A 112,762-nucleotide genomic window follows, 5' to 3' on the forward strand; every position below is an offset into this window, starting at 1 on the left:
GAATCGACGCGGAGCGTCGGTGACCGACGACAACGCGGCGAGCGTGCGTGCCAGGCCCCGCCGGCCAGACGGGACTTTGACGACACGACCTAGGGGCGGCGGGAGGACAGGACGCAGAACTCGTTGTCCTCGGGGTCGAACAGGACGATCCAGGTGACGTCCTCTCCTTGGCCGATGTCGGCGGGGCGGGCGCCGTGGGCGAGGAGGCGGGCGACCTCCGCCGACTGGTCGTCCGGGCGGAAGTCCAGGTGCAGGGGGCTCTTCGACCGCTTCGGCTCCGCCGCCCGTACGAAGAGCAGCCCGGGCATCCGGTCCGGTTCGGGGCGGATCTCGTACTCGTCCGGTGAGTCGTCGACGACCACCCACCCGAGCGCCTGCGCCCACCAACGGCCCAGCGCGGCAGGGTCCCTGGCCTCGACGATCGTCTGTTCCCACTCAAGCGGCATACGGGGATGCTACGGTCTGCGCGGCCGGATGCGGGCGGCGAGTACGGCGACGTCGTCCTCCGCGTGCCGGGCGTCCAAGGCCACCACCACCGCGTCCACCATCTCCTCGACCGTCTCCCCCGCCGGCAGCCGCAGCCCGGCCAGCCGGGCCAGCGAGACGTCGATGTCCTCGCCGCGCCGCTCCACCAGCCCGTCGGTGAACATCACCAGGGTCTCCTCGTCGGTGATCCGCCGGGTCACGCCCTCGTAGCCGCCCACCCCGGTGCCCAGCGGCGGACCCACCGGGACGTCGACCAGGATCGCCGTGCTGTCCGCCCCGAAGACCGCCGGCGGCAGGTGCCCGGCGCTGGCGAAGTCCGCGACCCCGCGCGTCGGGTCGACCCGTACGAGCAGGCAGGTGGCGGGCCGCCGGGCCGGGTCCTCGGCCACGAGCGCGTCCAGCTGACGCAGCACGCGGTGCGGGGCCAGATCCGTCGACGCCACGTCACGCAGCGTGGAACGGTAGGCGTTCATGTCGACGGCGGCGTCGAGCCCGTGGCCCATCACGTCCCCGACCACCAGCAGCGTGCGGCCGAAGTGCAGCCGGACCGTCTCGAACCAGTCCCCGCCCACCAGGGCCCGGGAGCCGACGGGCAGGTAGCGGCTCGCCATCTGCAGATTGGGGTGCGGCCTGCCCGGCTCCGACACCAGTGCCCGCTGCAGGTGCAGCGCCGTGTCCTCGGTGGCGGCCAGCTCCCGGGCGTGGCCCAGGTGTACCGCGGCCAGCCTGGCCGTGAAGTGGACCGTCGCCGCCTCGTGGTCGCTGAAGCCGCCGCCGGCCCGAACGGCCAGCACCGCGCCGTGGACCCGGTTCCGGGCCAGCAGCGGAACCGACACGAGGTGCACCCGGGTGCCACCGGAGACCACCACCCACTCGGACAGGGGGTGCCCGCCGTCGATGGCGCGTACGGACGGCGACTCGCCGGTCTGCGCGGTCAGCAGCCCGACGGCCCCGGCCACCGCGACCCGGCGCAGTCCGCCGTCCTCGGCCCGCAGGTCCACCGCGACGGCGTCGCACAGGTTGCGGAACAGGAATCCGGCCAGCTCCTGACAGGTGGCGTTCTCGTCGAGCCTCGTCCCGATCTGCTCGGCCGCGGCCTCCATCGCACGCAGCCGCGCGCGCAGCGCCTCGTACTCCCCCGGCGGCCCGGCGGGCCTCCCGTCATGCTCCGACAAGACACCTCCCCGGCCCCTGACAGCCGAAGAGGCCATTCCACCAGCACCACCCGCCGCCCGCACGCGCGCCGCGCGACCGCCTGACGGGCGACCTCCTGACGCGTGGCGCCCAGCGGGTTCAGCAGGCGGCCAACAGCGCCTCCAGAGCCCGGGCGGCGTCCGGGTGGCGCGCGACCAGGGCCGCGCCCGACGGGGCGGCCGGAGCCTGCCCGCTCCACGCGCCGTCGCAGCCCAGCAGGGCGGAGACGGCGTCACAGGTCCCGGGGTGGGCCGTGAGCAGCGCGGCGGCTCTGCCGCGACGCGACGGCAAGGCCGCCACCGGCGGCTGCTCCAGCCACGGCGGCACCCACGTGTCCAGCGCCGCCAGCCGGCCGGGGAAGATCCTCCCGGCCTCGCGGATCAGCAGCGGGACCGACTCGGCTCCGCCGGACCGCAGCGTCGTGATCAGGGCCGGCAGCCACGGCAGCAGCACCGGATCCGGCAGCCGCGCGAACGCGTTCGACACCGCCTCCACGACGAAGTCGGCCAGCTGCGGCACCGGCTCCAGCGCGTGCAGGAATCCGCTGAGGTAGCGCGGATAGGCGGGTACGACGAGGGGGTTGCCCAGCAGTTCGTCGCACCGTGCCCGCAGCTCCGTACGGGAGAGCCGCCCTAGGTGCACCTCGGCCGCCCACAGCAGCGCCACCTTCGCCGGCTCCTGCGGATGCGATTGCGCGAAGGCCAGCTCCAGCTGGGTCCGGTCGCATCCGAGCGACAGGGCCAGGCTCTCCATGCTGAACAGGAAGCCCAGCATCGCGCCGACCTGGCGGACGGTCGCGTCCTCGTCGGTGAACGCCGTCGGCAGCAGGGTGCAGTAGTGCGCGTAGCCGGTCTTGACGAACGACTCGATCCACGCGGGCAGCGCCGGTTCGCTCGTCCGGTAGTGGCCCAGCAGCCTCCGCACCCGCCGCAGCACCTCCGGCGCTCCGTCGACGCTGCGCTCGGTCGCCAGGACCTCCAGGGCCCGCGTGCCCAGTTCGTCGGCGAGGCGGCGGCTGCGCAGGTACAGCGTCGCGTCCTCCACGGCCTGGAGGACCGTCGCCGTCGTCGCCTGCGGTCCGTACGCGGTGCGCCGCAGGCGCTGCTCCAGGACCTGTTCGATGCTGACGCCCTCGTAACCGAGCTCGATCAGCGCCCTCTGCTGCGTGCCCAGCGCGAGGTCCCACGACTCCTGGATCGGCCGCTCACCGAGCCGCCGCTCGCCCATGATCGGCCGCGCCGTGCCCGGCGGCATCAGGTGGCGCAGCATCCACAGGACGTCGGAACACTTCTCCAGTTCGGGGCGCGATGCCATGTCCAGCAAGGCCCGCTGCACGCCGCGCTGCTGGAGTTTGAGACCGATCGGTGCGAGCCGGTCGTGTACGTCGCGGGCCAGCGGCGGCAGCGCGTCGTAGCCGACCTGGCCGATCCGGTCGCCGCCCATCATGATCTCGACGAGGCGGCGCACGTCGCGCCGGCCCGGCACCGAGTCCTTCTCGATGCAGGTGATCGCCGCGTCCTGGAAGTCGTACGGTGTGGGCTTGGCACGATCGCGCATGCCGGCCAGCAGGATCGACGTCTCGAAGACGGCGATGGCGTCGGCGGTGGAGGCGAGGTAGCCGCTCCGGCGCGCGGCGCGCACGATCTCCACGGACCAGCCGAGCAGTTCGGCCTCGTCGAGGCGGTCGAGTACGGGCGGACGCCGGAGGAACCCGGAGAGCATGTCGGCGGCAGGGTCGGAGGGTGAGTCCGGCGCAGCGGCAGCCGCCACTGCCTTCCGAGGCTTGGCCGTCTTCTTCGTGCCCGCCTGCCCCTCCAGCCGGAACGGCTGGATCCGCGTCCGCTTGAGGTTCTTCGCCCACTGCGTGGCCGCGATCGACACGGAACCGGCGGCCAGGCCGAACTGCGCCTCGATCGCCGCATGGCTGGACGGAATGAGCCCGTACTGCCAGGTACTCGCACTGGGCGGGCTGATCTCGAAGGTGTCGGCGCCGTGGACGCCGAACTCGGCGACACGGCTGGCCGCGTGGAACGCTCCGCAGACGTACAGGCACTCGGCGGGATCGGTGCCGGACGCGGCGAGGTGTTCACGCATCCTCGTCCACATGTGGCGCTCACGGTCCTCGTCCACGCGCACCCGCGCCGGGTCCCCGGGCGCCAGCCGCCGGAACAGGCTGCCGATCAGCAGCATGACCTGGCGGTACGTGTCGTGGTCGCTGTCGCCGAGGGGCAGTTCGACGTACTGGTGCCACCACTCCGACCAGTGGCGCACCCGGCCGTGGTGGAGCAGGTGCTCCTCCAGCTCGGCGAAGCGCGGGCGCAGGTCGCCGATCTCCACTCCGACCGCGTCACCGTGCAGCGCGGCTTCCTCCTCGGCCGGCGGCGCGTCCGGGTCGCCCGGCTCCCCGGGCGACTGCGCCCCGTCGTCCGCCTGCCACTGGAACACGTGGTCCGAGGAGCGGTCGACGAGGACCAGTTCGACGCCCGGCGTGTCCAGCGCGTACGCGATGGCCTGGTACTCGGCCGAGGCCTCCGTGATCGGTGCGACGACCGACAGCGGCGCCCATTCGGCCGGGAAGCCGTCGACCTCGCTCGCGAACGCCTGCACCGCCACCGGGAGCCGGCAGTTGCGCAGCTCGGTCAGGAGCGGAGCCATGTCCTCGCAGAGCTCCAGGTAGACCACCTTCGGCTGCTTCTCCCGCAGGCGCCGGGCCATCGCGACGGCCGAGGCCGGCGAGTGGTGGCAGACGGGGAAGACCTCCAGCGGTTCGCGTACGGCGCGGTCGACGTCGTCGACGATGCCGAGGAGGATCCCCTCCAGCGCGTCGGGTCCGTCGGCGAAGGCCGTGGCGGCTTCCTGGAGCTGTGTGCGCAGCGCGTCGAAGGTGGCGCCGTCCTGTGCGGGGCTCCCGTGTACGGGGCTCTCCTGTCCCGTGCTCATGACAGGGTGGCGATCGCGTCGCGGCCGCCCTCCAGGAACTCCGGCCAGGAGCCGCCCTCTTCCTTGCTGCGCGGCTCGACGACCCCGTGCAGGTACTTGTTCAGGATGGCCAGGTCCTCCGGCTCGCGCCGCGCCAGCGATCCGACCAGCGAGGAGGCCAGCGTGTGGGCGGTCAGGGTCCGCTCGCCGAAGAAATTGCTGTGCAGGATCGCGTCCTCGAGCACGCCGATCTGCTCGGCGGTCGACAGCGCCGATTCCAGCTTCTCGTCGTCGCTGCCGGCCGCGGCCGCCGAGGCCCGCAGATCGGTGAAGCTCTGGAGCAGTACGTCGAGCAGGGTCGGCGGCACGTCCAGCTCGATTCGGTGCCGGCGCAGCAGCTCCTCGGTGCGGAAGCGGACGATCTCCTCCTCGCTCTTCTTGTTCGTCACCACGGGGATGCGGACGAAGTTGAAGCGGCGCTTGAGTGCGGAGGACAGGTCGTTGACTCCGCGGTCGCGGCTGTTGGCCGTGGCGATGACGGAGAAGCCGGGCTTGGCGAAGACGATGTTCTCGCTGTCCAGCTCGGGGACGGAGATGTACTTCTCCGACAGGATCGAGATCAGCGCGTCCTGGACGTCGCTGGTGGAGCGGGTGAGCTCCTCGAAGCGGCCGATCGCGCCGGTCTCCATCGCGTTCATGATCGGCGAGGGGATCATCGACTCCCGCGACTGGCCCTTGGCGATCACCATGGACACGTTCCAGGAGTACTTGATGTGGTCCTCGGTGGTGCCGGCCGTGCCCTGCACCACCAGTGTGGAATTGCGGCAGATCGCGGCGGAGAGCAGCTCGGCCAGCCAGCTCTTGCCGGTGCCGGGGTCGCCGATCAGCAGGAGGCCGCGGTCGGAGGCAAGGGTGACGATGGAACGCTCGACGAAGCTGCGGTCGCCGTACCACTTCTGGGAGATCTCCCGGTCGAGGCCGTCGGAGCGCTCGGAGCCGAGGATGAACAGGCGGACCATCTTCGGGGAGAGGCGCCAGGAGAAGGGCTTGGGGCCGTCGTCGACGGACTCCAGCCAGGCCAGTTCCTCGGCGTACTTGATCTCGGCGGGGGCGCGCAACAGGTCGGACATGGCAGGGCCTTTCTCGGGATGTCGAAGGTCTTGGGGCTTTGTGAGGTCTTGAGGCCTCGAGGTCCTGGACGTCTAGGTGAGGAACGTCTTGAGTTCGTGCACGAGCTTGCGGATGTGGCCGGAGAGCACCGGCGTGCCGAGGTCCTTGAAGCGCTCCCGGAACCACGGATTGACGCTTCCGCGGCCGGAGCTGGTGACCGAACCCACCGGGATGAACTTGGCGCCCGAGCGGTGGATGGCGGCCATGCTCTCGAAGAGCGGCTCGGTCTGCCATTCGTAGAAGTCCGAGATCCACACCACGACGGTGTTGCGCGGCTCGGCGATCTTCGGCTGGGCCAGGGCCATCGCGACGGTGCCGTCGGTGCCGCCCCCGAGGTTGGTGCGCAGGAGGGTCTCGAACGGGTCGTGCACCCACGGGGTGAGGTCGAGCGCCTGGGTGTCGTACGCGATGAGGTGGACGTCCACCTTCGGCAGTCCGGCGAAGATCGACGCCAGGATGGTGCAGTTGACCATCGAGTCGACCATCGAACCCGACTGGTCGACGACCACGATCAGCCGCTGGGGGGTCGTCCTGCGCGCGGTGTGCCGGTAGTAGAGGCGGTCCACGTACAGCCGCTCCTCCTCCGGGCTCCAGTTGGTGAGGTTCTTCCAGATCGTCCGGTCGAGATCGAGGTTGCGGAACACCCGCTTGGGCGGGATCGAGCGGTCCAGGGCGCCGACCGTGGCCTTCTCCACCTGGGTGCGCAGCACCTCGGCGACCTCGTCGACGAAGCGGCGGATCAGTGCCTTGGCGTTGGCCAGGGCCACTCCGGACAGGTTGTCCTTGTCGCGCAGCAGCTGCTCGATCAGCGACATGCTCGGGGTCAGCCGAGCGGCGAGCCGGGGGTCGGCGAGCACCTCGCGCAGGCGCATCCGCTTGACCAGGTCGGCCTCGATGGCGCCGAGTTCCGGTCCGATTCCCCCGGCCCGGGCGCCGCGCAGCCCGCCGGGCTTGGAGCCGAGCGAGCGCTCCAGCCAGCCCGCGTCGGACTGCCAGCGCGACAGCTGCCCGGCGGTGACCGTGCCGGAGCCGGTGGAGAAGACATTGAGCAGCACCTTCGAGACGAGGGCGGCGCGCCGCACCTCGGCGGCCCGGTCGCGTCCGCCGTCACCGGTGCCCGCCGAAGCGGAGTCCGCGCCGGACTCGGGGTCAGGCTCGGGCTCGGGCTCGGGCTCGGGCTCGGGCGGCGCCATCAGGCCGTCGAACTCGGCGGCCAGCTCCGGGTGGCGCTGCACGATCGAGTCGACGGACGCCTGCGGGTCCAGCAGGGCGGCCGGCAGGCCGATGTCCTCGACCACGGCCAGGCTCGCCGACTCCAGGGTCGCCTGCTCCTCCGGGTCGAAGAGGCGGGAGAGGAGCCGCCAGTACAGGACCTGCCTGCGGTTGTCCTCGAGGGCGGGGAGCGCCTCGGCTCCCTGTTCGTGTCCGGTCATTTCCGCAGCAGCCTTCCGGCTCGTTCGCGCAGCACCGCCGCGGCGTCGGTGGCGGCCTTCTCGGCCTTCGCCCCGGCCTTGTCCGCCGTGCCGCCGGCCCATGCACCGGCGTGTACCGCGACCGCCTTCCTCCGTACGGTGGTCTCGACGGCGAGCGGCTGGACGGTGAAGGTCCCGGCGTCCCAGCGGAGCAGCCCGATGCACGCACTCGACGCGGCGACGGCTTCCGGGGTGAGCGGTCCGGCGGTGGGGATCCGGTCCGCGTCGACGGCGAAGTCGGCGCCCGCGACGGTCAATATCAGCGCGCCCCCGTCATCCGTACGGGTGGCATAGCCCTCCAGGAAGACGGGTGCGGCGATCCTCGCCGGGTGCCGGTCCAGCGGCGCGGTCGCCGAAGTACCCGCGGCGGGCAGTGCCACCCGCGCGGCGGCGAAGGCGTCGACCGCCTCGCCCGGGCGGGCGTGCGCGTCGCTCCAGATCAGGTCGCCCTCGGCCGTGACCGGCATGTCGGCAAGGTCCATCGAGCGGCCTTCGCCGACCGCCGCCAGGAGCGACATGTGCGGGCGGAGCAGCTGCCACAGGCCGGCCCCGACGACCGTGTCGGGCTTCGGTGCCGAGACGCCGGCCCGCACCAGCCGGGTCGCGGACCCGTCCGCGGGCTCGAACACCGCGTGGACCTGGGCCTGTACGGCGGTCGCGTGCTCGTGCAGGTCGACGCCGAGCGGCAGGAGGCGGCCGGTGGCCGTCCCGGTCGCGGCCGCGTCGGCGGCGCCGGGCAGCGTCAGCAGCAGCGCACGCGACCAGAGGTCGGCCCAGCGGCGTACGGGGATACGGTCCAGGGTGGCCCCCGGGCAGGAGGCGGCCAGTTCGGCCGCGAACCCGTCGAGGAGCGTCGCCAGGCGGCGCAACGCCGGGTCGGGAAGCATCGCGGAGACGACCGGCGCCGACGCGGAGACCAGGTCGTGGTCGATGCCCTGCCAGCCGGAGCGGGCGAGGTCGCAGAGCCAGGAACGCGCGGCGAGGAGCAGGTTGGGCGCCTGCGCCCCGCCGGAGGGCTGGACGCCGTCCGCCGCACTGCGGGGTCGGCCGGTCACCTCCTCGATGCGGGTCGTCAGCGCGTCGTGGACGGAACCGAGCAGGGCGGTACGGGCGGCGGCGAGGGCCACGAAGTGGTCCTCGCCCGCGGCTCCGGCCGCCGCCTTCCCTGTGGCTTCGGCGACCCTGGCGGCCAGCGGGCTCCCCGCGACGGCGTCGGCGAAGGCGGTCAGAGCGGCGGCCCGGTCGGACCGCGGCCGGAGCAGGCCGCAGACGAGGGCCTCGTCGAAGGCGTCGACGGCGGCCAGGGCTTCGTCGAGCCCTGCGACGGCTTCGGCGGGCGCTTCGGCGGGCGCCTCGGCGCGCTCCCCCGCGCTCGTCGCCTCCGCCCTGGTCGGCGGGAACCACTGCATCTCGGGCAACGGGGCGGTGGTCGGCGCGAGTTCCAGGTAGGCCAGATGGCGCAGGAACCGGCTGAACACGGGCGCGGCGGCCTTGGTGTCCCCCTGCGGAGGTCGGGCGGCGACCATGTCGGCGGCGATGCCGGGCGCGGTCGGCTCACCGTCGGCGGCCTCGACCCGCAGGTAGCGGGCGACGCGCGGGGCGCCGTACTGGAGCACCGCCTCGTTGATCAGGGCCCGGATGTGGTTGCAGAACGAGCCCCGCGCGCCGCCGCAGGGCCGGTTGTTGTTGGTGCTGCAGGCGAAGGCGTAGGTGCCGGCCGCGACCGACGAGACGTAGACCCGCTCTATGTCGGAGCCGCTGGACACCACGCCCTGCAGGCGCCCGTCGGCGAGCTCGACGAAGGGAACCTTGGCGAGTTTGCGCGGCCGTGCGGGTGGTACCACCCGGGCCGTGCTCGACCTCTCCCAATCTGACAACGCACCCATCTCCCATGCAGCAAGGCGAGTTCCGCGCCGTTCGGCGGGACACTGCTGAACATAGGTGCGAGCACTGACAACGCCCTGGTCGCGGGCTGCTTGGGCCGCTCCGGCCGCGGGCCGCCCTATCCGTCGGCGAGCTGTGCCACCCAGCCGTACGGAAGCTCCGCGCCGTCGAGCGTCACCGCCTCGACGGTGCGCGTCCGGGGGTCGATGTCGGCCTGTACTCCCTCGCCCGCGTACCGCGGATAGCCGGAGGCCCCGAATTCACCGGTGGCCTCGACCAGGGCGGTGCGCAGCACCCCCCGCCGGGCGGAATCACCGGGCTCGGCGAGCGCCGGACGCAGGACGACGGTGTAGCTGGCGGGGTGGGACGCGGGGGAGGATTCCATGCGCCCCAGGCTAGCCACCGACCGGCCGCCGGGCCGGTATCCCGACCTCGTGGCCCGTCCGCGTCCCGCGGCCCCGCCCCCGCCGCCGGACCACGACCCGGAAAACATCCCCCTAGCGCCGGGGGTCCACCTGGCGCAGTTCGGCCAGGAGTTCGCTCTGACCCGCCAGGAGTTCGGTCAGGATGCGACGGGCCGCGCGCAGGAGCTCGGCCACGTCGCCCCCGGCGAGGGCGTAGGTGACGGTCCCGCCGTCGCGCGTGGATACGACGATGCCGGAGCGACGCAGGACCGCCAGTTGCTGGGACAGGTTGGACGGCTCGACGTCGATCTCGGCGAGCAGCTCGCGTACGGGTCTCGGACCGTTCTGCAGGAGCTCCAGGACACGGATCCTGACGGGGTGTCCGAGCATGCGGAAGAACTCGGCTTTCGCCTGGTACAGGGGTACCTGCATGCCCACGCACGCTCCCGCCTTCAGTTGGACCTTGCTTGCGGCTCCATCATTCCGCCCGATGGGCCCACGCATGCCCCTGGTTGACCAATTTCGGATGTGCCGGATTGAAGACTTCTTCAATTCATGGGCATGCGTGGGCCCGAGGGAGCGGACACTCCCTAGACCTCTAGTGCGGATTCGATGCGCTTCAGCTGGTGCCGGGCCATCGCCAGATTCGAATTCGCCTTGTTCAGTACGACGTACAGGAACAGTCCGTCGTTCCCGCGCCCCCTGAGCAGCCGGATCAGGTGGTATTGACTCCCCAGGGTGATCAGCAGGTCCTCGATCTCGTCTTTCAGGCCCAGCATTTCCATGGTGCGCACCTTGGACCGGATCACGTCCGTGTTTCCCGCCGCGGCGACCGCCAGGTCGAGATCCTTGCCGCCGCCGAGGGCGCCCAGCGCCATTCCACTGGTGTAGTCGACGAGCGCGACTCCCAGGGTGCCCTCGATCGAGGTCATGGTCTCCTTCAACGAGACTTCCACATTTGCCATTGGCGTCCGCTCCTCATCGCTCCGTTCGCGGCCGGCGCCCGCTTGCTTCCGCGGTACGCCTGACCTCTCGTGAGACCGACGCTACTGAGCGTGCGTGAGGACGGGAGGAGAATGGGAGATTTGACGGAAAACCTCCCATCCCTCGTCTAAGATCCGCCCGGCACGCGCGTGATCGCGCCGACGGGGGCTACCGCCTGCGGTCCACCACCACCAGCAGCTTCCCGCTGGTCGCCGTACGGGACAGATCGGCTCCGTCCACCACCTCGACCGCGAAGTCCAGCAGCTTTTCCGCCACCGCCGACCGCACCTCCGGGTACGCGGCCAGGAAGGCCTCCCGGGCCCGGTCCGGGTCCGGGGCGTGGGCGCTCTCCAGCCGTACGGTGAGGCCCTCTCGGGCCGCCCCGGCGGTCAGGACGGCCTGGAGCTCGCCGCCGTACCCCAGCCGCTCCCCCGCGATGGCCACGAAGCGGCGGTAGTTGAGGAAGTACGTCGCCACCCTCATCACCTCGCCCAGCCGGCCCAGCAGTTCGAAGCGCGGGGCGTGGCTGCCGCAGGGGCAGCGGCCGGGCAGCGCGCGCCCGAGGTCGCCGATCACGTACCGGTCGAGGTGCTGTCCGCGCCGGGCACGGGTGGTGAAGACGAGCCGGCCGGTCTCCCCCGGTGCCACGGGCCGGTCCTCGTCGACGTCGACGATCTCCAGCGTGTGCAGGTCGGCGTGGAGGTGGTGGACGCTGCCGCCGCTGTGCGTGCACTGGTAGCCGAGCGGGCCGAGGTCCGTGCTGCCGTAGGTGATGGAGTGGACGACCTCGATGCCGAACGTCTCGGTGAGCGTCCTGCGCTGCTCCTCGGTGAAGTGCTCGCCGCCGTAGTAGATCTTGCGCAGACCCCCGTACGAGCGCAGCAGGTCGGCTTCCTCGTGCAGGAGCTGCCAGAGGTACGAGGGCATGCCGAAGAGCGTGTCCACCTCGTACGCGGCGATCATCTCCGCGGTGGCCCGGTGGTCGGCGCCGGCCGCCATCGGCATCTGGACGCCGCCGAGCCGCTCCAGGATGGAGAAGAAGCTGATGAACCCGCCGTACATGCCGCCGCAGTAGAAGAGGTTGGCCGTACGGTCGCGGGCCGGGTCGTACCCGGCGGCGAGCAGGCCGCGGGCGGCGGCGTGCATCTGCGTGTCGTAGTCCTCGTACGTGAACAGCGACAGGGCGGGCGTACCGGTGCTTCCGCCGCTGCGGAAGTACAGCTCGGCGTCGCTCCGCTCGACCCCTCGGTTGAGGTCCTGTACGGCGGCCTTGTCCAGCAGCGGCCCCCTCGGCTGCGGGAAGGCCGCCGGGCGGGCGAGGTCGTCGAGGCAGGCGGTGGCGGCGAAGCGCGCGTCGGCCTGGACCGCGACGCGGCGGCTGTAGCGCTGGAGGGCGTAGACCCCGTCGTGCGGTTCGCCGGCGTAGCCCGCGGTCATGGCCCCGACGGGGGTGACACGGGTGGCGCCGGCGGCCAGCACCAGCGCGGAGAGCTCGGCGATGTCGGTGCGGCTGCCCGCGATGGCGGCCGTCTGGAGGTAGCGGCGCATGGGGCGCAGCGTGGCGATGAGGTCCTTGCGGGGCAGCGGCTTGACCCAGACGCTGCGGTGCAGCGGCGAGGCCGTGAGCGCCGGGCGGGTGTCGGCCATGACACGCCAGGTGCCGTCGGGGGCGGCCAGGACGCGGGTGAGGCCGAGGTGCTCCTCCAGACGGGCGAGGTGCTCGGTGGTGGTCAGTTCGGCGTACTCGGCCGGGTCGAGCTCGCGGTCCGCCGCGGCGGGCCCCGGCTGCGCGGCCAGGGCCGCGGCGAGGCGCTCGGCGAACGCGTGCAGGACCTCGGTGTTCCCGGCGTCGGTGTCGAGGTAGACGACCTGGGGGCTGGAACAGGCCTGCTGCTCGAAGAGGCAGACGTCCCCGGCCAGGGCGGTCGCCGTCGCCTCGTCCACCCAGGCGTCCTCGGTGACGTACGCGAAGGAGATCTTGTGTCCCCACTCCACCAGGCGGCAGCCGGCCGGGACATGGGCGGCGACACCCTCGACGGCGCTCTCGCCGCCCCATACCGCGACCGCGTCGGCGGGTGCGCACATCAGGCGCAGCCACTCCTGGCGGGAGGAGGGGAAGCGGAGCACGATGATTCGCTCGGCGAGGGCGCCGGTCGGGTCCTGCGCGGCGAGTTCGGCGAGGAGGTGCTGGGCGAGGAAGGTGTCGGCGCTGCTGGTCTTGAGGACGTTGACGTTCCCTGCGAGGAGTCCCTCGATGAGGCTGAGCGGGGCGACGGTGGCGGCGTTGCCGGGGGCTATGTGGGCGACCAGTCCGACGGGCGCCCAGGCCTCGTAGACCGTCTCCTTGGCGTCGGGGCGGTTCAGCCGCTGCGGGGCGGTGCCGCCCAGCTCGCGGCGGAGCTTGCGGGTGAGGGAAGCGCGGCCGAGGAACTCGGCCAGTTCGGCCAGGAGTTCCTCCTGCTCCGCGTCGCCGCCCTCGGGCAGGTGCGGGGCCAGCCGCTCACGCAGACGGTGGCCGGGGGTGCGCAGGGCGCGCGACAGCGCGTCGGCGGCGGCCAGGACCGTCTCGGTGTCCAGCGGTGCGGCGAGCGCGGACTCGACGGCCGCGGGCAGGCTGGCCAGCCGGCGGGCGGCCTCCTCGTCCCCGATGAAGGTGCCCTGCCAGTAGTGGTGGTTGAGGTTGATGGTGTCGGTCACGACATTCCCTTCATCAGTTCGGCGGCGGCCACGGCACAGCTGCGGTTGCGGCTGACCCCGGCGCGGCCGTGGATCGTGAACCACGGGGTGGTCAGCTCGCAGCCGCACTCCTCGCCCGGGTGGAGCGAGGCGAGGTCGCCCATGACGACGCTCTGCGCCGGTACGGAGGTGATGTACGGGGACACCAGGTGCAGGTAGCCGCGCTCGCCGTACGGCAGCGGTTCGAGGGTGCGGGTCGAGCGGATGAAGACGCGGGACCAGACGGGTGCGTGGAGGTTGTGGTGCGCGCACTCGATGTACGGGATGCAGTGCTCGACCGAGCCGAAGGTGTCCCGGATCCGCTCCGAGGGGACGCCCAGCTGCTCGGTGACGCGGGCGTACAGCTCGTGCTTGCCGATCTGCCGGTCGGTGTGGCCCTTCCAGCCGCCGCCGAGGATGATCAGCGAGCCTTCGGGCAGCTCCAGCGGCGGGAGGCCCATGGCCCGCATCCGCTCCAGCGTGAACCAGAGGAAGGCCGGGAAGCCGAGGATGCGGACCGGTACGTCTTCCCCGGCGAAGCGGCGCAGCGCGGCGACGCAGCCGAAGGGGTCGAACTCGTGCCCGTTGCCGGTGTTGCGCAGGGCGTACTCGACCTGGCGGGCCGGAGCGAAGTCGCACAGGTAGTTGTCGGTGAACGAGGTGCCCAGGTTGAGGTCGCGGGCGGGCTCGTAGCTGTAGAGCAGGTAGTTGACCGGTTGGTCGGGGGTGATCCAGCCGTTGTGGTCGAAGATGCGGGCGACCATGCGCTGGGCGGAGCGGATGGTCCACTCGTCGAAGAACATCTGCGACTTCTGTCCGGTGGTGCCGGAAGAGGTCAGGTGGAGGTGGACCTGGTCCTCGGGTACGGACAGGACCTCGTGGCGCTTGAAGAAGTTCGCGTGCACCAGGGGCGCCCGGTACGGGGTGTCCGGCCGCGCGCCGTCTTCGTAGAGGCTGCGGAAGAACGGGGAGCGGTCGCGGTGCCAGGCGTTGATCTCCGCCATGGCGGCGGTGAACAGCTCTTCCTCGGCGGGGCCGGACGTGTAGGGCCCGGTCAGGTCGCAGAGCTGCTGCACCCGTGCGAGGGCCGCGGCGTCGGGGACGTCGACGGGGGCGAGATGCGGTTTCGAGGGGGTCGTGGACGGGGTCACGGAAGGGGCCGTGGAAGGGGTCATGAAGCAACCTCACGTACGGGCAGATGTGTCGACGTCCAGGCCGACACATAGGAATCGAGGAAGGGCCGCAGAGGCGGGTCGACGACCAGCCCGCGGAAATCGATGTGCTCGGCGGTCCGGGACATCACCACGTAGTCGTGGAAGCCGTCCCCGTCCCGGCGCATGGCCGGATACAGGGCGCCGGCGATGAAGCCCTGGGCGGCGAAGGCGGAGAGCGCGGCGTGGTGTTCCAGCGGTACGAGCGCCTCCACGTAGCCCGCTCCGGCGCGGGTCAGGGTCCGGGTGACCGGCTCCAGCCAGCCGGCGGCGGCCGCCGGGTCGGGGTGGGCCGTGACCAGGGCGCAGTAGCCGCCGGTGCGGTTGAGGTAGGCGTACACCTCGAACCCGCCGTCGTCGGGGGTGAGCAGGATGTTGGGGGTGTGCAGCGGGTAGAACCAGCGGCCGGTGTCGGGGAAGTGCTCCTGGAAGCGGCGGCGGACGAAGGCCGGCGCCTCGATCATCTCCAGCCGGCGGGGGGCGGGCCCTGCGGGCACCGGCAGCGGCGGGGTCGGCCGGGCGTCCGCGTAGCTGATGCCGAGGCTTGCCTCGGCGGTGCGCAGCAGCGGCAGCAGGGAGGCGGGGACCTCGGTGACGGGGACCCGGCGGTCCAGCACCCCGGGCGAGTGACGCGCGTAGAGTGCGAGGCTCTCGCGGCTGCTGAGATCCACGGCGTTGGGCAGGATGCCGAGCGGGCGGAAGCCGTTGCGGGCCACGACGCGCTGAGGTCCGGCGCTGACCGTACGGACGGTGGCGTACACCGAGTCGAGCTTCCCGGCGTCAAGGGTGCCTGCGCACACGGCCTCGGTCAGCTGCCCGGCGAGCCCTGATCCGCGCTGGTCCGGGTGGACGGCGAGCCCTTCGAGGCGGCCGATCCGGCTGCCGGGTTCGCCGTGGACCGCGGCCGATCCGGCGAGGGCGCCGGTACGGGGGCAGCGCGCGACGAGCCAGAGCGTGTGCGGGTCCTGGATCAGCCGGGACATCTCGGCGGGGTCGGTGCCGAGGGCGGTCGGGTAGTGCGGGCCGTAGACGGCGTAGTAGAGCTGGCGGAGATCGGCGATGTCGGCCGGGGTGGCCTGCTCGATCGCGGCGGTCATCGCACGCCTCCTGCGGGGGTGGGCTCCGGGGCGGGAGCCGCGTCGGGTGCGCCCGCCGGACGGGCGTGGCCGGGCAGCAGGGCCAGGGCGAGGGCGGCGGGGACGAGCCCGGCGGCCTGGATCAGGCACAGCGTCCGGGCGGAGAGGTGGTCGCCGAGGAAGCCGAAGAGCAGCGAGGCGACCGGGAAGGTCGCGCCGAGGACGGCCTGCATGACGGCGAAGAACGCGGGCTTGTCGGCCGCCGGGACCAGCCGCTGGAACAGGGCCACGAAGCGGACCCCGATCACCCCGACGCACCAGCCGGTCAGCAGCAGTGACCCGGCGATGACCGGCCGCGCGGCGATGAGGCCGGGGACGGCGAGGGCGGCGGCCATCGCGCCGAGGCAGGCGGTGCCGACCACGGCGGGCCGGCCGGGCATCCGGGCTCCGGTGAAGGAGCCGATGAGCGTGCCCACGCCGAGCGAGGCCTCCAGGAGGGCCACGGTGCCGCCGCCGCCGTGCAGCACGGAGGCGGTGTACAGCGGCATGACGACGAAGACGGCCGTGGTGAAGAGGTTGGCCGCGGTGAAGCAGAGCAGGATGCCGCGGACGTACGGCATGGAGCCCAGCAGCCGGCGCAGGGTCCGGCGCGGCGCGCCCTGCTCACTGGCGGCTCCGGCCGCGCCGGAAGGGGCATCGCCGTCGGGCGGTGCGGTGGTGCGGAACCGTACGGTCGCGATGAGCAGGGCGGCCGTGGCGTAGGCGGCGGCGCAGCCCGTGGCGAGACCGGCCACCCCGGCGGCGTCCACGACGACGGCGCCGAGCAGGGCTCCGCCGAGGCTCGCCAGCGACTGGGTGGACAGTTCGAAGCCCGTCGCGGCCTCGATGTCCGCGTCGTCGACGAGCTCGGGCACGGAGGTGGTCAGGCAGGGGTCGAAGAAGGCCTGGCAGGTCGCCAGGGCGAGGGCGGCGCCGTAGGCCGCGGCGACGGGGAGGTCGCTCGCGCCGGCCCAGACGGCCAGCGCCGCGGCGGCCGCTCCCGCTCCCGCGGCGGCGGTGCGCAGCAGCGAGCGGTGGGCGAAGCGTGCGATGGCACGGGCGACGAGCGGGGCCAGGACGACGGCGGGCAGCGTGCTGACGGCCATGAACAGTCCGGCCGCGAAACCGCCGTCGCCGGACACGGCTTCGCTGATGAGCCACCAGGAGATGCCCACCTGGAACATCCGCACACCGGCCTGGGTGAGGACTTGGCCGAGCCATACGGTGCCGAAGGCGCGGTTGCGCAGGACGAGGGGCAGCCGGCGGGCGGGCACGGTCGGGGTCGTCATGCCGTCGGCCTCTCGTCGAGGACGCGGATGAGCTTGCCGGTGCGGGAGTTGACCACCAGGTCGCGGTGGCGGGCCCACTCGACGCGGAGCGGGTGCACGAATCCGGCGGCGACGCTGTCGGGGTAGAGCGGCCGGGCGGCGTTCAGCCCGGTGACGACCTCCTCGGCGAGGACCTCCAGGCCGGCCGGGTCCTGGCCGGGGGCGGTGGCCAGGCGCAGTACGAGACCGTCGCGGCCCTCTCCGCGGCGTACGACGAGCTGCGTGCCGATGACACGGCAGGCGGTGTCGGCCTCGGCGACGGCGTTCGTGACGTCCTGCCAGTACAGCGATACGGGGCCGACGCGTACGCCTTCCTCGGCGCGGCCGAGGATGCGGAAGGCTCCGCCTTCGGTGTCGGTCCACTCCGCGCGGTCGCCGGCGGGGTAGCGGATGACGGGCATGAGGCGGCGGTAGAGCTGCGTGACGACGACCCGTCCGGGGCGGCCCGGCTCGCGGACCGGTTCTCCGGTCGTCTCGTCGAGGATCTCGACGAGGGTGTGCGGGGCGAACGGGCGGTGCGTGCGGGTGTCTTCGCCCGCTCCGGCCACCGGCCTCCCGAGGAGACCGCCGTCGACGCTGGCATAGCCGAGCGAGCGGGGCGTGGCCCGGGGGAAGGCGGCCGCGAGGAGGCGGCGCTGGTCCTCGAAGAGGGCTTCGCCGCCGAAGAACAGGAACTCCACGCCGTCCAGTCGGCGGCCGGCGGAGATCAGGTGATCGGCGAGGCGGCACAGCGTGGTCGGCGTGCCGGCGAGGACGTCTGCGGCGAAGTCCTCGATCGTGGCGAGCGTCGAGTCGAGCGGCGCGCCGCCGCCTATGGGCAGGCGGACGTTGGCGACGGGGGCGTGAGCGAGCGAGTCCAGGATGAAGAGGAAGCTGGCGTAGAGCTCACCGGCGTAGAAGAGGTCGGCGACGCGGTGCCCGGGCCGCAGGCCCGCGTCGACCATGCCGGAACCGAAGGTGGTGACGAACTCCCGCCATTCCTCACGGGTGTAGCAGGAGAACCGCGGCGTGCCCGTGGTGCCGCCCGTCTTGAACACGACCGCTTCCCCGAGGGGGGCGGTCAGGACGCGGTTGTCGTTCAGGGTGTTGGCGGCCCAGAACGCGTCCTGGTCCACGACGGGCACGTCCGTGACCCGGCTCACGTGGGGTGGCAGGTCCGCGTAGAGCTCGGCATAGAAAGGGGAACGGTCGCGGGCGAAACGCACGAGGTCTGAAAACTGCTGGACGGGCATGCTGCCTTTACCTCGAAAGATGAAAGATGAAAGTTGGAATAGGCGGAAGACAGGCGGCGCGCGCGTCGGGGAGTGGTGGAACTCACACCACTCTCATCCGTTGATCAGTCAACAATGCGTACGTTGCGCACAGTTGACGAGCGTCGCGTCAACCTGATGTCTGTTCACATGATGAGACAAGAGGAACGCACCGCCAAATCGATCGATGGCGGAACCATGGACTTCCGGCCCCGGGGGCCGAAACCGCACAGCCGCCGCCCCGGGTCTCCATTCGCGGGGATTCGGCGCCATTGCGAAAGAGCCGATTCCGTGGAGAACCGACGGCCGCCCGCGCCGTTCCGGGCCGGGCCGCCGAACCGGAAACGGTGGCGGGGCTGGCAGGATTCTCCCGTGGGCGGTGTCCTTGCCGCCGTGACCTTTCCGCCGGCTACCGAACAGGACGACGACCTCGTGGGAACCCCACCCCTGCCTCCGGGCCAGCGCCTCGCCAAGGGCTGGCCCGTCTCCCACTACGGCCCGGTCCCGAAGTTCCGTCCCGAGCGGTGGTCCCTCCAGGTCTTCGGCGCCACCGCCACGGGCGACAAGTACGCCTGGTCGTTCGACGAGTTCTCGGCGCTGCCCTGCACCACCATCGAGACCGACCTGCACTGCGCCTCGGGTACGACCTCCACGGACCACGAGTTCTTCGGAGTCGCCGCCCGGACCATTCTGGAGCTCGCTCCCCCGGACCCGCAGGTCACGCACGTCATGGCCTGGGCGGAGTACGGGTACAGCGCCAACCTGCGCCTTGGCGACTTCGCCTCCGGGCGGACCGTTCTGGCCACCCACCACGACGGCGAGCCCCTCACCGTCGAGCACGGCTTCCCGCTGCGCCTGGTCGTGCCGCACCTCTACGGCTACAAGGGGCCGAAGTGGCTGCGCGCGATCGAGTACATGACGGCCGACCGGCGCGGCTTCTGGGAGGAGCGCGGGTACCACAACATCGCCGACCCCTGGACGGAGCAGCGCCACTCCTACCAGGAGGAGTAGGCGGCCCGGTCAGGCATTCCGCCCCGGCGCAGGGCCATGCGTGTCCCCGCCGCCCAGCGAATCGTTTGCCTGGGCATGACGACGACGCGCTCCACGCTCACCACCACGGCGCGACACCGGGCGGCCGCGGATGACGGCGGCCGCACCCTGTACGTCCCCACCCCACGGCAGCCGGCCCACGCGGCCGCGTCCGCCCCGCTGTTCGAGCAGCTCGCCCGGGAGTGGGCGGCGCGGGGGGCCACCGTGCCGGGGCGGCCGGATCCGGCCTGGCGGCGGCTGATCTCCTGGGAGCACTTCGAACGGGAGACCGCGGCCACCGTCCGCGACCTGCACCTGCGCGGCCCGGAGCCCGTGCCGGTCCCCGCCTCCCCGGCGAACCCGCCCCGGTGGCAGCGGGTTTGAGCCCCGAGCGGCGGGCGGGCGCTCACCGACCGGCGCGGATCCGCCCCGCGACCAGGCGGATGGCGCCGATCGTCAGGTCCGGGTCGTGCACCTGCACGTAGTGGTCGCTTCCGGTGGCCAGCAGGTGCGGGGTCTGCTCCCCCAGCTCCACCAGGGCCTGCTGGACCGCGGGCCAGGCGCGCTCCAGCGGTGCGAGGAGGTCCCTCGGGCTCCCGGCCGGCGCCGCGAAGGGCTCCGTCTTGCTGAGTACGGCCATCGGTACCCTCGGCAGCGGTCCGGCCGCCCGCACCGCGCCGACCGCGCCGTCGATGTCGGCCTTCTCGAATCCCGGGTCGGCGTCGAAGGGCGTACCGGGATCGTTGAGCAGTTTCACGTACGCGGGCCAGGCGGGCGCCGAAGTACGGCTGCATGTCCGTCCCGAACGCGTCGACGAAGACGAGGCCGGCCGTCTTCTGCGGATGCCGCTGGGCGTACAGCCGGGTGATCATCCCGCCGAAGGAGTGGCCGACGAGCAGGTACGGACCGGGCACCCGCCCCGCCGTCAGCACCCGGTCGAGGTCGGCGGCCATGGCGGCGAGGGAGCGCGTGCCGGTCTGCGGCGTACTGCGGGTGGTGAGCGCCGGCGGGTTCGCGTAGCGGACGGTCCCGGGCCGGTCGTACGTGCACACCCGGGCGAAGGCCGCGACGCCCGGGAACACCGCAGGCGATGGGGGGACGGGCGGGCGGGTGTCGGTGAGGTTCCAGGTGTCGGAGGAATCGTGCAGCCCCGACTCCAGGACGACCGTGGGGCTCCCGCTCCCCCTGCAGCTCAGCCAGAGCCTGCGGCCACCGCCCACGTCGACCTGGCGGGAGAAGTCCTGCGGGGCCCGGCTCTGCCCGGGGGCGGACGCCGCCGGGGCGCCGCGCGGGGACGAGGGGCCGCTGCACCCGGGCAGCGCGGCCAGTGCCGTCGCGACCAGGGCGGCGCCCAGGAGCGGAACCCTCTGTCGCATCGGCACTCTCCGCTCCCTTGCATTGCGTGTGCTCCGTGATCATCCGGTACGAGCGGCCCGGGCCGCGGGATCGCCGCACGGACCGGTCCCGGTCAGGCCTTCCTCGTACGGCCGGCGCCGAGTCCGGCGCCGAGGCCGACGCCCACCAGGACCGCCGCCGCGACCACGAGCGCCGCGTCGGCCAGCAGGACCGTGCGGACCCCGCCGAACAACGAGGTCTGCGTGGTGGCGAGGACGCCGAGCAGCGGGATCCCGATCGTCAGGCCGACCTGCTGCGTCGTGGTGACCAGGCCGGTCGCCAGCCCCTGCTCCGCGTCGAGTACGCCGCTCGTCACGGTCAGCCCGTACGAGATGATCGCGCCGAGGTGGAACATGCTGGCCACCGACACGGCGACGGTCGCCACCAGCGCGCCCGAGTCGGCGCCCACGGCGAGCAGCGCCGCGGTGAACAGCCCCTGGCCGAGCAGCGAGCCGGTCAGGGTGCGGCGGGCGCCGAACCGGCCGATGACCTTCGGTGCGAACGAGCCGGCGAAGGCGGAGGCGATGCCCTGGACTCCGAAGACCAGACCGGTCCGGAACGAGGACAGCCCCAGCGCCTCCTGCAGGTACAGGGTCAGGACGAAGACGACCGTCGACATCATCGAGAAGGTCACGAGGCCGGCGAAGTTGCCCCAGGCGATCGTGCGCCGCTTCAGCATCGGCAGCGAGACCAGCGGGGCCGGGGCCTTCGACTCCACCACGGCGAAGGCGACGAGCAGCGCCAGGCCGGCGAGCAGTGTGCCCCACACGTCCACGCCCCCGAAACCGCGCTGGGCCGCCGAGGAGAGGGAGTAGATCAGTGCGAGCAGACCGCCGGTCACGGTGACGGCACCGGGTACGTCCAGACGCGGCCGGTCGGGAGTGCGCGACTCCGGCAGCAGGCCGGGGGCGAGGGCGAGGGCGAGCACGATCACGGCGGTGACGGAGAGCAGCCCCATCGTGGAGCGCCAGCCGAGGGTGTCGGTCATGACGCCGCCCAGCACCATGCCGATGGTGAAGCCGAGGGAGAGCAGGGTGCCGGAGATGCCGACGGCCTTATCGCGCAGCGGGCCCTCGGGGAACGTCGTGGTCAGCAGGGACATGCCGGTCGGCACGATGACGGCCGCCCCGAGGCCCTGCAGGGCGCGTCCGGCCAGGAAGGACGCCGGGTTCCAGGCCAGGGTGGCCAGCAGAGAGGCGGCGCCGAAGAGGGCGAGGCCGAGCAGGAACAGCTTCTTCCTCCCGTACAGATCGGCGATCCGGCCGAAGAGGAGGAGGAAGCCGCCGGAGGGGAGCGCGAAGGCGGTGACCGCCCACTGGAGGGCCGACCGGCTCAGGCCCAGGTCCTTGCCGAGCACCGGCAGGGCCACGTTCAGTACGGAGAAGTCGAGCGCCACCATGAACTGGGCGGCGCAGAGCACGAAGAGGACCAGCTTGGCCCGGCCGGTGAGCCGCTCGCTCCCGGCGGCCCCGGCCCGGAGGCCGGTGGTGGGGTCGGTCGTTGTGGGTGTCGGTGTCGTCGCTGTCTGAGAATCGATCGCCATGGACACACCATCGCGGCCCGGGAATGCCCGTGGAGAGTGGGAACTTATCCTGTTGGTGGCACCACCAGGCAGCCGACAGGGGGAGTGAGTGGCTACACCGATCGACAAGCACCGCCGTTCCGAGCTGCGCGAGTTCCTGATGAGCAGACGGGCGCGGGTCACCCCCGTCGAGGCGGGCCTGCCCGACGGCGGGGCCCGCCGCCGCACCCCGGGGCTGCGCCGGGAGGAGGTCGCCGTGCTCGCGGGGGTCGGGGTGTCCTGGTACCAGTGGCTGGAACAGGGCCGCGACATCACGGTGTCCCCTCAGGTCCTCGACTCGGTGGGGCGGGTCCTCAAGATGTCCAGCGCCGAGCGCCGGCACCTGTACGTACTGGCGGGGCTCAACCCGCCCGCGCTCGAAGTCGCCCCTGCCGACCGGGACATGTGCCAGGGGCTGAAGCGGCTGATCGACGCATGGATGCCGTTCCCCGCGCACATCATGGACGTGTACTGGAACACCGTGCTCTACAACGACGCGGCCGCACTCGTGCTCGGCATGCGACCGGAGATCGTGCAGAACTGTCTCATCGCGTTCTTCACCGACCCGATCTACAAGGCCCGTTCGCCGCACTGGGCGGACATCGCCTGCAACGTGGTCGCCCAGTACCGGGCCGCGAGCTCGGAATGGCCCGAGGACGAGGGGTTCCGCGCGGTCATCGAGGAGGCCCGGGAGCTCAGCCCCGAGTTCGCCGCGCTGTGGGACCAGCGGGACGTCCAGCCCGGCGGCCAGCTCCGGAAGGAGATCGAGCACCCGGTCGTGGGGACGCTGTTCGTCGAGTCGACGCAGCTGCGCGTACCGGCCCGCCCCGACCTCTCGATCGTGCTGCACACCCCGCTGCCGGCCACCGACACGGCGGAGAAGCTGGAGTGGCTGACCTCGGCGGAGGGGCGCCGGGGAAGCATGTACCCGATCGCCGGCTGACGCCGTACGGTCCCGGCCGGGCGGCGCCAGCGTACGCGCGTGCCCGGCCGGACGGGCGGCCGGCCGGCCGGCCGGCCGGGCACCGCAGCGGCCGGCTACCGCTCGCCGGACGCCACGCGCACGAGCTCTTCCTCCACCGCGCGCAGCTCTTCCCTCCGGTCCATGAGGATCAACAGCTCCCGGTGGTTGGTCAGTGCGGTGACGAGGAGATCGCTCCAGCCGGGTTCCAGCGTGCACATGCGCCGCGCGGCGGCGACGGACTCGGCGCGCAGGGCCAGCGCGATCTCCGGCTGGTGGGCGAACTCGTAACGGCTGTACTTCCACAGTGCGGCGGACAGCAGGGGCAGGTAGGCCAGGGGGCTGACCTGGACCAGGACGCGGTAGGCCGCGACCCGCTCGCGGACGGACGGCTTCCCCGATCCGAGGAGGGCGACCCGGGCTCGGAGGACTGAGTCGTGATTGATGTTCGCCGAGTGATTCATGACGCTGATTCTCAAAGCCGCACAGGGGCCCGAACAAGGGCAATCGGCTGTGCCCTCGGTCCTACGAAAACGGCCTCTGACCTGTCATGATTGGTACGTCTTCACCCCTGCGCCCCCCGGACGGCCCGTCGGCCTCCGCGACGGGATGCCGCCCTCTCGCTCCTCCCCCGCCCTCCCCTTCCGCCCTCTTTCGCGAGCGCGCGGGGCACTCGGAGGATCACCCAAGCGCAAATCCGACAGATAGCCACAAAAGGATGCTCCGACGGTACCCCTTGAGTGTCCAAAGTGGCGTGGGGTTAGCATGTGAGCGCCGCCTAGCTCGAAAGATAAACCTGTGACTGTCAATGACGACTCGTTCACCAACTGGAAAAACCGCGAGGAGATCGCGGAGTCGATGATCCCGATCATCGGGAAGCTGCACCGCGAGCAGGACGTGACGATCCTGCTGCACAGCCGCTCCTTGGTGAACAAGTCGGTGGTCAGCATCCTGAAGACCCACCGATTCGCCCGTCAGATAGCCGGCGAGGAGCTCTCCGTCACGGAGACCCTGCCGTTCCTGCAGGCGCTCACCACGCTGGACCTGGGCCCCTCCCAGATCGACATCGGCATGCTCGCCGCCACCTACAAGGCCGACGACCGCGGCCTGTCCGTGGAGCGCTTCACCGCCGAGGCCGTCGCCGGGGCCACCGGCGCCAACAAGATCGAGCGCGGCGAGGGCCGCGACGTCGTCCTGTACGGCTTCGGCCGCATCGGCCGCCTCGTCGCCCGCCTGCTGATCGAGAAGGCCGGCTCCGGCAACGGGCTGCGCCTGCGCGCCGTCGTCGTCCGCGGGGGCGGCGAGGCCGACCTGGTCAAGCGCGCCTCGCTGCTGCGCCGGGACTCCATCCACGGCCAGTTCCAGGGCACGATCACGGTCGACGAGGCGAGCAGCACGATCATCGCCAACGGCAACGCGATCAAGGTGATCTACGCCAACGACCCGAGCGAGGTCGACTACACGGCGTACGGCATCAAGGACGCCATCCTCATCGACAACACCGGCAAGTGGCGCGACCGCGAGGGCCTCTCCAACCACCTGCGCCCCGGTATCGACAAGGTCGTCCTGACCGCTCCGGGCAAGGGCGACGTCCCGAACATCGTCCACGGCGTCAACCACGACACGATCAAGCCGGACGAGCAGATCCTGTCCTGCGCCTCCTGCACCACCAACGCGATCGTCCCGCCGCTGAAGGCCATGGACGACGAGTACGGCGTGCTGCGCGGCCACGTGGAGACCGTCCACTCGTTCACCAACGACCAGAACCTTCTGGACAACTACCACAAGGCCGACCGCCGCGGCCGCTCCGCGCCGCTGAACATGGTCATCACCGAGACCGGTGCCGCCTCGGCCGTCGCCAAGGCGCTGCCGGACCTCAAGGCTCCGATCACCGGCAGCTCGATCCGCGTCCCCGTCCCGGACGTCTCGATCGCGATCCTGAGCCTGCGCCTCGGCCGTGAGACGACCCGCGAGGAAGTCCTCGACTACCTCCGCGACGTCTCGCTGAACTCCCCGCTGAAGCGCCAGATCGACTTCACCACCGCGCCCGACGCCGTGTCGATGGACTTCGTGGGCTCGCGCCACTCCTCGATCGTCGACGCCGGCGCCACCAAGGTCGACGGCGACAACGCGATCCTCTACCTCTGGTACGACAACGAGTTCGGCTACTCGTGCCAGGTCATCCGGGTCGTCCAGCACGTCTCCGGCGTCGAGTACCCGACGTACCCGTCCCCGGCGGTCTGATCTCGTCGCACCCCGGTTCCGCTCACGGCCCGTTCCACCGCCCACTCCGGCGGCGGGGCGGGCCGTGCGCGTGCGCGTGGGCGGGGCGGGCGCGGGGCGAGCGCGCGGCGCCGAAACCCAGGTGTGCGGTGGACTGTTGTGCTGTTACGTTCCTCGTGTGCCGAAGCTGAATCAGATCATCGCAGTGGAGAAGGGCGTCAAGTCCAAGTCTCTCCAGGAACTCACCCAAGCCCATCAGGACGTCCAGAAGCCCGCGTTGCTCGCCGGCATCTCCCGGACGTACCAGCCCAAGGACGAGGAGGGCGAGCAGCTGCCGCCCGAGTCCACGCGGGTGCAGATCAAGGCGGAGGACGTACTGCGCGCGATGGCGGGGACGCTGACGCGGCTGTTCGACGTGACGGCGACGAAGGACTGGGCGAACCGCACGGCGGCCGCGGACGTCGTCGTCGACGGAACGGTCCTGCTGCCCCAAGTGCCGGTCCCGTACCTGCTGTTCCTTGAGAAGCAGCTCACCGACCTGCACACGTTCGTACGCAAGCTGCCGGTGCTGGACGCGTCGGAGGCCTGGAACCTCGCCCCGTCCACGGACTCGTGGAAGACCGACCCGGTCCGCACGATCCGCACGATCCGCACCAAGAAGGTGCCCCGCAACCACGTGAAGGCCGAGGCCACGGAGAAGCACCCGGCCCAGGTCGAGGTGTACTACGAGGACGTCCCGGTCGGCTACTGGACGACGGTGAAGTTCTCCGGCGCACTGCCGGCCCGCCGGGTCAACGAGCTCCTCGACCGGGTCGAAAGGCTCCAGCAGGCGGTCAAGTTCGCCCGCGAGGAGGCCAACGGCACCGAGGTCACCGACCAGCGGGTCGGGGACGCGGTGTTCGGCTACCTGTTCCGGTAGCCTCAAGATCGCCCCTTGTGCGAGCGAGGGGGTGCGCGCGAAGCGCAAAGCTGAAACTGATGTTGAAGCTGACCAAGGGGTGTCAGTTGGGGGTTCGAATCCCTCCCCCGGCACACGTGCCGGGGTGGCCCAATCCGGAAGAGGCGGCCCCGTGAAACTCAGATTCTCGCTCCAGTCTCAGCATTCGCCGCCGAACACCGGATCGACCGAGCGCGGACGATCATCGACGGATGGGGGTTCAAGTCCCCTCTGCGCCTCTCTCGTGGCGCGGTAGTTCAAAGGCAGAACACGTCGATCTCAGAATGATCCGCGACTCTTAAACGCCGCCGGTGTGCGCAATTGGGTGGCAAGCTGGAGCCCGGGAGCTGGATATGCTCCCGGGCTCCGTCACGTTCCGTCACGCGTAGGGGTTGAAGGGGATCGGGGGCTTCGAGGCGTTCAGGGCGTCGTTGAAGCGGCTGTCGGAGATCTTGATCGTGGCCGAGCCGAAGTCGGCGTTCATGAGCTTGTCGCGCAGGCCCGCCGGGTAGCCGTTCCAGCCGACGAGGCGCGGGTGGAACCAGTTGCCGGTGTGGTTCTCGGCGGGCTCGTCGTTGCCGTTGGCCAGGCGGTAGAAGTGCGTCGAGACGCCGTCCTTGTGGTAGACGACCTTGGCGTGGGTCCCGTCGAACCGGACCTGCGAGCGCGGGTACCACTTCCACCCGCTGTGCTGCGAAGTCGACACGTACTGGACCTCGTTGTCCTTGATCCAGACCACCACGTGCTCGAAGTCGTGCCGGTGCCCGATGGCCGCGGGGCCGAGCGTGGCCTGGTCCTTCTCGAAGTAGCCCGCGTACATGACGGCGCACCAGCCGTTGTTGCACTTCGCGCGGGAGTACGTGTTGGAGTTCTGCAGCTGAACGAGGTCCCGGCAGTGGCCGTTCACCGCTCCGCCCGGCTTGAGACCGGGGTTGAGCACCCCGCCGGCGCTGATCGCGGCGGTGGCGTAGCAGCCGTCCCCGTCGTAGTCGAAGGCGGGCGAGAAGGTCTGTTCGAGGCCGTCCGCGTTCTGCGGCAGGGCCGGTATCACGTCCGCGACGGCGACGGCGGGAAGGGCCATCACGATTGCCGCGGCCCCGAGTCCCGCGGTCGTCGCGGCCCGGCGGAGTCCGGCCCGTCGCCGCCGGGGGCGGGAGCCCCGGGCAGCGGCCGCTTCGTTCATCGTCCTCGTCGGTGACAGCAGGCTGCGCACATCATCTCCTGACCTGTACATGTGGATCCGGGCACCGGGGCGAACGCTAGCCGGGCAGCGTTCGAGTCCGGGTCGAGTCAGGCGAATTCCAGATGTACGGCCATCCCGCTCAGCCGCCGATACGGTCCAGCATCGCGCGGCGCCAGCGCTCCGTCTCGGCGATCTGGTTGAACGTGAACAGGTGCAGGCCGGCCACCGCGGACCCGGGCGCACCGAACGCGGGGGCGCTGCGCCGCAGCAGCCGCTCCGGCGAGTAGCCGCCGGGCGCCGCGAAGCGCAGGAACCACGAGGGGTGCCGGGTCAGGAACTTGGCCGACTCCCCCACGCCGATCTTCGTCGCCATCGACAGCAGCTTCGCCCGCTCGACGGGACCGGCGACACCGACGTGCACGGGCAGCACGATCTGCCGGCTCCGTACCCGTACGAGCCACTGCCGCAGGGTCGCCGGGTCGAAGCACAGGTTGCTGACGATGTACGTCGCGTGCGGCTGTTTGTCGGCCATCGCCCGCACGGTGACCTCGTCGGAGATGAGGGGATGGCTCTCCGGGTACCCGGTGATGCCGACGTGTGCGAACGGGCTGCCCAGCTCGCCGAGCCGGCGCAGTACGGGCAGGGCCGCGTCGTACTCCCCGGCCGGCGGGTCGGCGTCGCCCGCCGGTACGAAGACGTCCTCGATGCCGGCGGCGACCAGCCGTTCCACCACGTCCGCGAGGTGGCCGGCGTCGGTGATCTGCCGGGCCGGGAGGTGCGGGACGACCCGGTAGCCGTGCCCGGCCAGGCGGGTGGCGAGGTCCAGGGTCGGGCCGATGCCCTTGGCCGGGGAGGCGGTGACGGTGACCGGCACGTCGGCCGGGACGTGCGCCAGGACCTTGTCCTCGGTGGCCTTCGCCGGCAGGACCTCGTAGCGGACCCTGCGCAGGAGCTCCGCGAGGCCGCCCCCGATGACCGGGGCCTGCGCGGGGCGTTCGGGATACGGCGTGGGCCGGGCGGACATGCCGCTCCTCCTGGGGTGGCGGGTGGCGCCGCATCGGCGGCTTCTCGGCCACCATCATGCCGGGTGCGCAGACGCCACCGTCCGCCGCGTCCGGAAAGGCCGCAGGCTTGGACCATGGAACACGTCACCGCACTGACCGCGGAGCTCCTCGAGACGGATCGTACGGCGGGGGCCCGCCGGGCCGCACCGGCGGCCCTGCGAGCCGTCGCATCCGTCGCATCCGTCGAAGCCCGCGCGGTCGTCGGGCACGGCGCAGCCGGGCGGTCCGCGCTGATGGAGCTCTTACAGGTCGCCGCCTGGATCCTCTTCGACGCCGAGCGGCACGGGATCTCACGGCGGCTCAGCCTCCGCGCACTGGCCCTGGCCCCCGCCCTCCCCGAGGGGGCCGCCTCCGTCGAGCTGCTCGTCCTGTCCGTGCTGTGCCTGCAGGAGGAGCACCTCGGGCGCCCCGCCGAGTCGCTGCGCATCTCGTCGTCCGTGCTGGCCGGCCGGGACCTCCCGGCGAGGGTGGCCGCCGTCTTCCACGTACGGGAGGCACGCGCCCGCGCCCGGCTCCGGCAGGGCCGGCGGGCGCTGCGCTCCCTCGCCGCGGCCCGGGACCTCCTCGCGGACGGGCCCGGCGAGCGCGATCCGTCCTGGACCTGGTGGTTCGACCGGTCGGAACTCGACGGCCACCACGGGCTCGTCCTCGCCGACCTGGGGGACGCGGACGGGGCCGCGGAGCTGCTCCACGAGGCGACGGCGGCGGGCGACGCACCCGCCTACCGGTCGCTGTTCTCCACCGAGCTGGCCTCCGTGCTCGCCCGGGCCGGCGCCTGGCGCGAGACGGAGGCCCGGCTGTCCGGCCTGGCCGACTCCGTCCCGGACATCGGCTCCGTCCGCGCCCTGAACGCCCTGGCGCGCACCACCCGCACCATCGGGCACGGCCCCCGCGTACCCCGCGCGCTGCGCGACACGAGCGGGCACCTCGCGGCGGCCCTCCGGAAGGAGACCGGCCGGACCCGTCCCCCGCACCCCGCCTTCCGGGCGGTCCGGCGGCCGTGAGATGGTCGCCCCGGCCTCCGTGACGGGGCCGTGCGCGAGGAGGGCATTGTGACCGGCATCGGCAGTGCGTCCGGCAGTACGTCAGGCGGTACACCCACCGGACGGGTACTGGTGGCGGACGACGATGCCGCCATCCGCCGCTCCCTGGAACGCGGGCTGCGGCTCAGCGGCTTCACCGTACTGCTCGCCGAGGACGGGCCCGCCGCACTCGCGCTGGTCGCCGACCGGACCCCGGACGTCCTCGTACTGGACGTCTCGATGCCCGGCCTGACCGGCACCGAGGTCTGCCGCGGCCTGCGCGCCCGCGGCGACGAGACTCCCGTCCTGATGCTGTCGGCCCTGGACGAGGTCGCGGACCGGATCGCCGGGCTGCAGGTCGGCGCCGACGACTACCTGGTCAAGCCCTTCGCCCTGGAGGAGCTGGTCCTGCGCCTGCACGCCCTCCTGCGGCGCCGCCCGGCCCCCGAGCCCGCATCCGACGTCCTGCGCGCCGGTCCGCTCGTGATCGACGAGGCCCGCCGCCAGGTGCATCACGGGGAGGCCGAACTCCACCTCACCCGGCGTGAGTTCGAGCTCCTCCTCCAGCTGGTGCGCAACGCCGGGATCGTCCTCACCCGGGACCGGCTGCTGGACCGGGTGTGGGGTTACGACTTCGAGGTCCGCAGCGACGCCGTCGACACCTTCGTCAGCTATCTGCGCCGCAAGCTGGAGGAGGGCGGCCGCCCGCGCCTGATCCACACCGTGCGCGGCGTCGGCTTCGTGCTGCGCGTCCCCGGGGCCCGGGAGGGCGGATCGTGAAACTCGCCGCCCGCATCGCCCTCTCGGTGACGGTCGTGGTGCCCCTGCTGGTGCTCGCCGCGGGGCTGCTGGTGCTGGGGCTGGTCAGCCGCGATCTGCACCAGCAGCAGGACACCCGGCTCCAGGACCGGGCCTCCGCCGTCCTCCCGGACGTCAAGACCCTGCTCACGGCGGACCGCAACGGGAAGCCGAAGGTGGAGCAGAACCAGCACCGCAAGGTGCTCGGCGACGTCCTCGACGCCGGCATCCGCGTCCGTACGGCGGACGGATCCGTCGTCCTGGAGGGCGGCCCGCAGCCCGCCGACCCGGTGCGGCTGCCGGATCGGACCCCGGACGGGCCGGTCACCGTCCGGGCCAAGGGCCGCGCCTGGCGGGTGCTGACCGTCCCGGTGGCAGGTCCCGCCCCGGGCACGCTCTGGCTGTTCACCCCGGCCTCGGCCGCCGACCCGCAGGTCGTCGCCGTGCGCCGCCGGGTCCTGCTGGTGGCCCTGCTGGCTGCGCCGGTCTCCGGGCTGCTCGCGTACGGGCTGGCCGGCCGCGCCACCGCCTCCGTACGAAGGCTGAGCCGCCGGGCCGCCGCACTCGACCCGGGCGCGGGCGCGGCCGCCTTCGCCAGCGCGCCCGTGAACATCGCCGAGGTGGACGAACTGTCCTGCGCCATAGGCCAGTTGCTGGCCAGGTACGAGGAGCAGGCAGCCCGCACGGCGCAGGCGCTGGACACCGCACGCTCGTTCTCCTCCGCCGCCTCGCACGAGCTGCGCACCCCGCTGATGAGCATGCGGACCGACCTGGACGTCCTGGCCGCCCACCCCGACCTCTCCCCCACCGAACGGGCCGAGATCGTACGGGACTTGCAGCGCGACCACGCCCGGCTGCTGGACCTGCTCACGGCCCTGCGGATGCTCGCCCGGGGCGATCTGGTGGAGGTGTCCGCCTTCGCCCCGCTCGACCTGTCCGAGCTGGTGGACACCGTGGCCGGAGAGACCGCCCGCCGCCATCCCGAGGCGCGCATGGATGTGGAACTCCCGCCGGAACTGCGGGTGTTCGGCTGGGATGCCGGGCTGACCATCCTGCTCGCCAACCTGCTGGGCAACGCGGTGGTGCACGGACGAGCGCCCGACGAGCCGCCCAGGATCGCGGTACGGCTGCACGCCGAGGGCGGGTACGCGGTGCTCACCGTGGACGACGCGGGGCCGGGCATCCCGCCCGGTGACCGGGAGGCCGTCTTCCGGCGCTTCCACCACCGCCCCGGCAGCCCCGGCTCCGGGCTCGGGCTGACCCTGGTCGCCCAGCAGGCCGCGCTGCACCGGGGCTCCGTCGTGATCGGGACGCCGCCCGGCGGCACGGGCACCCGCTTCGAGGTGCGCCTGCCCCTGTCGGCGGCGGACGCCCCGACCCTGCGGCTGCCGATGCGGCGCGACTGGATCTCCCGGGGCGACTGAGGGCTGCGGCCGGAGGCCCTCGTGGACTCACAAAGATTCCACAAAGACACCCCCTACCGTCCTGACCGGTCGGCCGCCTGTGAGCCGGCCCGTTCACACCGAAGGGGATACAGCCATGCTCCCGAACCGTAGGACCGCCGCCGCCGCGATCGGCGCCCTCGCGCTGGCCGGCGCCCTGATCTCCGCCGCTCCCGCGCAGGCCGAGTCCGCCAGTCCCGCCCCCGCCTCGCCGAAGACCGCCAAGTCCGCACCGAAGGGCGACGGCGCCAAGGCGATCTGCAAGCGCCTGCCCAAGACGGAGACCCGCGTCAGCACGGCCATCGACCGGCTCAAGGGCGACGCCACCGTCCTCGGCTCCGTCGCACGGCTGGAGCAGCGCGTCGCGAACGCCCAGACCGCCGGCCACACCGAGGTGCACACCTACCTCAACGACCGCCTGACCTTCCGCAAGAGCCTGCTGCCCACCCTCCAGAAGCGGCAGGACGACCTGAAGGCCGTCAGCACCTGGTGCTCCGCGCAGGAGTCCAAGTGACCCGGATGGCCGTGCCCCGCCGCGCCGCCGCGGCCCTCGCGACCCTGGCCGCGGCGACGGCACTGCTGCTCACCGGCTGCACGCCGGGCGCGACCGCCAAGCCGGCCGGCACGGCCGACGACGCCACGGTCAAGGACATGCAGCAGAAGCTGGACGACGCCGAGAGCGCGGCCGCCCGGGCGGACACCGACGCCACGCAGAACAACTGACCCACCCCGCGCCGACCCACCCGCGCACGCCCGGCCCGCCCCCGCCACGGGGGCGGGCCGGATCCGTTTTCAGGCGGCGGGCCCGGACCCGGCCCGGTGCAGGGCGCGCAGCCCCTGGAGCAGCAACCCCAGGCCGAACTCGAACTGGGCCGTGAAATCGGCGCCGGTCAGCACCGGCAGGGCCGCGGTGAGGTGCGGGAAGCCCCCCGCAGTCACCGCCTCCCGGAGTTGCCCGGGGTCCGCGGGGCCCTGATCTCCGGGCTGGAGGGCGGCCTGCTCCTCCAGGGTGTGGCCGACGGTGTAGTGGACGACGGTCAGCGCGGTGCGCGCCGCCTCCTGGGGGCCGAAGCCCGCCTCGCTCAGGACCCCGATGAAGGTCTCGGCGAAGCCGAGGGTGTTCGCGCCGGTCGAGTGGGTTCCGGCGTAGACCCGCGCCCCGTCGCGATGGGCGAGGAGCGCCGTGCGCATACGACGGGCCAGGGCGGTCAGGCGTCCGCTCCAGTCGGGGTCCGAGGGTGGGGCGGAGCAGCCCTCCAGCATCCGCTCGGCCATTGCGGTGAGCAGGTCCTGCTTGGTGGCGAAGTGCCGGTAGAGCGCCCCGGCCTGGACTCCCACCGCGTCGGCCAGCCGCCTCATGGTGAGCGCGTCCAGTCCGGATGCGTCCAGCAGCACCAGGGCGGCCTCGACGGTACGGGTCTGGTCCAGCCGCGGCGGCCTGCCCCGGGCCGGCGGGCGGGTGTCGGCGGCGGCGGGCGGGGTTGACGGTGCGCTCATGGACCCCACTATAGTGAACAGCGTTCACGTGAACGCTGTTCACTAAATAGGGAAGATCGAGAAGAGGCAGCCGATGGACACCGATGTGATCGTCGTGGGCGCCGGGCCGACCGGCCTGATGCTCGCCTGCGAGCTCGCGCTGGCCGGCGTACGGACCCGGATCGTGGAGCGGCGGGACACTCCGCAGCCCGATTCACGGGCGCTGACCCTGCACCCGCGCAGCGTCGAGCTCATGGACCAGCGCGGGCTGGCCGACCGCTTCCTCGCCCTCGGCCGGACCGTTCCCGGCTGGCACTTCGCCGGCCTCGACACCCGGCTGGACTTCGGCGCCCTGGACAGCCGCCACGGGTACACCCTGTTCCTGGCCCAGGCCCGTACGGAGGCCCTGCTGGAGGAACGGGCGCGCGAGCTCGGCGTGGAGATCCACCGGGGGCGCGAGACCACCGGGCTGCGCCAGGACCCGGACGGCGTGGAGGTCGGGGTACGCGGTCCCGACGGGTCCGAGACCGTACGCGCCTCGTACGCGGTCGGGTGCGACGGCGGTCGCAGCATCGTGCGGCAGGAGGCGGGCATCGGTTTCCCGGGCACGGACGGGACGCTGACCGGCGTCCTCGGCGACTTCGCGGTGGCCGACCCCGAGAGCCTCGGGCGGATCCGGGCCGAAGGCGCGCTGGCCGTTCCGCTGGAGGGCGGCCTGACCCGGTTCGTCCTCATCGACCCGGAGCGGATGCGGACACCTGTCGGCGAGCCCGTCACGCTCAAGGAGTTCCGCGAGTCCCTGATCCGGATCTGCGGGAGCGACTGCGGGGTGGACCGGCCCCGCTGGCTGTCGAGGTTCGGCAACGCCACCCGGCTCGCCGAGCGCTACCGGTCCGGCCGCGTGCTGCTGGCCGGGGACGCGGCGCACATCCACTTCCCCGCGGCCGGCCAAGGGCTCAACACCGGGCTCCAGGACGCGATGAACCTGGGCTGGAAGCTGGCCGCCGAGATCCGCGGGTGGGCGCCGCCCGGGCTCCTCGACACCTACCACGAGGAGCGGCACCCGGTGGGCGCGGCGGTCACCGAGAACACCGAGGTGCAGACCCTGCTGGCGGAGCTGGCGCTCGTCCCCTCGTACCGGCGGCCGGCCACCGCCCTGCGCAAACTGTTCGACGAGCTGCTCGGCATCGAGGAGGTCAACCGCCGGCTCGCCGGACGGGTTTCCGCGCTCGGCGTCGGCTACCCGGCCGCCGACCCCGGCGCCGATCCGCTGGTGGGCACGCGGATGCCGGACATCCCGCTGAGCATCGCCGGCTCCGCCGCTTCGCGGGTGTACGAGCTGCTCCACGAGGGCCGCTTCGTCCTGCTGAACCTGGCTGAGCGGCAGGGCTTCGACGCCGGGGAGGGACGGGCCGACCGGGTCACGGCGGTCACCTCGTCCACCGCTGGCCACGCCCGCCTCGACGGAGTGACCGAGGTCCTCGTCCGTCCCGACGGGCACATCGCCTGGGCCACCCGTACCACCGCCGCCGCGGCCCGCCGCACCGAGCGGTACGGGGCGCTCACCGCCTGGGCCGGCTAGTGCTGTGGCCGGAAAGGTTTGCCGGGTCGCGGTGTTCGGTGCGGTGCATCGCAAGGCGGAGGGCCACGGCTCGTACTGGACGTACTGGCGTGGTCCGACAACGCGGCGAGGGGCCGTGCCGGGCGCCGTGACCCGGTGAACCTTTCCGGTCGCAGCACCAGACACGGCCCAGCCCTGAAGGAGGTCAGGAGGGGTCAGGCCCGCTCGCCCTTCAGGAACCGCTGCAGGCGGGTCCACGGCCAGGTGTTGACGACGTCGTCCTTCGTCAGCCAGCCGCGCTGCGCCGTTCCCACCCCGTAGCGCAGGTACGGCAGGTGCGTGGTGGCGTGCGCGTCCGAGTTCACGGCGAACTTCACCCCGTGGCGCTTCGCGCGCAGGATGTCCTCGTCGCCCAGGTCGAGCCGCTCCGGATGCGCGTTGATCTCCAGGGCGGTGCCCGTCCGCGCGCAGGCCTCGAAGACGGCCTCGAAATCGGCGTCCACGCCCGGACGCCTGCCGATCCGCCGGGTGGTGGGGTGGCCGATGACCGAGACGTACGGGTTCTCGCAGGCCCGGATGAAGCGCCGGGTCATGGCCGCCCGGCTCTGGCCGAAGTGGGAGTGCACGGAGGCCACGCACAGGTCGAAACCGGCGAGGAACGCGTCGGGCCAGTCCAGGCCGCCGTCCGGGCCGATGTTGAGTTCGGTGCCGTGCAGCAGCCGCATCCCGCGCACGGTGCGGTCGAGCGCCCGCACCTGCTCGCGCTGGGCCAGGATCTTCTCCTCGGTCATGCGCTGCATGGCGAGGTCCGGCGCGTGGTCGGTGACCGCGTAGTACGCGTAGCCGCGCGCCGCGGCGGCGGCCACCATGTCCTCCAGGGAGGCGAGTCCGTCGGTGAGGTCGGTGTGGGTGTGCAGGTCGCCCCGGATGTCGTCCTGCGCCACGAGGGCGGGCAGTTCGCCCCGCAGCCCGGCCGCGACCTCTCCGCGGTCCTCGCGCAGTGTCGGCGGGATCCAGGGCAGGCCCAGCCGGGCGTACACCTCTTCCTCCGTCTCCGAGGCGAGGCTCTTGCCGCTCTCCGCGTCGAAGAGCCCGTACTCGGAGAGCTTGAGCCCCTGGCGCACCGCGAGGGCGCGGGTGCGGATGTTGTGCGCCTTGGACCCGGTGAAGTACTGCAGTCCCGCTCCCCAGGAGGCGGGCGGCAGGACGCGCAGGTCGACCTGGAGGCCGGCCGCGGTGCGGACGGAGGTCTTCTTCGCTCCGTGTGCGATGACGTCGGCCACCAGCGGGAGCTCGGTGAGGGCCGTCATGAAGGGTGCGGACTTCCCGGCCGCGACCAGGATGTCGACGTCGCCGATGGTTTCGCGCATGCGGCGCAGCGAGCCCGCGTACGTGCACCGCACGCAGCCCGGGATCCGCTCCATCTCGGCGACGATCTGCTCGGCGATGTCCGTCGCGGCGCCGAGCAGGATCCGGCCGTCGGCGTTGCGGAGTACGCAGATGCCGTGGAGGATGTTCCGCTCGCTCTGCTCGCCGAAGCCCTTCAGGTCGCGCAGCCGCTCCTCGCGGACGGCCTCCTCCAGCTGTTCGACGGAGGAGACGCCCAGCTCCTCGTACAGGAGGTGGGCCTTGCGGGGGCCGAGCCCGGGGATCGCGGTCAGGGCCCGCACCCCGGCCGGGACGGCGGCCCTGCGCGCCTCGATGTCCGGAACGTGCCCGGTGCTCAGGTACTCGACGACCTTCTCGGCGATCGACCTGCCCACGTTCGGGATCTCCCGCAGGCCCTTGACGTCCAGCTCGGCGACATCGGCCGGATGGCCGCCGATGGCGCGGGCGGCCTTCTCGTACGCGCGCGCCTTGAAGGCGTCGCCGCCGCTGATCGAGATCAGGTCGGCGTACTCCTGCAGCAGTGCCTCGACCTTCTCGTTGGCCCTGGCCATGCCTCCAGGGTGCCTCTTGCGCCGGGGCCCGGCGCGGCGCACCGGGACCGGCGCGGGCAGTGCCCTCGAAACAGAAGTTGAGGATTGTTCACTTTCCATTGACAGGGCGGGCGCCGCGGGCCAACAGTGTGCCGTCAGCGCCCTCGCACGCCTCGACCGAAGTGAGCCCGTATGACTGCGTCCGTACCCGCGTTCCCCGCCGATTTCCTCTGGGGCGTCTCCGCCTCGGCGTTCCAGATCGAGGGTTCGCCCACCGCCGACGGCCGGGGTCCCTCCTCCTGGGACGCGTTCACCAAGGAGCCCGGACGCATCAAGGACGGCTCGCACGCGGACGTGGCCACCGACCACTACCGCCGCTACCGCGAGGACGTGGCCCTGATGGCCGGACTCGGCGTGGGCGCCTACCGGTTCTCGGTGTCCTGGTCCCGGGTCCTGCCGGACGGCCACGGGCAGGTCAACCGCAAGGGCCTGGACTTCTACGACCGGCTGGTCGACGCGCTCTGCACGGCCGGCATCGCCCCGGTGCCGACCCTGTTCCACTGGGACACCCCGCTCGCGCTGGAGGAGAAGGGCGGCTGGCTGAACCGCGACACCGCCGAGCGGTTCGCGCAGTACGCATCGGTGGTCGCGGAGCGGCTCGCGGACCGCGTCCCGATGTGGATCACCATCAACGAGCCCGCCGAGGTCACCCTCCTGGGGTACGGCATCGGGGAGCACGCCCCCGGCAAGGGCCTCGTCTTCGACGCCCTGCCGGCCGCGCACCACCAGCTCCTGGCCCACGGCCTGGGCGTGCAGGCCCTGCGGGCCGCGGGCGCCCGGCAGATCGGCATCGCCGCCTCGCACAGCCCGGTGTGGCCGGCGAGCGACAGCGCGGAGGACCGCGGCGCGGCCGAGCTGTACGACCTGCTCACGAACCGGCTCTTCGCCGACCCCGTCCTGACCGGCGCGTATCCGGACGAGGGCCTGGCATCCCTGCTGCCCGGGCCGGTGGGCGAGGACCTGAAGACGATCTCGGCCCCGCTGGACTGGTACGGAATCAACTACTACAACCCGATGCTCGTCGGCGCCCCTCAACCAGCCGCCGCGAGCGAGTTCGGCGGCATCGAGATGCCCGCGGACCTCCCCTTCACGTTCCGGCCGATCGAGGGGTGCGAACACACCGACTTCGGCTGGCCGGTGGTCCCGGACGGGCTGCGCGAACTGCTCGTCTCCCTGCGCGAGCGTCACGGCGACCGGCTGCCGCCGCTGTACATCACCGAGAACGGCTGTTCGTACGCGGACACGCCCGACCCCGTGACGGGACGCATCGCCGACGCCCGCCGGATCGACTACCACGCGGGCCATCTGGCCGCCCTGCACCGGGCGATGGCGCAGGGGGTGGACGTCCGCGGTTACTTCATCTGGTCGATCCTCGACAACTTCGAGTGGGCGGAGGGGTACCGGCAGCGGTTCGGGCTGGTCCACGTGGACTACGAGACCCTGGAGCGGACCCCGAAGGAGTCGTACGCCTGGTACCGCGACGTGATCAAGGGCGGCAGATGACCGTCGGGGGGACGGCCGCGAAGGCCGTCGGCCCCGCCGATCCCGCGGGCCCGGTCGGCGGGCGGTGGGTGGGCGCGCTGTCCCTCGCCAACCTCGGGGTCTGGGTCGGCTGGTTCGGCCCGCTCCAACTGCTCCTGGCCCGCCAGGCGGAGCAGCTCACCCCGGACCACAAAGCGGCCACCCTCGCCCTGGTCACAGGGGTGGGGGCGGCCGTCTCGATGGTCGCGAACCCGGTCTTCGGTGCCTTGTCGGACCGTACGACGGCCTCGGTGGGCCGGCGGATCCCCTGGGTGGTGGCGGGGGCCCTGGGCGGGGCGGCCGGGCTGCTCGTCCTCGCCCGGGCTCCGAGCGTCGCCGTGGTCATCGCGGGCTGGTGCCTGGTCCAACTGGCCCTCAACGCGGCCTTCGCCGCGCTCACCGCCGCCGTGCCCGACCAGGTCCCGCCGCGCCGGCGCGGGCTGGTCGGCGGCTGGCTCGGGGTCTCGCAGGTCGGCGGCATCCTGGTCGGCACGGCGCTGGCCACGGTCGCGGGCGGCATCGCCGCCGGGTACCTCGCGTGCGCGGCCTTCTCGGTGCTCGCGGCCGTCCCGTACGTGGTGATGCGTCGCGATACCCGGCTGCGGCCCGAAGCCCGGCCCGTGTTCCGGTGGCGGACCTTCCTCACCGGCTTCTGGATCGACCCGCGCCGCCATCCCGACTTCGGCTGGGCCTGGTTGACGCGGTTCCTGATGAACCTGTCGTACTCCGTCAGCACGATGTACCTGCTGTACTACCTGACCGACGCGGTGCACTACGGGGGCGACGCGGACACCGGCGTCCTGATCCTGACGGCGCTCAACGCGCTCACCCTGCTGGCCACGGTGGTGATCGGCGGTGTCCGGTCGGACCGCACCGGCCGCCGGAAGGTCTACGTCATCGGGTCGGGGCTGGTCATCACGGTGGCCACGCTGCTGCTCGCCGTCTGGCAGACCTGGACCGGGGCGGTCGTCGCCTCGCTGGTCCTCGGGGTCGGCTTCGGCGTCTACACGTCGGTGGACTTCGCCCTGCTGACGGACGTGCTGCCGACGGCGCAGGACCGGGGCCGGGACCTCGGCGTCATCAACATCGCCAACGCGCTGCCCCAGGTGCTGGCTCCGGTGATCGCCGCGCCGGTGGTCACGCACTTCGGCGGGTACACCGCCCTGTACGCGCTGGCGGGCGCCCTGGCGCTGGCGGGATCGGTACTGGTCCGCCGCATCCGCGGGGTCCCGTAAGCCCTGGAAGGAGCGGCGGGGCGCGCCGTGGGACCAAGCGTGCCCGCGGTGCCGCCGGACGGACCGGTGACACCGCGGGCACGGTGGATCAGGAGTTGACGCAGACGTTGCCGACGGTCGGGTTCAGCAGGCCGATGAGGTTGATGCTGTTGCCGCAGGCGTTGAGCTGGAGGTGGATCGGGATCTGGACCACGTTGCCCGAGAGGATGCCCGGCGAGCCGATGGCGTAGCCCTCGGCCCCGGCGTCGGCGGAGGCGCTGCCGATGCCGCCCAGCGTCGCACCGACGACCAGAGCGGCTCCGGCGACCAGGGTACGGATCTTCATGTGGGTCTCCCATCGCAATGAGTGATGTGCGTGGGCCATCCCATACCAGTCCGGCCCGAACCCGGCCGATTCACCCGGTCGTGGGCCCCGTCCGCGGTTCCGGAAGGTGAATTTTTCCGGAAAGGGCAATCTCCCGAGCCCTCTGGAGCGTATGCCCCTGTGGAAGCCTCTCCAGTGAGACAGCTCATGGAGGAAAACTCATGGCCATCTTCACTCACCTGATTCCCGCAAAGCACCGGCGTCGCGGCAAGAGGGACATGACCTCGGGACGTGACGACACCACCGGGAGGCGCCGTCACCGTCGCCGTCACTGCACCAACAACAACGGTGACAACGGCCACCACGGCAACAACTGGTAAGCACCATGGGACGGGTCGCGCGGCATGCCCTGCGGCGGCTGCTGTCGGTGGCGGAAGACCCCGACGCGGTCGTCGCGGCCGCGCCCCCCGTCACACCGCGCGAAGCGTTCCGCCGGTTCTGGCCCTATACCCGGGGCGGCCGGCGCTGGCTCGTCCCGATCCTGCTGTTCAGCATGATCGGCCCGCTGCTCGACGCGGCCGAAATCTGGCTCTTCAAGATCGTGGTGGACGAGGTCCTCGTTCCTCGCGATCTGAGCCCGTTCCTCTGGATCGCCCTGGCGTACCTGGGGCTGGTCCTCGCCTCGGGTGTTCTCGCGTTCGCCGACGACGTGCTGTCCACGTGGGTCGGCGAGCGCTTTCTGCTGGCCCTGCGGTCGGATGTCTACCGGCACGTTCAGGGGCTCTCCCTCGGGTTCTTCGAACGGCGACGGCTGGGTGACGTACTGTCACGCATCACCGGGGACGTCGACGCGATCGAGACGTTCCTCCTCTCGGGCGTGACCAACGCCCTTTACTACGTGATCCAGTTGGGCGTCTTCCTCGGGCTGCTCTTCTACCTGAGCTGGGACCTGACCCTCCTCGCGCTCGTCATCGTGCCGCTCTTCTGGGGCGCGGCGCGGCGCTTCTCCCGGCTGATCAAGGCCGCCTCGCGCGAACGCAGGCGGCGCAGCGGCTCGATCAGCGCGATAGCCGAGGAGTCCCTCGGCAACATCGCGCTGGTGCAGGCGTACAACCGGCAGGGGACGGAGGAGAGCCGGTTCGAGCGCGAGAGCGTGGGCCGCTTCCGCGCGGCGATGGTCTCGGCCCGCATCCGCTCCGTGTACGGCCCGATCGTCGAGGTCATCGAACTGACCGGAGCGCTGGCCGTGATGGGCCTGGGTACGTGGAAGCTGGCACAGGGCCAGCTCACCCTGGGCGGGCTGCTCGTCTTCGTCGCCCTGCTGGGCCGCCTCTACAGCCCGATCCGCGACCTGTCGCAGCTCACGAACACCTTCTACGCGGCGTCCGCGTCGGCCGAGCGGATCATCGAGCTGCTCGACCAGCACCCGCAGGTCGCCGAGGTCGAAGCCGCCCGTGCCCGGAGGATCGGACGCGCCCGGGGCAATGTCGAGTTCCGCGGCGTCTCGTTCCGGTATCCGGGCACGGCGCGATGGGCCCTGCACGAGGTGTCGTTCAGCGTGCGGCCCGGTACGACGGTGGCGCTGGTCGGGGCCAGCGGCGCCGGCAAGTCCACGGTGGGCAAGCTGCAGTTGCGCTTCTACGACCCCGACGAGGGGGCGGTCCTCCTCGACGGCACCGACCTGCGGGAGCTGCGGCTGTCCGAACTGCGCGAGAACGTCGCGGTGGTGCTGCAGGAGACACTCGTCTTCCACGGCACGGTAAGGGAGAACATCGCGTACGGGCGCCCCGGCGCGACGGAGGCGGACATCGTCGCGGCGGCCCGCGCGGCCGACGCCGACGGGTTCATCCGGCTCCTGCCCGAGGGCTACGACACCGTCGTCGGCCAGCGGGGCCGGACCCTGTCCGGCGGGCAGGCCCAGCGCCTGGCGATCGCCCGCGCCATGGCCAGGGACGCACCCGTACTGCTCCTGGACGAACCGACCACCGGCCTGGACGCCGAGTCGGCCCGCCGGATCATGGAGCCGCTGCGCCGGCTGATGGCCGGGCGGACCACGGTCGTGATCTCCCACAACCTGCTGACCGTCCGCGACGCCACCTGCACGGTCGTGCTGGACCGGGGCCGGGTCGCCGAGCGCGGTACGCACGAGGAACTGCTCGTACGGGGCGGGGTCTACGCCCGTCTGCACCGGATGAACGGCGCCGCGCCCGGCTCCGGCTCCCACTCCGCCTCCCCGCTGAAGGTCCTGTCATGAGTCTCGCGACCACCGCCCGGCCCGCCGGCCCGTCCCTGTCTCCCGGCCCGCCCCTCGCGCCCGGCACGAGGCCCGCGCCCGGGTACGAGGTGCTGGCCCACCTGGACCGCACCGGCTGGCTCGATCTGTACGACGCCTGGAGCGAGGAGCGGGACTGCCGGTGCGTCGTGAAGGTGCTGCGCCCCGACCGCCGCGGCGAGGCGCGGCTCGCCGAACGGCTGGTCCGCGAGGGCCGCTGGCTCCGGCACTTCACGCATCCGCACCTGGTCCGCGCGTACGAGACCTTCGCGTCCCCCGAGCCGATCGTCGTACTCGAGACGCTGACGGGCGAGACGCTGTCGCACCTCATCGGCCGGCTGCCGCGGCGGGCGGCCGCCGAGGACGTGGCCGTCCTGGGCGTGCAGCTGTGCTCCGCGCTGCACTACCTGCACCGTCAGGGCCTGCTGCACCTGGACCTGAAGCCGGCGAACGTCGTGGTGGAGTGCGGTCACGCGAAGGTGCTCGACCTCAGCACCGCCCACGCACCCGGCATCGCCCCGCCGGGTGTGGGCACGTTCGGCTACATGTCCCCCGAACAGGCCCGCGGCGGAGCCCTGTCGGCGGCGGCCGACGTCTGGGGCATCGGCATCACCCTGTACGAACTCGCCACCGGGCAGGTCCCTTTCGACATCGGCGACACCGTGGACGGGACCCTCGGCGGCACCACGGACGGCGGGCCGGCGGACTGGTACCCCCAGCTCGAGGAGCCGGCCCCGCCGGTCTGCGCGCACCGACGCCTGCCCGCGGCCCTGGCGGCGGCCGTCGACGGCTGCCTGCGGCCCGATCCGGCGGACAGGCCGACGGTTCCCGAGCTGTCCGCCGCCCTCGACGCGACACTGCGCCGGCGGCGCCGCGACACCGCCGGGCCGGGGTGACGGGAACCGGCCAGACCGGCAGAAGAGCCTGGTGGGGCGCGACACCAGCTATGTAATGTCACATTGCATGATGCTCTTACGGCGTACCGCCGCGCTCGCTGTCCTCCTTGCCACCGTCCTCCCCGCGGCCGTCTCGGCGCCGGCCCACGCGGACGACACCTCCTCCTGCCGTACGGCGCCCTCCGCCCCCCTCGACACCGAGCAGGCGCGGCTCGCGGACCCGCGGACCGCCGCGCTCGCCGAACGCGCCGGGTTCGGCGACTTCGTACGGCGCTTCCCCGCCGCACTGTGCTCGGTCCGCGGCCCCGCCGAAGCCGGGCGGCTGCTCGACGGCTGGGGCGAGGCGCTCTGGCAGTCCGCCGTGCGCCGCGCCCAGGGGCAGCGGCCTGGCGGCGACCTCCCGGCCGGGGACGACCGCCCGCTGTACTGGACCCGGCTGGCCATGACCACCGCGCTCGCCCGCTGGGAGCCGGGATTCGCCGTGGACCGCGCCGCGCTGCGCACCCGCTTCGAGGACGCCTCCCGCGGCCTCTCCGACAACGCCTTCCAGACGCCCGCGGGCGTTCGGCACGTCTTCATCAGCGGCTTCGACCCCTTCGGGCTCGACACCGAGCTGCGCCGCGCCAATCCCTCCGGCTCCGCGGCCCTCCAGCTCAACGGACGCCGCATCACCCTCGCCGACGGAAGCCGCGCCGAGATACGGGCCGTCGTCCTGCCGGTGCGGTACGCCGACTTCGACGGCGGCATCGTCGAGCGGGCCTTCGCCCCGCGCCTGACGGGCGGTACCGGCGCGGCGGACGTCATCACCACGATCAGCCAGGGCTACCCGGGCATCTTCACCTTTGAGGCCTGGGCGGGCCGGTCCCGGTCGGCGGATCCGTACCCCGACAACACCGGCTCCCTCTCCGGCGGCACCCGCGAGCACCCGGTGACCGCCCCCGGTCTCGGTCCGGGCGCGGAGTTCATCCGGACCACGCTCCCGACCGAGGCCGCGACCGGCTCCGTGCGGAGCCCGTACCCGGTGCTGCTCAACACGGCCGTCACCGAGATCCCGGCGGGCGCCACCGGACCGGTGGACCGCGAGGACGGCCCGACGCCGGGTTCGCGCGCGGTGGAGGGCGGCGGGGGCGGCTACCTCTCCAACGAGGTGGCCTACCGCTCCAACCGCATGCGCGGCGAACTCGCCCCCGGGCTGCCCGGCGGCCACCTGCACACCCCGGTCCTCACCGGCCTCCCGGCGGACCCGGGCCTGCTGACGGGACCCGAGTTCGAGCGCAACGAGACCGCGATCACCGCGGAGGTCCGCGCCGTCCTGGAGCACACCGCCACCCGCCCCTGAATCCCGCCTACAGGGAGCCGAGTTCGTCGCTCAGATCCGTCAGGCCGAGCGAGCCGAGCGAGAGCGCGGCCATGTGCCAGCGCTTGAGGTCGAAGTCCGGGCCCTGCTTGGCCCGGGCCCGCTCCCGGCCCTCCAGCCAGGCCCGTTCACCGAGCTTGTACGAGATCGCCTGGGCGGGTCGGCCAAGGTAGCGGACGACCTCGCTGTCGAGGTAGGCGGCGGGCCGGCCGGAGTAGCGGCCGAGGAACTCCCGCGCCAGCGCGGGAGTCCACCGCTCCCCCGGCCGGAACGGCGAGTGCGCGGGGATGGGCAGCCGCAGGTGCATGCCGATGTCGATCACCACACGGACGGACCGCATCATCTGGGCGTCGAGGTGGCCCAGCCGGTCCGCGGGGTCCGTGAGGAAACCCAGCTCGTCCATGAGGCGTTCGGCGTACAGGGCCCAACCCTCCGTGGTCGCGCTGACCTTGGCCACGTTCGTCTGGTAGCGGGAGAGACCGGACGCGACGAACGTCCAGTGGCCCAGCTGGAGGTGGTGCCCGGGGAAGCCCTCGTGGTACCAGGTGGAGACGAGGTTGTGCGTGGGGAAGCGGGTCCGGCCCAGCGTGGGCAGCCAGGTCCGGCCCGGACGCGCGAAGTCCAGGGACGGCTGTGAGTAGTACGGGGCCGCGGCGCCGCCGGCCGGCGCGATGCGGGACTCGACCTTCCTGACCGGCCCGGCGATGTCGAAGTACCGCCCGTCCAGCGCCGCCGCGGCCTCGTCCATCAGGGCCTGGAGCCAGATCCTGGTCTCCTCCACGCCGTGGACGCTCCTGCCGTGGTCGCCCAGCCAGGCCAGCACGACCCAGGGGTCCTGCCCGCCGGGCAGGATGCGCTGCGCCTCGGCCCGCATCTCGGGCAGCAGTCGGTGGAACTCCTCCCAGCCGTACGCGTACGCCTCGTCGAGGTCGAGATCCGCGCCGGTGCAGTAGCGGGCGAAGCGACCGTAGCGCTCGCGCCCAACGGCGTCCTCGGCTCCGGCGCCGGTGGCCTGGGCCTCGTACTCGCGCCGGAACCACTCCCCCAGCTCCGCGAAGGCGCCGGTCGCCGCGCGCGCCGCGGCATCGACCTCGGCGCGCTGGTGCGGCGGAGCACCGGCGGCCAGCGGGCCGAAGCCACCGCTCCCGGAGCCGGCGGAGCCCCCGGAGCCCAGCCACTCCTCCAGCTGCGCCACGTTGGCCCGTACCTGGCGCGGCGCCGCCGCCAGTCCGCGCCCCACGCCCTCGGCCAGCGAGGCCCGGTAGCCGCTCAGGCAGTCGGGTACGGCCCGCAGCCGCTGCGCGATCGCCGCCCAGTCCTGCGGCGTACGGGTCGGCATCACCGCGAAGACCTTGCGGACCCGGTGCAGCGGCGAGGAGATGTTGTTCACCGCGCGCAGGTGCTCGCCCGCCTCGTACTGGGCCAGTTCCGCGTCGAGCCGCTCCCGCAGCAGCCGCGCGCACCGCCGCTCGACGTCGGAGTCCCCGTGCCCCCCGGCGAGCCGTACGAGGGTCTCGCGCGCGAGCGCGGCCTCGGCGGCGGCCCCGTCGGGCGAGAAGTCCGGCAGTCTGCCGGCGCCGACGGAGGTGCCGAGGTACGTGCCGGTGATCGGGTCGAGCCCGACGAGGGCGTCGACATGCGCGTCGGAGATCTGACGGGGCAGCTCACGCTGGGGCCTCAACATGCCCGGACCCCTGCCCAGCCCCTCCGCGGGACAAGCCCGGGCCCGTCTCTTTGGCCGGTATCCCGCGCCCGGCCGCCCGCCCCGCTCACGCTCCGCGAGCGGGGCGGTCACGCCCCGACGTGCGGGGTGCGGCAGTGGTGCGCACGATGGGGACGGGACCGATGTGGCATTCGGAACGGGGTCCCGCATCCGAGAGAGAGGCGGCGCGATGAGCAGCACGCCGAGTACCACGCCGAGCAGTACCAGCAGCGGCTGGGCCGCGGGCGGCACGATGTTCGCCGGCGTCGTGATGATCGTCACCGGCATCTTCGGCATCATCGAAGGCATCGTCGCGATCGCCAACGACGAGGTGTACCAGCGCATCGGCGCCTACACCTTCAAGTTCGACCTCACCTCCTGGGGCTGGATCCATCTCGTCGTCGGCATCCTCGTCGTCGCCGCCGGCGCGGCGATCCTCAAGGGCTGGGAGGCCGGCCGGTATGCAGGTATCGCTCTGACCAGCTTGTACGTGATCCTGCACTTCATGTGGCTGCCGTACCAGCCACTCTGGTCGATCATCGCGATCGGCCTCGGCGTGTTCGTCATCTGGGCCCTGTGCACCGACGTCTCCCGGACGGCGAAGCACTGACGGTGTGACGGCAGCGGCCGGACTCCGACGGATACCCTCGTGCCGGTACGCGTACGCCACCGGCACGAGGAGCAGGGACAGCATGACGATTCACCGGCCGGGCCGGCCCGGAGACCTGCCCCCGGCGGAACTGCTCTGGGCCCGGTGGGCGTTGGTCGCCGTACTGGAGGCGACGACCGAGGCGGAGAGCCGCGGCGTCCACCGCACCGGCCACTGGATCGACGGCTCCGCGCTCCGTCTCGACGACAGCGGCTGCACGTGGTGGGCCCTGCGGCGGATGGGCCGGGGCCGCTTCGTGCTCTACGGCGAGGACGAGTCGAGCGGCGTCAAATGGCACGAGCCCGCCGTCGACATGCTGGCGCAGGGACCGGACTGGCTCCCGTACGAGAAGCTGCGCGACCTGCTGGAGGGCTGGGAGCTGGGCTGCGTCTACTGGTACGAGAACGGCGCCTGGGCCCGCGCCCCCTACCCGGAGGACCTCGGGGACGACGGTCTGGACTGCGGCATGAACCGCTTCGCGGACCGGCGGGAAGTCCTCGGCCTGCTGGCCGGCCACGGCCCGGCCGCGAAGGAGCTCCTGGAGGCCGCCGAGGAGTACCGGCTGGCGCCCCGGGCGCTGGATTCCCTGGTCGCGGTCGCCGGGAACGACGGCCGGGACGAGGACTGGGACCTGCCCGCCATGCACCGCGCGCTGGAGCCGGCCGGTCTCGCCGGGGAGCCCGTCACCACGTAGTGCACGCGATCCCGAAGTGTTCTAGCGTCGTATGAGTGCCCGCACGGAGGTGAGGACGTGGAGGTGAGCAAAGTGGCGACTCCGACTCCGACTCCGGCCCAGTTCCGGGCCGTCCACGGCGACATGGGGCGATGGCAGTCCGTCGACTTCGAGGTGTACGAGCACCTCGTGGAGAACCAGTACGTCGTCCGCCCGCGGCCCCGGCCGGGACCCGGCGACCGCCTGCCCCGCCGTGCTCCGGACCCGGCGACCGGACCGGGGTCGCCGGACCAGGGCGTGGCCTAGGCGGAGGCCCGCCGGGGACGCGGAGCGGCGAGCCTGCGGGCTCCGCGGACCAGGCCGTACGCGCCCAGCGCCGCCACCGGGACGGCCGTGACGGCTACCGTGGCCCACTCCTGCGCATAGTGCACGGCCTGGGTGGGCGTCCGCTCGAAGGTGATCATCGGGCCGTAGCTGTAGTAGCCCCAGATCATGAGCAGCTGGGAGAGCACGGCGCGCAGGACGGCGTGCACCGCCGTCGGCGCCGTGGCCGAGACCAGCAGCACGACGGCCGCGTACGGCACGTAGCCGGAGGCGAAGCGGCTCGCCGCGGTCACGTTCAGCCCGTCGCCGTCGCCCGCGACGGCGATCCACGCGGACAGGGCCCCGGCGGCCAGGGCCACCGCCACGGTGACGGCCGCTCGCAGCGCACCCCTCTTCATCTCGTTCTCCTCACCTGCCACGTGCGTTCCCGGTCTCCTCACACCCTGCGCCGCTGGTTTGCGCGGACAATGACGGGAATATGACCGTTTCGTCACGAGGTGGGCGTGGGGAGCGGCTCCGCCTCCTTCTCGGGGCGGTCCTTCTCGGCGCGGTCCTTCTCGGCGCGGCGCCGCAGCGCGTCCTCGTCCGTGTCCGCGTCGTACGTCACCAGTTTGGGCAGCGCCACGGTGAGGGCCGCCACCGCCGCCACGCACATCAGACCACCGCTCCAGAACGCCGACCGCGTGCCCGTCCAGCCCGCGACCGTGCCCGCGCGGACCTGGCCCAGCTGCGGCCCCACGCTGTACGAGAGCACCTCGATGCCCGCCAGCCGCCCGCGCAGCTCCTCGGGGATGGTCTGGTTCCAGATCGTCGCCCGCCCCAGGCCGCTCAGCATGTCGCCGGCGCCCGCGACCGCCAGGCACGCCAGCACCACCCAGATGTCGGTGAACCAGCCGGTCGCCGCGATCGCCACGCCCCAGACTGCCGCCCCGCACACCACGAACAGGCCGTGCCGCCGTACCCGGGAGGTCCAGCCGCTGGTCATCCCGAGGACCAGGGAGCCCACGGCGCCCGCCGAGTACATGAGGCCCAGCGCCCACACCGCATCGAGCTCGTCCGCGAGGAAGGGGAAGATCGTGTTCGGAAAGGCGAAGAACATCGCCGCCAGGTCCACCGCATAGGTGCCCAGCAGCACCGGCCGGCTCCACGCGTAGCGCGCGCCTTCGGCGATCCCGCGCAGTGAGGGCCGTTCCGCGTCGGGCGAGGGCGGTGCCGGGGCCAGCCGCGTGCACAGGATCACGGACAGGACGAAGCCGGCGAGGGTGATGCCGTAGGCGGCCGGGTAGCCGGCGTAGGCGACGACCAGGCCGGCGAGCGCCGGTCCGGCGATCGCGCCGATCTGGTAGCGCAGCGCGTTCAGGGCGGCGGCCGCGGTCATCTGCTCGTGGGGCACGATCCGCGCCATCATCGAGTCCAGGGCCGGGCGCTGCAGCCCGGCCAGTGCCGAGACGCCGGCCGCGACCACGTACAGGGGCCACAGCAGCGGGTTCGGCAGCAGGGAGTTGACGAGCAGGATCAGGGCCAGCACCCCGAGTCCGGCCTCGCTCAGCATGATCATCCGCCGCCGGTCGATCGCGTCGGCCAGGGCCCCGCCGTAGAGGCCGAAGACGACGAGCGGGACGATTTCCACCGCGCCCATCGCACCGACCGCGAGCGGCGAGTCCGTCAGGTGCTTGATCTGGAGCGGGAGGGCGATCATCGCCATGAAGGACGTGAAGAACGTGACGGCGCCCTGGAAGAAGAGCAGCCGGAAGTCGCGGCTGGACCGCCACGGGGACAGATCCGGAAGCAAACTGGACAAACGGGTGGTACTCACAACGGGTCATCGTGAGGGAACCGCCCGCGCCCGGGCAACGCATTTTTCGCACCCGGGCGCGCGCGGCCGGGCCGCTCAGGCCTCCTCGCCGCCCAGGTGTTGCCACAGGAACGTGTACGCGAGCGCCTGGTTGACGGCTGCCTGTTCGTTGTCGCTGGCTCCGCCGTGGCCGCCGCCGGTGTTCTCGTGGAAGAGCACCCGGTGTCCCAGCTCCCGCAGCCGGGCGGCCGTCTTGCGGGCGTGGCCGGGGTGGACGCGGTCGTCGCGGGTGGAGGTCATCAGCAGCATCGGCGGGTACGGCCGGTCCGCGGAGAGGTTGCGGTACGGGGAGAGGGCTTCGAGGTGGGGGCGGTCCGCCTCGCTGTCGGGGTCCCCGTACTCGGCGACCCAGGAGGCCCCGGCGAGCAGGCGGTGGTAGCGGAGCATGTCCAGGAGCGGCACCTTCGCGACGACCGCGCCGAACAGCTCCGGGTGGCGCACCAGCATGGCGCCCATGAGCAGGCCGCCGTTGCTGGCTCCGGTGATGCCGAGCCGTTCGGGGGTGGTGATGCCGCGGGCGGTGAGGTCGGCGGCGACGGCGGCGAAGTCCTCGAAGGCCCGGACCCGGTTCGCGCCGAGGGCGGCCTGGTGCCAGGCGGGGCCGTACTCGGAGCCGCCGCGGATGTTGGCGACCGCGTACGTACCGCCGCGGGCGAGCCAGGCCCGGCCGGTGAGCGGGCTGTAGCCCGGGGTCTGCTGGTCCCGGAAGCCGCCGTAGCCGTAGAGGAGCGCGGGGCCGGGACCGTCCTGGCCGGCGGGGCCGACGACGAAGTACGGGACGCGTGTACCGTCCGCGGAGGTCGCGAAGAACTGCCGGACCGACAGCCCGCGGGCGTCGAAGCGGACGGGAGCCTGCTTGAGCGGCTCGGAGTCGGCGCCGATGTGCCCGTAGGCGAGCGTGGAGGGCTGCAGGAAGCCGTCGATGTTGAGGAAGTACTCGTCGCTGACGTCCGCGTCGGTGTCGGTGACGGTCGCCGACGACAGCGCCGGCACGTCCGCGAGCGGCCGGCGGCTCCAGCCGTCCGGGCCCGGGGTGAGGACCTCGATGCGGGTCGCGACGTCGGCGAGGGTCTCCAGGATCAGGTGGTGGCGGGTCCAGCTGTGCCCGGCCAGCGCGGTGCGCTCGTCGGGCGCGAACAGCACGTGCGCGGTGCGGTCCCCGGCGAGGAAGGCGTCGAAGCCGAAGGCGAGGAGCGAGCCGGCCGGGTGGCCGAGCCAGGGGGTCTTCGGGGTGACGATCAGCCACTGGCGGTGCGCGTACTTCCCGGCGTCGTCAGGGACATCGATCTTCACGAGCCGGTCGCCGTCGGCGAGCAGGTGCAGCTCGTCGTGGAAGAAGTCGGTGTGGCGGGAGACGAAGTCGCGCTCGTGGCCGGGGGTCGGGTCGTGCCAGCCGGCGGCGGACACGTCCCCGGGCTCGGCCTCGAAGACGACCGCGGCGTCCGTCACGGGGGTGCCCCGGCGCCAGCGCCGCACCGTACGGGGGTAGCCGGAGGCGGTCAGCGAGCCCGGTCCGAGGTCGGTGCCGAGGAAGACGGTGTCCTCGTCGATCCAGCCGATCCGGGTCTTCGCCTCCTCGACCCGGAAGCCGCCCTCCTCGCCCCGTACGAACGCGCGCTCGTCGAGGTCGAACTCGCGGACCACGACGGCGTCGGAGCCGTCCCGGGAGAGCTGGACCAAGGCGCGGCGGTGATCCGGGTACCGCACCCGGGCGCCCGCCCACACCCACTCCTCGCCCTCCCGCGCGGCGAGGGCGTCGATGTCGAGGAGCACCTCCCAGTCGGGGTCGTCCTTGCGGTACTGCTCCAGCGTCGTACGCCGCCACACGCCCTTCGGGCGCTCCGCGTCCTGCCAGAAGTTGTAGAGGTGCGCACCGCGGCGGGCGGTGTACGGGATGCGGTCGGCGTCGTCGAGGACCTCGCGCAGTTCGTCGCGCAGCGCCTCGAAGCGCGGGTCGGCGGTGAGCGCGGCGGCGGTCTCCGTGTTCCGCTCCGCCACCCAGGCCAGGGCGCGCTCGCCCTCGACGTCTTCCAGCCACAGGAAAGGATCTTCAGCAGTCACCCCACGATTGTGCAGCCCCGCCGGGCGGCCCGGAGCCGCATCGCCCGGAGCGGGGGCTCCGGGTCGTCCGGGTACCGGCGGGGCCGGTCAGGCCGACAGCGGCCGGTCGTGGGCACCCACGGGGGCGGGCAGGGCCGTGGAACCGGTGAGGTAGCGGTCCACCGCGGCGGCCGTCGCCCGGCCTTCCGCGATGGCCCACACCACCAGGGACTGGCCGCGCCCGGCGTCGCCCGCCACGAAGACCCCGTCGGGGCGGCGACGGGAGGGCCGCTGCTCCCTGGGCCGGCCCCAGGCCGGAGGCGCACCCGCCGTCGGAGCCTCGGCCCAGGACGGCGCCTCGGCCTTCGCGGCACGGCCCGCCGGTGGCGCGGACGTGCCGGACGCGCCGGACGCGCCGGACGCGCCGGACGCGCCGAGGGCCGCGTAGTCCGCGTCCCGGGCGAAGTTGCCCCGGTCGTCCCGGGTGAGCCCGAGCTGTTCGCCGAGCCGGCAGGCCCGCTCGGGGCCGGAGAAGCCGAGCGCCAGCAGGACCAGCCCGGCCTCGATGACCCGCTCGGTGCCCGGCATGGGCCTGCGCCCCACGGCCTCCACCGCCGTCAGGTGCAGGGCCCGTACCCGGCCGTCCGCATCGCCCTCGAAGTGCATGGTCGCGCTGGAGAACAGGCGCGGGTCGGTGCCGTGCCGCCCGCGTGCCTCCTCGTGGGCGTGGGATATCCGGTACACCTGCGGGTGCACCAGCGGCCACGGCTCTCCCTCGGACCGGTCGGGGCCGGGCTCCGGTCGGATGTCGAGCTGGACCACGGAGAGCGCGCCCTGCCGCAGGGCGGTGCCCAGACAGTCCGAGCCCGTGTCCCCGCCGCCGACGATCACCACGTGCCGGCCCTCGGCGGTGAGCGCGGGCTCCGCGCAGTCGCCCTCGCCGACCCGGTTGGCGCAGGTCAGGTAGTCCATGGCCTGGTGGATGCCGTGCAGTTCACGGCCCGGCGCGGCCAGTTCCCGGCGCTCCTCGGCCCCGACCGCGACGACGACCGCGTCATGGCGGCGGCGCAGTTCGCCCGCGTCCACGCGGCCTCCGATGTCGGCGTCCGTACGGAAGACCGTGCCCTCGGCCCGCATCTGGGCGATCCGCCGGTCCAGGTGGGTCTTCTCCATCTTGAAGGCGGGGATGCCGTAGCGGAGCAGGCCGCCGATGCGGTCGGCCCGCTCGTAGACGACGACGGTGTGCCCGGCCCGGGTCAGCTGCTGGGCCGTGGCGAGCCCGGCCGGGCCGGAGCCGATGACGGCCACGGTCTGCCCGCTGAGCCGGCCGGGCGGTGCCGGCGGGGCGTACCCGAGCGCCCAGGCCTGGTCGGCGATGGTCTGCTCGACGTTCTTGATGGTCACCGGATCGGCGTTGATCGCCAGTACGCAGGAGTCCTCGCAGGGGGCCGGGCAGAGCCGGCCGGTGAACTCGGGGAAGTTGTTGGTGGCGTGCAGCCGCTCGGACGCGGCCCGCCAGTCGCCGTGCGCGGCGTAGGCGTTCCACTCGGGGATGAGGTTGCCGAGCGGACAGCCGCCGTGGCAGAAGGCGACTCCGCAGTCCATGCAGCGGTTCGCCTGCTCGGACACCAGGGGCAGCAGCGTCTGCCCGGCGTGCACCTCGCGCCAGTCGCCCAGCCGCTGGTCCGCGGGGCGCGACGGCACGGGGTTCCGGGGGGTCCGGAGGAACCCGTACGGGTCGGTCATACGCCGCCTCCCTGGTCACGGGCGGACACGACGGTCAGACCAGGCTACGCCGGGTTCCCGGCCTGCGCGGCGGCCAGGAATTCCGTGGTCGCCGCGGTGAACCGCTCGGGGTCGTCGAGCCACGGGGCGTGGCCGGCTCCGGGCTGGGCGATGAGCCGGGCGTGCGGGAACAGGGTGGCGTACTCGGCTGCGGCGCACTGGGGCAGTGACACGTCGGACCCGCCCGCGAGGACGAGCACGGGCGCGCCGAGCCCCGCGAGTGCCTTACGGGTGGCGTCGGGGTCGAAGGCGCCTTCGCCGGCGTAGGCGGCCGTGGCCTCGGCGTTCTTCTGGGCCTCGTCGGCGGCGTCGTAGGCGCGGGCCGCGTCGTCCCAGCGGCCGTGGAGGAAGGGGGCGATCGCCTGCCGGCTGTCGGCGGTGCCCCGGCCGGCGGCGAGGGCCTCCAGGGCGGCGTACGCGTCCGGGTACCAGGGCTCGCCCCGGCGCAGGCGGGCGGTCTCGAGCCGGGCCTCGCCGGTGATCGTGATGCCGACGGCCATGACGCTCGGGGTGAGCAGGACGAGCTTGCCGACGCGCTCCGGGTGGCGGCCGGCGTACAGGACGGCCAGGTTGGCGCCGGCCGAGTGCCCGAGCAGGTCGATCCGGTCGAGGCCGAGGTGCTCGCGCAGTGCCTCGACGTCCTCGACCTGCCGGTCGCAGCGGTAGGAGCCGGTGTCGGCGGGCAGCTCCGAGCGGCCCGTGCCCCGGAGATCGAGCATGATCAGCTGCCGGTGCGCGGAGAGCCCGCCGAGCTCGCCGAGGTAGGCGGAGTCCCGCATCGGCCCGCCGGGCAGGCAGACGAGCGGGGGCCCGTCCGCGCCGGAGACGCGATAGGCGAGTGTGGTTCCGTCGGGAGCGGCGAAGGTAGGCATGCCGCAGACCCTGTCAGCGGCCCCGGCCCCGGGCAAACGGGTTTCCCGGCGGGCCGCGACCTGCCGAAGGCGGCCCCACCGGGCGCGTGGCGCAGCGCGACGAGCGGTTCGCCCTCTGCCGCCCCGTGCCGTCTCGGTCCGCCTCGGTCCCCCTCGGTCCGCCTCGGTCCGCCTCGGTCCGCCTGCCGCGAGGCGGTCAGAGGCCTTCTCGGGCTTGCGCGATCAGGGCGCGCGCCTGCACGACGGTGGCCGTCAGCTCCTCGACCGTGGTGCCGGGCGCACCCAGCAGACCGCGGACGCGGCGCCCGAAGTCGGCGGGTGCGCCGGGCAGGGTCTCGGCGACGGCCAGCGCGCCCTTCTCGTTGAGGCACCAGCGGCGGTCCGAGGCGAACATCGCCTGCACCAGCACGCCCACGGCCCGGGACAGGCACAGCGCCACGTACAGGGCGTCCCCCCGGGCCGCACCCTTCGCCGCGCCCTCGGCCAGGAACTCCGCCTCCCAGGCCGCCGCCGTCAGCGCCTCGCGCAGCGGTTCGGGGTAGTCGGCGGTCCGCCGCCGAAGCTCCGTCAGCTCGCCCGTCGGGTCGGCGAGCACCTGCCCGAGCGCCACCTCGCCCGCGTAGCACGGCGACCAGAAGCCGAGCGGATGCCCGGCCTGCACGCCGATCTCGTAACGGCCCTCGCGGCACTGCTCCCACACCTGCCCGACCCGGTCCAGATCCCGCAGGATCCAGTCCACGGCGGCCCCCTCGACCCGCAGCCACGCGCCGCCGTTGACCCAGGGGCCCCAGCCGCCGGGCGCGGCCACGTCCGCTCCGGGCCCGGCCAGCGCGCGCAGCGCGTCGAGGTCGAGGGCGCCGCGGTAGTAGACGCCGAGGTCCCAGTCCGATCCGGGCCGGTGTTCCCCGCGCGCCCGGCTGCCGCCGAGCATCACGCCCACCACACCGGGTACCCGGGTCAGGCGCTCCGCCGTGTCTTGGATGATCGTTTCCACGGCGCGAGTCTCGCACCGCAGGTCCGCGCCAGGCCGTCGGATTGCGGCAAGCCGACCCTACGCACCCCTGCCGGCGGGGCCGGCGGCGTCCAGGGCCGCAGTCAAGTAGCGGCGTACGACGTCCAGTTCACCGGGCGTGAACTCCCCGGCCGCGTCGACCAGACCGCCGATCAGCGGGCCGAAGAAGGACCAGCCCAGCTCGACGGCCTTCGGCTCCACCACGAGCAGGATCCGGCGCCGGTCCTGCTCGTCGCGGCTGCGGCGGACCAGGCCCAGCCGTTCCAGCCGGTCGAGGAGCGCGGTGGTGCCCGCCGAGTTGAGCCGCAGGGCCTCACCGAGCCGCCCCGGGGTGACCGCCTCCCCCGCCCGGTCGGCGTCCAGCAGCCGGATCAGGGCCCGCAGATCGGTCGGATGCAGCCCGTTGCGCGCCGCGAACTCGGCGCCGCGCAGGTGGAGTTCCACCGTGACCGCGCGCAGGAGGTGGACCAGCCGCATGGCCGGGGTGTCGTCATCGCTCACTCGACTATTCTCTCGCTGAACGAGATGATCGGTCAACGAGACGATATCCGGGGGCCTGCCGTGACCGTGAGCGCATCCGCATCCGCATCCGCAGACGCATCGCAAGAGTTCTTCGCCGCCTACGAGGCGCTGCTCGCGCGCTGGCCCGCCGGCACCGCCGAGATCGACGTCCCGACCCCGTACGGAACGACGCGCGTCCACGCGTACGGGCCGGCCGGGGCCCCCGCGGTACTGCTCCTGCACGGCGGCGGCTCCACCGGCGCCGTCTGGTTCGCCAACGCCGCGGCGCTCGGTGCCCACCACCGGGTACTCGCCGTCGACATCCTCGGCGACGCCGGCCGCAGTGTCCGTACCGGCCGCCCGCTGCGCGCCACCGCCGACCTGATGGCGTGGCTGGACGCGCTCCTCGACGGGCTCGGCATCCGCCGCGCCCACCTGCTGGGGCATTCGTACGGTGCCTGGATCGCCCTGACGTACGCCCTGCGGGCACCCGAGCGGGTCGACCGGCTGGTGCTCCTCGACCCGACCCGGTGCTTCGCGGGGTTCCGCCCCGGATTCCTGCTGCGCTCACTGCCCGTGCTGGCGCGCCCGAGGACGGCCCGCGCACTTGCCTACGTCGACCGCGAGACGGCGGGCACGGACACCGACCCGGACTGGAAGCGGCTGTACGCGTTGGCGGCCTCGGACTTCGCGCACCGGAAGCTGATCGTCGGCCGCCGCCCGGACGCCGGGGCGCTGAAGGCCCCGCTGCTGGTCCTGCTCGCGGGCCGCAGCGGCGCCCACGATCCGGAGAGGGTCGCGGCCCGCGTCCGCGGGGCCGTGCCGCACGCCCGGATCGAGAGGCTCCCGCGGCTCACCCACTACGCGCTGCCCACGGCGGCGCCCGCGGAGACGAACCGCCTGGTCTGCGAGTTCCTCAGGGCCGAACCGGACGACCGGGGCGACGGCGGCGACGGCGACGGCGACCGGGAAGGTCAGTCCAGGTCGAGGTGGTAGGCCCCGGCGGCGGCGTCGGCGAACAGCGTGAACTGGACGCGATGACCCGGCTCGCCGTCGTGGTCGCCGTCGCCGTCGACGTCCACCTCGACGGGCTCGGCGTCCACGAGGACGTACTCCCCGTAGCCCTCGAAGTCCCCGGGGCCGTCGGCGACGCCGATGTGGATCGGGGTCTCGTCGGGCAGCGCTGCCAGCACCTCGCGGAGCCGGCCAGCGGTCCACACCTGCGGATTGTGATCGAACGTGTCAGCCATGCGGCGACATTAGAGCGCGAAGGGTGCACCACGGCCACGGCGCGCCGGATTGTTTCCCGCATCCGCGACGACCGTCACCCGGAGTGCGTCCGGAGACCGTCCAGGTGCGCGTGGAGGACCTCTCGCGCCTCGGACGGGGCGAGGTGGCCGATGAGGACGTGCGCGGTGAGCCCGTCCGCGAGGGCAAGAAGACTGCGGGCCTCACAGTGCGTGTCGACGGGCCCCGTGCGGCCGTCGCCCTCCGCCGCCTCGGTGATGAGCTGCGTGAACGACTCGTGCAGGGCGGCACGGTTCGCCCGCAGCATGCCGGCGAGCGACTCGCTGACCGCCGCCTGCGCGACGACGGCCGGCCAGACCCTGGCCTCGGGCCGGTGCTCCTCCCGCAGCAGCGCGACCTCGGTGGCCGCGTACCCCAGGGCAGTGCCGGCCGACCGGGCTGGGCTCCCGGCCAGCCGGGCCGTACCCGCTCCCCGACGCTCGCCCACGTACCCGAGGCGAAGACGAGCATCTCCTCCTTGGCGCGGAAGCAGCGCTGCACGGCGCCCATCGAGACCCGCGCGCGGGCGGCGATGTCGCGCAGGGTCACGCCTTCGAGTCCGCGCTCGTCGGCCGGCCGGCAGACGGCCTCGGCGATGAGCCGTTTCCGTGAACCGTCAGCACCAGGCGGGATACTTGCCTGATGGGCATATCGAGGGGTCTCGGCCTCGCGGTCGGGCAGCAGGTCCAAGGGCTGGCGGGTCTCGCAGTCGATCAGGATGGTGCCGTACCGGCGGCCCTTCCCGGTGGCGAACTCGTCCACCCCCCCGCACCCGCGGCACCATCCAGGCCGGCTCCGGTACCGCCATCACCACGCGCAGCACCGTCATCCGGCTGACCACGATGCCCATCAGCAGCTCCAGCCGAGCCACGGCGCGAGCGGCCAGGACGACACCGAGTGCGCCGATCACCCGCGCGCAGCCGCTGTTGTCGCAGAACAGCCGACATACCGACGACTCGATGCGCACCGGCCGGGCGCCGACGGGCGCATCGGCGATCCTGAGCCCGTAGCGGCTGTGCACGCGCGTCGACGACTCCCCGCACCCTGGACAGACGGCACCGTCACCAAGTGCGGGAACACCATCTCCGGCAAGGTCTCACACAGCCGAAGGATGACGCCCGAGATGACGAAGCGTCACCGGCGTACGGCAGCACGATCCATTTCACGAAATCCGTGCCTGAACCTATGCGCCTGTGCACCGTGACCGGCTTCGCGGGCGACCCGGCCGTGGCCGTGGCCGTGGCCGTGCCGACGGGTCTGGCCGACGGCCTTCCGTACGGGGTCCAGATCGTCGGGCGTGCGTTCCGGGAGGATCTGTGCCTGGACGCCGCCGAGGCGATCGAGAGCCGCCTCGACGCCCTCACCCCGCTGGACCCCCGCGGGTGAAGGCCCCCGCCGGGTGCCGCCGGTGCGCCTGCCGGCCCGTCCGTCACACGAGCCGGCCGGTCCGGCGGCCCGCGGCGGTGGCGCCGCGCGTCAGCCGTTGAGGGACTGCATCAGCTCCGGGGCGTAGCGGTCGCCCGAGACGACCCCGTGCGGGGCCACCGCCTCGATGGCGGCCAGGTCCGCGTCCGTGATCGCCACCGCGGTGGCGGCGATGTTCTCCTCCAGGTAGCGGCGGCGCTTCGTGCCCGGGATCGGCACCGCGCCCCGGCGCAGGGTCCAGGCCAGGGCCAGCTGGGAGGGGGTGACTCCCTTTTCCGCGGCGAGCCGGCGGACCTGGTCGACCACGGCCAGGTTGCGATCGAAGTTCTCGCCCAGGAAGCGGGGGTCCGTGCGGCGGAAGTCGTCCGCCGCGAAATCGTCCGGGGTGGTGATCGCGCCCGACAGGAAGCCCCGGCCGAGCGGCGAGTACGCGACGAGCCCGATGCCGAGATCGTGCAGGGTGTCGAGGACGCCGTCGTACTCGATGCCGCGTTCGAAGAGGCTGTACTCGGTCTGCACGGCGGCCAGCGGGTGCACGGCGTGGGCGCGGGCGATGGTGGCGGGCGCGGCCTCGCACAGGCCGATGTGGCGGACCTTGCCCGCGGCGACCAGTTCGGCCATGGCCCCGATGCTCTCCTCGATCGGGACGTTCGGGTCGACGCGGTGCAGGTAGTACAGATCGATGTGGTCCGTGCCGAGGTGGCGCAGGGAGCGGTCGGCCGAGCGGCGGATGTACTCGGGGGTCCCGTTGTGGCCGCGGAGGTCGCCCTCGTCGGTGAACTCCACGCCCGTCTTGGTGGCGACGACGGCGGCGTCGCGGCGGCCGGCCAGCGCCTTGCCGAGGAGCTGTTCGTTCAGGAAGGGGCCGTACCCCTCGGCGGTGTCGAGCAGCGTGACGCCCAGCTCCAGCGCGCGGTCGATGGTGGCCAGGGCCTCGGTCTCGTCGGTGGCTCCGTAGTGGGCGCTCATGCCCATCAGGCCGAGGCCTTCGGCTCCGACCTCGAGTCCCTGACCGCCCAGTGCGCGAATCTCCATGGTGCCGTACTCCTCCGTAAGTAACTAACTGGATAGTTCGACTATGCACCCGGCTCGCGCCACATGTCAATAACCAGATAGTTACTTGCTAGGCTGCGCCCATGGCACGGGACTCCAGCGCGACCAAGGCACGCCTGCTCGACGCGGCCTTCTCCGAATTCGCCGCGTACGGCATCGCCGGTGCGCGGGTCGATCGCATCGCCGAGGCCGCGCAGGCGAACAAACGGCTCATCTACGTCTACTACGGCAACAAGGAGCAGCTTTTCGACGCCGTGCTCCGGCGGGCCCTGGAGACCGGTTCGGAGTCCGTCCCGTTCGACGCCGACGACCTGCCGGGGTACGCGGGCGCCGTCTTCGACCACCTCGTCGCGCAGCCGGCCCTGATGCGGCTCGTGGTGTGGAAGCAGCTGGAGCGGCCCGGCGCCACGGACACGGAGGCGGAGTCCTACCGCGGCAAGATCGCGGTGGTGGAGGAGGCCCAGCGGGCGGGGCGCATCGACGCCGCGCTGGACCCCGCCGACATCCTCACGCTCGTACTGGGCCTGTCCCAGGCCTGGTTCGGCGCCGTGGGCGGGCCGGCCGCGGGCGGCGCGGGCACCGGCTGGACGCCCGAACGGCTGGCCCGGCACCGCGCGGCGGTGGTCGAGGCCGTACGCCGCATCACTGCGCCGCCGAAGGACACCTTCTAGGGAGTGCTGTCAAAGTGGCGTCGGCCGCCCGGGGAGGGCGGGGCCGGCGGGGCCTGGTGCGTGCGATCGCAAGGCGGAGGAGGGAATCGACGCGGTGGGGGCACCTCCCAGCGGTAGCTGGGGGACATCGGTGACCGACGACGCGGCGAGCGTGCGTGCCAGACCCCGCCGGCCGGACGGGACTTCGACGAAACGCCCCAGGGGCGGCCCCGGCCGTCGCCGCGGTGTCGGCACCGGATCCGCACCGGCCGCCTTGGGCACGACCGGCATCGGCCGGTGGGCCCGCCGGTGCGCCGGTCCACCGCGACTCCCCGCCTGCCCCCGCCCACCGGGACGGGGCCTGGCCCCCTACGAGGCCGGCGGGGACGACGGGGACGGGGCCGTCAGGATCATGCCGATGAGGTGGTCCAGCGCCGGCTGCGCGTCCGGGTCCTCCGGCAGCACCTCCGGGGCCGTGTCGGGGGCCGTCCTGCGCAGTTCCAGCCAGCCCAGGTAGGCGGCGTACCCGGCCAGGGCGCGATGGCGGGCCTCCTGCGGCCCGAAGCCCAGCCCGCCGAAGATCTCCGCGAGGAAGTCCAGCCGGGTCCGGGTGACCCGGGCGACGACCTCGGCGACCGCGGGGTGGGCGGTGTGCGCGACGAGGGCCGGTTCCAGTCCGGCGATCTCCTCGGAGCCCAGCGCGACGGCGAACAGCATCCGCGCCCGCGTCCACGGATCGCCCTCCTCCCGGACGGCGGTGACGACCTCCGCGGTGGCGCGCCGCTCCCAGGTCTCCAGGGCGGCCACGAGCAGGGCCTCCCGGTTCTCGAAGTGCCAGTAGAAACTGCCGCGGGAGACCGCGAGTTCGCGGGCGAGCACGTCCACCGCCACCGCCGCGAGACCACCCCGGGCCAGCGCGCGGAGCGCCGCTGCCGTCCATTCCTCCTTGGTCACTCTCCCCTTGGCCATGTTCCGTACAGTACTGTACGGAACATCCATACAGAGGTGTACGGAACTGGGGAGAGGGGTGCTGTCATGAGCGCCATGACCAGGCGGGTCGGTACGGAACACACGGGAGCCGGGGTACGGGGTGCGGCGGCGGCTGCGGCCGGAGGACTGCTCGCCGCGGGCGCCCTGCACGTGGTGTGGGTGTTCTCCCCCTGGCCACTGGACTCGCGGGCCGAGTTCGCTGCCGTGGTGGTCGGGGTGGAGGAGGAGCGGCTGCCGTCCGGGCCGCTGACGCTCGCGGTGGCGGGCGCGCTGGGCGCCGCCGCCGGGCTGGTGGCGACCGGGGCGCGGCCGGCGAGCCGGTTCGGGCGGTCCCGGCCGGTACGGGCCGGGCTGTGGGCGGTGTCCGGAGCAATGGCGGCACGCGGACTCGGCGGACTGGCGGGCTCCGGGCTCGGACTGTGGTCCAAGCCGGCCGAGTTCCGCCACTGGGACCTGCGGCTCTACTCGCCGCTGTGCGTCGCGCTGGGCGGGCTCACCGGGTACGTGGCCCTGCGCACCCGGCGCCGCCGCGCCTGACCGGCGGGCGGCGCGGCCGCGAAGGACCGCCGGCCCGGGCGGCGGCCCCGCCGCGGCAGGGCCGCGCCCGGCATGCGGAGCCGCTGCGCCGGGACGCGTACGGGGCCGGAGTCCGTCCGCGGCTGCGCCCACGGCCGGTCCGACCGGCAGCCACGAGGCGGCGAAGCAACTGCGGGGCGGACCGCGAACGATCCCCGACAGGCACCCCGGACCAGGCGCCCCGGTCCGGGAGCCGGAAGGCCGCGAGGCCGCCGCGAGGCCGCGGACCCGCTCCGGCGGGCCCGCGGACCGACCGCCGGCGAGGGGCCGCAGGCCGGGTGTCGGCGTGGCCTGCCCGTCCGGCAGGCCACGCCCGCGGACCGCGCGGCGGCGCCCGTCGGCGCAGCTGCGTCAGGCGGTCGGGGCGTCCGCCGTCCGCGCCCGGGCCAGGATGGTCTCCGTGTCCACGCCCGTCGGGAGCGTCCCGTACGCGCCGCCGTGCTCGCCGCCCAGACGGGAGGCGCAGAAGGCCTCCGCCACGGCGCCCGGGGCGTGGCGCAGCAGCAGCGACGCCTGGAAGGCCAGGGCCATCGTCTCGGTCAGCTGCCGGGCCCGGTACTCGGCCTCGGCCGGATCGGCCAGCTGCTTGTGCAGCCCGGCCACCGCCGCGTCCAGGTGCCGGTCGGCGCCCGAAGCCCGCCCGACCTCCTCGAAGAAGGCCTCGACGGTCTCCGGCTGCCGGGCCATCGCCCGCAGCGAGTCCAGGGCCGCGACGTTGCCGGAGCCCTCCCAGATCGACGACAGCGGGGCCTCCCGGTAGAGGCGCGGCATGCCGGAGTCCTCGATGTAGCCGTTGCCGCCCAGGCATTCGAGGGCTTCGGCCGCATGCCCGGGGGCGCGCTTGCAGACCCAGTACTTGGTGACCGCCAGCCCCAGCCGGCGCAGCAGCGCCTCGTCCTGGCCGCCCCGGGACACCCGGTCCGTGGCGCCCGCGAGGCGCAGGGCGACGGCGGTCGCCGCCTCGGATTCGAGCGCGAGGTCGGCGAGGACGTTGCGCATCAGGGGCTGGTCGATGAGCGCCTTGCCGAACGCCCGCCGGTGCGTGGCGTGGTGGACGGCGCGGATGGTGCCGAGCCGCATGCCGGACGCCCCGCCGAGCACGCAGTCGAGCCGGGTCATGTTGACCATCTCGATGATGGTCGCGACGCCGCGCCCCTCCTCCCCCACCAGCCAGCCGAAGGCCTCGTCGTACTCGATCTCGGCGGAGGCGTTGGACCGGTTGCCCAGCTTGTCCTTGAGGCGCTGGAGCAAAAGCCGGTTCCTGCTGCCGTCGGGCAGGACCCGCGGCAGCAGGAAACAGGAAAGCCCGCCCGGCGCCTGAGCCAGCGTCAGGAACACGTCCGACATGGGAGCGGAGGTGAACCACTTGTGCCCGGTCAGCCGATAGGTGCCGTCCGGGGCCCGGACGGCGGTGGTGGTGTTGGCGCGTACGTCGGAACCGCCCTGCTTCTCGGTCATCGACATGCCTGCGATCAGGCCCTGCTTGGTGTCCGGCCGGCGCAGCCCGTAGTCGTACGTACGGGAGGCGAGCAGCGGCTCCAGCCATGCGGCGAGCTCCGGGGTCGCCCGCAGCGCGGGTACGGCGGCGTACGTCATGGACACGGGGCAGGAGTGACCCGCCTCGACCTGGCCCCAGACGAGGAACTTCGCGGCCCGCGCGACGTGCGCCCCGGCCCGGTCGTCGGCCCAGGGCGCGGCGTGCAGCCCGTGGGAGACGGCGGTGCCCATCAGCTCGTGCCAGTACGGGTGGAACTCCACCTCGTCGATCCGGTGGCCGTAGCGGTCGTGGGTGCGCAGCACCGGCGGGTTCTCGTTGGCCACGCGGCCCCATTCCGCGGCCTGTTCGGAGCCGGCGAGGGCGCCGAGCCGGTGGAGCGCGGGTATCGCCCACGCGGCGCCCTCCCGGGCGACCGCCTCCAGCAGGGCCGGGTCGGCGGCCGCGTCGTAACCGTGGTGCGGGGGAACCTGGTTGGTGACCTCATGCGTCTGCGGCATCGTGTCCTCCAAGGGCACGCAGGGTGAAGGTGATCAGGCCGGGGATGACGTCCCCCCGGGGCCGCGTCCCCGTCGGCCAGCGGCCCGACGAGCGCTTCGGCGATCGCGCCGACGAGCGCGGCGGCAGTCAACTCGGGTGATTGTGGCGGCAGTTCTCCGGAGGCCACGCCCGCCGCAATCTGTCCGGCGTAGACGTCGCGGAACGCCCTCCGGAAGAGGAGGCGTTCGGCGTCGACGGCGGGGTCGGCCGGCTCCGCCAGCAGGGCGAAGGCCCGGCGCGGCGCCTGCAGCGCCCGGTAGGCGAAGGTCTCGACGGCGGCGGCCACCCGCTGCGCGGCCCCGCCCGGGCGCTCCGTCGCGGCGGCCACGGCCTCCAGCTCCCGGGCCACGAGCGTGCGGAAGAGCGCGGCGGCCAGCTCGGACTTCCCGGAGAACGACTGGTACACGCTGCCGGTGGAGATCCCGGCCTCGGCGGCGATGGCGGCGACCGAGCAGCCGCCGTACCCCTCCCGGGCGAGCAGGTGGACGGCGGCTTCGAGCACCCGGTCCCGCCGGGCGTCGAGACGGGCCTGTACGGAAGGCGGGCGACGGTAGGGCATGGAAGGATTGAAGCACCGATTCACTGCTTCACACCAGATCCGGACTGGTCCGACCGTGCCGGGAGGGCACCCCCTGGGGAGTGTCGTCAAAGTGACCCCGCCGGCCAGCCGGGACTTCGACGACACGACCTAGGTGAGGGTCGCCGGGGTGGGGCCGTCGGGGCGGACGGTGATGCTGTACGCGGCCTTGGCGGGGACGGACCGGAAGGCCGGGACGTGGGCGGGCAGCAGCTGTTCGAGCAGGACGGTCGACTCGCGGAGGGCGAACTGCAGGCCGAGGCAGGCACGGGGGCCGATGCCGAAGGGGAGGTAGGCGCCGGGGTGGGTGGGGCGGCCGTCCGGGGTGGTGAAGCGGCGGGGGTCGAACCCCTCGGGATCCGGCCACAGTTCGGGGTCTCGGTGCGTGAGGTACGGGCAGACCACCACGTCGGAGCCCGCTTCCACGGCATAGCCGGCCATGACGTCGGCCTCGGCGGCGTACCGGGGCAGGATCCACGCAGACGGGTAGAGCCGGAGCGTCTCGTGCACCAGGGCCTGGACGGCTCGGCGGCGTTCCGCCGAGCCGGGGGCGCCCGCGGCGAGGGCCTCGTCGCGGGCCCCGGGGTGCCGGTCGAGCAGCAGGTAGAGCCAGGTCAGGGTGGTGGCGGTGGTCTCGTGGCCGGCGACGAGCAGCGTGATCAGCTCGTCGCGGATCAGCCGGTCGGTGTACTCGGGGCGTTCGCCGGCCGCGCCGATCAGGAGGTGCAGGAGGCCCGGACCGTCGGGCCCGGCCTCGCCGGCGCGGGCGGCCGCGATGGCACGGTGCGCGACGGCGTCGATCCTGGCGAGGTCGGTGGCGACGGCGTCCCGGGCGTCGGCGGTGTCGGCCGGCAGGGTCGGCATCGCGGCCACCACGGCGGCGACGGCGCCCAGTTCGCGGTCGGTGTCGTCGTCGAGGGGATGTCCGGTGAGGGAGCGCCAGATCGTGTCCAGGGCGAAGCGGCGCATCTCCAGGCCGATGTCGAGCGGCTGACCGGTGCGGGCGTACGCGGCCCAGCGCTCGGCGGTGACCCGTGCGGCCTCCGCGATCCGCCGCTCGTGGCGGCGCATGCCGGTGCCGGTGAACTGGGACTGCAGCAGCCGCCGTTGGCTCTTCCAGGCCTCGCCGGTGGCGGCGAGTACGCCGTCGCCGATCAACAGGCGGGCTCGGTGGGAGCGCTTGACGTAGCGGTCGGGGCGCAGGGCCAGCACGTGCCGGACCGCCCCGGGGTCCGTGACCAGGACCGTGGGGCTCGGCCCGAGACGGAACGCCGCGACCCCGCCGTGCCGTTCGCGCACCAAGGCCAGCAGTTCCACCAGTTCGCCGCCGTCGCAGCGCCACCGCTCCACGAGGGCGGGATCCAGCTCGGGGACCGGCCGGCCCGTGCGGGCGGCGGGCGGACGGGGGTCGAAGCCGGCTTCGGTCGCCACGGATCATCTCCTGTTCGGCCGCTGTTCCCGGCCCCTGACGGAGCGCGGGCATCACGGACTGTACGGGAGCCCACGCATATCGTGACACCCCGCCCTCGCTGGAGGGCGGGGTCCCGGAAGGCCGGGTCACGGGTCGCGGGTCACCGCACCACCCGCGGCAGGCGCAGGCTCAGGAGCGCCGTCAGGACGATCATGCCCAGCTGCACCAGCAGGGTGACGGCGAGTGCGTCCCGCATGCCCGCCGACGGGACCAGGGCGAGGAACAGGCTGCCGAGGGTGGCGACGCCGAGGGCCAGCGCCGACTGCTGCGTGGTGATCATGACCCCGCCGCCCACGCCCGCCCGGTCGGCCGGCACGTCGGACAGCATCAGCCGCATCAGGACGGGCAGTTGGAGTCCCTGGCCGAGGCCGGCGACGGCGACGCCCGGGGCGAGGGAGGCCAGCCCGAGGTCCGGCCAGCCGCGCAGGACCTCAAGGGTGAGCAGGATGACGCCGACGGCCTGGAGGACGCCGCCCGCGGTGACGACGCGGCTGCCGAACCGGCCGACCAGCCGCGGTCCGGCGAGCGAGGCCGCGAAGAAGGCCACGGCCATCGGCACGAGTGCGAGCCCCGCCTCGACCGGGCCCATCCGCAGCCCCTGCTGCAGGACCACCGCGATGACGAACATGAAACCGCTGAAGCCGATCGAGAACGGCACCATCAGGACCAGGCCTCGCCGCAGCGACTGCAGTCGCAGCAGGCTCGGCGGCACCAGCGGGGTACGGCCGAGCCGGTCGGCGCGGCGCTCGGTCCGGTAGAAGGCCGTGGCGGCGAACGGGAAGACGGCGAGCGAGACCCAGGTCCACAGCGGCCAGCCGGCCGCCCGGCCCTCGGTCAGCGGCAGCAGCAGGGATACGAGGGACAGGGCGAGCAGCAGCGTCCCCGGTACGTCGACCGAGGCCGGCCGGTCCGAGCGGGTCTCCGGCACGGCACGGGTGGCGAGCACCAGCCCGAGCACCACCACCGGCACGTTGACCAGGAACACCGAGCGCCAGCCGAAGCCGGCGATGTCGGCGGCGACCAGGACGCCGCCCAGGATCTGCCCGGCGACCATCGACAGCCCGGCGGTGGCCCCGTACAGGCTCATCGCCCGGGCCCGGCGCGGGCCCTGGGTGGTCGCCTGGATGGTGGCGAGCACCTGCGGCAGCATCAGCGCGGCCGCGGCGCCCTGCGCCACCCTCGCCCCGACCAGGGTCCAGGCGGTGGGCGCCAGCCCGCAGAGCAGCGAGGTGACACCGAAGGCGGCCATGCCGATCAGGAAGAGCCGGCGCCGTCCGGCCATGTCGCCGAGACGGCCGCCGAGGACGAGGAGCACGGCGTACGCGACGCCGTAGCCGCCGACGATCAGCTCCAGCGTGGCGGGTCCGGCCGCGAGGTCGCTGTCGATGGCGGGCAGCGCCACGTTGACGATGAAGAAGTCGATCAGGGGCAGGGCCGCGCCGAGCAGCACGGTGAACAGCCCGAGCGGGCCGATCGCCGCCGGGGGCCCGGGAGGCGCGGCCGGGGCCGGGGCTGGCCCGGAGGCCGGGCGGCCCGCCGGGGCGGACGGGGAGGGACGGGTGGTGCGTACGGTTGCTTCGCTCACAACGGAAACGATCGCCCCACGCTCAGCCTGGTACCAGAGTCTTCTTATCCTGGTACAAGGAATACCTGGCAACGGGATGAGCGGTGCGGCACCCTGGTTCCATGACCACTGTTGCCTCCGACAGCGACGTACGCCGGCACGAGCTCGCCGAATTCCTGCGCAGCCGCCGGGAGCGGATCACCCCGGAGCAGATGGGGCTGCCGCGCGGCCGCCGCCGGCGCACCCCGGGGCTGCGCCGCGAGGAGGTCGCCCAGCTCTCCGCTGTCGGTGTCACCTGGTACACCTGGCTGGAGCAGGCCCGCGAGATCCAGGTGTCCCCACAGGTCCTGGACGCCCTGGCGCGCGCGCTGCTGCTGGACGCCAGCGAGCGTACGCACCTGTTCGCGCTGGCCGGCAGCCTCGATCCGGCCCCGCACGCGCCGTGTCCCAGCGTGACCCCGGCGCTGCGGGCGATGCTCGACCAGCTCGGACCGATCCCGGCCTGCATCCAGAACAGCCGGTACGACATCCTCGCCTACAACTCCGCCTACGGACGGCTGCTGTGCGACCTGGACGCGCTGCCGCCCGAGGACCGCAACTGCCTGTGGCTGGCGTTCACGAACGCGGACTGGCGGGCGTCGATGGCCGACGTCGCCGAGGTCAACCGCACGATCGTGGCCAAGTTCCGGGCGGCGATGGCGGAACACCTCGCCGAGCCGGCCTGGAAGGCCCTGCTGGCGCGGCTGGAGGCGCAGTCGCCGGAGTTCCGGGAGCTGTGGGCACGGCACGAGGTGCTCGGCCTGGGCGCCAAGACCAAGTACGTCCGCAACGCGCACGTCGGTCTGCTGCACCTGGAGCACACCAACCTGTGGCTCGGGCCGGCGGCGGGCGCGCGCCTCGTGACGATGGTGCCGGTGGACGAGGCGAGCCGGGCGGGCCTGGAGCGGCTGGCGGGGCTGGAGCTCATGGACCGCCGCCGGCGGCCGGAGCCCCTGGCGCCGCCGGAGCCGCTGGAACTCCTCGCGCCGGCCACGGTCTGACACACCCCGCCCTCCCCACTCCCTAGGGCTGTTCGGCCAGCCCCTCCGGCAGCCGGCCCGTGTGCAGCACCCCGAGGGTCTGCGTGGCCCGGGTCAGGGCGACGTACAGGTCGCTCGGCTCGTGGTCCGCGGGCTCCACGACGATCACCGAGTCGAATTCCAGCCCCTTGGCCTGGCGCGGGTCCAGCAGGACGACCGGCCGGGTGAGGTCCGGCTCCTCCCCCGCCCGTACGCCGGGCAGCGCGGCCGCCAGAGCCCCGTGCAGCGGGCGCGGCGCGATCACCGCCAGCCGGCCGCCCCGCGCCTCGGCCGGAGCACCCTCGCGCACCGCGTCCGCGACCGCGCCGGGGAGGTCGTCCGCCTCCCGCACCCAGGGCCGCTGCCCCGTGGACCGCACCGAGCTCGGCGGCTCGAATCCGGGGTGGCGGGCCCGGAGCACGGCGGCCGCCAGGTCCATGATCTCGGCGGGCGTGCGGTAGTTGACGCCGAGGCGGACCAGCTCGAAGCGGTCGCCGACGTACGGGTCCAGGATCCGCTTCCACGATCCGCAGCCTGCCTCGTCGCCGGTCTGGGCCGGGTCGCCCACCAGCGTCATGGACCGGGTGGGACAGCGCCGCATCAGCAACCGCCAGGCCATCTCGGACAGTTCCTGGGCCTCGTCCACGATGACGTGTCCGAAGGCCCAGGTACGGTCGGCGGCGGCCCGCTCGGCCGCGCTGCGGTGGTCGGCCTCCTCCTGCCGCTCCGCCATCCGTTCGGCGTCGATGATGTCGTGCGCGGCGAGGAACTCGTTCTCCATGTCCTCGAATTCGTAACTCTCCGAGCCCTGCGACAGGTCCAGGACGCCTTGCGCGTACGCGATGCGCTCTTGTCGTTCACGCTCCTCGGCGGCGCGCTCCGCGCTGTCGTCGAAGCCGAGGAGCTCGGCGGCCTCGTCGAGCAAGGGGATGTCGGCGGGCGTCCAGTCGTCCGTCGTGCGACGGATCAACTCGGCTTCGCCGGGCGGGAGATGGGTGGGTTCGGCGAGGAAGTCGGCGATGAGCTGCCGGGGCGTGAGGGGCGGCCAGAGGCTGTCGATCGCGGCGTGCACCTCGGCGCTGGTCGCGATCTCCTTGCCGAGCTGCGCGATGTCGTCGGCGCCGAGCAGGTTGGGGCCGCCGTACGGATCGGCGCCGAGCCGGTCGGCGAGCTGCTGCGTGAGGGAGTCGATGATCCGGAAGGCGAAGTACGGGCGGGCCAGGTTGTGCGGCAGCCCGGTGGCACGGGCCCGGTCGCGGGCCTCGTACGCCATGGTCCGGTCGAGCCGCAGGGTGCCGTGGTCGTCGTGGTCGATCTCCAGGGCCGGCTCCGGGAGCACGGCGCTGTCCTCGCCGCAGCCGGCGGGGACGGTCTCCGGCAGCGCCTGCCGGTCGCGTACGACGAGGGCGAGCACGTCGGCCATCTCGGCGCGGCCCTTCACGGCGGCGGCGCCGGGCCGGTCGGTGCCGGTCGCGCGGATGCCGGGGAACAGCTCGCCGAGGGTGGAGAGCAGGACGCCGGTCTCGCCGAGGGAGGGGAGCACCTCGCCGATGTAGCCGAGGAACGCCGGGTTCGGTCCGACGATCAGCACGCCGCGCTTGGCGAGCAGCTCGCGGTGGGCGTAGAGGAGGAAGGCGGCCCGGTGCAGGGCGACCGCGGTCTTCCCGGTTCCCGGGCCGCCCTCCACCACCAGTACGCCGCGGTGGGGCGAGCGGATGATGCGGTCCTGCTCGGCCTGGATGGTCTGGACGATGTCGTGCATGCGGCCGGTGCGGGCGGCGTCGAGCGCGGCGAGCAGCACGGCGTCGGCGTCCGCCCCCTCGTGGCCGGTGCGCTCGGTGTCGGCGAGGTCGAGGATCTCGTCGTGCAGGGCCGTGACCTCGCGGCCGCGGGTGGTGATGTGGCGGCGCCGGCGCAGACCCATCGGGAAATGCCCCGTGGCGAGGTAGAACGGGCGTGCCACCTCGGCCCGCCAGTCGAGGACGAGGGGGGTGCGGTCCGCGTCGTCCTGCCTGATTCCGATACGGCCGATGTGGCGATCCTGACCGTCCGAGAACTCGAGACGGCCGAAACACAGACCGTTCTCGCCGGCGTTCAGCGCGGAAAGCAGACCGGACTGCTCGGCGACGACCACATCCCGCTCCAGCCGCGCCTGAAACCCGGTGCCCGCCCCCGACAGCGCCTGCTGCACGGCTTGTTCGGCCTGGTCACGCAGGCCGTCCAGGCGCGCATAGAGCTCGTCGATGAATTGCTGCTCATTACGGAATTCCATGGTTGACAATTCCACTCCCGACCCGATACGATGTCCCCGTAAAGCTTCTTCATGCCTTGCTTTCATCAGGGCGTGAAACATCAAATATACGCAGACGAATACCCCGGCCGTCAATTGGTCCGGGGTATTTTTGCATCCCGGAGCCCAGGCCACACGCATCGCACAAATGAACGAGCCGGGTGGGCGGATGTCACCCGGACGGCTCACCCGTCAGGCTTTCGGCGCCATGCACTGCTTTGGTGGATACACAGAGCTGTCCACCACATGGAGCACTCTCATGTATGAAATGCAGGTCGGTGAGGCGGCCACAGGGCCTGGCCTCGTATGGCACGTCGTCGCCCGTGACCGCCGGGCCACCCTGTGCGGCCGCCCCCTCCAACCGGGAGGCAACGCAGAAACGGACCACCACTGCATGCCGTGTATGACGGCCTTCCAAGACGTCATGCGGGAGGGATCCGCGGAGTCCTGACAGCGGGGGTGACCAGCCCCCGAACCACGACCACGACCTTCCGCCGCCGACGCCCGGACCCCCGGGCACCGGCGGCGGAAGCACGGGGGCCGCCGACCGGCGAAGCAGGTCCCGGGCCGGCGTCCCTGCAGTCCGCCGCGCGCTCGATTCCGTCGGCTCCCTGGCCAATCACCTGTCCGAGACGGCCGGACCCTGTCCCTGACCTGGCCCAAGGCACTACCCAAGCCCACCCTCGCCGGAAACGTCGCCACCTACGCGCACGTCCTGCCCGACGTGGACCTGCAACTCAAAGCCGAAGTCGAGGGCTTCTCCCAGCTCCTGGTCGTCAAAATTCCCGCCGCCCAGCACCCCGACCTCGCGACACTGAAGTTCAAGCTCGACACCGTCGGCCTGAACGTCTCCACCGAAACGACGACCGGCCTGATCAACGCCGTCAACCCCGCCGGACAGAGCGTCTTCCCCGCCTCCACCCCCATGATGTGGGACTCCACCACCACCGGCGGCGGCGCCAGCTCACTCCTGAAACGTGGTCCAGTGGCAGCTCCATCCGCCACGACTACACCAAGGACGGCAGCAGCGACATGGCCGACTGGTACGACTTCGGCGACGGCAGCGATGGAATGCACACCTTCGCGCCAGCGTCCGACGGCACGTTCCAGACCCCCAAGGGCGCCTGGGCGTCCTCCCTTTCCACATATCAAAGCAATACTTATGGAAATCTCCTCTGATACCTTCCGTGCTTATGAAAACGATCGGACTGCTCGGAGGAATGAGCTGGGAGTCGACCGCCGAGTACTACCGGCTGTTGAACGAGCTCACGCGCGACCGGCTCGGAGGGCTGCATTCGGCCCGGTGCGTGCTGTACTCCGTGGACTTCGCGGAGATCGAGCGGCTGCAGGCCGAAGGGCGGTGGGCCGAGGCCGGCGAGGTGTTGGCGGCGGCAGCCCGGCGGCTGGAAGCGGCCGGGGCGGATCTCGTCCTCATCTGCACCAACACCATGCACAAGGTCGCCGACCGGGTCCAGGCGGGCATCTCGGTGCCGCTGCTGCACCTCGCCGACGCCACCGCCGATGCCGTGAAGGCGGCGGGGCTGACGCGCGTCGGCCTGTTGGGCACCGCGTTCACGATGGAGCAGGAGTTCTACCGTGGCCGACTCGCGGCGAGCGGGCTGGAGGTCCGCGTCCCCGACCCCGAGGGGCGGGCGCTCGTACACCGGGTGATCTACGAGGAGCTGTGCCTCGGCATCGTCCGCGAGGAGTCCCGCGCCGCCTACCAGCACGTCATCGAGGGGCTCGTGGCCGCCGGAGCCCAGGGGATCATCCTCGGCTGCACCGAGATCGAGCTGCTCATCGGCGCCGGGGACAGCCCCGTACCCGTCTTCCCGACCGCACGCATCCATGCCGAGGCCGCGGTCGAGGCCGCCCTTTCGACGCATCCGCACATGGCCTGAATCCATCGGTGCTCGGAATCGAGCAGTCCGCCCCGTGCCATCATTCGGCGCTGTCAAGCCAACCGAGGGGGGTAGGCGTGGTCGTCGAGAACTGGCAGCAGGCCGCCGTGGCCGCAGTCGTCGTGGTGGTACTGGGCCTCGTCCTGTGGTCCATGCGCCACCGGATCAAGAAGCTCCGGCTGCGGCTGTGGGGCGTCGCCGTCGAGGCCGCCCCCGAGGCGGACCCGGCCGATCAGGCCGTGCACACGAAGCGCTCCAAGATCCTGAAGTCCCTGGTCAGCACGGTCAAGGGCGGCAAGGTCGGGATCGTGGACACCAAGGTCAAGGACAGCTGGATCGTCGTGCGCAAGGACGACGACCCCGAGCCCGACCCCGCAACGGGACCCGGCACCGGACCTGGTGCCGGCACCGGCACCGGCACCGGCACCGGGCAGCCCACCAGCTGATCCGGCCGGCAGCGCTCAGGGGACTTCCGGGGGGGAAGACAGCGTGCACGTAGACCGCGTCGAGCAACTGGCGCACGCCGCGCGCGTGATCGGCGACGGCGCCTCGCACCGGGCCCTGTTCTTCGAGGGCGACGAGGGAATCGGCAAGACCGCGCTGCTCATCGAGGTCCACCGGCGGCACGGTGACAGCACGGTCTGCTACGTCGACCTCGCCACCACGTGGGCGACGTTCGACGTGCTGAACCACATATACCGGCAGGCATCCGGGCAGGGCATCCGCATGGACTCCTTCCGCGCGCTCAAGCAGCGCTACGGCGAGGTGCCGACGGTGAACTTCCAGGGGATGTCGATGAACCGCTCGCACCTCGACATCGCCCTGAGCGTCAACGCCGACCGCGAGACGCAGAACTCGGCCATGAGTGACGAACTCGTCGCGCGTCTGGCGGAGTCGGCGGCCGATCCCGGCTCCGGCCCGATCGTGGTCCTGGACGGCTTCGACCGCTGCGAGCCCCCGCTGCAGAGCTGGATCAGCACCGGCTTCCTGCCGGACCTGCTGGCCACCCGCCGCATCACCGTCTTCCTCGCCGGGCGGAGCGTCCCCAGCCTCTCGCACCCCTACGCTGGCGCCGTCCGGAACCTGATCCTGCCGCCGTTCGACGCCACGACCGTCCAGGAGTGGATCGACCTGGCCGGCCTCGACGAGCTCAAGGGGTCCGCCGAGGAGCTGTGCAGCAGACTGGACGGGCTGCCTTCGGCGATCTCGGAGTTCCTGTCCCACTTCACCCGGGAGGGCTGACCCCTGGACACGGACCTCGTCCTGCGCCGCATCCGCGGTACGTTCGCGGCGCTGCCGCCCGCCCGGCGCTCGCTGCTCGAACACCTCTGCGTGTACGACTGGTTCGATCCGGACATCGTCGAATACACCGCCGATGCGCTCGGAGTGCCGGCCGACAGCGGGCCGCTCGTACGGCTGCCCGTGATCGAGGCCCGCCCCATGGCCGCGACCGAGGAGTTCCGGCTGGGTCCCCTGCTGCGCAAGGACCTGCTCGACCGGCTCGGCGAGGAGGAGGACGCGACACTCAGACGGGCGCACCGGCTGGCCGCCGCCTACTACTTCCAGCCGCTCGACCCGTTCAACACCGAAAAGATCGGCTGGTACGTCGAACAGGTCCACCACCTGGCCTGTTCCAATCCGGACCGGGCCCTGAGCCGGCTGGCAGCCTTCTCCCACACGGCCCTGCTCGCCGGCCATCCGGAAGCCGCGAGCCGGGCGGCGGCCGCAGCGCTCAGGTCCGGGGCGGACACCCGCGAACTGACCCTGCTGGCGGAGGTCGTACGGTCCGTCGCGCTGATCCTGGCCGCGCAGGCGGAGGTCGACGGCCGGGCGATCGTACGGCTGGACGGGCTGCTGGCCGGTTTCCGGCCCCCGCGCGACCTGGCCGCCGCGCGGATCGGCAGGCTCGCCCGCGACCTGGTCACGTACTACAGCGAACGCCAGGCCCCGGCCCCCACCCTGACGGCGGCGCTGGCCCTGGAGGCCGGGCGGCGCCCGGAGCGGCGGGGCATGCCGCAGGTGTCCGCGAGCCTGTCCGTCGCGGAGGAGTTCGCGCACTTCCCGCACACCGTCATGCTCCGCGACCACGTGGTCGAGGTGGTCGGCCGGCGCAAGGCTTCCCACTCGATCACCTCGACGCTGTACGCCTCCGGCACCCAGGACACCCGCGCGGTGATCGACATCTTCCCGTGGGTCTACGGCGAGACGCTGGACAAGCTCGACATCCGGGACGCGAACGGCGGAGTGGTGCCCTCGCTGAAGCGGGTCGAGGTGCAGTCGTACATCGCGAACGCGGTCTCGTACTGGCTCGCGGACGAGGGCGGGGACGCCTCCGACACCGGCCCTGCCCGCACCGGCGGCGACGCCGGACGCGGACGCGGCGTCGAGGTGCACGCCTCGCACCGGGAGATCTCCCTCGCCCTCGGCTCCGCCGTGCAGAGCCGCCAGCACGAGACCGTCGCGACGCTGCTGGAGAGGGCCATCGAGGTCACGGGCGGCGACCTGGGCGCCCGGATCCGCGCGGCCACCCGCCACCTGCCGCTGGTCGCCGAGTTGGACACCGCCTACGGCACCTCCCCGCGGCTGCACTACGGCTACGACGGAAAATGCGTCCTGCGCCGCCACGGGCTGCTCGGCGTATCGGCGGAGCTGGACCTCTGCCTGCCGACCGAGGCCCGCAACCAGCTGACCGTCCCCACACCCGAAGGGGTCGAGCTGGCCGGCATCACGACGTCCGACCCGCGGTGGGCCGTCGAACCGGTCCTCGCCCCGTCCGACTGGGACGACGGGACCCCCCAGGGACTGCCGGAGCAGTTCGACGTCAGCTTCGGGGACTTCGCGGAGGGCGAGGGACCCTCCGGGGAGGGGTCCCACCGGGTCGGGATCACCAAGCTCCGGCTGTACTACCTGCCGCGCCGCAAGGACGTCCGCCGCGTCACCTGGGTCAACCTGCTCTGCCTGCTGGTCTGCCTGGCCGCGACGATCCTGGAGCTCTTCGTGGAGTACGCCGAGTGGTCCGGCGTGATCCCCGTCGCCGTGGTCATGGCCAGCCTCCTGGAACAGATCCAGAACCGGCGTCAGCATCCCTCCGGCAGCGCCGAGGTCCTGCACGCGTACGCGAGCCGCCGGCTCAACCTGATCAACGCCACGGGCATGGTCGCCGCCCTGCTGGCGACCTCCGCCCTCTCGGTGCGCACTCCGGCGGTGTCCCTGTCGCTCACCGTGTCCTCCTTCGCCGTGTGCCTCGCCACCACCTGCGTACTGCTGGCCTCCGCCGCCGGACGCCGCCGGGACCTGCCGGCCCGTGCCGCGTCACTCACCCTTGATTAGTCACACCGTGATGTCATACGGGCAAGCAGGCCGCGAGGGCGGCGGCACGGACCCGGGCGGACCCATGGGCACACCTCAGTCGGGAGCGGACGCGGAGCCGGACAACGCCGGCCACCAGCAGGAGGGACGGCACGCCGACTGGCTCGAGCTCTTCTTCGACCTCGTCTTCGTCGCGCTCGCCGCCCAGCTCTCGCACGGGCTGCACGGCGATCCGAGCCTCCGCGACTTCGCCGTGTTCCTGGGGCTCTACTTCCCGCCCTGGTGGCTGTGGATCAACCTCATGGTCTCGGCGAACCTCTTCGTCGACAACAGGCCCCGCCGCCGGCTGCTCATGCTGTCCGCCATGCTCTGCATCGCCGTCATGGCCTGCGCCGTGCCCGAGGCCGACACGGACCGCGGTTCCGTCTATGCCCTCGGGTACGCCGGCACCCGGCTGGTGCTGCTCGGGCTGTGGTGGCCGGCCACCCGGTACCCCGAGCCCCTGCGCGTCCCGCGCTGGCGCCCGCTGAGCTACTGCCTGGCCTCGGGCCTGCTGTGGGCCGCCTCCGCCGCGGTGCCCGCGCCCTGGCAGTACGTCGCGTGGGCGGTGCTCATCGCCGCCGAGATGGCGCTGCTGCTCAGCGCGCGCGGCCGCGGGCTCCCCGCCCGGCTGGACACCGGGCACATCGTCGAGCGGGTCGGCCTGTTCGTCATCATCGTGCTCGGCGAGTCCGTGATCGCGCTGGTGACCTCGGCCGACCACGCCTGGACCCCGCGGGCCGGGGTCGTCGGCGTCCTGGGTTTCGTACTCCTCGCCGCCCTCTGGTGGTCGTACTTCGACTTCGGTTCGACCTCGGCCGAGCTGATGCTCGCGAGGGCCGACGACCGGCAGGCCTACCTGCTCGCCCGCGACGTGGGCGGCTTCCTGCACTTCTTCGTCACCGCCGGCGTCCTGTGCATGGCGGCCGGGCTGGCCACCGCCGTCGAGGAGGCCGACCACGCCCATCTGCCGACCGGTGCGGTGTGGGTGCTGGCCGGCGGACTGGCCATGTACCACGCGGCCCACGCGGGCATCGCGCTGCGCTACGGCCGCCCGCCGGCCGCCGTCGCCGTCTGGGCCGTTCCCGGCATCGGCGTCCCGCTGCTCGTGGTCTGGGCCGCCGGCCACCTCGCGCCCTGGCTGGTGGTGCTCCTCCTGGCCGCCGAGGCGATCGCGCACCTCTTCTACGCGCGCAAGCTGCAGCGCCACCGCCTCGCGGCGGCGGCGACCCCCTGAGCCCTTACGCCAGTACCGGGAGGAGCTCCGGGCGCTTGGCCGTGCGGGCGTCCCCGGAGGAGCGGCCGCGCAGCCGCCTGCCGAGCCAGGGGCCCAGGAACGCGGCGGCCCAGCGCAGTTCGGCGGCGACGGTGGACCGGGGCGCCCCGTCCGGGGGGAGCGGGTGCGTCCAGGAGTCGTCGCTGCCCGGCAGGCCGAGGGCGTCCGCGAGCGCGGCGGCGATCCGCTCGTGGCCGAGCGGGCCGGCGTGCAGCCGGTCCGCGCTCCACAGCCTGGGGTCGGTGACCACCGGGTGGTGTCCCGTCTCGACGACGACCACGTCCTGCCGGGCGGCGGCCGCGCGGATCCGGTCGTTGAGGTCGCTCACCCGCGGGGAGAGCGGCCGGGCGAGCGGGGTGATCCGCGCCAGGTCCGGGAAGGTCATGGTGAGGACCCGGGCGCCCTGGGCGGTGAGCGCGCCGAACATCGCCTCCAGGTGGCCGGCGACCTCGTCGGCGTCGAACCGCGGCCGGAGGATGTCGTTGACCCCGGCGACCACGGTCGCGAGGTCCGGGCGCAGCGCGAGGGCCGGTGCGAGCTGCTCGGCGCGGACCTGCCCGGCGAGGCGGCCGCGGACGGCCAGGTTGGCGTACCGCAGGCCGGGGCTGTGGAGCGCGAGGTGCTCGGCGAGGCGGTCGGCCAGCCCCCGCAGGCCGGTGGTGTCGTCGCCGTCCCCGAGGCCCTCGGTCTGGCTGTCCCCCAGGGCCACGTACCGCAGGTACGGGTGCTCAGCGCGCGGCACGGGCCGCCTCCCGCTCCCGCAGGACCGCGATCGTACGCTCGCACCAGTCGCGGTTGCCCCGCTCGAAGGCGAGACCGCGCAGGCAGGTCAGGTACGGGCCGATGCGCTCACCGCAGCGCAGGAACTCCTCTTCGGAGCGGTCGCCGCGCATGGTGCGCAGCAGGCCGCCGAACAGGTCGACCTTGGCCCGGGCGAAGGCGGCGCGCTCGGTGAGCTGCGCGACGAGCGTCGCGGTGTCCACGTGGTCGGCCGCCTGGACCATCACGATGAGGTCGTCGCGGATGGAGGAGGGCCTGGTGGCGGCAGCGGTGAACCGGTCCAGCTCGGCGAGCCCGGCGTCGGTGACGGTGAACAGGCGCTTGTTGGGCCGGGTGTCCTGGACCACTTCCCGGCCCGCGATCAGCCCGTCCTTCTCCAGCCGGGTCAGCTCGGCGTAGAGCTGCTGCGGGAGGGCGTGCCAGAAGTTCGCGACGCCGAGGTCGAAGGCCTTCGCCAGTTGGTACCCGCTCAGCTCCTCGTCCAGCAGCGCCGCCAGTACGGCGTGGCGCAAAGCCATCGGATCGCCTCCTTCTCGCCTCTGTGCACGGACGCTCCCCGCATGATACTCAAGAAACTGACTAATCACATTGATGAGTAGAAGACTCTCAGGGAGATGCCGTGACCGCAGCAGACCGCTTCCGCGCCGCCGTCGACAGCCGTGACCTCGCCGCCCTGGAGGCCCTGTTCACCGAGGACGTGCGCCTGTACAGCCCGGTGAAGTTCACGCCGTTCGAGGGGCGGCCGATGGTGCTGGGGCTCTTCGGGGTGCTGCTGCGCACCTTCGAGGACTTCCGCTACGTCGGCCAATACACCGGCAGCGCCGAGACGAGCGTCGACGGCTCCGTGGCCCCGTCGGAGGTCCTGCTGTTCCGGGCCACGGTGGGCGGCAAGGCGATCCACGGCATCGACCTGGTCCACTTCGCCGAGGACGGCCGGATCAAGGAGTTCACGGTGATGGTCCGGCCGCAGTCCGCGGTGCACGCCCTGGGCGAGGCGGTCCTCGCCGGCCTGGTCGCGGACGGCCTGGCCCCTGCCCCGGCCGGGGGAGGCGCCGGTCGTTAGGCTGCCGGGGCAGCCAGCGCCCGTACGCACGCCCGGAGGAACCGGTGGACATCCGCTCGGCCCAGCAGCTCGCCTGGGACAACAAGCTCGCCAAGGGCTTCAACACCACGGACGTGCCCCTGGAGTTCGGGCTGCTGACGGCCGAGGTCGGGGAGGCCTTCACCGCCTGGCGCAGGAAACTGCCCGACTTCGGCGAGGAGCTCGCGGACGTGTTCCTGTACCTCGCGGCGCTCGCCGAGATGAACGGCGTCGACCTGGAGTCCGAGGTGGAGCGGAAGCTGGCCAAGAACCGTGACCGCGTCTACGCACGGGACGAACGGGGCGTGCTGCAGCGCGTCGAAGGGACGGGGAACTGCTGATGGCCGCCACGACGCGGGTGGCCCTGGCCACCTCGGAGCCGGGCCTGGCCTGGGACGCCGACCTGCCTCTGATGATCGAAGCGCTGCGCGCCCGCGGGGTCGACGCCGTGGCGGCGGCCTGGGACGCCCGGGACTTCGACTGGTCGCGGTGCGCCGCCGTGGTCATCAGGTCCACCTGGGACTACGCCGCGCGGTGGCCGGAGTACCTGGCCTGGGCCGACGCGGTGCAGGGTACGACGCGGCTCGACAATCCGGCCGCTCTGGTGCGCTGGAACACCGACAAGCGCTACCTCGGGGAGCTCGCCGGCCGCGGCGTCCCCGTCGTGCCGACCCGGTTCATCGCCCCCGGCGAGGCCGTCGTCCTGCCCGGGGACGGACAGTTCGTCGTCAAGCCGGCCGTCTCCGCCGGCGCCCGCGACACCGCGCGCTACGCGGAGCGGCACCACGAGGCGGCGGCCGGGCACATCGCGGGGCTCCACGCGGCCGGAGCGACCGCGATGGTGCAGCCATACCTGTCGCGGATCGACGAGGGCGAACGGGCACTCGTCTTCCTCGGCGGCGCCTTCAGCCACGCGATTCGCAAGGGGCCGGTGCTGACCGACGTCGGGATCGTCGACAACGGCCGCGTCCCGCATCCGGATCTGGTGCCGTACCGGCCGTCCGCGGCCGAACTGGCCCTGGCCGGTGCCGCGCTGGCGGCCGTACCGGGGTCCGGGGCGCTGCTGTACGCGCGCGTGGACATCGCGACGTCGGACGACGGGGCGCCGGTCGTGATGGAGCTGGAGCTCGTGGAGCCCAACCTCTTCATGGGCCACGCCGAGCACGGGCTGCAGCGGTTCACCGACCTGGTGCTGGAGCGGGCCATGTGAGGTGGGCGGCGACGGGGAGGTGGTCGCTGCCCGTCGCGGGCAGCGACCGGATCCGCGTGACGGTCGCCGAGCGGGTCAGGACCTGGTCGATCCGGGCCAGCGGCAGCGAAGCGGGCCAGCTGAACGCGAAGTCGCGGCTCGGCGGGTCCATGCGCGAGGTGACGGGTTCCAGCCCGCGGTCGTCGACGGTGCCGTTGAGGTCCCCGAGCAGGATCAGCGGGTCCGCCGGCTCGGCGGCGATCGCGGCGCCGAGCCGTGCGGCGCTCTCGTCGCGGCGTGCGGATCCGAACCCGTGCGCCGGGCTGAGCCGCAGGGAGGGCAGGTGCGCCACGTACACGGCGACTTCGCCCCGCGGCGTGCGGACGGTGGCCCGCAGTGCGCGGTTCCAGTCCTCGCCGACGCCGGCGGGTCTGATGTCCACCGGCCGCACGTCCTCGAGCGGGTGCTTCGACCAGAGCCCGACCGTGCCCACCACCGCGTGGTACGGGTACTGCGGCGCCAGCGCCGCCGCGTACCGCGGCACTGCGGCGGGCGTCAGCTCCTCCAGGGCGAGGAGATCGGCGCGAGTGGCGGCCAGGGCGCGTGCGGTGCCCGCCGGATCGGGGTTCTCGTCGCTGACGTTGTGCTGGACGGCGAGGAGATCGGGGGCCCGGTCCTCGCCGGGGAGCAGGTGGCCGCCGAAGAGCCCGAGCCAGGCGGCGGCGGGCAGCAGCGCCGCGAGTGCGGCCACGGCCGAGCGGCGCAGCAGTGCCAGGGCCGCGAGGACCGGGACGGCGAGGCCCAGCCAGGGCAGGAACGTTTCGAGCAGGCTGCCGGGACGGCCGGGCAGCCCATCGGGCACCGCTCCGTGGCAGACCAGCAGGCAGGCCACGAGGACCGCGAGCCCCGTCAGGACGCGTCCCCGCCCGCGCCACGCCCACTGCTGCGGCCCTCGCCGAAGCCGTCCCCAAGGCCCCCGCCCCGCCCCCTGCTCGCCCACGCGCCCCTGCTCCCGATCCGCCCCGCGTCCCGCGCCGCGTTCCGCCTCCCGCGCCGCAGACTAGGACGACGCCCGGGGCGGTGATCCGGTTCCCGCACCCGGCGGGCGGCCGGGAACCGCACCGATCCGGGCGAGGACCAGGACCGTGTCGTCCGTCGCCGCGTCGGGCAGCAGGTTGGCGAGGATCCGGTCGGCCCCCTCCTCCAGCGAGCCGAGGGGCGCGCGCAGCTGGTCGCGCAGGGCGTCGATGCCGGTGTCGATGTCCTGGCCCCGGGCCTCGACGAGGCCGTCGGTGTACAGGGCCACGGTGGCGCCCTCGGGAATCTCGACCTCGATCGACCGGTACGGTACGCCGCCCACCCCGAGCGGCACCCCGAGCACGTCGTCGACGGCGTGCACGGTCCCGTCCCGGTGCCGTACCAGCGGCGGCGGATGACCGGCGTTGGCGATGGTGGCGCGGCCGGTGTGGGGGTCGTACAGCAGGTAGAGGAAGGTCGCCCACTCGATGCCGGCCTCCTGCGCGCAGGCGTCGAGTTCCTCGACCAGGGCGGCGGGCTCGGCCGTGTGACGGGCGAGCGTCTTCGCGGTGATCCGCAGCCGCCCCATGGCCGCGGCGGCCGGGACCCCGTGTCCCATCACGTCGCCGACGACGAGGGCCACCCGGTCGTCGGGCAGGGTGATCGCGTCGTACCAGTCGCCGCCGACCTCGGTGCCGCGGCTGCCGGGAAGGTAGCGGTGGCTGATGTCCACGTACGGGCCCGCCGCCGGGGCACTGGGCAGCAGGGCCCGCTGAAGGGTGAGCGCGATGTCCCTGACCTTGCCGTACAGCCGGGCGTTGTCCAGGCACAGCGCGGCCCGGGAGGCCAGTTCACCGGCGAGCCCGAGGTCCGCCTCGGCGAAGGCCGGGCGGGCGCCGGAGCGGCCGAACATGGCGATGCCCTGCACCGTACCGCGGGCGATGAGCGGTGCCATGAGGATGCAGGTCAGCCCGCTGTCCAGCAGCAGCTGCGCGCGCTGCTGGTGGACGACGGTCCGGGTCGCGAAGTCCTGGTCGACCGTGAAGCAGAGCGGACGGCCCGTGCTCAGCATCTGGTGGGTGTGGGAGCCGGGCGGGTACGTGACCTCCTCCAGGCCGCTGACGAGCTGCACGGCCGGCTCGGGCAGGGTGGTGCCGGAGGCGATCCGGCGGGTGGCCACCGGCAGCGCCGGGTCGAACGCCTCGGTCTCGTCCATCCACTCCACGAGTTCGACGACGCTGGCGTCGCAGAACTCCGGGACGACCGCGTCGACCAGCTCGCGCGCGGTGGTGTTCAGGTCCAGGGTGGTGCCGATGCCGGCCGCCGCCCGGTCGAGCAGGGCAAGGCGCTGGCGGGCGGCCGTCGCCTCCAGGATGGCCCGCTCGCGGTCGGTGACGTCCAGCAGCAGTCCGCCCACCCCGCGCCGTGTGTCACCCGCGCCCGTCAGCGGGAAGAAGCTGACCGAGCGCACCTGGTCGCGGTCCGGGCGGCCCGGTGTGCGCAGGCCCACGAGGGCGCCGATCACGGTCCGGCCCTCATCGGCCACGGAACGCAGCATGCGTTGGTACTCCCCACCGTCCGCGGTGATCATGATGTCCGCCATCCGGCGGCCCAGGTGCTCGTCGGGCGGGACCCCGTCCATGTCGGCCAGGGCCTGGTTGAGGTGGACGTAGCGCAGCTCCTCGTCCAGCATGACCAGGCCGATGGGGCAGGTCTCGAAGAGGGCGTCGAGGAAGGACAGGTTGGTCTTCACCCGGTCCAGTTCGTCGCCCCGGCTCGCCAGCCCGATGACCACGGAGGCGCCGGTGGCCCCGGTCATCGGGAAGACCCGGAAGCCGCAGTCGAACACCGAGCCGTCCCGGTGGAGCGCGGGCAGCCGTACGCGCCAGTAGCCGAGGGTCCGGGCGCGCTCTGCCAGGTGGGCGGCTCCGCCGGGGCCCTCGCCGGGGGCCGGCTCGGGGAAGAGGACGGCGGCGGGCCGGGTCAGCACCGATCCGGCCTCGTGGCCGAAGAGGTTCCGCGCGCCGGGGCCCCAGTAGCAGACCCGGTCCTCGTCGTCGATGCCGAAGACGGCCACCACCACGTGTTCCAGCAAGGACCCCGGTTCGGACCGGATCGGGCCGGGATCGTCCGCGTCCCCCAGCCGGTCCGATGGCATCGGCAGGCCCCCTTCTGCGCGCGTCTCGCTCGCGCGCGTGGCTGACCGGCGCCCGCACGGCGGACACGGGCTGCCTCTTCAATTCTGCCCGCCATCGGGGAGGAGGACATCACGACGCCGGACGAGAGCCGGCCGGTGACCTCCGGTGACGGTTGCCCGCGGTCCGGCGACCGTGCAGGTCAGCGAGGGTTTCCCGATCGGCCCCGCCGACGGGCGACGGGAAACCCGTCGACCCCCGCGGACCTCGGGGCAAGGCTGAAGGCGTCAGCACGCCGGAACGACGGGACGGGACGACACGACACCCCGACCTCCCGGCGTCAACACCGAGGCAACCCAACAGGGGGACATGATGCGCAAGATGATCCGCGCCACCGCCGCGCTCGCCACCGCCGCGGCGGCCGTCGTGGCACTGAGCGGCCCGGCCGACGCCAGGCCCGCCGACGACTGGGCCGGCTGTCCGTACGGGTCGGTCTGCGTCTACCCGCAGGACCAGAACCCGGCCGTGAAGCCGACCCACATCTTCACCAGCTACGGAGCACACAACCTGAGCAACCAGTACGGACGCCACTGGGTCCTCAACAACCAGTACGGCGGGGCCACCGCGAGCCTGTGCACCGGCTACGACGGCAAGAACTGCGGGTCCCCCATCGCCCAGGGCACGGGCGTCTACGCGGACCTCGGGCCGATCAACTCCATCACCCTCAATCGCCCCTGACCGGGCACCCGTTCGCGGCCTTCCGGGTCCGCCGCTCCCCCGGCGGCCCCGGAAGGCCGCTGTGCTCCGCGTTTTCCGCCACGCCGACCCGACGCGCGTTCCGCCGTCCGACCCCCGCGGTAGCCTGGGACGTTCCATCTCACAACCTGGGCGTGCTGCGCCATGGGGGATGCCGTGGGGGACCCGGACCGCGGACGCGACACCGATCACCACACCGATCACGAGCCCGATCCACTCGGGGCCGCCGGAGCCGCCGCGGCCTTTCCCGCCCAGTTGCGGCGGCTGCGGGTGCAGCGCGGTCTGTCGCTGGCCGACCTGGCCCGTCGCACGCACTACAGCAAGGGCTACCTGAGCAAGATCGAGACCGGCGCCAAGCGCGTCACCCACGATGTCGCGCTGCGCTGCGACCGGGTGCTGGAGGCCGGGGGCGCGCTCCTCCAACTGGTCCCGGAGGCCGAGGTGCCGAGGCCCCGCACCGCCGCACCGGCCGGGCAGCCGCGGTCTGCCGGCGAGTGCCCCTACCGCGGCCTCGCCGCGTTCACCACGCGCGACGCGGGCTGGTTCTTCGGTCGCGACCGGGTGACCGCCGCCCTGGTCGAGCGGGTCTTCGACCGGATCGGCGGGGGTCCGCTGGTGCTCGTCGGCCGGTCGGGGGCCGGCAAGTCCTCCCTGCTCAGCGCCGGTCTCGTACCGGCCCTGCGGCGCATCGGCGGGTTCCCGATGGCGGGAGCCGACGGGTGGCCGGTCGTACGGTTCACCCCGACCGCGCATCCGCTCCAGGAGCTGCTGGACCGCACCGCGAAGGTGCTGGGCGGCGGTCTCGGCATCACCGTACGGGAGCTGCGCGACCGGCCCCGGCGGCTGCTCGAGGCCGTCCAGAGCCTGGCGGACGACGCCCCGGACCCGGCCGGGGAGCACCGGCCGTCCTGCGTACGGCCGGTGCTGCTCGTCGACCAGTTCGAGGAACTCTTCACCCTCTGCTCCGACAAGGACGAGCGGCGCGCGTTCGTCCACGTCCTGTGCACCCTGGCCACGGCGGGGCCGGAGCCTGCGACGCCCGATCCGGCCGTCGTGGTGCTCGGCGTACGCGCCGACTTCACCGGCAGCTGCCTGGACCTGCCCGAACTGGCCGCGGCCTGCACCGACGGGCTGTTCGTCCTCCCCCCGATGTCCGTCCCCGAACTGCGCGAGTCGATCACCCGCCCTGCGGAGCTCGCCGGGCTCACCCTCGAACCGGGGCTGGTCCAACTGCTGCTGCGCGACGCCGGCTTGCGCGAGGAGCCCGCGGCGGCCGCCACCGCCCCGGCGGCCGGGCCCGGTGACACGCCATCGGGTGCGCTGCCGCTGGTGTCCCACGCGCTGATGGCCACCTGGCAGCGCCGCACCGGGACCACCCTGACCGTCGCGGGGTACGAGGACACCGGCGGCATCCAGGGCGCCGTCGCGCACACCGCCGAGAGCGTGTTCGCCCGCCTGTACCCGCGGGAGCAGCGGACGATCCGCCGCATCCTGGTGGCGCTGGTCCATGTCGCCGACGGCGCGGGGGCGACACGTCGCCGCATGGCCCGAACCGGGCTGATGGAGCAGCTCGCCGACGCGGACGGCGCGGCGCAGGCCCTCGACGCGTTCGTCCGGGCCCGGCTGATCACGCTGGACAGCGACACCGTCGAGATCACCCACGAGGCCCTGCTGCACGCCTGGCCGCGGCTGCGCGGCTGGATCCACGCCGACCGGGACGGCCTGCTGGTCCACCGGCAACTGGCCCACGCCGCCGAGGAGTGGGAGCGCGAGGACCGCGACCCGTCCGTCCTGTACCGCGGGAGCCGGCTCGGGGCCGCCCTCGCCTGGGCCGGCGAGCTCGACGGCCGGAGCCGGCCCGGCCCCCGGGAGGCGGCCTTCCTCGACGCGAGCCGGGCGGCGGAGGACGCCCGGCGGGCGCAGGCCCGGCGCCAGGTCCGGATCCGGCAGCGGATGCTGGCCCTGCTCGGCGTCCTGCTGGTCCTGGCCCTGGCCGCCGGGGCGGTGGCGTACCAGCAGCGGGCGGGCGCGCTCGGCCAGGAGCGCACCGCCCGTGCGCAGGCCCTCGCCGTCCGGTCCACCGCCCTCGCCGCCGGTCAGCCCGAGGCCTCGATGCGGCTCGCCGAGGAGGCGTACCGCACGGAGGCGAACCCCGAGTCGCGGGGCGCGCTGCTGAGCACGCAGTCCCAGCCGTTCCTCGCCCGGCTCGGCGGGCACGGCGGCCCGGTCAACGCGGTGGCGTTCGCCCCGGGGAGCGGGAAGGGGCTGCTGGCGAGCGCCGGTTCCGACGGCAGGGTACTGCTGCGGCGCATGGCGGACCGGCGGACGACGGCGACCTTGACGATGCCGGGCCGGGTGCGCGCGATCGCGTTCGGGCCGGACGGCGGGCTGCTCGCGGCGACGTCCACGGAAGGTCCGGTCCGGGTCTGGGACACGGACGGGCACCGCGTCGCGGTGCTCCCCGCGCAGACGACCGACGCCCGGGCGGTGGCCTTCGCTCCCGACGGGCACACGCTCGCCGTCGCGGGCGCCGACGGGACGGTCCGGCTGTGCGATCCCAAGGGCGGCGGGTCGGCCGTGACCGAGCTGACCGGCCACACCGGGAGGGTCAACGCGCTGGCGTACGCACCGGACGGCAGGACGCTGGTGTCGGCGGGTTCCGACCAGACCGTACGGCTGTGGGATCCGGTGGCGGCCCGTCAGCTCGCCGTGCTCGCGGGGCACACCGGCGAGGTGCTGGGGGTCGCCTTCGCGCCGGACGGGCGGAGCGTGGCCTCCGGGGGCGTCGACCGGACCCTGCGGCTGTGGGACGTGGCCGGACGCCGTACGACGATGGCGCTGTCCGGGCACAACGACGACATCAACGCGGTCGCCTACACCCCGGACGGCGCCACGGTCGTCAGTGCGGGCGGCGACGGCACCACCCGGCTGTGGGACGTGCGCGGCGGCCGGCCGGTCGCGACGCTGGCCGGGCACACCGACTACGTGCTCGGGGTCGCGGTGGACCCGGGCGGCGCGATGCTGGCCAGCGGCCTTCGACCAGTCGGTGGTGCTCTGGGACCTGCGCGGTCCGGTGCTGGCCGCACGCCCGTTCACGGAGTTCTGGCATGCCGCGTACAGCCCGGACGGGAAGCTGCTGGCGACCGCGGACGCCGATCACACGGTGCGGCTGTGGGAGGTGGCCGGGAGGCGGGTGGCCGGGACGCTCGAGGGCCACACCGGGACGGTGTTCTCGGTGGCCTTCTCCCCCGACGGGCGGCTGCTGGCCTCGGCGGGCTCCGACGGGACGGTCCGGCTCTGGGACGTGGCCTCCCGTACGGCGCTCGGCACGCTCACCGGGCACGGCGGGATCGTCTACGCGGTGGCCTTCTCCCCCGACGGGCGGCTGCTGGCCTCGGCCGGTTCGGACCGGACGGTCCGGCTCTGGGACGTGGCCTCCCGTACGGCTCTGGGCACGCTCGCGGGGCACACGGACTTCGCGAACGACGTGGCGTTCAGCCCGGACGGCCGCACCCTCGCGAGCGCCGGCGACGATCTGACCGTACGCCTGTGGGACGTGCCCGGGCGGCGGCCGCTGGCCACGCTGACCGGTCACACGGGCGCGGTACGGGCGGTCGCCTTCAGCCCGGACGGGCGGACGCTGGCGAGCAGCGGCAACGACGGCACCGTACGCCTGTGGGACGCGCGGCGGTTCGGCGCCGGGACCGCAGCGGTGCTGTCGGGTCACACCGGCTCCGTCCGGGCCGTCGCCTTCTCCCCCGACGGCCGGTGGCTGGCCAGCAGCGGCAACGACCGTACGGTGCGGCTGTGGGAGGTGGCCGGAAGACGTCTGTGGGCGGCCCTGACGGGCCACACGAGCGCGGTGTGGGGCGTGGTGTTCTCCCCCGACGGGCGGACGGTGGCGAGCAGCAGCAATGACGGCACGGTACGGCTGTGGAACCCGGATCCGGGTGCGCGGCTGGTGGAGATCTGCGGAGTGCGCGCGGGCACCGAGTGGCTGAAAAGCGCCCCTGCCTGCACGTTCTGAGGCGGCGGGTGCGCGAGGCGCCCCCGGTGGGCACGTACGATCACAGCCCGCGGACTTGACCGCCCCGCGGCGGCGAGTTCACGGCTGTGAAAGCGAAACTCTTCCCGTCATCCCGTAGTTGAGGAACACCGTGCGCCTGCCTTTCGACCGACGCCTGACTCTCAGTGCCGCCCTGCTCGCCGTCGTGGCCGCAGCGGTGCCGGCGACCGCCGCCCACGCGGCCGCGAACCCGTTCGCCGCCCCGTCGGCGCAGACCGCCGCCGCGCCCGCGCCGATGCCCGACATGGACGCCGTGACGCAGGCGTTGAAGAACACCACCGCGGTCGGGGCGCCCGGCGCCATGGTCCGCATCACCGGTTCCGGTGCCCCGCTGACCAGTGCCGTGGGCGTCCAGGACCGCACCACGGGCGCGGCCATGGACCTGAACGGCCGCTTCCGCATCGGCAGCGTCACCAAGTCGTTCTCCAGCGTCGTCCTGCTGCAGCTGGTGGACGAGGGCAAGATCAGCCTGGACGCCCCCGTCAACCAGTACCTGCCCGGCCTGCTGCCCGACGACCGGATCACGGTCCGTCATCTGCTCACCCACCGCAGCGGGTTGTCGGACTACACGAACGCCATGTTCGACAAGACCGTGCCCGGCTTCGAGGCCGTCCGGAACAAGGTCTTCACCTACCAGGAGCTGGTCGCCCTCTCGCTGCGCGAGCCGCGCACGACCGAGCCGGGCGTCTCGTACCAGTACTCCAACACCAACTTCGTGGTCGTCGGCATGCTCATCGAGAAGGCCACCGGCCACGGTGTGGCCAAGGAGTACGAGCGCCGCATCATCAAGCCGCTGAAGCTGAAGAACACCTCTTACGTCCACCCCTCGACGGAGATCAAGGGCGCGCACCTGCACGGCTACCTGCACCCGGACGAGGCGGGCGCGCCGCTGGTCGACTCCACCGAGCAGACGGTGTCCTGGGCGCAGTCGGCCGGCGCGATGATCTCGAACGCGGCCGACCTGAACACCTTCATGTCCGCGCTGCTCGGCGGCAAGCTGCTGAAGCCGGCCACGCTGGACGCCATGCTCACCATGACCCCGACGGACGCCGCGAACTCCCGCTTCTACGGTCTGGGCCTGCGCCGCTACGACCTGTCGTGCGGTACCTCGGTGTACGGGCACACCGGCACGGTGCAGGGCTTCTACACGTACGCCTTCGCCACCCGTGACGGCAAGCGCAGCCTGGCCGCGGTGGCGAACACCTCGAACAAGGGCGCGGCGAACACGGCCCTGGGCGGCACGCTCGAAGGCGCGTTCTGCGGGAAGAAGACCCCGGCGGCCGGCCCCTCGGCGGCTCCCGCCCAGCGCAGCTTCGCGCTGCTCCCGGCGCTGACCGCCGCCCCGGCCGAGCAGGACCTGGCGGAGCGCGGCTCTCGCTGACCCCTGCGGCCCGCGCCGCCCGGCGGATTTCCACCGGGCGGCACGGGCCGTGGTTCGGGCGATGAGGCGGTTCGGGCGGTGACGCGGTTCAGGCCGTGAGCCGTTCAGGCCGTGACGCGGATCTTGGACTGGCCGTGGCCGAAGCGCTCCCAGTCCTCCATGAACCGGGCCTTCAGCCCGTGCCGGGCCGCGAGGCCGACGAGGGTCTGCGTGCGGTAGTAGAAGTCCTCCCGCAGGACCTGGTGCTCGGTGCCCTCGGTGCGGTCGAAGGTGAAGTCGAAGAAGCCGCCCGGGGCCAGGATGCGGCCGACGTGGGCGAAGCACTCCTCGATGATCTCGATCGGCGAGTGGGAGAACACGCTGTGGGCGTGCACGACGTCGAAGTACGCGTCGGGCAGGAAGTCCAGGGTGAGGTCCTGCGTGAGCGTGAGGTGCGGCAGCTTGCCCTGGAGCTCCTGGCGGGCCAGGGTCTGCTTGGCGGATATGAGGATGTCGGGCGAGATGTCGATCCCGTAGTAGTGGCCGGGGTCGAGGTGCTCGATGAACCGCCATCCGGCGCGCAGGTTGCCGCAGCCGATGTCCAGCATCGTGTGGTGCGGGGTGAGGCCGTGCTCCACGAGGTAGTCGAACTGCATCCTGCCGAGGGCCAGCCAGCGGTCGTGGGTCTGGCTGCCGACGGCGGCCTCGGGGTTGCGGGCGGTGTCGGAGGCCATGACCGCGCGGTAGTAGCCCACGTGGTCGGGGTGCTTGAGCCGCAGCCAGCTGTCGCGGGCGGCCCGGCGGACGTACGGGCCGATGCGCGCGGGGTTGCGTGCCGCGTAGCGGACCTTGTGGGTGAGGGTGGTGCGGTTGGCGACGAGGTTCTTCTTGGTTGCCACGGGAGGTTCCTCCGGAAGAAGCGGTCGAAAGGGCCGGGCTGTGGGCCGGGCTGTCGCGCTCAGCCGAGGCGGCGGCCGCGCAGCCGGACGGCCGTCAGCGTGACGAGGGCCAGGGCGAGGAGCAGGTAGACCGTGGTGTCGATCCCCTGGAAGGTCCAGAAGTCGGAGCTGGGGTACACCTTGTGCACCCGGCCCGTGAAGCCGTGCTCGTCCATGCACGCGCGCAGTTGCTCGCCCGAGAAGAGGCAGTTCTCCAGCGGGTGCTGGGCCCCGTCGGGGGTGAGGTAGCGGTATCCCGCGGACCAGGCGCTGCCGATGAGCTGCTTGGGCTGCATTCCGGGGGTGATCCGGTCCACGGGGCTGACGAAGTCCCGTCGGAAGAAGGTCAGTACGGCGGCCGTGCCGAGGACGACGGCGAGGGTCGCGCCCATCGCGGGGAGCGTACGGCGGACCAGCAGGCCGATCGCGGTGCCCGCGGCCAGGGCGAACAGGGCGCCGGCGACGGCCGAGGGGCCGGAGGCGTTCAGGATGTACGGGTCGTGCCAGTACACGCCGTCGTACATGTTGGAGATCGGCGCCCACCACCAGGCGATGAGTGCGGCGACGGCGGTGGAGACGGTGACGGCGCAGAGCGCGGCCAGGCCGAAGCGGGCGGCGAACCAGCCGCGGACGCCGCTGTCCTGGGTGAGGACGACCTTGATCGTGCCGCTCTCCAGCTCGCGGCCGATGAGCGGGGCTCCCCAGAACATGCCGATGGCCGCGGGGAGGGCCAGGCCGATGGCGCCCAGGAGGCGGATCCCCCCGTTGCTCTCGGTCAGGGCGCTGTAGGTCTCGGGCGGGCACTCGCCGTTCCAGCCCTTGCACTGCGAGAGGTCGTAGCCGCTGATGGCCTCGATCAGGTCCGCCCGCTCCAGGGCGACCCAGACCGTGAGGGCGGTGACGAGCAGGGCTCCGGTGAGGATGAGCAGGCGCTGCTGGCGCCAGGCGAGCCACAGGGTGCCCGTCATGCCGCGGCCTCCGTTGCGTGTGCGGCACTCCGGGGCTCGGAGCGCAGGTGGGCGAGCAGGAGCTCTTCGAGGGAGGGCTCCCTGGTGATCCAGCGCTCGTCGACCCCCGCCGGGAGGGACGTACCGGGCGCGTTGCGCACGAGCGCGGACAGGTGGCGGCCGGTGGTGGTGGCGTGGACCACGGCCGCGCGGTCGGCGCCGGGCGGCAGGCCGTCCGCAGTGTCGGGGTCGGCGCGGCCGGTGAGGCACGTGTACGCCTCCCGCAGGTCCTGGGTGTCGCCGGCGAGCCGGATCCGGCCGCCCTGCAGGAGCAGGACGTGGTCGCAGACGTTCTCCAGCTCGGGCAGGACGTGCGAGGAGATCACGACGGTGGTGCCGCGGTCGGCGACCTCTGCCATGAGCAGGCCCGTCACCTCGTGGCGCACCAGCGGATCGAGGTCGGCGAGCGGCTCGTCCAGCAGGAGCAGGTCGGCCTGCTTGCCGAGGGCCAGGGCCAGCGCGACGCGGGTGCGCTTGCCCCCGGACAGGGTGCCGATCCGGGTCTTCGGCGAGATCCCGCCCTCGCCGACGATGCGCTCGGCCTTCGCCTGGTCCCAGCGGCGCGGGCTGAGCCTGCGGCCCACGGCCAGCATCTCGGCGACCGTGAACTGCGGGTAGAGCGGCTTGTCCTGGCTGACGAAGGCCGTCCGGGCGCGGGCGGCGCGGGTGCCGGGGAGGGCGCCGAAGACCCGTATCTCTCCGGTGGTGGGCCGCAGCAGGCCGGTCATCAGGTGGAACAGCGTGCTCTTTCCGGCCCCGTTGGGGCCGACGAGCGCCGCGATCCGGCCCGCCGGCAGTTCGAAGTCGCAGTCGTGCAGGGCGCGGTTCCCCCGGAACCGCTGCCCTGTCGCGGTTGCCCGGAGCGCCGGTTCGGCGGTCGGGTCGTTCACGTGGTGTCCTCTCGTGACGGTCGTTCCGTGCCGGCCCGCGTGGACCGCGCCGCTCCCCGCGGCCGCGCCGCCGCCTCGGCCAGCGCCGCCTCGACGAGCGCCAGTACGTCCTCGCGCCCCAGCCCGGCGGCGTGCGCGCGGGTCACCCAGTCGACCAGGTCGGCGCGCAGCGGCGAATCGGCCGCGGCCTCGGGGCGGGAGAGCGAGCGGGTGACGAACGTGCCCTGTCCCGGGCGGGGTTCGACGAGTCCCTCGCGCTCCAGCTCGCGGTAGGCCTTCAGCACGGTGTTGGGGTTGATCGCGGTGGCCTCCACCACGGCCCTGGCAGTCGGCAGCCGGTCCCCCGGTTCCAGTACGCCCAGCCGGAGCGCCTGTTTCACCTGGTTGGCGAGCTGCAGGTACGTGGCGACACCGCTGTGCCGGTCCACCTGAAACTCGATCATGCGTCTGCCTCATTCCACTAATGCCTTAGTGGAATGATGTGGCGCGGGATCACGGTCCGTCAAATCGTTCCCCTGTACCGCGATGTGATGGGATCAGCGGACGTCGGAGCCCCCTCACGGGGAGCACGGGAAGCACGGGAAGCAAGGAACGGGAAACATGCGCAGGACGGTTACCGGAGTGGCTCTGCTCGTCGCGGCGGCGGCACTGCTGACGGGGTGCGGAAGCGACGGCGGGAACGCGGACGGGAAGGCGAAGGCCTCGCCGGGCGCCGACGGCGGCAAGCCGTCCGCCGCGCAGAGTCCGTCGGCCGTGCCCACCGCCTCGGCCGGCGGGAAGGGCGGGGCGACCCACGAGGTGACGCTGGAGGTCGAGGGCCAGGGCCGGACGCAGGTCATGTACCACGCCGACAGCAGCGGATTCGAGCAGCAGACCCTGCCGTGGCAGAAGACCGAGACGGTCGAACTCACCGCCGCGGAGCAGAAGGTGGGCTACCTGGTGAACGTCGTCCCCGGCTCGGTGAACTCCGCCGACGGCTCGCTCCAGCAGGCCCCGTGCACCATCAAGGTCGACGGCAGGAAGGTCGCCGACAATGAGGGCGGCAAGAACCCGAAGGGCTGCTCCTACCTGATCAAGTAGCCCGCAGGCGGGGCGGAAGGCGGGGCGGAGTGCGGGGGCCCGGCTTCGGGGGGCGGGTGGGCGCGGCCGTCAGGTCGCGGATGCGATCCGTGAAGTCCGGGTCGGGCAGCGGAAGTTCGAGGTCGTCGTCGACGTAGCTGACGGCGGCCGAGACGTACTCCATGACGGCCTTGACCGTGCCGGTGCCGCGCCGGGCCCCGGCACCGCCGAGGCGCAGCGCCCGCAGGACGCGCAGGGTGGTGGGCAGGCTCGCGTCGGCGGCGAGGTCGCGCTCCGCGCCGTCGAAGACCACCGTGGCCGCGTCCGGTGCGACCGCCGCCTCGGCGGTCGCCGGTGGCGCCGTCTGGCGGCGCCACCAGACGGCCTCGTGGTTCTCACCGAGGGCGAGGTGGTGGAGGTACAGGCAGTACGAGGCGATCGAGTCCCCGGCGCCGGCGGCGTACTGCCACCAGAAGCGGGCGGAGTCCTCCGCGTCGGTGAGCAGCAGGATGCAGCCCAGGACGCGGGCCCCGGAGGGCTGGGGCAGTTTGTGCGTGAGGAAGTCTCCGAGGGCTTCGACGGCGGTACCCGTGACGGCCGTCTCGCACAGGGCCTGGAGGTCGCGGGCGGCTCCCCGCATGTCCTTCTGCGGTTCGCCCGCCGCCGCGCCGGGCGACCGGGCGCCCGGGTGGTGGTGCGGCGCGCCGCCGGCGTCCGCGATGTCGGCGGGCGCGTCCGAGGCCGCGTGGAGGCGGGCGCGGGCCAGCAGCTGGTCAATGGTCGAGGTCACCGCAGACCCCCTCCTCGGTGGTGGTGTCCGGGTACAGGGCGGCGTGCAGGTTGCGTTTGGCATGCCGTGCGGTGGACCGTACGGAGGCTGCGGAGACGCCCAGTTCGTCCGCCGCCCGGGCCTCCTCGAGCCCGCACAGGTACAGCAGGACGACGACGTCCCGCTGCATCGGCGCGAGCTCCCCGACGGCCCGGAACAGGGCCATCGACTCCTCCACCTGCCCGATCGGGTCGGAGGCGAGATCGAGGGCGACCGTGTCGAAGGCGGCCGCGACGAGGGAGGGCCGGCCGTTCTCCTTCGGGGCGCGTTCGAGCACGGTCCGGCGCAGCATCGGCCACGCGAACCGCTCGGGGTTCTCGCTGGCGAGCGCGTCGTGCCACAGCATCAGCAGGAGCGTGAAGACGTCGTCGACCGCCTTCTCGACCAGCCCGTTGCGGCGCAGGAACGCCGCGGCGTAGGTGGTGTACTGCGGCCGGTGCATCTGCTGGAAGGCCCGGAAGTCCAGCGGCGCCGAGGCGGTCGCGGTGCGGTGGCGGGCGCCGCCCTCGTGGAGGCAGTCCTTGATCCACGAGGTGCGCTTGCCGATGTCCTGGGCCGCGATCACCCAGCGCAGCCGCATCGTGTCGTACCGCGGGCCGGGCCGCTCCAGCGCGAGGAGCACCGTACGGACGAACACCCAGCGGGGGTAGCGTCCGACGGCCCGCAGCAGTTCGGAGATGTGCCCCTTGTCCCGGCCGGTGCGCGCCTGGAGCTCGTCCAGGGTCACTCCCCTGCCGTGGATGGCGTCGCGCAGCGGCTCCAGCCAGGCACGGTGCGCCGGTCCGGTGCCTTCGGCGATGGGACCCAGCGGCCGGCCGGGCTTGCCGCGCCGGCCCTGGGGAAGGTCCTGGGGTGCCGAGTGGAGGTTCATCCCCGCGGCTCCTCGTCCCGGTCGGGCACCTGTGCGGCGGCCCGCTCGCGACGGCTCTCGGCCACCCCGGTGCCCGCCTGCACGATCTGCTGCACGCCCAGTGCGACCGACGGGATCAGGGCGGTGACGGCCGCGACGGGCTGTCCCGCCACCACCATGACCACACTGAAAGCGAAGATCGCTAAGAGCGCCACCACGGTGACGATCATCCGGTTGTTCTTCATCGCGCCGTCCTCTGGCTGCTGTGGCGCCTGCTCGGTGTCTGTCCGGGATACGGCTCATGGCGTTGCCACGCCCCCCTTCAGGAGCCGAAGCAAGCATGGAGTGAACAGAGTTGGACAGGCGCGAAAAAAGCAGAACGGGGAACAATCAGAACCCGGTGTCCGCCCCTCTTGCGTCAGGTTCCAGCGGTAGCCGGGCCACCAGACGGGCGCCGGTCGGCGCGTCCTCGACGGCAAGGGATCCTCCCAGCCGGGTGGCGATGTCCCGGGCTATGGCCAGGCCGAGGCCCGAGCCTCCCTCGTCGCGGCTGCGGGCGTCGTCGAGGCGGGTGAACCGCTCGAAGACCCGCTCCCGGTCCGCCGCCGCGATGCCCGGCCCGTCGTCGCGCACCTCCAGTACGGCGGTGCGCCGCAGCCCGTCCACCCGCAGGACGAGCCGGACCCTCCGTTCGGCGTGGCGCTGGGCGTTGTCCAGCAGGTTGGTGACCAGCCGGGAGAGCCACAGCGTGCTGCCGCGCACGACGGCCTCGGCAGCGATCTCCATGTCGACGGGGATCCGGTCCCGGCGGCGCGAACGGGCCGCCTCCCGGGCCACGTCCGCCAGGTCCACCGCGGCGTCCGGCGGCGGCTCCCCGGTGTCCAGACGGGCCAGCAGGAGCAGGTCCGCGGCGAGGTCCTGCAGTCGTACGGTGTCCTCCAGGGCCCCGCTGACCAGCTCGCCCCACAGCTCCGGGTCGGGGTGGGCCTGGGCGACCTCCAGCTGGGTGCGGAGCACGGTGATCGGGCTGCGGAGCTCGTGCGAGGCGTCGGCGATGAACCGGCGCTGGCGGATCCCGGCCGCCTCCAGCCGGTCCAGGGTGGCGTTCATGGTGACGGCGAGCCGGGCGATCTCGTCCTGGCTGCGCGGTACCGGGACCCGCCGGTGCAGATCGCGGTCGCTGATCGCGGCGACCTCGGCGCGGATCGCCTCGACGGGCCGCAGCGCCCAGCCGGTCACCCGCCAGGTGACCAGGGCCACGGTGAGCACCAGCAGCGGAACCACGACGGCGAGCACGCCGGTGATGACGTCGTCGGCGGTGTCTGCCTCCCGCAGGGAGGTCCCCGCGAACACGGTGACCAGCCCGTCCGCGGTGACGGTGGTGACCTGGACGACGCGGTGGCGGCGGTCGCCGCGTGCCGGGCCCTCCTTCCAGGTGTCGCGGACCGTGCCGGGTCTGCCCGGGCGCGCCGGGGAAAGGGCGGGGCGGCCGGCCAGGTTCGGGCTCGCGGCCAGGACCCTGCCCTGTGCGTCGACGACCTGGACGAAGTCGGTGCCGCGTCCGGGGGTCACCACGGTGTCGAACCGGCCCGCGGACACCAGCCCGGCCGTGGAGAGGGCCTGGCGTTCGGCGGCGGCCTGGGCGTCCCGCATCAGGTTGCCGTCCAGGATCCCGACCAGGGCGAAGGACGCGGCGCCGAGGGCCAGGGCCACCACCAGGGAGGCACCGAGCGTGGCCCGGGCGCGGACGGAGCCGGGACGCAGACGGCTCACCAGCTCGCGTACGGATTTCGGGCGCGGGCCCCGCGCGGGGTCGCGGAACCGGCCGGGGACGCGCAGGAGGAGGCGGGCGGGGAAGCGGGCGGCGGCGCTGCCGGCTCTCCGGTCAGCCACCGTCGGCCGCCAGCCGGTAGCCCGCCCCGCGGACGGTCTCCACGGCGGCCCGGCCGAAGGGTGCGTCGATCTTCCGGCGCAGGGCGCTGACATGGACCTCGACGACGTTGAGGTCGCCCTCGTAGGCCGCGTCCCAGACGTGCTCCAGTATCTCCCGCTTGGGAACGACCTCCCCGGCCCGCCGGGCCAGGTACACGAGGACCGCGAACTCGCGCGAGGTCAGCCGGGCCTCGGTCCCGGCCCGCGTGCACCGCTGCCCGGCCGGGTCGATCACCAGGTCGCCGAACTCCATGACCTGCGGGCTGCGGCGGCCGGTGCGCCGAATGAGGGCGCGCAGCCGGGCGACGAGGACCACGTAGGAGAACGGCTTGGAGAGGAAGTCGTCCGCGCCGGTGTCGAGGGCCTCGGCCTCGTCGTACTCGCCGTCCTTCGCGGTCAGCATCAAGATCCCCGACTCGCAGCCGCTCGCGCGCAGCCGGGCGCAGACCCGGTAGCCGTTGAGTCCGGGCAGCATGATGTCGAGCACGATGGCGTCGTAGTCGTGCTCGCCGGCCAGCCACAGGCCCTGCGGCCCGTCGTGGGCGACGTCCACGGTGAAGCCCTCGGCCTGCAGACCCCGCTGGAGGGCAGCGGCGAGCCGCCGTTCGTCCTCGACCACCAGTACGCGCATGGGGACAGGTTCTCAGGTCGCGCCGGCCGCTTGCTGAAGAGGTCTTCAGCCGGCTTCAGCAGAGCTTCAGCATCGGGCGCGCACGATCTGCCCAGCCGGGCAGCGTGTCCGCAGAACGCGAGGAGCATGTCGATGACTCAGTCCACTCCCCAGCCCGCCGAGCCGCCCGCGGACCCGGGCGAGGCCAAGACCGCGGCCGACCCGGCCGGTGCGGCGGCGGGCCGCCGCGGCCGGCTGGTCCGGCTGGCCCGTCAGGGGCGTACGAGATGGGTGGCCCTCGGGGCGGTCGTCGTGATCGGTGGCGGGCTGGCCGCGGTGGCGGCGGCCGAGCACGGCCACGGCGACCACATGCGGGGCGGTTTCGCCGCCAAGGTCCGCGCGCACGGCCCCGGGGAAAAGCAGGCGGAGGGCTGGACGGGCCCGCTGCCGCGCCGGGGCGGTGAGCCCGAGGTCGTCGACGGCGACCGTGACTTCCCGGGCGGCGGAAAGGGAGCGATGGGCCGCGGTCCGGGCGGCGGCGGCCGGGCGGGCGACTCCGCCAAGGGCGCCCCGGTGCCGCTGCCCGCGCTGGCGGCGGCCCAGGCGGTGGAGAAGGCCACGGCCGCCGTCGAGGGCGGCAAGCTCGAATCGCTGCGGGCCGTGGCCCAGCAGGGCGGCGGCAGCGCATGGCTGGCCGTCGTCCTCGGTACGGACGGGGTCCGGCACGCGGTGACGCTGGCGGGCGCCGACGGCGCGGTCACCGGCAACACCGTCCTCGGGCAGGGGCCGGCCGGGCTCCGCTGACGGTACGCCCGGTCCTCAGTCCGTCGCGCCGGCGGAGTCCAGGACGGCGAGGTCTTCGGCGGAGAGGCGAAGGGCGCCCGCGGCCACGTTGGCGGTGAGGTGGTCCGGGTTCCCGGTCCCGGGGATGGCCAGGACGTGCGGTCCCCGGTGCAGGGTCCACGCCAGCCGGATCTCGGCGGCGCCCACCCCGTGGGCGCGGGCCACGGCGAGCACCTGCGGGTGCTCGGCGCCGCTCGCGCCCGCTTCGCGTCCCGTGCCGGCGATCGAGTAGAACGGCACGTACGCGACCCCCTGCTCCCCGCAGGTGTGCAGGAACGCCTCCTGCTCGGGAGCGGCGCCGAGCCCGTACAGGTTCTGTACGCAGACCACCGGCGCGATGGCCTGGGCCTCGGCGAGGTGCCCAGGCTGCACGTTGGACAGGCCGAGGTGGCGGATGAGACCCGCCCGGCGCAGGTCGGCCAGGGCGCCGAAGCGCTCGGCGATCGAATCGGTGCCGACGATGCGCAGGTTCACCACTTCGAGGTGGTCGCGGCCGAGCTGGCGCAGGTTCTCCTCGACCTGGCCGCGCAGCTGTTCGGGGGTGGCGTGCGGCAGGAACTCCCCCGACAGGGCCCGGCCGGGGCCGACCTTGGTGGTGATGACGAGGTCGTCCGGGTAGGGGGCCAGGGCCGCGTTGATCAGCTCGTTCGCGGAGCGCAGCGGGGAGAAGTAGAAGGCTGCGGTGTCGATGTGGTTCACGCCGAGCTCGACGGCGCGGCGCAGGACGCCGATCGCCCGGCCGCGGTCGCTGGGGGCGGCGCCGGGGGCGAACGCCGGGCCGTCCTGGGTCAGGCGCATCGCGCCGAAGCCGAGGCGGTTGACTTCGAGGTCGCCGAGCCGCCAGGTGCCGGAGGCCGCCGCGGTGACGGTCCGAGAGGTCGTGGAGGCGACGGAAATCGTGGAGGTCGTGGAGGTCATGCCGGAATGATCCGTGCGCGGTAGGGTCGGGGCCATTGATTCAGGCATGACTGAATCCATATGCGTCCGGGTGAGTCCAAGGGGTGGTCCTGCTGGCGGAGTTGGCGTTCTCGGCGGGTGACCTGGCGCAGATGCGGTTTGCCGTCTCGCCGCTCTGGGAGGTGGTGACCAGTTTCCGGCGGCTGCTGAACGACGGCGCCGTGTCGCCCGTGTACCGGCCCTGGGCCGCGCAGGTGCGGCCCCGGCTGGCGGCTGCCGGGCTGGACCGGGGCTGGCTCTCCGAGCTGATCCCGTCCTCGAAGTACGTGCCGCATTTCCTGAACCCCGCGCCCGCCGGACCGGCCCCCGTCCTGGCGGCGGAGCTGGCCGAGCTGGTGGCGGCGCCCGCCGAAACGGTTCGCCGCAATCTCGACCACCTCCGTTACCACCAGGACTCGCTCGGCCCCCGCGCCCGGGCCCTGTACGCGGACCCTGCGGCGCGACTGCCGCGGCTGGCACAGGAGATCGAGGCGTACTGGAAGCTGGCGCTCGCCCCGTACTGGGCGCGGATCCGCGCGGTGCTGGAGGCCGACGTCTTCCACCGGGCCCGGCAGGCGGCGGAGCAGGGTGCGGGCCAGGTCATCAACGAGCTTCACAGCGCGGTGCGCTGGGAGGAGAACGTACTGAGCCTGGTGCGCCGCACCCGGCCGCTGACCCGGGAGATGGCCGGCCGGGGGCTGCTGCTGGTGCCCTCGGCCTTCCTCGGGCCGGGCCTGCTGACCCGGATGACCCCGCCGGATCCGCCGCAGATCGCGTACCCGGCGCGCGGGGTGGGCGCGCTGTGGGCCTCCCGGCCGCCGACCGCGAAGGCGGAGGCCGTCACGGCGGTGCTGGGCCGTTCGCGGACCCTGCTGCTGACGGAGCTGGAAGCCCCGGCCTCCACCACCGAACTGGCCCGGCGTACGGGGCTGTCGGCGGCCGGGGTGTCCCAGAACCTGACGGCTCTGCGCGACGCGGGCCTGGTCAGCGCGCACCGTGCGGGCCGCTCGGTCCTGTACGCCCGCACCGCGGTCGCCGAGACGCTGCTCGGCGCGGGACCCTGATCCGCCGGACAGGTCCTGGGGAGTGTCGTCGAAGTGGCGTCGGCCGCCCGGGAGGGCGGGGCCGGCGGGGTCTGGTGCGTGCGATCGCAAGGCGGAGGAGGGATCGACGCGGTGGGGGCACCTCCCGGCGGTAGCCGGGGGACGTCGGTGACCGAGGACAACGCGGCGGGCGTGCGTGCCAGACCCCGCCGGCCGGATGGGACTTCGACGACACGACCTAGTCCGCGTCGCCCGCCCATACGGCGGGCCTGCGCTCCGCCCAGGGTTCGGCCTTCTCCAGTTGCGCGGCGAGCCGGAAGAGCAGGTCCTCGCGTCCGTAGCCCGCGGCGAACTGGACACCGATCGGCATGCCGGTGGCCGGGTCGGATCCGAGCGGCACCGACATCGCGGGCGTACCGGCGACGTTGAAGGCGGCGGTGAACGGCGAGCGGTGGAACAGGTGCTCCACCCAGCCCAGCCCGTCGGCGTTCTCCGCGCCCCGGCCGTAGGTGTTCAGGGCCACCGGCAGCTCGGGGAGCGTGGGTGTCAGCAGCAGGTCCCGGGCCTCGAAATGGGCCCCGATCGAGCGGGCGACCCGGTTGCGCACGTCGAGGGCGCGCACGAACTCCGCGCCGCTCACCGTGAGTCCCCACGCGTAGCTCGCGAGCATCTCGGGCTCGACGGTGGACTCGTCCACGGGTCGGCCGGACGCCTCGGCGAAGCCGTCGATCCACTGCACCAGGTTGGCGCACCACAGGCGGGCGTTGGCGAGGACGAACTCCTCCCAGCTCACGCCGAGATCCACGGTGGTGACGTCGACCTGGTGGCCGAGTGATTCCAGCAGCCGGGCGGCGGCCAGGGTGGCCCCGGTCACGGCCGGTTCCACGGCACGTCCGCTCCCGGGGGCGGTCACCAGGCCGACGCGCAGGCGGCCGGGTTCCCTGGTGATCTCTTCGAGGTACGGGCGCCGGGGGCGCTCCGCGAAGTAGGGGTCGCCGGTCTCCGGGCCCTGGATCAGATCGAGCAGGGCGGCGCTGTCCCGCACGGTCCGGCTGAGTCCGCCGTGCACCGCGAGGCCGTTGAAGACCTCGTCGGCCTCCGGGCCCAGGGAGACCCGGCCCCGGGTGGGCTTGAGCCCGAACAGCCCGGTGCTGGCGGCCGGCACCCGGATCGATCCCGCCGCATCGGTGGCGTGCGCGAGGGGGGTCACGCCGGCGGCGACGGCCGCGGCCGACCCGCCGCTGGAGCCGCCCGGTGTCCGGGTGAGGTCCCAGGGGTTGCGGGCGGCTCCGTACAGGACCGGCTCCGTGGTCGTGCTGAAGGCGAATTCGGGCGTGCCCGTGCGGCCCAGCGTCACCAGACCGGCCCGGCGGAACCTCCGCATCAGGAAGGAGTCCTCCCCTGCCACGTTGCCGGCGGCGAGGCGGCTGCCCGACTCGACGCGCTTGCCCTTCATGGAGACGGCCAGGTCCTTGATGAGGAACGGCACCCCGGCGAGCGGAGTGCCGCCCGGTACCGGGGCGTCCTCGGCGGGCCAGCTCTCCACGACGGCGTTGATCCGCGGGTTCACGGCCGCGATCGCGGCCTGGGCCGCGTCCGTGAGCTCCGCCCGGGTCACCTCTCCCCGGGCCACGAGCCCGGCCAGTCCCACCGCGTCGTACCGGGTGTATTCGTGCAGCTCCACGGAGTCCCACCTCTGTTTCCGATCGGTCCCGTGCGATACCGAGCGGTATCGTTTGGGGGTGGTCGGTAACGTAACATGGCCCGAGAGAGGCCGGCCAGCGCGACCGAAGCGAGGCACACCATGACGGGCAGCACCCCGAGGCCGGGGCGGGACTCGAGGGTCCCCCGCCTCCCGCCGCGCGAGCGCATCCTCGACGCGGCCGAGGAACTGTTCCTCCGTGAGGGCGTCAGGGCCGTCGGAGTCCAGGCCATCGCCGAGCACGCGAAGACCACGAAGATGGCGCTCTACCGCCACTTCGCCACCAAGGACGTGCTGATCGAGGAGTGGCTGGGGATCGTCGCGGCGCAGTACAGGACCGCCTTCGACCAGGTGGAGGCCGAGCACGCGGACGACGGCCGGGCCCAGGTGCTCGGCGTGGCGCGGTTCGTCGCCGACGGGCTGCCGGACATCGTCCGGAGGGGCTGCCCGTTCGTGAACTCCATCGCCGGCCTGGGCGACCCCGGCCATCCGGCCCGCCGGCTGATCGAGGACCACAAGGCCGATCAGCGCCGCCGCCTCACGGCCATGTGCGAGCGGGTGGGCGCCCAGATGCCCGACGACGTCTCCGCGGAGATCACCTTCCTCCTGGAAGGCGCCCAGGTCAGCGCGCAGAACGGCAGCGTCGACCGCGCGGGCGAGAGGCTCGTGGCGGCGGTCACGGCAGCGCTGGACCGGGCGACGGCGGTGCGCGAGGAACGCCGATGAGCCCTGAAGGGATTCCTTCAGGACTCATGGACACCCCCGGAAGGGCTCGGCCCCCGCAAGGGCTTGCACCCCAGCGGGGCTTGGACCCTAGAAGGGCTTGGTCGGGAGGTACTTGCCGTCGAGGGTGATGACGGCGCGCTCCCCGCCGTCCGGGTCGGCGACCTTCTTGACGTCGAGCCTGAAGTTGATCGCGCTGATGATGCCGTCGCCCAACTGCTCGTGGACCAGGGCCTTGAGGGTGGTGCCGTACACCTGGAGCATCTCGTGGAAGCGGTAGATCGTCGGGTCGGTCGGGATGCCGCCGGGGATCGAGCCGCGGGTCGGGATGGTCTGCAGGAGCCGTGCGTCGTCGGCGCCGAGGCCGAGGAGCTCGGCGACGGCCTCGGCGGAGGCGGCCGGCAGGGGGTGCTGGCCGAGCACCGCCGCGGTGACGAAGGCGACGGACAGGCCGGCCGCGTCGGCGATCTGCTGCCAGGAGAGGTCCTTGCGGATCTTGGCGTCGACGGCGGCGACGGCCAGGGCCTGGCGGGCGGAGGGGTCGAACTGGGCGTGGATCATGGGTGGTTCCTCTTTCGGGGTGGGATGGCGCACAGCCGTGGATACGGGCTTCAGGCCGCGAGGACGGCGGACCGGCCGGCGGCCGGGGCGATCCGCTCGACCGCGCCGGTGGGGATGTCGTAGACCCAGCCGTGCAGGGTGACGGTCCCGGCGGCCAGGGCGCGGGCCACCGCGGGGTGTGTGGCCAGGTTCGCCAGTTGCGCGGCGACGTTGGCGCGGATCAGGGCACCCGGTTCGTGCCGTGACGCCGCGGCCGGGGCCGCGTGGCGCAGCCAGCGGGCGACGGCGGGCAGCTGCGCGAGGTCCTGGCCGGCGGCGAGTGCGGTCATGGCGCCGCAGGCGGAGTGCCCGCAGACCACGATGTCGCCGACGCCGAGGACGGCGACCGCGTACTCGATGCTGGCGGCGACGCCGTCGCCGTCGTCGACCCCTTCCCCGAGGGCCGCGTGGGCCGCGTGGGCCGGTACGAGGTTGCCGGCGGTCCGGATCACGAAGAGCTCGCCCGGCTCCCGCTGGGTGATCAGCTCGGGGACGACGCGGGCGTCGGAGCAGCCGATGAAGAGCGTCTGCGGCCGGTGGGTGTCCGCCAGGCGGGCGAAGAGCTCCGCCTTCGCCGGGAAGACGTCCTGCTGAAAGTGCGCGAGGCCCTCGGTGAGGTCTTGCACGGTCACTCCCTTCGGTGGGGCCGACCCTGGTCGGGCTGACGAGATCCACCATGCATGAGCTGCATCTATAGTGTCCAAGTCGTGCTGAGCATGATCGCTATTGCTTCCATCTATACTCGCTTCCATGCCCCTGGAACTGCGCCATCTCCGCTATCTGCTGGCCGTGGCCGAACACGGCAGCTTCACCCGCGCCGCCGAGGAGCTGCACATCTCGCAGCCCACGCTCTCGCAGCAGATCAAACAGCTGGAGCGGACCGTCGGCGTCCAGCTGCTGGACCGTACGGGGCGCGCCGTGCGCCTGACCGACGCGGGCGCGGCCTTCGTCCCGTACGCGCGCAGCGCGATCCAGGACCTGGCCGCCGCCGAGCGGGCCGTACTGGACGTGGCGGACCTGTCCCGCGGCAGCCTGCGCCTCGCGATGACCCCGACCTTCACCGCGTACCTGCTGGGCCCGCTCGCCGCCCGGCTGCACGCCCTCCACCCCGGAATCACCCTGAACGTGCAGGAGATGACGCAGGATCAGCTGGAGTCGGCGCTGCTGGCCGACGGCGTCGACCTCGCCATCGCCTTTCGGGGCCCGCACCTGCCCGGCATCGGCTCCACCGATCTGTTCACCGAGACCCTCGGCCTGGTCGTGGGCCCCGACCACCCGCACGCCGGCCGCACCGAACCCCTGCCCGTGGCCGAACTCCGCGACCGCCCCCTCGCGTTGCTCAGCAGCGACTTCGCCACGCGGGCCCACATCGACGCGTACTTCCGCCGGCACCGCGTCGAACCGCGGATCGCCGTCGAGGCCAACTCCATCAGCGCCCTCACCGAGATCGTCCGGCGCACCGGGCTGGCCACCGTGCTGCCCGACGCCCTCACCCGCGACGGCACCCCGCTGCACCCCGTCCCGCTCGACCCCGCCCTCCCCGCCCGGACCGTGGTCCTGCTGCGCCGCGAGAGCGCGTACGAGAGCGCCGCCGCCCGCGCCTTCGCCTCGCTCGCCCTGCGGTGGGCGGAGTCCTGACCCGGCCGGTCAGCCCGCGAACACCGCCGACGCCTCGGCGGCGTACGCCCGCAGCTGCGGTTCCAGGACGGCCGGGGCCCCGGCGCCCGCGGGCAGCAGGCGGCGGGCCTCGTCCTCGGTGGCGTGGCTGAGCAGCCAGGCGCGGGACCAGGCCGGATCCGCGGACCGGTCGGCCCTGCGGATGCGGGCCTGCGCCGCGGCGTAGGCGGCGGCCGGCACCTGGCCGGCGATCACCGGGAGGACGTGCTCCTCCTCGGCTTCGAGGTGCGCGGCGAGCAGGTCCCGCTGGTCGGCGAGGAGCCCTGCCAACCGGGCGGCGTGGCGGCCGGGTTCGGCGGCGAAGCGGGCCGCGACGGCATCGCAGTCGGCCCGGAGCGCGTCGAGCGCCTCGTGGTCGGCGACGAAGCGGACGATGCCGGCCACCGCCTCGGCGGCGTCGGGAACGGCGTCCAGGACGACCGGCCACAGGATCTCGTCCTCGCGGTGGTGGCCGCGTACGACGTCGTTGTAGCGGTGCACGTACCCGGCGATGGCCTCGGCCCGCGCGGGCTCGGCCGGTTCGGCGGCCGCGGCGAGAGCGGCGAGCAGCCCGGCCAGGCGCTCGATGTCGGCCAGGATCGCGCGGTGGGCGACCCGGACACGTGTGAGATCGGCAGCCGCCTGGCCGTACGGCCTCGCGGGGGCGACGTGTTCGCTGTCCATGGGAAGACTGTGCGCGCCCCGTCTCAGCGTCGGGTCAACGTCCGATGAACGCCGCCCGTCCACTGCGGCATAAGCTCGGGGACACACCCACCCACCGTCTCCGGAGATCCGCACCATGCCGCCCACCGGTCCGCAGTCCGTCGACCGCGCGCTCGCGATCCTCGACGCCGTCGCCGACGCGCCCGGACCGGTCGGCGCCAAGGCCCTGGCCCGCCGGACGGAGTGTTCGCTGTCCACCGCCTACCACCTGCTGGCCCCGCTCACGGCACGCGGATACCTCGTCCGCACCGCGCAGGGGTACGTGCTGGGACCGCGGATCCCCGGACTGCACCGGTCCCTGCTGCGCCATCTGGAGCCCGCCCCTCGCATGGCCGATCTGCTGACCCGGCTGCGCCGGACCACCGGCGCCGAGGCGTACTACACCGCCTACCGGGGCGGCCTGATCACGGTCGTCGACACCACCGCCCCGGTCACGGACGCGGGCAATCCGTTCACCCCCGGCCGGGAGACCCGGGCGCACGCCACCGCGCACGGCAAGGCGCTGCTCGCCGAGCTCCCCCGGCCGCTGCGCCGGCGGTACCTGGCCGAGCACGGGATGTCCCGCCTGACCGGGGCCACCATCACCAGCGCCGAGCTGCTGGAGGCGGAGCTCTCCCGGGTCCGCGGGCAGGGCTTCGCCGTGTCGATCGGTGAGGCCGATCCCGCGTACACCTGCCTGGCCGTCGCCCTGCGGCGCGTCCCGGACCACGACGGCGAGGCGGTGCACGCCCTGTCGGTGTCGCTGCCGACCGAGGAGTTCCGGCGGCGCCCCCTGGAGATCCGCACGGCGCTCGCGCAGGCCGCGGCCGACTGCGCCTGAGGCCGCCCGGCGGGCCCTCGTCCGAGGCTGCTTTCCGACCCTGCCGGAAATACGGTGCGATGGGGATGCGCGGGCCGCCGCGGGGTGCCAGGCTGGTCGGCATGATCTTCATCGCCGTCAGGTTCGACGTCCGTCCGGAGCACAGCGACAACTGGCTCACGCTCGTCGACGACTTCACCCGGGCCACCCGCAACGAGCCGGGCAACCTCTTCTACGACTGGTCGCGCAGCGTCGACGACCCCACCAAGTACACCCTCCTGGAAGCCTTCACCGACGCCGAGGCCGGCGCCGCGCACGTGGCGTCCGACCACTTCAAGGCCGGTATGGAGACCCTCGCCGGCGCCATCGCCAGTACGCCGGAGATCATCCACGTCGAGGTGCCCGGCCAGGGCTGGAGCGCCATGGCCGAGCTGTCCCCCCGTAGCTGATCCGCCCGGGCCGGCGCCGCCGCCGTTACGAGGAGAGCCCGAGCAGCCGGGCCGCCGTCTCGCGCATCTCGACCTTGCGGACCTTGCCGGTCACGGTCATCGGGAACTCCTCCACGACGTGCACGTACCGGGGGATCTTGAAGTGCGCCAGCCGTCCGTCGCAGTACGCGCGGACGGCTGCCGCCGTCAGCGGCCCCGCCCCTTCGCGCATCCGCACCCAGGCCATCAGCTCCTCCCCGTACTTGGCGTCGGGGACTCCGATGATCTGCACGTCCAGGACGTCCGGATGGCCGTGGAGGAATTCCTCGATCTCGCGCGGGTACACGTTCTCGCCGCCCCGGATCACCATGTCCTTGATGCGGCCCGTGATGCTCAGGTAGCCGTCCTCGTCCATGACCGCGAGGTCGCCGGTGTGCATCCAGCGCGCTGTGTCGACGGCCTCGGCGGTGCGCTCCGGCTCGCCCCAGTAGCCGAGCATCACCGAGTAGCCGCGGGTGCAGAGCTCACCCGGCTCACCGCGCCGTACGGTCCGCCCCGACTGCGGATCGACCACCTTGACCTCCAGGTGCGGTCCGACGCGGCCCACCGTGGACACCCGGCGCTCCACGGAGTCGCCGGCGCGGGTCTGCGTGGACACCGGCGAGGTTTCCGTCATCCCGTAGCAGATGGACACCTCGCGCATGCCCATCCGGTCGATGACCTCCTTCATCACCTCGACAGGGCAGGGCGAGCCCGCCATGATGCCCGTCCGCAGGCTGGACAGGTCGTACGAGTCGAAGCCGGGCGCGGCCAGTTCGGCGATGAACATCGTGGGGACCCCGTACAGGGAGGTGCACGACTCCGCCTCCACCGCGGCGAGCGTGGCCGCCGGGTCGAAGGCCGGCGCCGGGATGACCATGGCAGCACCGTGGCTGGTGCAGGCGAGGTTGCCCATCACCATCCCGAAGCAGTGGTAGAAGGGGACCGGGATGCAGACCCGGTCCTGCTCGGTGTAGTGGCACAACTCCCCGACGAAGAAACCGTTGTTGAGGATGTTGTGGTGGGAGAGGGTCGCCCCCTTGGGGAAGCCGGTGGTCCCCGAGGTGTACTGGATGTTGACCGGGTCGTCCGGGCTCAGCTCCGCCGCCGCCCGTACGAGGTCGGCCGGATCACCGCCGCGGCCCCGCTCCAGGAGGGAGGCCCACTCCGGGGCCTCCAGCAGGACGGTGAACTCCAGGTCCGGGCAGCGCGGGGCGACCTCCTCGATCATCCCGGCGTAGTCGGAGGACTTGAAGCGCTCCGCCGCGACGAGCAGCCGGATCCCGGCCTGGCGCAGGACGTACTCCACCTCGTGCGAGCGGTACGCCGGGTTGACGGTGACGAGGATCGCCCCGATCTTGGCGGTGGCGTACTGCACCAGCGTCCACTCGGCGCGGTTGGGCGCCCAGATGCCGACCCGGTCCCCCTTGCCGATGCCCAGGTCCAGCAGGCCGAGCGCGAGGGCGTCGACGTCGGCGGCGAGCTCCGCGTACGTCCACCGGCGCCCGGCGGCGAGGTCGACGAGGGCGTCGCGGTCGGAGAACCGGCGGACGGTGCGGTCCAGGTTCTCGCCGATCGTGTCGCCCAGCAGCGGTACTTCGAAGACCCCGGATGCATAGCTCGACGACGCGGTGTTCGACGCGGCAGACACACGTACCTCCTGGACTCGGTGGCGGGGCGGGGCCCGGCGGGCCGGCGCCTCCCTCATGATCCTCTTCGTCCGGCGCCCCGGCCACCCTCCTGCCGCCGTTCCCCCGAAGGGTGTTCAGTGCCCGGTCTTGCGTGCTCGGTCTTGCGTGATCGGCCTTCAGCGGATGCAGCCGACGATCCTGACGGAGATCTCCGCGCTGCCGGTGAGTCCGGCCGCCGGATCGGTCGCGGTGAACACCAGCTTGTACGTCCCGTCGGGCAGCAGGGGGACCAGGAACCTGCCCGACGCGCCCGCGCCCAGCGCCACGGGACCGTTCGGCCCGGTGATCCGCCAGCTCGTGTACTGCGGGTCGGTGAGGGGCCGGTCGCCCGGGCGGGTCCGGGCCGTCCCGGCGAACGACTCCTCGCAGCCGCGCCGCAACTGGCCGCCGCCGGAAGGCTGCTGGATGTTCACAGCCGGGGCCTGCGGCTGCTGCCGGGTCGGCGAACCGCTCTGCGACGGGGTGCCCGGCCGGGTCGGGCCGCCCTTGGTCGGCGTCCCCGGGCTGTTGGGTCCGCCGGGTGTGGGAGTCGTACCGGGCGAGGCGGACGGGCTCGTCGACGGCGAAGCCCCGGCCGTCGGGACGGAGGGCGAGACCGAGGGCGGCGCGGAGCCCGTGCCGTCCGTCCCGCCCGGCGCTGGGTCCAGGGCGCGCGGCAGCTCCGGCCGGGAGACGGACGGCGGAGCCGGGGCCTTGGCCGGCTCGGTGGGCTTGGCGTCGATCTTCGCGCAGACCGCGCTGGCGACCAGCTCCTGGCTGTCCGGCACCGGCGAGACGTGCAGCTCCTGGTCGTCGGGACCGCGGCGGTGCGTGTCGAAGTAGCCGTTTCCGGTGCGCGTCTCCCGGTCGCTGTGCTCGTCCCAGACCGAGTTGTAGTAGTCGAGACCGGCCTTCTGCCCGTTCCTGCCGGTGACGTGCCAGGCCGTCACCTTGTGGCCCGAGGGCTCACCGGCCGCCGGCGCGTCGGCCGGTGCGTACAGCCAGCCGTCGCCGAAGAAGCGCGCCGGGGCCTCCGAGCCGCCCGACTCGTTGGCCGCCGGGAACTGGAAGCCGCCGCCGACCACCAGCTTCCCCTTGGGGCACGACACCGCCGCGTCCACGCTGCCACCCGCGGTCACCGCGACTTTGACGGTGGCCACGGACACGCTTCCCAGCCGGACGCAGATCGGGCGGAGGGTGACGGCGTAGTTCGCCTCCGGCGGCTGCGGGTCCTCGATCCGCGTCTGGTGCGTGATGAACTCGGACGAGCGGATCGGGAAGCCGGCATCGCTCAGACGACTGCCCGGATTGAGCCTGACGTAGGGCCCGGCCTTGGCGGGGTCGGAGTACGCCGACTTCGTGGTCAGGCTGTCGAGCGGGACCGGCGCCACCCCGCGGCCCGCCACGGTGCGGCCCGACCTGAACTCCGTTCCCAGCGAGGTGAATTCGCCGGGGCAGGAGGGCGAGGCGGAGCCGTGCTTGACCGCGTCCACGAACGGCCCGTCGGTCGTGAGGTCGTGGATCGACCCGCCGCCGCTGGCGCTGATCATCTTGTTGCCCCGGTCCTGGTACGCGTGCACGTGCTCGGACCAGCCGACGCCGCCCAGGAACTCGGGCTTCGCGTTGACGCACAGGGCATACGAAGTGAGAGTGGCGGGCGCGGCGTCCGGGTTGTACGCGGCCGCCAGCCAGGCATCGCCCACGAAGAGGCTGCTCGTGGCGAAGCCCGTCCCGGTGACGGCGTATCCGCCTCCGAGCGCCTTCTCGTGGCTCTGGCAGGCGGCGACCGCGGACTGCTCGCCGCCCGCCGCGACCGATACGGAGACGCTGCGCTGGACGACCGCCAGCCGCGGGCCGCCTCCGAGCGCCCATACGCCGGCCCCCACCGCACCGGACACCGCCAAGGCGCCCGCGGCGGCCACCGCGGCCGTTTTCACGGTGACCGCGCTCCCCAGCTTCGCGAAGACTCCAGAGCCCATCGTCGATGCCCCTCCCCCGGCCGTACGGCCCGCACCTCCCCGCAGCCGCGGGGCGTGGGCAATGTAGCGCTGCGTGCGATACACGTCACAGAGGCCTGAAGTATCGGTTCTGCTACGGACTCCCCGCCCAAAGGCAAAGCCGTCGCCGGGGTGGCGGTGGCGCGGGGTGGCAGTGGCAGTGGCACAAGGTGGCACTGGTGCCACCCCGGATGCGGATGGCAGGGCTATCGAGGGCGCGGGGGTCGGCGCGGCACGATCAAGGGGACCAGCCGGATCCCAGGGGGAGTTCAGACATGCACCTGTTCAACAAGCCCGCGCGGTGGCTCGCGGCGGCCGCCTGCGGGCTGCTCGCCGCAGCCGCCCTGCCCGGCGGCCCGGCGAACGCCGCGGCCGCCACGAACGCCGCAAACGCCACGAACGCAATGGCGGCGAGCCCCGCGACCCCGCCGGTGCCGGACCGGTACCGGCAGCAGCAGCTCGACTGGCGACCGTGCGCGGACGGCGCGCTGGAATGCGCCTCGATGTCCGTACCGCGGGACTGGTACCACCCGGGCTCCGGCCCGGACCTGACGATCGCGGTCTCCCGCCGCCGCGCGGCGGATCCGGCGAAGCGCCGGGGCGTGCTCATGATGGCGGCCGGCGGTCCCGGGGCCTCGGGGCTCCCCCGGCCGGCCCGGCTCGCCTCGTACAGCCCGAAGCTGGCGGCCGCGTACGACATCGTCGGCTTCGACCAGCGGGGTGTGGGCGCCAGCACGAAGGTCGTCTGCTCGGACCAGGACAAGGTCGACGCCATGTTCGGCGGCGGCGACCTGCGCGACCGCTCGGCGGCCGCCGTCGGCCGGACCTTCGACCGCGCTCGGGAGTTCGTACGGGACTGCGAGCACAACTCGGGCGCACTGCTGCCGTACATCACCACCGATCAGGCCGTCCACGACATGGACCTGTACCGGGAGTTGCTCGGTGCGGAGAAGATCTCGTACTACGGGCCCTCGTACGCCAGCTTCCTCGGGGCGTACTACGCGACCGAGTTCCCCCGCCGCGTGGAGCGGGTCGTCCTCGACAGCAACATCGACTTCACCGGGGACTGGCAGTCCTTCCTGACCGGGCAGCCGATGAGCTTCCAGCGCCGCTTCGAGCAGGACTTCCTGCCGTGGCTGGCCGCCAACGACGCCACGTACCACCAGGGGCGCACCCCTGAGGAGGCGCGGGCCTCGTACGAGCGGGTGCGCGCCGCCCTGCACGACCGGCCGCTGGACGTCGAGGGGACGGTCATCACGCCCAACCACCTCGACGCGGCGGCCACGAACGCCCTGTACAACACGAACCAGTTCGCGGACCTCGCGGCGCTCCTCGGCTTCCTGGAGCATCCGGATCAGGCTCCGGCGGAGACGAGGAAGGCCGTCGCCGGGAAGCTCAAGCACCTGATGGGCGCGGAGTTCATCGCCGACTTCTTCTCGGTCACCTGCGGCGACACCCCGTGGAACCGCGACGGCCGGTACTGGGTGGAGCGGAGCGCCGAGGCCACGCGCACCCATCCGCTCGCCGGAGCAAGGGAGTTGACGTACGCCTCGGTCTGCGCGAACTGGCCGCGTTCCAAGGCTCCGCGCGTCAAGGTCACCGGGAAGGGACTGCCGCCGGTGCTGATGCTCAACTCGAAGAACGACCCGGCGACGTACTACGAGGCCGCCGTACGCGCCCACCGGGGACTGGCGGGATCCCGGCTGGTCACCGTCGAGGGCGGCGACCACGTCCAGTTCCAGAACGGCAACGCCTGCGTCGACGCGCATGTCGAGGGCTACCTGCTGGACGGCGCCCTGCCGGCCGGGGACACCGCATGCCCGGCGGCGCGGCGGTGATCGG

100 protein-coding genes and 6 pseudogenes are annotated in these 112,762 nt (G+C 73.1%); 45 read left to right on the forward strand and 61 right to left on the reverse strand.

Features of this window, described 5'->3' with window-relative positions:
- Window positions 1-89: 89 nt before the first annotated feature.
- The 14 genes from ACFXGI_RS12090 to ACFXGI_RS12155 all read right to left on the reverse strand — a co-directional run bounded on the left by ACFXGI_RS12090 (window position 90) and on the right by ACFXGI_RS12155 (window position 18,114).
- Complete coding sequence (locus ACFXGI_RS12090) at window positions 90-446, reverse strand: VOC family protein (protein ID WP_384705309.1); 357 nt, start codon at window positions 444-446, stop codon at window positions 90-92.
- Window positions 447-455: 9 nt separating this feature from the next.
- Window positions 456-1,661: a PP2C family protein-serine/threonine phosphatase gene (locus ACFXGI_RS12095; RefSeq protein WP_384705310.1), complete on the reverse strand. Its 1,206-nt coding sequence runs from the start codon at window positions 1,659-1,661 to the stop codon at window positions 456-458.
- Between the two features lie 118 nt (window positions 1,662-1,779).
- Window positions 1,780-4,620 carry a hypothetical protein gene (locus tag ACFXGI_RS12100; RefSeq protein ID WP_384705311.1) on the reverse strand — a complete coding sequence of 947 codons (2,841 nt, stop codon included), beginning with the start codon at window positions 4,618-4,620 and terminating at the stop codon, window positions 1,780-1,782.
- Complete coding sequence (locus ACFXGI_RS12105; protein WP_384705312.1) at window positions 4,617-5,729, reverse strand: AAA family ATPase; 1,113 nt, start codon at window positions 5,727-5,729, stop codon at window positions 4,617-4,619. Before ACFXGI_RS12105 ends, ACFXGI_RS12100 begins: the two co-directional genes overlap by 4 nt.
- Before the next feature lie 72 nt (window positions 5,730-5,801).
- A complete protein-coding gene (locus tag ACFXGI_RS12110) occupies window positions 5,802-7,202 on the reverse strand; it encodes a VWA domain-containing protein (protein ID WP_384705313.1) in 1,401 nt (466 codons plus the stop codon).
- A complete protein-coding gene (locus ACFXGI_RS12115) occupies window positions 7,199-8,545 on the reverse strand; it encodes a hypothetical protein (RefSeq protein WP_384705480.1) in 1,347 nt (448 codons plus the stop codon). Before ACFXGI_RS12115 ends, ACFXGI_RS12110 begins: the two co-directional genes overlap by 4 nt.
- Window positions 8,546-9,243: 698 nt before the next feature.
- The gene (locus tag ACFXGI_RS12120) at window positions 9,244-9,510 is read right to left on the reverse strand and encodes a hypothetical protein (RefSeq protein WP_327130751.1); all 267 of its coding nucleotides are present in this window, start codon (window positions 9,508-9,510) and stop codon (window positions 9,244-9,246) included.
- A 112-nt stretch (window positions 9,511-9,622) separates the two neighbouring features.
- The gene (locus ACFXGI_RS12125) at window positions 9,623-9,961 is read right to left on the reverse strand and encodes a metalloregulator ArsR/SmtB family transcription factor (protein ID WP_327130752.1); all 339 of its coding nucleotides are present in this window, start codon (window positions 9,959-9,961) and stop codon (window positions 9,623-9,625) included.
- A gap of 158 nt (window positions 9,962-10,119) precedes the next feature.
- The gene (locus ACFXGI_RS12130; protein WP_384705314.1) at window positions 10,120-10,494 is read right to left on the reverse strand and encodes a hypothetical protein; all 375 of its coding nucleotides are present in this window, start codon (window positions 10,492-10,494) and stop codon (window positions 10,120-10,122) included.
- A 187-nt stretch (window positions 10,495-10,681) separates the two neighbouring features.
- Window positions 10,682-13,210 (reverse strand): aldehyde dehydrogenase family protein, encoded by a 2,529-nt coding sequence (locus ACFXGI_RS12135; protein ID WP_384705315.1) that lies wholly within the window; start codon window positions 13,208-13,210, stop codon window positions 10,682-10,684.
- On the reverse strand, window positions 13,207-14,403 hold the full coding sequence (locus ACFXGI_RS12140) for an acyl-protein synthase (protein ID WP_384705316.1): 1,197 nt from the start codon (window positions 14,401-14,403) through the stop codon (window positions 13,207-13,209). The genes ACFXGI_RS12135 and ACFXGI_RS12140 overlap by 4 nt, the downstream gene beginning before the upstream one ends.
- Window positions 14,400-15,536: a GNAT family N-acetyltransferase gene (locus tag ACFXGI_RS12145; RefSeq protein WP_384705317.1), complete on the reverse strand. Its 1,137-nt coding sequence runs from the start codon at window positions 15,534-15,536 to the stop codon at window positions 14,400-14,402. Before ACFXGI_RS12145 ends, ACFXGI_RS12140 begins: the two co-directional genes overlap by 4 nt.
- On the reverse strand, window positions 15,533-16,843 hold the full coding sequence (locus ACFXGI_RS12150) for an MFS transporter (RefSeq protein ID WP_384705318.1): 1,311 nt from the start codon (window positions 16,841-16,843) through the stop codon (window positions 15,533-15,535). Before ACFXGI_RS12150 ends, ACFXGI_RS12145 begins: the two co-directional genes overlap by 4 nt.
- Window positions 16,840-18,114, reverse strand: coding sequence for a phenylacetate--CoA ligase family protein (locus ACFXGI_RS12155; RefSeq protein WP_384705319.1), 1,275 nt, complete (start codon window positions 18,112-18,114; stop codon window positions 16,840-16,842). The genes ACFXGI_RS12150 and ACFXGI_RS12155 overlap by 4 nt, the downstream gene beginning before the upstream one ends.
- A 450-nt stretch (window positions 18,115-18,564) precedes the next feature.
- On the opposite strand from ACFXGI_RS12155, the gene ACFXGI_RS12160 reads away from it, so the two are divergent.
- Both ACFXGI_RS12160 and ACFXGI_RS12165 read left to right on the forward strand, forming a co-directional pair.
- A complete protein-coding gene (locus ACFXGI_RS12160) occupies window positions 18,565-19,143 on the forward strand; it encodes a molybdopterin-dependent oxidoreductase (RefSeq protein ID WP_384705320.1) in 579 nt (192 codons plus the stop codon).
- Window positions 19,144-19,218: 75 nt separating this feature from the next.
- Window positions 19,219-19,545, forward strand: coding sequence for a hypothetical protein (locus ACFXGI_RS12165; protein ID WP_384705321.1), 327 nt, complete (start codon window positions 19,219-19,221; stop codon window positions 19,543-19,545).
- Between the two features lie 22 nt (window positions 19,546-19,567).
- Here the strand turns inward: ACFXGI_RS12165 and ACFXGI_RS12170 are convergent, their stop codons facing one another.
- The 3 genes and pseudogenes from ACFXGI_RS12170 to ACFXGI_RS12180 all read right to left on the reverse strand — a co-directional run bounded on the left by ACFXGI_RS12170 (window position 19,568) and on the right by ACFXGI_RS12180 (window position 22,099).
- Window positions 19,568-19,918: a hypothetical protein gene (locus ACFXGI_RS12170; RefSeq protein WP_384705322.1), complete on the reverse strand. Its 351-nt coding sequence runs from the start codon at window positions 19,916-19,918 to the stop codon at window positions 19,568-19,570.
- Between the two features lie 73 nt (window positions 19,919-19,991).
- Window positions 19,992-20,537, reverse strand: a pseudogene (locus ACFXGI_RS12175) (alpha/beta fold hydrolase); the annotation flags it as partial.
- 92 nt (window positions 20,538-20,629) lie between these two features.
- Window positions 20,630-22,099, reverse strand: a complete 1,470-nt coding sequence (locus ACFXGI_RS12180; RefSeq protein WP_384705323.1) for an MFS transporter — start codon at window positions 22,097-22,099, stop codon at window positions 20,630-20,632.
- A gap of 139 nt (window positions 22,100-22,238) precedes the next feature.
- Here ACFXGI_RS12180 and ACFXGI_RS12185 point away from each other — a divergent pair, with 139 nt between their 5' ends.
- Window positions 22,239-23,060 (forward strand): helix-turn-helix transcriptional regulator, encoded by an 822-nt coding sequence (locus tag ACFXGI_RS12185; RefSeq protein WP_384705481.1) that lies wholly within the window; start codon window positions 22,239-22,241, stop codon window positions 23,058-23,060.
- A 95-nt stretch (window positions 23,061-23,155) separates the two neighbouring features.
- Here ACFXGI_RS12185 and ACFXGI_RS12190 read toward each other — a convergent pair whose 3' ends face one another.
- Complete coding sequence (locus tag ACFXGI_RS12190; protein ID WP_384705324.1) at window positions 23,156-23,542, reverse strand: hypothetical protein; 387 nt, start codon at window positions 23,540-23,542, stop codon at window positions 23,156-23,158.
- Window positions 23,543-23,876: 334 nt separating this feature from the next.
- Here ACFXGI_RS12190 and ACFXGI_RS12195 point away from each other — a divergent pair, with 334 nt between their 5' ends.
- Both ACFXGI_RS12195 and ACFXGI_RS12200 read left to right on the forward strand, forming a co-directional pair.
- Window positions 23,877-25,322, forward strand: coding sequence for a glyceraldehyde-3-phosphate dehydrogenase (locus ACFXGI_RS12195; RefSeq protein ID WP_363126092.1), 1,446 nt, complete (start codon window positions 23,877-23,879; stop codon window positions 25,320-25,322).
- A gap of 157 nt (window positions 25,323-25,479) precedes the next feature.
- Window positions 25,480-26,220 (forward strand): hypothetical protein, encoded by a 741-nt coding sequence (locus ACFXGI_RS12200; RefSeq protein WP_384705325.1) that lies wholly within the window; start codon window positions 25,480-25,482, stop codon window positions 26,218-26,220.
- Between the two features lie 397 nt (window positions 26,221-26,617).
- On the opposite strand, the gene ACFXGI_RS12205 is transcribed toward ACFXGI_RS12200, so the two are convergent.
- Both ACFXGI_RS12205 and ACFXGI_RS12210 read right to left on the reverse strand, forming a co-directional pair.
- Window positions 26,618-27,319, reverse strand: coding sequence for an NPP1 family protein (locus ACFXGI_RS12205; protein WP_384705326.1), 702 nt, complete (start codon window positions 27,317-27,319; stop codon window positions 26,618-26,620).
- A gap of 241 nt (window positions 27,320-27,560) precedes the next feature.
- Window positions 27,561-28,445: a methylenetetrahydrofolate reductase gene (locus tag ACFXGI_RS12210; RefSeq protein WP_384705327.1), complete on the reverse strand. Its 885-nt coding sequence runs from the start codon at window positions 28,443-28,445 to the stop codon at window positions 27,561-27,563.
- Between the two features lie 114 nt (window positions 28,446-28,559).
- Between ACFXGI_RS12210 and ACFXGI_RS12215 the strand changes: the two genes are divergently transcribed.
- The 5 genes from ACFXGI_RS12215 to ACFXGI_RS12235 all read left to right on the forward strand — a co-directional run bounded on the left by ACFXGI_RS12215 (window position 28,560) and on the right by ACFXGI_RS12235 (window position 32,470).
- Window positions 28,560-29,489, forward strand: coding sequence for a DNA-binding protein (locus ACFXGI_RS12215; protein ID WP_384705328.1), 930 nt, complete (start codon window positions 28,560-28,562; stop codon window positions 29,487-29,489).
- 111 nt (window positions 29,490-29,600) lie between these two features.
- Complete coding sequence (locus tag ACFXGI_RS12220) at window positions 29,601-30,287, forward strand: response regulator transcription factor (RefSeq protein WP_384705329.1); 687 nt, start codon at window positions 29,601-29,603, stop codon at window positions 30,285-30,287.
- Complete coding sequence (locus tag ACFXGI_RS12225) at window positions 30,284-31,729, forward strand: sensor histidine kinase (RefSeq protein ID WP_384705330.1); 1,446 nt, start codon at window positions 30,284-30,286, stop codon at window positions 31,727-31,729. The genes ACFXGI_RS12220 and ACFXGI_RS12225 overlap by 4 nt, the downstream gene beginning before the upstream one ends.
- Window positions 31,730-31,844: 115 nt before the next feature.
- Window positions 31,845-32,261, forward strand: a complete 417-nt coding sequence (locus tag ACFXGI_RS12230) for a hypothetical protein (protein WP_384705331.1) — start codon at window positions 31,845-31,847, stop codon at window positions 32,259-32,261.
- Window positions 32,258-32,470 (forward strand): hypothetical protein, encoded by a 213-nt coding sequence (locus tag ACFXGI_RS12235; RefSeq protein WP_384705332.1) that lies wholly within the window; start codon window positions 32,258-32,260, stop codon window positions 32,468-32,470. Before ACFXGI_RS12230 ends, ACFXGI_RS12235 begins: the two co-directional genes overlap by 4 nt.
- A 69-nt stretch (window positions 32,471-32,539) precedes the next feature.
- Here ACFXGI_RS12235 and ACFXGI_RS12240 read toward each other — a convergent pair whose 3' ends face one another.
- Window positions 32,540-33,244, reverse strand: a complete 705-nt coding sequence (locus tag ACFXGI_RS12240) for a TetR/AcrR family transcriptional regulator (protein WP_384705333.1) — start codon at window positions 33,242-33,244, stop codon at window positions 32,540-32,542.
- 73 nt (window positions 33,245-33,317) lie between these two features.
- Between ACFXGI_RS12240 and ACFXGI_RS12245 the strand changes: the two genes are divergently transcribed.
- A complete protein-coding gene (locus tag ACFXGI_RS12245; RefSeq protein WP_384705334.1) occupies window positions 33,318-34,805 on the forward strand; it encodes a monooxygenase in 1,488 nt (495 codons plus the stop codon).
- 194 nt (window positions 34,806-34,999) lie between these two features.
- Here the strand turns inward: ACFXGI_RS12245 and polX are convergent, their stop codons facing one another.
- On the reverse strand, window positions 35,000-36,724 hold the full coding sequence (gene polX, locus ACFXGI_RS12250; protein WP_384705335.1) for a DNA polymerase/3'-5' exonuclease PolX: 1,725 nt from the start codon (window positions 36,722-36,724) through the stop codon (window positions 35,000-35,002).
- A gap of 171 nt (window positions 36,725-36,895) precedes the next feature.
- Between polX and ACFXGI_RS12255 the strand changes: the two genes are divergently transcribed.
- Entirely contained in the window at window positions 36,896-38,266 is a 1,371-nt protein-coding gene (locus ACFXGI_RS12255) for a GH1 family beta-glucosidase (RefSeq protein ID WP_384705336.1), read from the forward strand.
- Complete coding sequence (locus tag ACFXGI_RS12260) at window positions 38,263-39,519, forward strand: MFS transporter (protein WP_384705337.1); 1,257 nt, start codon at window positions 38,263-38,265, stop codon at window positions 39,517-39,519. Before ACFXGI_RS12255 ends, ACFXGI_RS12260 begins: the two co-directional genes overlap by 4 nt.
- Before the next feature lie 88 nt (window positions 39,520-39,607).
- Here the strand turns inward: ACFXGI_RS12260 and ACFXGI_RS12265 are convergent, their stop codons facing one another.
- On the reverse strand, window positions 39,608-39,844 hold the full coding sequence (locus tag ACFXGI_RS12265) for a chaplin (protein WP_384705338.1): 237 nt from the start codon (window positions 39,842-39,844) through the stop codon (window positions 39,608-39,610).
- 364 nt (window positions 39,845-40,208) lie between these two features.
- Here ACFXGI_RS12265 and ACFXGI_RS12270 point away from each other — a divergent pair, with 364 nt between their 5' ends.
- The 3 genes from ACFXGI_RS12270 to ACFXGI_RS12280 all read left to right on the forward strand — a co-directional run bounded on the left by ACFXGI_RS12270 (window position 40,209) and on the right by ACFXGI_RS12280 (window position 44,330).
- Entirely contained in the window at window positions 40,209-42,077 is a 1,869-nt protein-coding gene (locus tag ACFXGI_RS12270; protein WP_384705339.1) for an ABC transporter ATP-binding protein, read from the forward strand.
- Window positions 42,074-42,991: a serine/threonine-protein kinase gene (locus tag ACFXGI_RS12275; RefSeq protein WP_384705340.1), complete on the forward strand. Its 918-nt coding sequence runs from the start codon at window positions 42,074-42,076 to the stop codon at window positions 42,989-42,991. Before ACFXGI_RS12270 ends, ACFXGI_RS12275 begins: the two co-directional genes overlap by 4 nt.
- Window positions 42,992-43,058: 67 nt before the next feature.
- Window positions 43,059-44,330 (forward strand): pyroglutamyl peptidase, encoded by a 1,272-nt coding sequence (locus ACFXGI_RS12280; protein WP_384705341.1) that lies wholly within the window; start codon window positions 43,059-43,061, stop codon window positions 44,328-44,330.
- A gap of 7 nt (window positions 44,331-44,337) precedes the next feature.
- On the opposite strand, the gene ACFXGI_RS12285 is transcribed toward ACFXGI_RS12280, so the two are convergent.
- Window positions 44,338-46,032: a DUF885 domain-containing protein gene (locus ACFXGI_RS12285; RefSeq protein WP_384705342.1), complete on the reverse strand. Its 1,695-nt coding sequence runs from the start codon at window positions 46,030-46,032 to the stop codon at window positions 44,338-44,340.
- Window positions 46,033-46,240: 208 nt separating this feature from the next.
- Between ACFXGI_RS12285 and ACFXGI_RS12290 the strand changes: the two genes are divergently transcribed.
- The 3 genes from ACFXGI_RS12290 to ACFXGI_RS12300 all read left to right on the forward strand — a co-directional run bounded on the left by ACFXGI_RS12290 (window position 46,241) and on the right by ACFXGI_RS12300 (window position 47,678).
- Window positions 46,241-46,660 carry a hypothetical protein gene (locus ACFXGI_RS12290; protein WP_384705343.1) on the forward strand — a complete coding sequence of 140 codons (420 nt, stop codon included), beginning with the start codon at window positions 46,241-46,243 and terminating at the stop codon, window positions 46,658-46,660.
- An 82-nt stretch (window positions 46,661-46,742) separates the two neighbouring features.
- Window positions 46,743-47,393: a hypothetical protein gene (locus tag ACFXGI_RS12295; RefSeq protein ID WP_384705344.1), complete on the forward strand. Its 651-nt coding sequence runs from the start codon at window positions 46,743-46,745 to the stop codon at window positions 47,391-47,393.
- Window positions 47,394-47,465: 72 nt separating this feature from the next.
- On the forward strand, window positions 47,466-47,678 hold the full coding sequence (locus tag ACFXGI_RS12300) for a hypothetical protein (protein ID WP_384705345.1): 213 nt from the start codon (window positions 47,466-47,468) through the stop codon (window positions 47,676-47,678).
- Here ACFXGI_RS12300 and ACFXGI_RS12305 read toward each other — a convergent pair.
- The 7 genes from ACFXGI_RS12305 to ACFXGI_RS12335 form a co-directional block, all read right to left on the reverse strand.
- The gene (locus ACFXGI_RS12305; protein ID WP_384705346.1) at window positions 47,675-48,094 is read right to left on the reverse strand and encodes a hypothetical protein; all 420 of its coding nucleotides are present in this window, start codon (window positions 48,092-48,094) and stop codon (window positions 47,675-47,677) included. The genes ACFXGI_RS12300 and ACFXGI_RS12305 overlap by 4 nt on opposite strands.
- Window positions 48,095-48,186: 92 nt before the next feature.
- The gene (locus ACFXGI_RS12310) at window positions 48,187-49,512 is read right to left on the reverse strand and encodes an MFS transporter (RefSeq protein ID WP_384705347.1); all 1,326 of its coding nucleotides are present in this window, start codon (window positions 49,510-49,512) and stop codon (window positions 48,187-48,189) included.
- A 75-nt stretch (window positions 49,513-49,587) separates the two neighbouring features.
- A complete protein-coding gene (locus ACFXGI_RS12315; protein WP_384705348.1) occupies window positions 49,588-51,612 on the reverse strand; it encodes a prolyl oligopeptidase family protein in 2,025 nt (674 codons plus the stop codon).
- An 87-nt stretch (window positions 51,613-51,699) separates the two neighbouring features.
- A complete protein-coding gene (locus ACFXGI_RS12320; RefSeq protein ID WP_384705349.1) occupies window positions 51,700-53,337 on the reverse strand; it encodes a glutamate synthase subunit beta in 1,638 nt (545 codons plus the stop codon).
- A 44-nt stretch (window positions 53,338-53,381) separates the two neighbouring features.
- Window positions 53,382-54,248, reverse strand: coding sequence for an alpha/beta fold hydrolase (locus ACFXGI_RS12325; protein ID WP_384705350.1), 867 nt, complete (start codon window positions 54,246-54,248; stop codon window positions 53,382-53,384).
- 196 nt (window positions 54,249-54,444) lie between these two features.
- A complete protein-coding gene (locus ACFXGI_RS12330) occupies window positions 54,445-55,242 on the reverse strand; it encodes a DUF4037 domain-containing protein (RefSeq protein ID WP_384705351.1) in 798 nt (265 codons plus the stop codon).
- A 57-nt stretch (window positions 55,243-55,299) separates the two neighbouring features.
- Window positions 55,300-55,737 carry a MarR family winged helix-turn-helix transcriptional regulator gene (locus tag ACFXGI_RS12335; RefSeq protein ID WP_384705482.1) on the reverse strand — a complete coding sequence of 146 codons (438 nt, stop codon included), beginning with the start codon at window positions 55,735-55,737 and terminating at the stop codon, window positions 55,300-55,302.
- 90 nt (window positions 55,738-55,827) lie between these two features.
- Between ACFXGI_RS12335 and ACFXGI_RS12340 the strand changes: the two genes are divergently transcribed.
- Complete coding sequence (locus ACFXGI_RS12340) at window positions 55,828-56,757, forward strand: alpha/beta fold hydrolase (RefSeq protein ID WP_384705352.1); 930 nt, start codon at window positions 55,828-55,830, stop codon at window positions 56,755-56,757.
- On the opposite strand, the gene ACFXGI_RS12345 is transcribed toward ACFXGI_RS12340, so the two are convergent.
- From ACFXGI_RS12345 to ACFXGI_RS12355, 3 genes and pseudogenes are all read right to left on the reverse strand, one after another.
- The gene (locus tag ACFXGI_RS12345) at window positions 56,736-57,011 is read right to left on the reverse strand and encodes a DUF6225 family protein (protein WP_384705353.1); all 276 of its coding nucleotides are present in this window, start codon (window positions 57,009-57,011) and stop codon (window positions 56,736-56,738) included. The two genes, ACFXGI_RS12340 and ACFXGI_RS12345, sit on opposite strands and share 22 nt — an antisense overlap.
- Before the next feature lie 74 nt (window positions 57,012-57,085).
- A pseudogene (locus ACFXGI_RS12350) lies at window positions 57,086-57,681 on the reverse strand (TetR/AcrR family transcriptional regulator).
- A pseudogene (locus ACFXGI_RS12355) lies at window positions 57,665-58,093 on the reverse strand (transposase family protein); the annotation flags it as partial. The pseudogenes ACFXGI_RS12355 and ACFXGI_RS12350, both read right to left, overlap by 17 nt.
- Window positions 58,094-58,233: 140 nt before the next feature.
- Between ACFXGI_RS12355 and ACFXGI_RS12360 the strand changes: the two are divergent.
- Window positions 58,234-58,434, forward strand: a pseudogene (locus tag ACFXGI_RS12360) (indole acetimide hydrolase); the annotation flags it as partial.
- A 90-nt stretch (window positions 58,435-58,524) separates the two neighbouring features.
- On the opposite strand, the gene ACFXGI_RS12365 reads toward ACFXGI_RS12360, so the two are convergent.
- Window positions 58,525-59,508 (reverse strand): aldo/keto reductase, encoded by a 984-nt coding sequence (locus ACFXGI_RS12365; RefSeq protein ID WP_384705354.1) that lies wholly within the window; start codon window positions 59,506-59,508, stop codon window positions 58,525-58,527.
- A 101-nt stretch (window positions 59,509-59,609) separates the two neighbouring features.
- On the opposite strand from ACFXGI_RS12365, the gene ACFXGI_RS12370 reads away from it, so the two are divergent.
- Window positions 59,610-60,197: a TetR family transcriptional regulator gene (locus tag ACFXGI_RS12370; protein WP_384705355.1), complete on the forward strand. Its 588-nt coding sequence runs from the start codon at window positions 59,610-59,612 to the stop codon at window positions 60,195-60,197.
- A 348-nt stretch (window positions 60,198-60,545) separates the two neighbouring features.
- Here ACFXGI_RS12370 and ACFXGI_RS12375 read toward each other — a convergent pair whose 3' ends face one another.
- On the reverse strand, window positions 60,546-61,145 hold the full coding sequence (locus ACFXGI_RS12375) for a TetR/AcrR family transcriptional regulator (protein ID WP_384705356.1): 600 nt from the start codon (window positions 61,143-61,145) through the stop codon (window positions 60,546-60,548).
- Between the two features lie 66 nt (window positions 61,146-61,211).
- Here ACFXGI_RS12375 and ACFXGI_RS12380 point away from each other — a divergent pair, with 66 nt between their 5' ends.
- Window positions 61,212-61,703, forward strand: a complete 492-nt coding sequence (locus ACFXGI_RS12380) for a DUF3995 domain-containing protein (protein WP_384705357.1) — start codon at window positions 61,212-61,214, stop codon at window positions 61,701-61,703.
- A 390-nt stretch (window positions 61,704-62,093) separates the two neighbouring features.
- On the opposite strand, the gene ACFXGI_RS12385 is transcribed toward ACFXGI_RS12380, so the two are convergent.
- The 4 genes and pseudogenes from ACFXGI_RS12385 to ACFXGI_RS12400 form a co-directional block, all read right to left on the reverse strand.
- Window positions 62,094-63,737, reverse strand: coding sequence for an isovaleryl-CoA dehydrogenase (locus ACFXGI_RS12385; RefSeq protein ID WP_384705358.1), 1,644 nt, complete (start codon window positions 63,735-63,737; stop codon window positions 62,094-62,096).
- Between the two features lie 461 nt (window positions 63,738-64,198).
- A pseudogene (locus tag ACFXGI_RS12390) lies at window positions 64,199-64,336 on the reverse strand (TetR family transcriptional regulator); the annotation flags it as partial.
- Between the two features lie 129 nt (window positions 64,337-64,465).
- Window positions 64,466-65,785: a cytochrome P450 gene (locus ACFXGI_RS12395; RefSeq protein WP_384705359.1), complete on the reverse strand. Its 1,320-nt coding sequence runs from the start codon at window positions 65,783-65,785 to the stop codon at window positions 64,466-64,468.
- A gap of 140 nt (window positions 65,786-65,925) precedes the next feature.
- Window positions 65,926-67,299, reverse strand: coding sequence for an MFS transporter (locus ACFXGI_RS12400; RefSeq protein WP_384705483.1), 1,374 nt, complete (start codon window positions 67,297-67,299; stop codon window positions 65,926-65,928).
- Between the two features lie 212 nt (window positions 67,300-67,511).
- Between ACFXGI_RS12400 and ACFXGI_RS12405 the strand changes: the two genes are divergently transcribed.
- Entirely contained in the window at window positions 67,512-68,429 is a 918-nt protein-coding gene (locus ACFXGI_RS12405) for a helix-turn-helix domain-containing protein (RefSeq protein ID WP_384705360.1), read from the forward strand.
- Between the two features lie 22 nt (window positions 68,430-68,451).
- On the opposite strand, the gene ACFXGI_RS12410 is transcribed toward ACFXGI_RS12405, so the two are convergent.
- Window positions 68,452-70,719, reverse strand: a complete 2,268-nt coding sequence (locus ACFXGI_RS12410; protein WP_384705361.1) for a HelD family protein — start codon at window positions 70,717-70,719, stop codon at window positions 68,452-68,454.
- 948 nt (window positions 70,720-71,667) lie between these two features.
- Between ACFXGI_RS12410 and ACFXGI_RS12415 the strand changes: the two genes are divergently transcribed.
- The 6 genes from ACFXGI_RS12415 (at window position 71,668) to ACFXGI_RS12440 (ending at window position 77,223) form a co-directional block, all read left to right on the forward strand.
- The gene (locus ACFXGI_RS12415; RefSeq protein WP_384705362.1) at window positions 71,668-71,916 is read left to right on the forward strand and encodes a hypothetical protein; all 249 of its coding nucleotides are present in this window, start codon (window positions 71,668-71,670) and stop codon (window positions 71,914-71,916) included.
- 14 nt (window positions 71,917-71,930) lie between these two features.
- A complete protein-coding gene (locus tag ACFXGI_RS12420; RefSeq protein WP_384705363.1) occupies window positions 71,931-72,638 on the forward strand; it encodes an aspartate/glutamate racemase family protein in 708 nt (235 codons plus the stop codon).
- Between the two features lie 77 nt (window positions 72,639-72,715).
- Window positions 72,716-73,084, forward strand: a complete 369-nt coding sequence (locus ACFXGI_RS12425; protein WP_384705364.1) for a hypothetical protein — start codon at window positions 72,716-72,718, stop codon at window positions 73,082-73,084.
- Window positions 73,085-73,127: 43 nt separating this feature from the next.
- Window positions 73,128-73,880, forward strand: coding sequence for a hypothetical protein (locus ACFXGI_RS12430; protein WP_384705365.1), 753 nt, complete (start codon window positions 73,128-73,130; stop codon window positions 73,878-73,880).
- A 90-nt stretch (window positions 73,881-73,970) separates the two neighbouring features.
- A complete protein-coding gene (locus ACFXGI_RS12435) occupies window positions 73,971-75,968 on the forward strand; it encodes a hypothetical protein (protein WP_384705366.1) in 1,998 nt (665 codons plus the stop codon).
- Window positions 75,969-76,032: 64 nt separating this feature from the next.
- Window positions 76,033-77,223, forward strand: a complete 1,191-nt coding sequence (locus tag ACFXGI_RS12440; RefSeq protein WP_384705367.1) for a low temperature requirement protein A — start codon at window positions 76,033-76,035, stop codon at window positions 77,221-77,223.
- Window positions 77,224-77,227: 4 nt separating this feature from the next.
- Here ACFXGI_RS12440 and ACFXGI_RS12445 read toward each other — a convergent pair whose 3' ends face one another.
- Window positions 77,228-78,004: an SGNH/GDSL hydrolase family protein gene (locus ACFXGI_RS12445; RefSeq protein WP_384705368.1), complete on the reverse strand. Its 777-nt coding sequence runs from the start codon at window positions 78,002-78,004 to the stop codon at window positions 77,228-77,230.
- Complete coding sequence (locus tag ACFXGI_RS12450; RefSeq protein ID WP_384705369.1) at window positions 77,991-78,560, reverse strand: PadR family transcriptional regulator; 570 nt, start codon at window positions 78,558-78,560, stop codon at window positions 77,991-77,993. Before ACFXGI_RS12450 ends, ACFXGI_RS12445 begins: the two co-directional genes overlap by 14 nt.
- Window positions 78,561-78,661: 101 nt before the next feature.
- Here ACFXGI_RS12450 and ACFXGI_RS12455 point away from each other — a divergent pair, with 101 nt between their 5' ends.
- From ACFXGI_RS12455 to ACFXGI_RS12465, 3 genes are read left to right on the forward strand one after another with little or no spacing between them, the layout of a single operon-like run.
- On the forward strand, window positions 78,662-79,105 hold the full coding sequence (locus tag ACFXGI_RS12455; RefSeq protein WP_384705370.1) for a nuclear transport factor 2 family protein: 444 nt from the start codon (window positions 78,662-78,664) through the stop codon (window positions 79,103-79,105).
- Window positions 79,106-79,149: 44 nt separating this feature from the next.
- A complete protein-coding gene (locus tag ACFXGI_RS12460; RefSeq protein ID WP_384705371.1) occupies window positions 79,150-79,464 on the forward strand; it encodes a MazG-like family protein in 315 nt (104 codons plus the stop codon).
- Entirely contained in the window at window positions 79,464-80,333 is an 870-nt protein-coding gene (locus tag ACFXGI_RS12465; protein WP_384705372.1) for a RimK family alpha-L-glutamate ligase, read from the forward strand. The genes ACFXGI_RS12460 and ACFXGI_RS12465 overlap by 1 nt, the downstream gene beginning before the upstream one ends.
- On the opposite strand, the gene ACFXGI_RS12470 is transcribed toward ACFXGI_RS12465, so the two are convergent.
- Entirely contained in the window at window positions 80,302-81,312 is a 1,011-nt protein-coding gene (locus ACFXGI_RS12470; protein ID WP_384705373.1) for an endonuclease/exonuclease/phosphatase family protein, read from the reverse strand. The two genes, ACFXGI_RS12465 and ACFXGI_RS12470, sit on opposite strands and share 32 nt — an antisense overlap.
- Before the next feature lie 60 nt (window positions 81,313-81,372).
- Window positions 81,373-83,487, reverse strand: coding sequence for a SpoIIE family protein phosphatase (locus tag ACFXGI_RS12475; protein WP_384705374.1), 2,115 nt, complete (start codon window positions 83,485-83,487; stop codon window positions 81,373-81,375).
- 358 nt (window positions 83,488-83,845) lie between these two features.
- On the opposite strand from ACFXGI_RS12475, the gene ACFXGI_RS12480 reads away from it, so the two are divergent.
- From ACFXGI_RS12480 to ACFXGI_RS12495, 4 genes and pseudogenes are all read left to right on the forward strand, one after another.
- Complete coding sequence (locus ACFXGI_RS12480) at window positions 83,846-84,202, forward strand: hypothetical protein (RefSeq protein WP_384705375.1); 357 nt, start codon at window positions 83,846-83,848, stop codon at window positions 84,200-84,202.
- 162 nt (window positions 84,203-84,364) lie between these two features.
- A pseudogene (locus ACFXGI_RS12485) lies at window positions 84,365-87,190 on the forward strand (helix-turn-helix domain-containing protein); the annotation flags it as partial.
- A gap of 103 nt (window positions 87,191-87,293) precedes the next feature.
- Entirely contained in the window at window positions 87,294-88,247 is a 954-nt protein-coding gene (locus ACFXGI_RS12490) for a WD40 repeat domain-containing protein (RefSeq protein WP_384705484.1), read from the forward strand.
- Window positions 88,248-88,377: 130 nt separating this feature from the next.
- The gene (locus ACFXGI_RS12495) at window positions 88,378-89,667 is read left to right on the forward strand and encodes a serine hydrolase domain-containing protein (protein WP_384705376.1); all 1,290 of its coding nucleotides are present in this window, start codon (window positions 88,378-88,380) and stop codon (window positions 89,665-89,667) included.
- A gap of 104 nt (window positions 89,668-89,771) precedes the next feature.
- Here the strand turns inward: ACFXGI_RS12495 and ACFXGI_RS12500 are convergent, their stop codons facing one another.
- Genes ACFXGI_RS12500 through ACFXGI_RS12515 form a run of 4 tightly spaced genes read right to left on the reverse strand, consistent with a single transcriptional unit; the run spans window position 89,772 to window position 92,924 of the window.
- Complete coding sequence (locus ACFXGI_RS12500) at window positions 89,772-90,545, reverse strand: class I SAM-dependent methyltransferase (protein WP_384705377.1); 774 nt, start codon at window positions 90,543-90,545, stop codon at window positions 89,772-89,774.
- Between the two features lie 59 nt (window positions 90,546-90,604).
- Window positions 90,605-91,552: a transporter gene (locus ACFXGI_RS12505; RefSeq protein WP_384705378.1), complete on the reverse strand. Its 948-nt coding sequence runs from the start codon at window positions 91,550-91,552 to the stop codon at window positions 90,605-90,607.
- Window positions 91,549-92,481 carry an ABC transporter ATP-binding protein gene (locus ACFXGI_RS12510; RefSeq protein WP_384705379.1) on the reverse strand — a complete coding sequence of 311 codons (933 nt, stop codon included), beginning with the start codon at window positions 92,479-92,481 and terminating at the stop codon, window positions 91,549-91,551. The genes ACFXGI_RS12505 and ACFXGI_RS12510 overlap by 4 nt, the downstream gene beginning before the upstream one ends.
- Window positions 92,478-92,924, reverse strand: coding sequence for a GntR family transcriptional regulator (locus ACFXGI_RS12515; protein ID WP_384705380.1), 447 nt, complete (start codon window positions 92,922-92,924; stop codon window positions 92,478-92,480). The genes ACFXGI_RS12510 and ACFXGI_RS12515 overlap by 4 nt, the downstream gene beginning before the upstream one ends.
- Window positions 92,925-93,081: 157 nt before the next feature.
- On the opposite strand from ACFXGI_RS12515, the gene ACFXGI_RS12520 reads away from it, so the two are divergent.
- Complete coding sequence (locus ACFXGI_RS12520; protein ID WP_384705381.1) at window positions 93,082-93,561, forward strand: hypothetical protein; 480 nt, start codon at window positions 93,082-93,084, stop codon at window positions 93,559-93,561.
- On the opposite strand, the gene ACFXGI_RS12525 is transcribed toward ACFXGI_RS12520, so the two are convergent.
- From ACFXGI_RS12525 to ACFXGI_RS12545, 5 genes are all read right to left on the reverse strand, one after another.
- A complete protein-coding gene (locus ACFXGI_RS12525) occupies window positions 93,554-94,330 on the reverse strand; it encodes a hypothetical protein (protein WP_384705382.1) in 777 nt (258 codons plus the stop codon). The genes ACFXGI_RS12520 and ACFXGI_RS12525 overlap by 8 nt on opposite strands.
- The gene (locus ACFXGI_RS12530; RefSeq protein ID WP_384705383.1) at window positions 94,314-95,240 is read right to left on the reverse strand and encodes a sigma-70 family RNA polymerase sigma factor; all 927 of its coding nucleotides are present in this window, start codon (window positions 95,238-95,240) and stop codon (window positions 94,314-94,316) included. Before ACFXGI_RS12530 ends, ACFXGI_RS12525 begins: the two co-directional genes overlap by 17 nt.
- Complete coding sequence (locus tag ACFXGI_RS12535) at window positions 95,237-95,464, reverse strand: hypothetical protein (protein WP_030161020.1); 228 nt, start codon at window positions 95,462-95,464, stop codon at window positions 95,237-95,239. Before ACFXGI_RS12535 ends, ACFXGI_RS12530 begins: the two co-directional genes overlap by 4 nt.
- A gap of 145 nt (window positions 95,465-95,609) precedes the next feature.
- Entirely contained in the window at window positions 95,610-96,992 is a 1,383-nt protein-coding gene (locus ACFXGI_RS12540; RefSeq protein WP_384705485.1) for an ATP-binding protein, read from the reverse strand.
- 112 nt (window positions 96,993-97,104) lie between these two features.
- Window positions 97,105-97,782, reverse strand: coding sequence for a response regulator transcription factor (locus tag ACFXGI_RS12545; protein WP_030860909.1), 678 nt, complete (start codon window positions 97,780-97,782; stop codon window positions 97,105-97,107).
- Window positions 97,783-97,914: 132 nt separating this feature from the next.
- Here ACFXGI_RS12545 and ACFXGI_RS12550 point away from each other — a divergent pair, with 132 nt between their 5' ends.
- Window positions 97,915-98,565: a hypothetical protein gene (locus tag ACFXGI_RS12550; protein ID WP_384705384.1), complete on the forward strand. Its 651-nt coding sequence runs from the start codon at window positions 97,915-97,917 to the stop codon at window positions 98,563-98,565.
- A gap of 15 nt (window positions 98,566-98,580) precedes the next feature.
- Here the strand turns inward: ACFXGI_RS12550 and ACFXGI_RS12555 are convergent, their stop codons facing one another.
- Entirely contained in the window at window positions 98,581-99,522 is a 942-nt protein-coding gene (locus ACFXGI_RS12555) for an aldo/keto reductase (protein WP_384705385.1), read from the reverse strand.
- An 89-nt stretch (window positions 99,523-99,611) separates the two neighbouring features.
- On the opposite strand from ACFXGI_RS12555, the gene ACFXGI_RS12560 reads away from it, so the two are divergent.
- Complete coding sequence (locus tag ACFXGI_RS12560; protein WP_384705486.1) at window positions 99,612-100,604, forward strand: DUF5937 family protein; 993 nt, start codon at window positions 99,612-99,614, stop codon at window positions 100,602-100,604.
- Between the two features lie 217 nt (window positions 100,605-100,821).
- On the opposite strand, the gene ACFXGI_RS12565 is transcribed toward ACFXGI_RS12560, so the two are convergent.
- Window positions 100,822-102,267 carry an amidase gene (locus ACFXGI_RS12565; RefSeq protein ID WP_384705386.1) on the reverse strand — a complete coding sequence of 482 codons (1,446 nt, stop codon included), beginning with the start codon at window positions 102,265-102,267 and terminating at the stop codon, window positions 100,822-100,824.
- Between the two features lie 120 nt (window positions 102,268-102,387).
- On the opposite strand from ACFXGI_RS12565, the gene ACFXGI_RS12570 reads away from it, so the two are divergent.
- Window positions 102,388-103,011, forward strand: coding sequence for a TetR/AcrR family transcriptional regulator (locus ACFXGI_RS12570; RefSeq protein ID WP_384705387.1), 624 nt, complete (start codon window positions 102,388-102,390; stop codon window positions 103,009-103,011).
- 87 nt (window positions 103,012-103,098) lie between these two features.
- On the opposite strand, the gene cynS is transcribed toward ACFXGI_RS12570, so the two are convergent.
- Together cynS and ACFXGI_RS12580 are read right to left on the reverse strand one after the other, a co-directional pair.
- The gene (gene cynS / locus ACFXGI_RS12575; RefSeq protein WP_384705388.1) at window positions 103,099-103,569 is read right to left on the reverse strand and encodes a cyanase; all 471 of its coding nucleotides are present in this window, start codon (window positions 103,567-103,569) and stop codon (window positions 103,099-103,101) included.
- A gap of 50 nt (window positions 103,570-103,619) precedes the next feature.
- A complete protein-coding gene (locus ACFXGI_RS12580) occupies window positions 103,620-104,234 on the reverse strand; it encodes a carbonic anhydrase (protein WP_384705389.1) in 615 nt (204 codons plus the stop codon).
- Between the two features lie 124 nt (window positions 104,235-104,358).
- Here ACFXGI_RS12580 and cynR point away from each other — a divergent pair, with 124 nt between their 5' ends.
- Window positions 104,359-105,246 carry a transcriptional regulator CynR gene (gene cynR / locus ACFXGI_RS12585; protein ID WP_384705390.1) on the forward strand — a complete coding sequence of 296 codons (888 nt, stop codon included), beginning with the start codon at window positions 104,359-104,361 and terminating at the stop codon, window positions 105,244-105,246.
- 9 nt (window positions 105,247-105,255) lie between these two features.
- Here cynR and ACFXGI_RS12590 read toward each other — a convergent pair whose 3' ends face one another.
- Complete coding sequence (locus ACFXGI_RS12590; RefSeq protein ID WP_384705391.1) at window positions 105,256-105,948, reverse strand: hemerythrin domain-containing protein; 693 nt, start codon at window positions 105,946-105,948, stop codon at window positions 105,256-105,258.
- 115 nt (window positions 105,949-106,063) lie between these two features.
- On the opposite strand from ACFXGI_RS12590, the gene ACFXGI_RS12595 reads away from it, so the two are divergent.
- Together ACFXGI_RS12595 and ACFXGI_RS12600 are read left to right on the forward strand one after the other, a co-directional pair.
- Window positions 106,064-106,807 (forward strand): IclR family transcriptional regulator, encoded by a 744-nt coding sequence (locus ACFXGI_RS12595; RefSeq protein ID WP_384705392.1) that lies wholly within the window; start codon window positions 106,064-106,066, stop codon window positions 106,805-106,807.
- Window positions 106,808-106,908: 101 nt separating this feature from the next.
- Window positions 106,909-107,235: a putative quinol monooxygenase gene (locus ACFXGI_RS12600; protein ID WP_030160993.1), complete on the forward strand. Its 327-nt coding sequence runs from the start codon at window positions 106,909-106,911 to the stop codon at window positions 107,233-107,235.
- Between the two features lie 25 nt (window positions 107,236-107,260).
- Here the strand turns inward: ACFXGI_RS12600 and ACFXGI_RS12605 are convergent, their stop codons facing one another.
- Both ACFXGI_RS12605 and ACFXGI_RS12610 read right to left on the reverse strand, forming a co-directional pair.
- Window positions 107,261-108,961, reverse strand: coding sequence for an AMP-binding protein (locus ACFXGI_RS12605; RefSeq protein WP_384705393.1), 1,701 nt, complete (start codon window positions 108,959-108,961; stop codon window positions 107,261-107,263).
- Between the two features lie 99 nt (window positions 108,962-109,060).
- Window positions 109,061-110,902, reverse strand: a complete 1,842-nt coding sequence (locus ACFXGI_RS12610; protein ID WP_384705394.1) for a hypothetical protein — start codon at window positions 110,900-110,902, stop codon at window positions 109,061-109,063.
- A gap of 293 nt (window positions 110,903-111,195) precedes the next feature.
- Here ACFXGI_RS12610 and ACFXGI_RS12615 point away from each other — a divergent pair, with 293 nt between their 5' ends.
- Complete coding sequence (locus ACFXGI_RS12615; RefSeq protein ID WP_384705395.1) at window positions 111,196-112,758, forward strand: alpha/beta hydrolase; 1,563 nt, start codon at window positions 111,196-111,198, stop codon at window positions 112,756-112,758.
- Window positions 112,759-112,762 lie beyond the last annotated feature (4 nt).

The organism is Streptomyces sp. NPDC059355 (assembly GCF_042752335.1).
Classification (GTDB): domain Bacteria; phylum Actinomycetota; class Actinomycetes; order Streptomycetales; family Streptomycetaceae; genus Streptomyces.

Bases quoted from the DNA above. Each gene is read 5' to 3' on its own strand.
- ACFXGI_RS12555 (WP_384705385.1), bottom strand. From the start codon at position 99,522: ATGACCTCCACGACCTCCACGATTTCCGTCGCCTCCACGACCTCTCGG.
- ACFXGI_RS12605 (WP_384705393.1), bottom strand. From the start codon at position 108,961: ATGAGGGAGGCGCCGGCCCGCCGGGCCCCGCCCCGCCACCGAGTCCAG.
- ACFXGI_RS12105 (WP_384705312.1), bottom strand. From the start codon at position 5,729: ATGTCCGACCTGTTGCGCGCCCCCGCCGAGATCAAGTACGCCGAGGAA.
- cynS (WP_384705388.1), bottom strand. From the start codon at position 103,569: ATGATCCACGCCCAGTTCGACCCCTCCGCCCGCCAGGCCCTGGCCGTC.
- ACFXGI_RS12335 (WP_384705482.1), bottom strand. From the start codon at position 55,737: ATGCGGCTGGTCCACCTCCTGCGCGCGGTCACGGTGGAACTCCACCTG.
- ACFXGI_RS12295 (WP_384705344.1), top strand. From the start codon at position 46,743: ATGACGATTCACCGGCCGGGCCGGCCCGGAGACCTGCCCCCGGCGGAA.
- ACFXGI_RS12240 (WP_384705333.1), bottom strand. From the start codon at position 33,244: ATGAGCGCACCGTCAACCCCGCCCGCCGCCGCCGACACCCGCCCGCCG.
- ACFXGI_RS12130 (WP_384705314.1), bottom strand. From the start codon at position 10,494: ATGGCAAATGTGGAAGTCTCGTTGAAGGAGACCATGACCTCGATCGAG.
- ACFXGI_RS12410 (WP_384705361.1), bottom strand. From the start codon at position 70,719: ATGGAATTCCGTAATGAGCAGCAATTCATCGACGAGCTCTATGCGCGC.
- ACFXGI_RS12570 (WP_384705387.1), top strand. From the start codon at position 102,388: ATGACGGGCAGCACCCCGAGGCCGGGGCGGGACTCGAGGGTCCCCCGC.
- ACFXGI_RS12280 (WP_384705341.1), top strand. From the start codon at position 43,059: ATGATGCTCTTACGGCGTACCGCCGCGCTCGCTGTCCTCCTTGCCACC.
- ACFXGI_RS12545 (WP_030860909.1), bottom strand. From the start codon at position 97,782: ATGCGCGTACTGGTGGTCGAGGACGAACGGCGGCTCGCCGCTGCCCTC.
- ACFXGI_RS12320 (WP_384705349.1), bottom strand. From the start codon at position 53,337: ATGACCGACCCGTACGGGTTCCTCCGGACCCCCCGGAACCCCGTGCCG.
- ACFXGI_RS12270 (WP_384705339.1), top strand. From the start codon at position 40,209: ATGGGACGGGTCGCGCGGCATGCCCTGCGGCGGCTGCTGTCGGTGGCG.
- polX (WP_384705335.1), bottom strand. From the start codon at position 36,724: ATGGCCAGGGCCAACGAGAAGGTCGAGGCACTGCTGCAGGAGTACGCC.
- ACFXGI_RS12205 (WP_384705326.1), bottom strand. From the start codon at position 27,319: ATGGCCCTTCCCGCCGTCGCCGTCGCGGACGTGATACCGGCCCTGCCG.
- ACFXGI_RS12420 (WP_384705363.1), top strand. From the start codon at position 71,931: ATGAAAACGATCGGACTGCTCGGAGGAATGAGCTGGGAGTCGACCGCC.
- ACFXGI_RS12285 (WP_384705342.1), bottom strand. From the start codon at position 46,032: ATGTTGAGGCCCCAGCGTGAGCTGCCCCGTCAGATCTCCGACGCGCAT.
- ACFXGI_RS12405 (WP_384705360.1), top strand. From the start codon at position 67,512: ATGACCACTGTTGCCTCCGACAGCGACGTACGCCGGCACGAGCTCGCC.
- ACFXGI_RS12100 (WP_384705311.1), bottom strand. From the start codon at position 4,620: ATGAGCACGGGACAGGAGAGCCCCGTACACGGGAGCCCCGCACAGGAC.
- ACFXGI_RS12210 (WP_384705327.1), bottom strand. From the start codon at position 28,445: ATGTCCGCCCGGCCCACGCCGTATCCCGAACGCCCCGCGCAGGCCCCG.
- ACFXGI_RS12370 (WP_384705355.1), top strand. From the start codon at position 59,610: ATGGCACGGGACTCCAGCGCGACCAAGGCACGCCTGCTCGACGCGGCC.
- ACFXGI_RS12380 (WP_384705357.1), top strand. From the start codon at position 61,212: ATGAGCGCCATGACCAGGCGGGTCGGTACGGAACACACGGGAGCCGGG.
- ACFXGI_RS12375 (WP_384705356.1), bottom strand. From the start codon at position 61,145: ATGGCCAAGGGGAGAGTGACCAAGGAGGAATGGACGGCAGCGGCGCTC.
- ACFXGI_RS12615 (WP_384705395.1), top strand. From the start codon at position 111,196: ATGCACCTGTTCAACAAGCCCGCGCGGTGGCTCGCGGCGGCCGCCTGC.
- ACFXGI_RS12530 (WP_384705383.1), bottom strand. From the start codon at position 95,240: ATGAACCTCCACTCGGCACCCCAGGACCTTCCCCAGGGCCGGCGCGGC.
- ACFXGI_RS12120 (WP_327130751.1), bottom strand. From the start codon at position 9,510: ATGGAATCCTCCCCCGCGTCCCACCCCGCCAGCTACACCGTCGTCCTG.
- ACFXGI_RS12475 (WP_384705374.1), bottom strand. From the start codon at position 83,487: ATGCCATCGGACCGGCTGGGGGACGCGGACGATCCCGGCCCGATCCGG.
- ACFXGI_RS12275 (WP_384705340.1), top strand. From the start codon at position 42,074: ATGAGTCTCGCGACCACCGCCCGGCCCGCCGGCCCGTCCCTGTCTCCC.
- ACFXGI_RS12600 (WP_030160993.1), top strand. From the start codon at position 106,909: ATGATCTTCATCGCCGTCAGGTTCGACGTCCGTCCGGAGCACAGCGAC.
- ACFXGI_RS12110 (WP_384705313.1), bottom strand. From the start codon at position 7,202: ATGACCGGACACGAACAGGGAGCCGAGGCGCTCCCCGCCCTCGAGGAC.
- ACFXGI_RS12245 (WP_384705334.1), top strand. From the start codon at position 33,318: ATGGACACCGATGTGATCGTCGTGGGCGCCGGGCCGACCGGCCTGATG.
- ACFXGI_RS12165 (WP_384705321.1), top strand. From the start codon at position 19,219: ATGACGACGACGCGCTCCACGCTCACCACCACGGCGCGACACCGGGCG.
- ACFXGI_RS12325 (WP_384705350.1), bottom strand. From the start codon at position 54,248: ATGCCTACCTTCGCCGCTCCCGACGGAACCACACTCGCCTATCGCGTC.
- ACFXGI_RS12610 (WP_384705394.1), bottom strand. From the start codon at position 110,902: ATGGGCTCTGGAGTCTTCGCGAAGCTGGGGAGCGCGGTCACCGTGAAA.
- ACFXGI_RS12440 (WP_384705367.1), top strand. From the start codon at position 76,033: ATGGGCACACCTCAGTCGGGAGCGGACGCGGAGCCGGACAACGCCGGC.
- ACFXGI_RS12125 (WP_327130752.1), bottom strand. From the start codon at position 9,961: ATGCAGGTACCCCTGTACCAGGCGAAAGCCGAGTTCTTCCGCATGCTC.
- ACFXGI_RS12590 (WP_384705391.1), bottom strand. From the start codon at position 105,948: ATGGACAGCGAACACGTCGCCCCCGCGAGGCCGTACGGCCAGGCGGCT.
- ACFXGI_RS12180 (WP_384705323.1), bottom strand. From the start codon at position 22,099: ATGGCGATCGATTCTCAGACAGCGACGACACCGACACCCACAACGACC.
- ACFXGI_RS12385 (WP_384705358.1), bottom strand. From the start codon at position 63,737: ATGCCGCAGACGCATGAGGTCACCAACCAGGTTCCCCCGCACCACGGT.
- ACFXGI_RS12505 (WP_384705378.1), bottom strand. From the start codon at position 91,552: ATGACGGGCACCCTGTGGCTCGCCTGGCGCCAGCAGCGCCTGCTCATC.
- ACFXGI_RS12535 (WP_030161020.1), bottom strand. From the start codon at position 95,464: ATGAAGAACAACCGGATGATCGTCACCGTGGTGGCGCTCTTAGCGATC.
- ACFXGI_RS12090 (WP_384705309.1), bottom strand. From the start codon at position 446: ATGCCGCTTGAGTGGGAACAGACGATCGTCGAGGCCAGGGACCCTGCC.
- ACFXGI_RS12480 (WP_384705375.1), top strand. From the start codon at position 83,846: ATGATCCGCGCCACCGCCGCGCTCGCCACCGCCGCGGCGGCCGTCGTG.
- ACFXGI_RS12550 (WP_384705384.1), top strand. From the start codon at position 97,915: ATGACTCAGTCCACTCCCCAGCCCGCCGAGCCGCCCGCGGACCCGGGC.
- ACFXGI_RS12260 (WP_384705337.1), top strand. From the start codon at position 38,263: ATGACCGTCGGGGGGACGGCCGCGAAGGCCGTCGGCCCCGCCGATCCC.
- cynR (WP_384705390.1), top strand. From the start codon at position 104,359: ATGCCCCTGGAACTGCGCCATCTCCGCTATCTGCTGGCCGTGGCCGAA.
- ACFXGI_RS12185 (WP_384705481.1), top strand. From the start codon at position 22,239: ATGAGCAGACGGGCGCGGGTCACCCCCGTCGAGGCGGGCCTGCCCGAC.
- ACFXGI_RS12465 (WP_384705372.1), top strand. From the start codon at position 79,464: ATGGCCGCCACGACGCGGGTGGCCCTGGCCACCTCGGAGCCGGGCCTG.
- ACFXGI_RS12155 (WP_384705319.1), bottom strand. From the start codon at position 18,114: ATGCCCGTCCAGCAGTTTTCAGACCTCGTGCGTTTCGCCCGCGACCGT.
- ACFXGI_RS12520 (WP_384705381.1), top strand. From the start codon at position 93,082: ATGCGCAGGACGGTTACCGGAGTGGCTCTGCTCGTCGCGGCGGCGGCA.
- ACFXGI_RS12230 (WP_384705331.1), top strand. From the start codon at position 31,845: ATGCTCCCGAACCGTAGGACCGCCGCCGCCGCGATCGGCGCCCTCGCG.
- ACFXGI_RS12305 (WP_384705346.1), bottom strand. From the start codon at position 48,094: ATGAAGAGGGGTGCGCTGCGAGCGGCCGTCACCGTGGCGGTGGCCCTG.
- ACFXGI_RS12265 (WP_384705338.1), bottom strand. From the start codon at position 39,844: ATGAAGATCCGTACCCTGGTCGCCGGAGCCGCTCTGGTCGTCGGTGCG.
- ACFXGI_RS12190 (WP_384705324.1), bottom strand. From the start codon at position 23,542: ATGAATCACTCGGCGAACATCAATCACGACTCAGTCCTCCGAGCCCGG.
- ACFXGI_RS12150 (WP_384705318.1), bottom strand. From the start codon at position 16,843: ATGACGACCCCGACCGTGCCCGCCCGCCGGCTGCCCCTCGTCCTGCGC.
- ACFXGI_RS12290 (WP_384705343.1), top strand. From the start codon at position 46,241: ATGAGCAGCACGCCGAGTACCACGCCGAGCAGTACCAGCAGCGGCTGG.
- ACFXGI_RS12140 (WP_384705316.1), bottom strand. From the start codon at position 14,403: ATGACCCCTTCCACGGCCCCTTCCGTGACCCCGTCCACGACCCCCTCG.
- ACFXGI_RS12145 (WP_384705317.1), bottom strand. From the start codon at position 15,536: ATGACCGCCGCGATCGAGCAGGCCACCCCGGCCGACATCGCCGATCTC.
- ACFXGI_RS12515 (WP_384705380.1), bottom strand. From the start codon at position 92,924: ATGATCGAGTTTCAGGTGGACCGGCACAGCGGTGTCGCCACGTACCTG.
- ACFXGI_RS12255 (WP_384705336.1), top strand. From the start codon at position 36,896: ATGACTGCGTCCGTACCCGCGTTCCCCGCCGATTTCCTCTGGGGCGTC.
- ACFXGI_RS12450 (WP_384705369.1), bottom strand. From the start codon at position 78,560: ATGGCTTTGCGCCACGCCGTACTGGCGGCGCTGCTGGACGAGGAGCTG.
- ACFXGI_RS12345 (WP_384705353.1), bottom strand. From the start codon at position 57,011: ATGGCTGACACGTTCGATCACAATCCGCAGGTGTGGACCGCTGGCCGG.
- ACFXGI_RS12365 (WP_384705354.1), bottom strand. From the start codon at position 59,508: ATGGAGATTCGCGCACTGGGCGGTCAGGGACTCGAGGTCGGAGCCGAA.
- ACFXGI_RS12215 (WP_384705328.1), top strand. From the start codon at position 28,560: ATGGAACACGTCACCGCACTGACCGCGGAGCTCCTCGAGACGGATCGT.
- ACFXGI_RS12595 (WP_384705392.1), top strand. From the start codon at position 106,064: ATGCCGCCCACCGGTCCGCAGTCCGTCGACCGCGCGCTCGCGATCCTC.